The organism is Actinomadura fulvescens, from assembly GCF_039533225.1.
In the GTDB taxonomy this organism is placed as follows: domain Bacteria; phylum Actinomycetota; class Actinomycetes; order Streptosporangiales; family Streptosporangiaceae; genus Spirillospora; species Spirillospora fulvescens.
Map to the genome: position 1 here is coordinate 1,357,153 of NZ_BAAATD010000001.1, position 115,343 is coordinate 1,472,495.

General features: G+C 69.6%; 87 protein-coding genes, 2 tRNA genes, 4 pseudogenes and 1 riboswitch (2 of these 94 only partly in view). Of the genes and pseudogenes, 51 read left to right on the top strand and 42 right to left on the bottom strand.

Annotated elements, in window-relative coordinates; translation table 11 throughout:
* The 4 genes from ABD333_RS06330 to ABD333_RS06345 all read left to right on the top strand — a co-directional run.
* Positions 1 to 8,451, top strand: partial view of a beta-ketoacyl synthase N-terminal-like domain-containing protein gene (locus tag ABD333_RS06330; protein ID WP_344538512.1) — the 3' portion only. Its footprint begins 1,434 nt before the window's first position; 8,451 of the gene's 9,885 nt are visible here — the last part of the coding sequence; its start codon lies beyond the left edge, outside the window; its stop codon occupies positions 8,449 to 8,451.
* Between the two features lie 17 nt (positions 8,452 to 8,468).
* The gene (locus ABD333_RS06335) at positions 8,469 to 9,332 is read left to right on the top strand and encodes a phytanoyl-CoA dioxygenase family protein (protein WP_344538514.1); all 864 of its coding nucleotides are present in this window, start codon (positions 8,469 to 8,471) and stop codon (positions 9,330 to 9,332) included.
* A gap of 89 nt (positions 9,333 to 9,421) precedes the next feature.
* Positions 9,422 to 10,306: a DMT family transporter gene (locus tag ABD333_RS06340; RefSeq protein WP_344538516.1), complete on the top strand. Its 885-nt coding sequence runs from the start codon at positions 9,422 to 9,424 to the stop codon at positions 10,304 to 10,306.
* The gene (locus tag ABD333_RS06345; protein WP_344538518.1) at positions 10,303 to 11,634 is read left to right on the top strand and encodes a cation:proton antiporter; all 1,332 of its coding nucleotides are present in this window, start codon (positions 10,303 to 10,305) and stop codon (positions 11,632 to 11,634) included. The genes ABD333_RS06340 and ABD333_RS06345 overlap by 4 nt, the downstream gene beginning before the upstream one ends.
* Positions 11,635 to 11,644: 10 nt before the next feature.
* Here the strand turns inward: ABD333_RS06345 and ABD333_RS06350 are convergent, their stop codons facing one another.
* On the bottom strand, positions 11,645 to 12,580 hold the full coding sequence (locus ABD333_RS06350; RefSeq protein WP_344538520.1) for an RNA polymerase sigma-70 factor: 936 nt from the start codon (positions 12,578 to 12,580) through the stop codon (positions 11,645 to 11,647).
* Between the two features lie 200 nt (positions 12,581 to 12,780).
* Here ABD333_RS06350 and ABD333_RS06355 point away from each other — a divergent pair, with 200 nt between their 5' ends.
* The 13 genes from ABD333_RS06355 (at position 12,781) to ABD333_RS06415 (ending at position 25,547) form a co-directional block, all read left to right on the top strand.
* Positions 12,781 to 13,266, top strand: coding sequence for a carboxymuconolactone decarboxylase family protein (locus ABD333_RS06355; RefSeq protein WP_344538522.1), 486 nt, complete (start codon positions 12,781 to 12,783; stop codon positions 13,264 to 13,266).
* Between the two features lie 166 nt (positions 13,267 to 13,432).
* Positions 13,433 to 14,029 (top strand): hemerythrin domain-containing protein, encoded by a 597-nt coding sequence (locus ABD333_RS06360; RefSeq protein WP_344538524.1) that lies wholly within the window; start codon positions 13,433 to 13,435, stop codon positions 14,027 to 14,029.
* A 20-nt stretch (positions 14,030 to 14,049) separates the two neighbouring features.
* Positions 14,050 to 15,699 (top strand): cytochrome bc1 complex cytochrome b subunit, encoded by a 1,650-nt coding sequence (gene qcrB, locus ABD333_RS06365; RefSeq protein ID WP_344538526.1) that lies wholly within the window; start codon positions 14,050 to 14,052, stop codon positions 15,697 to 15,699.
* Between the two features lie 21 nt (positions 15,700 to 15,720).
* Complete coding sequence (locus ABD333_RS06370) at positions 15,721 to 16,080, top strand: ArsR/SmtB family transcription factor (RefSeq protein WP_344538528.1); 360 nt, start codon at positions 15,721 to 15,723, stop codon at positions 16,078 to 16,080.
* A gap of 60 nt (positions 16,081 to 16,140) precedes the next feature.
* The gene (locus ABD333_RS06375) at positions 16,141 to 17,478 is read left to right on the top strand and encodes an MFS transporter (protein ID WP_344538530.1); all 1,338 of its coding nucleotides are present in this window, start codon (positions 16,141 to 16,143) and stop codon (positions 17,476 to 17,478) included.
* 88 nt (positions 17,479 to 17,566) lie between these two features.
* Positions 17,567 to 17,914: an NADH-quinone oxidoreductase subunit A gene (locus tag ABD333_RS06380; protein ID WP_344538531.1), complete on the top strand. Its 348-nt coding sequence runs from the start codon at positions 17,567 to 17,569 to the stop codon at positions 17,912 to 17,914.
* Positions 17,905 to 18,984: a hypothetical protein gene (locus ABD333_RS06385; RefSeq protein WP_344538532.1), complete on the top strand. Its 1,080-nt coding sequence runs from the start codon at positions 17,905 to 17,907 to the stop codon at positions 18,982 to 18,984. Before ABD333_RS06380 ends, ABD333_RS06385 begins: the two co-directional genes overlap by 10 nt.
* A complete protein-coding gene (locus tag ABD333_RS06390) occupies positions 18,977 to 19,903 on the top strand; it encodes a complex I subunit 1 family protein (RefSeq protein ID WP_344538534.1) in 927 nt (308 codons plus the stop codon). Before ABD333_RS06385 ends, ABD333_RS06390 begins: the two co-directional genes overlap by 8 nt.
* Positions 19,904 to 19,914: 11 nt before the next feature.
* A complete protein-coding gene (locus tag ABD333_RS06395; RefSeq protein WP_344538536.1) occupies positions 19,915 to 20,469 on the top strand; it encodes an NADH-quinone oxidoreductase subunit J in 555 nt (184 codons plus the stop codon).
* On the top strand, positions 20,466 to 20,771 hold the full coding sequence (gene nuoK, locus ABD333_RS06400) for an NADH-quinone oxidoreductase subunit NuoK (protein WP_344538537.1): 306 nt from the start codon (positions 20,466 to 20,468) through the stop codon (positions 20,769 to 20,771). The genes ABD333_RS06395 and nuoK overlap by 4 nt, the downstream gene beginning before the upstream one ends.
* A complete protein-coding gene (locus ABD333_RS06405; RefSeq protein WP_344538538.1) occupies positions 20,768 to 22,642 on the top strand; it encodes an NADH-quinone oxidoreductase subunit 5 family protein in 1,875 nt (624 codons plus the stop codon). Before nuoK ends, ABD333_RS06405 begins: the two co-directional genes overlap by 4 nt.
* Positions 22,639 to 24,165 (top strand): complex I subunit 4 family protein, encoded by a 1,527-nt coding sequence (locus ABD333_RS06410; protein ID WP_344538540.1) that lies wholly within the window; start codon positions 22,639 to 22,641, stop codon positions 24,163 to 24,165. The genes ABD333_RS06405 and ABD333_RS06410 overlap by 4 nt, the downstream gene beginning before the upstream one ends.
* Positions 24,162 to 25,547, top strand: coding sequence for an NADH-quinone oxidoreductase subunit N (locus tag ABD333_RS06415; RefSeq protein WP_344538542.1), 1,386 nt, complete (start codon positions 24,162 to 24,164; stop codon positions 25,545 to 25,547). The genes ABD333_RS06410 and ABD333_RS06415 overlap by 4 nt, the downstream gene beginning before the upstream one ends.
* A 25-nt stretch (positions 25,548 to 25,572) precedes the next feature.
* Here the strand turns inward: ABD333_RS06415 and ABD333_RS06420 are convergent, their stop codons facing one another.
* Both ABD333_RS06420 and ABD333_RS06425 read right to left on the bottom strand, forming a co-directional pair.
* Entirely contained in the window at positions 25,573 to 25,941 is a 369-nt protein-coding gene (locus tag ABD333_RS06420) for a hypothetical protein (protein WP_344538543.1), read from the bottom strand.
* A 32-nt stretch (positions 25,942 to 25,973) separates the two neighbouring features.
* On the bottom strand, positions 25,974 to 29,672 hold the full coding sequence (locus tag ABD333_RS06425) for an NACHT and WD repeat domain-containing protein (RefSeq protein WP_344538545.1): 3,699 nt from the start codon (positions 29,670 to 29,672) through the stop codon (positions 25,974 to 25,976).
* A gap of 411 nt (positions 29,673 to 30,083) precedes the next feature.
* Here ABD333_RS06425 and ABD333_RS06430 point away from each other — a divergent pair, with 411 nt between their 5' ends.
* Positions 30,084 to 30,536 carry an NUDIX hydrolase gene (locus ABD333_RS06430; protein ID WP_344538547.1) on the top strand — a complete coding sequence of 151 codons (453 nt, stop codon included), beginning with the start codon at positions 30,084 to 30,086 and terminating at the stop codon, positions 30,534 to 30,536.
* Positions 30,537 to 30,547: 11 nt separating this feature from the next.
* Here ABD333_RS06430 and ABD333_RS06435 read toward each other — a convergent pair whose 3' ends face one another.
* Genes ABD333_RS06435 through ABD333_RS06450 form a run of 4 tightly spaced genes read right to left on the bottom strand, consistent with a single transcriptional unit; the run spans position 30,548 to position 33,737 of the window.
* Positions 30,548 to 31,519: a ferritin family protein gene (locus ABD333_RS06435; RefSeq protein ID WP_344538549.1), complete on the bottom strand. Its 972-nt coding sequence runs from the start codon at positions 31,517 to 31,519 to the stop codon at positions 30,548 to 30,550.
* 14 nt (positions 31,520 to 31,533) lie between these two features.
* The gene (locus ABD333_RS06440) at positions 31,534 to 32,088 is read right to left on the bottom strand and encodes a flavin reductase family protein (RefSeq protein WP_344538550.1); all 555 of its coding nucleotides are present in this window, start codon (positions 32,086 to 32,088) and stop codon (positions 31,534 to 31,536) included.
* Positions 32,085 to 32,582 (bottom strand): hypothetical protein, encoded by a 498-nt coding sequence (locus ABD333_RS06445; RefSeq protein WP_344538552.1) that lies wholly within the window; start codon positions 32,580 to 32,582, stop codon positions 32,085 to 32,087. Before ABD333_RS06445 ends, ABD333_RS06440 begins: the two co-directional genes overlap by 4 nt.
* A gap of 18 nt (positions 32,583 to 32,600) precedes the next feature.
* A complete protein-coding gene (locus tag ABD333_RS06450; protein WP_344538554.1) occupies positions 32,601 to 33,737 on the bottom strand; it encodes an acyl-CoA dehydrogenase family protein in 1,137 nt (378 codons plus the stop codon).
* A gap of 238 nt (positions 33,738 to 33,975) precedes the next feature.
* Here ABD333_RS06450 and ABD333_RS06455 point away from each other — a divergent pair, with 238 nt between their 5' ends.
* Positions 33,976 to 35,097 carry an FkbM family methyltransferase gene (locus tag ABD333_RS06455; protein WP_344538556.1) on the top strand — a complete coding sequence of 374 codons (1,122 nt, stop codon included), beginning with the start codon at positions 33,976 to 33,978 and terminating at the stop codon, positions 35,095 to 35,097.
* Positions 35,098 to 35,210: 113 nt separating this feature from the next.
* On the opposite strand, the gene ABD333_RS06460 is transcribed toward ABD333_RS06455, so the two are convergent.
* The 5 genes from ABD333_RS06460 to ABD333_RS06480 all read right to left on the bottom strand — a co-directional run bounded on the left by ABD333_RS06460 (position 35,211) and on the right by ABD333_RS06480 (position 39,826).
* The gene (locus tag ABD333_RS06460) at positions 35,211 to 36,620 is read right to left on the bottom strand and encodes a pyridoxal phosphate-dependent decarboxylase family protein (protein ID WP_344538558.1); all 1,410 of its coding nucleotides are present in this window, start codon (positions 36,618 to 36,620) and stop codon (positions 35,211 to 35,213) included.
* A gap of 33 nt (positions 36,621 to 36,653) precedes the next feature.
* Positions 36,654 to 37,427, bottom strand: coding sequence for a tryptophan synthase subunit alpha (locus ABD333_RS06465; RefSeq protein ID WP_344538560.1), 774 nt, complete (start codon positions 37,425 to 37,427; stop codon positions 36,654 to 36,656).
* Positions 37,424 to 38,191, bottom strand: a complete 768-nt coding sequence (locus tag ABD333_RS06470; RefSeq protein WP_344538562.1) for a prenyltransferase/squalene oxidase repeat-containing protein — start codon at positions 38,189 to 38,191, stop codon at positions 37,424 to 37,426. The genes ABD333_RS06465 and ABD333_RS06470 overlap by 4 nt, the downstream gene beginning before the upstream one ends.
* Before the next feature lie 176 nt (positions 38,192 to 38,367).
* The gene (locus ABD333_RS06475) at positions 38,368 to 39,549 is read right to left on the bottom strand and encodes a hypothetical protein (protein WP_344538563.1); all 1,182 of its coding nucleotides are present in this window, start codon (positions 39,547 to 39,549) and stop codon (positions 38,368 to 38,370) included.
* Between the two features lie 186 nt (positions 39,550 to 39,735).
* Positions 39,736 to 39,826, bottom strand: a tRNA-OTHER gene (locus tag ABD333_RS06480).
* A 159-nt stretch (positions 39,827 to 39,985) separates the two neighbouring features.
* On the opposite strand from ABD333_RS06480, the gene ABD333_RS06485 reads away from it, so the two are divergent.
* Together ABD333_RS06485 and ABD333_RS06490 are read left to right on the top strand one after the other, a co-directional pair.
* A complete protein-coding gene (locus tag ABD333_RS06485) occupies positions 39,986 to 40,981 on the top strand; it encodes a bifunctional lysylphosphatidylglycerol flippase/synthetase MprF (RefSeq protein ID WP_344538565.1) in 996 nt (331 codons plus the stop codon).
* A 32-nt stretch (positions 40,982 to 41,013) separates the two neighbouring features.
* On the top strand, positions 41,014 to 41,181 hold the full coding sequence (locus tag ABD333_RS06490; RefSeq protein ID WP_344538567.1) for a hypothetical protein: 168 nt from the start codon (positions 41,014 to 41,016) through the stop codon (positions 41,179 to 41,181).
* A gap of 29 nt (positions 41,182 to 41,210) precedes the next feature.
* Here ABD333_RS06490 and ABD333_RS06495 read toward each other — a convergent pair whose 3' ends face one another.
* Genes ABD333_RS06495 through ABD333_RS06520 form a run of 6 tightly spaced genes read right to left on the bottom strand, consistent with a single transcriptional unit; the run spans position 41,211 to position 53,441 of the window.
* A complete protein-coding gene (locus ABD333_RS06495) occupies positions 41,211 to 42,503 on the bottom strand; it encodes an MFS transporter (RefSeq protein ID WP_344538569.1) in 1,293 nt (430 codons plus the stop codon).
* Complete coding sequence (locus ABD333_RS06500; protein ID WP_344538571.1) at positions 42,503 to 46,453, bottom strand: non-ribosomal peptide synthetase; 3,951 nt, start codon at positions 46,451 to 46,453, stop codon at positions 42,503 to 42,505. Before ABD333_RS06500 ends, ABD333_RS06495 begins: the two co-directional genes overlap by 1 nt.
* Before the next feature lie 9 nt (positions 46,454 to 46,462).
* The gene (locus ABD333_RS06505; RefSeq protein ID WP_344538573.1) at positions 46,463 to 49,654 is read right to left on the bottom strand and encodes a non-ribosomal peptide synthetase; all 3,192 of its coding nucleotides are present in this window, start codon (positions 49,652 to 49,654) and stop codon (positions 46,463 to 46,465) included.
* 9 nt (positions 49,655 to 49,663) lie between these two features.
* Positions 49,664 to 52,828 carry a non-ribosomal peptide synthetase gene (locus tag ABD333_RS06510; protein ID WP_344538575.1) on the bottom strand — a complete coding sequence of 1,055 codons (3,165 nt, stop codon included), beginning with the start codon at positions 52,826 to 52,828 and terminating at the stop codon, positions 49,664 to 49,666.
* A complete protein-coding gene (locus ABD333_RS06515; protein WP_344538577.1) occupies positions 52,825 to 53,232 on the bottom strand; it encodes a phosphopantetheine-binding protein in 408 nt (135 codons plus the stop codon). The genes ABD333_RS06510 and ABD333_RS06515 overlap by 4 nt, the downstream gene beginning before the upstream one ends.
* Complete coding sequence (locus ABD333_RS06520) at positions 53,229 to 53,441, bottom strand: MbtH family protein (RefSeq protein WP_344538579.1); 213 nt, start codon at positions 53,439 to 53,441, stop codon at positions 53,229 to 53,231. The genes ABD333_RS06515 and ABD333_RS06520 overlap by 4 nt, the downstream gene beginning before the upstream one ends.
* 151 nt (positions 53,442 to 53,592) lie before the next feature.
* Here ABD333_RS06520 and ABD333_RS06525 point away from each other — a divergent pair, with 151 nt between their 5' ends.
* Together ABD333_RS06525 and ABD333_RS06530 are read left to right on the top strand one after the other, a co-directional pair.
* Positions 53,593 to 56,715, top strand: coding sequence for a type I polyketide synthase (locus ABD333_RS06525; protein ID WP_344538581.1), 3,123 nt, complete (start codon positions 53,593 to 53,595; stop codon positions 56,713 to 56,715).
* A 2-nt stretch (positions 56,716 to 56,717) separates the two neighbouring features.
* On the top strand, positions 56,718 to 57,536 hold the full coding sequence (locus ABD333_RS06530; protein ID WP_344538583.1) for a thioesterase II family protein: 819 nt from the start codon (positions 56,718 to 56,720) through the stop codon (positions 57,534 to 57,536).
* A 74-nt stretch (positions 57,537 to 57,610) separates the two neighbouring features.
* Here ABD333_RS06530 and ABD333_RS06535 read toward each other — a convergent pair whose 3' ends face one another.
* The 4 genes from ABD333_RS06535 to ABD333_RS06550 all read right to left on the bottom strand — a co-directional run bounded on the left by ABD333_RS06535 (position 57,611) and on the right by ABD333_RS06550 (position 62,208).
* Positions 57,611 to 58,399 carry an AfsR/SARP family transcriptional regulator gene (locus tag ABD333_RS06535; protein WP_344538585.1) on the bottom strand — a complete coding sequence of 263 codons (789 nt, stop codon included), beginning with the start codon at positions 58,397 to 58,399 and terminating at the stop codon, positions 57,611 to 57,613.
* Between the two features lie 108 nt (positions 58,400 to 58,507).
* Entirely contained in the window at positions 58,508 to 60,130 is a 1,623-nt protein-coding gene (locus ABD333_RS06540) for a long-chain-fatty-acid--CoA ligase (protein WP_344538587.1), read from the bottom strand.
* 10 nt (positions 60,131 to 60,140) lie between these two features.
* The gene (locus ABD333_RS06545) at positions 60,141 to 60,458 is read right to left on the bottom strand and encodes an acyl carrier protein (protein WP_344538589.1); all 318 of its coding nucleotides are present in this window, start codon (positions 60,456 to 60,458) and stop codon (positions 60,141 to 60,143) included.
* A 523-nt stretch (positions 60,459 to 60,981) separates the two neighbouring features.
* Positions 60,982 to 62,208, bottom strand: a complete 1,227-nt coding sequence (locus ABD333_RS06550; RefSeq protein WP_344538591.1) for a cytochrome P450 — start codon at positions 62,206 to 62,208, stop codon at positions 60,982 to 60,984.
* 385 nt (positions 62,209 to 62,593) lie between these two features.
* On the opposite strand from ABD333_RS06550, the gene ABD333_RS06555 reads away from it, so the two are divergent.
* Positions 62,594 to 66,022: an NACHT domain-containing protein gene (locus tag ABD333_RS06555; RefSeq protein ID WP_344538593.1), complete on the top strand. Its 3,429-nt coding sequence runs from the start codon at positions 62,594 to 62,596 to the stop codon at positions 66,020 to 66,022.
* Positions 66,023 to 66,214: 192 nt separating this feature from the next.
* The gene (locus ABD333_RS06560; RefSeq protein ID WP_344538595.1) at positions 66,215 to 67,972 is read left to right on the top strand and encodes a class I SAM-dependent methyltransferase; all 1,758 of its coding nucleotides are present in this window, start codon (positions 66,215 to 66,217) and stop codon (positions 67,970 to 67,972) included.
* A gap of 176 nt (positions 67,973 to 68,148) precedes the next feature.
* On the opposite strand, the gene ABD333_RS06565 is transcribed toward ABD333_RS06560, so the two are convergent.
* On the bottom strand, positions 68,149 to 69,222 hold the full coding sequence (locus ABD333_RS06565; RefSeq protein ID WP_344538597.1) for an epoxide hydrolase family protein: 1,074 nt from the start codon (positions 69,220 to 69,222) through the stop codon (positions 68,149 to 68,151).
* A gap of 42 nt (positions 69,223 to 69,264) precedes the next feature.
* Here ABD333_RS06565 and ABD333_RS06570 point away from each other — a divergent pair, with 42 nt between their 5' ends.
* The 3 genes from ABD333_RS06570 (at position 69,265) to ABD333_RS06580 (ending at position 71,837) form a co-directional block, all read left to right on the top strand.
* The gene (locus tag ABD333_RS06570; protein ID WP_344538598.1) at positions 69,265 to 70,197 is read left to right on the top strand and encodes a helix-turn-helix transcriptional regulator; all 933 of its coding nucleotides are present in this window, start codon (positions 69,265 to 69,267) and stop codon (positions 70,195 to 70,197) included.
* 516 nt (positions 70,198 to 70,713) lie between these two features.
* A complete protein-coding gene (locus ABD333_RS06575) occupies positions 70,714 to 71,175 on the top strand; it encodes a DUF4383 domain-containing protein (protein ID WP_344538600.1) in 462 nt (153 codons plus the stop codon).
* A gap of 38 nt (positions 71,176 to 71,213) precedes the next feature.
* Positions 71,214 to 71,837 (top strand): TetR/AcrR family transcriptional regulator, encoded by a 624-nt coding sequence (locus ABD333_RS06580; protein WP_344538602.1) that lies wholly within the window; start codon positions 71,214 to 71,216, stop codon positions 71,835 to 71,837.
* 3 nt (positions 71,838 to 71,840) lie between these two features.
* On the opposite strand, the gene ABD333_RS06585 is transcribed toward ABD333_RS06580, so the two are convergent.
* From ABD333_RS06585 to ABD333_RS06595, 3 genes are all read right to left on the bottom strand, one after another.
* Entirely contained in the window at positions 71,841 to 73,211 is a 1,371-nt protein-coding gene (locus ABD333_RS06585; protein ID WP_344538604.1) for an MFS transporter, read from the bottom strand.
* 115 nt (positions 73,212 to 73,326) lie between these two features.
* Entirely contained in the window at positions 73,327 to 74,013 is a 687-nt protein-coding gene (locus ABD333_RS06590; protein WP_344538606.1) for an SGNH/GDSL hydrolase family protein, read from the bottom strand.
* A 366-nt stretch (positions 74,014 to 74,379) separates the two neighbouring features.
* Positions 74,380 to 74,832, bottom strand: a complete 453-nt coding sequence (locus tag ABD333_RS06595) for a winged helix-turn-helix transcriptional regulator (RefSeq protein ID WP_344538608.1) — start codon at positions 74,830 to 74,832, stop codon at positions 74,380 to 74,382.
* Positions 74,833 to 74,914: 82 nt separating this feature from the next.
* Here ABD333_RS06595 and ABD333_RS06600 point away from each other — a divergent pair, with 82 nt between their 5' ends.
* The 3 genes from ABD333_RS06600 to ABD333_RS06610 all read left to right on the top strand — a co-directional run bounded on the left by ABD333_RS06600 (position 74,915) and on the right by ABD333_RS06610 (position 80,154).
* Positions 74,915 to 76,126, top strand: a complete 1,212-nt coding sequence (locus ABD333_RS06600) for an MFS transporter (protein WP_344538610.1) — start codon at positions 74,915 to 74,917, stop codon at positions 76,124 to 76,126.
* 113 nt (positions 76,127 to 76,239) lie between these two features.
* Entirely contained in the window at positions 76,240 to 76,419 is a 180-nt protein-coding gene (locus ABD333_RS06605; protein ID WP_344538611.1) for a Rossmann-fold NAD(P)-binding domain-containing protein, read from the top strand.
* Between the two features lie 375 nt (positions 76,420 to 76,794).
* On the top strand, positions 76,795 to 80,154 hold the full coding sequence (locus ABD333_RS06610; RefSeq protein WP_344538613.1) for an AAA family ATPase: 3,360 nt from the start codon (positions 76,795 to 76,797) through the stop codon (positions 80,152 to 80,154).
* Positions 80,155 to 80,234: 80 nt separating this feature from the next.
* Here the strand turns inward: ABD333_RS06610 and ABD333_RS06615 are convergent, their stop codons facing one another.
* Complete coding sequence (locus tag ABD333_RS06615; RefSeq protein WP_344538615.1) at positions 80,235 to 80,615, bottom strand: hypothetical protein; 381 nt, start codon at positions 80,613 to 80,615, stop codon at positions 80,235 to 80,237.
* Positions 80,616 to 80,676: 61 nt separating this feature from the next.
* On the opposite strand from ABD333_RS06615, the gene ABD333_RS06620 reads away from it, so the two are divergent.
* The gene (locus tag ABD333_RS06620; RefSeq protein ID WP_344538616.1) at positions 80,677 to 80,820 is read left to right on the top strand and encodes a hypothetical protein; all 144 of its coding nucleotides are present in this window, start codon (positions 80,677 to 80,679) and stop codon (positions 80,818 to 80,820) included.
* Positions 80,821 to 80,877: 57 nt separating this feature from the next.
* On the opposite strand, the gene ABD333_RS06625 is transcribed toward ABD333_RS06620, so the two are convergent.
* The 5 genes from ABD333_RS06625 to ABD333_RS06645 form a co-directional block, all read right to left on the bottom strand.
* Positions 80,878 to 82,245 carry a cytochrome P450 gene (locus ABD333_RS06625; protein WP_344538618.1) on the bottom strand — a complete coding sequence of 456 codons (1,368 nt, stop codon included), beginning with the start codon at positions 82,243 to 82,245 and terminating at the stop codon, positions 80,878 to 80,880.
* 313 nt (positions 82,246 to 82,558) lie between these two features.
* Positions 82,559 to 83,047 (bottom strand): cytochrome P450, encoded by a 489-nt coding sequence (locus tag ABD333_RS06630; RefSeq protein WP_344538620.1) that lies wholly within the window; start codon positions 83,045 to 83,047, stop codon positions 82,559 to 82,561.
* Between the two features lie 252 nt (positions 83,048 to 83,299).
* Positions 83,300 to 84,139, bottom strand: a complete 840-nt coding sequence (locus tag ABD333_RS06635; protein ID WP_344538622.1) for a GNAT family N-acetyltransferase — start codon at positions 84,137 to 84,139, stop codon at positions 83,300 to 83,302.
* 44 nt (positions 84,140 to 84,183) lie between these two features.
* Positions 84,184 to 84,582: a hypothetical protein gene (locus tag ABD333_RS06640; protein ID WP_344538624.1), complete on the bottom strand. Its 399-nt coding sequence runs from the start codon at positions 84,580 to 84,582 to the stop codon at positions 84,184 to 84,186.
* 453 nt (positions 84,583 to 85,035) lie between these two features.
* On the bottom strand, positions 85,036 to 85,785 hold the full coding sequence (locus tag ABD333_RS06645; protein WP_344538626.1) for a right-handed parallel beta-helix repeat-containing protein: 750 nt from the start codon (positions 85,783 to 85,785) through the stop codon (positions 85,036 to 85,038).
* Between the two features lie 255 nt (positions 85,786 to 86,040).
* Here ABD333_RS06645 and ABD333_RS06650 point away from each other — a divergent pair.
* Positions 86,041 to 86,118 (top strand): annotated as a pseudogene (locus ABD333_RS06650) (ArsR family transcriptional regulator); the annotation flags it as partial.
* A gap of 100 nt (positions 86,119 to 86,218) precedes the next feature.
* Here ABD333_RS06650 and ABD333_RS47450 read toward each other — a convergent pair.
* The 4 genes from ABD333_RS47450 to ABD333_RS06670 form a co-directional block, all read right to left on the bottom strand.
* The gene (locus ABD333_RS47450) at positions 86,219 to 86,389 is read right to left on the bottom strand and encodes a hypothetical protein (protein WP_410556606.1); all 171 of its coding nucleotides are present in this window, start codon (positions 86,387 to 86,389) and stop codon (positions 86,219 to 86,221) included.
* 18 nt (positions 86,390 to 86,407) lie between these two features.
* Positions 86,408 to 86,872 carry a hypothetical protein gene (locus ABD333_RS06660; RefSeq protein ID WP_344538628.1) on the bottom strand — a complete coding sequence of 155 codons (465 nt, stop codon included), beginning with the start codon at positions 86,870 to 86,872 and terminating at the stop codon, positions 86,408 to 86,410.
* The gene (locus tag ABD333_RS06665) at positions 86,839 to 87,024 is read right to left on the bottom strand and encodes a hypothetical protein (protein WP_344538630.1); all 186 of its coding nucleotides are present in this window, start codon (positions 87,022 to 87,024) and stop codon (positions 86,839 to 86,841) included. The genes ABD333_RS06660 and ABD333_RS06665 overlap by 34 nt, the downstream gene beginning before the upstream one ends.
* A 495-nt stretch (positions 87,025 to 87,519) precedes the next feature.
* Positions 87,520 to 87,795, bottom strand: coding sequence for a hypothetical protein (locus ABD333_RS06670; protein ID WP_344538631.1), 276 nt, complete (start codon positions 87,793 to 87,795; stop codon positions 87,520 to 87,522).
* 4 nt (positions 87,796 to 87,799) lie between these two features.
* Here ABD333_RS06670 and ABD333_RS06675 point away from each other — a divergent pair, with 4 nt between their 5' ends.
* The 4 genes and pseudogenes from ABD333_RS06675 to ABD333_RS47455 all read left to right on the top strand — a co-directional run.
* Complete coding sequence (locus ABD333_RS06675; RefSeq protein ID WP_344538633.1) at positions 87,800 to 88,438, top strand: hypothetical protein; 639 nt, start codon at positions 87,800 to 87,802, stop codon at positions 88,436 to 88,438.
* A 165-nt stretch (positions 88,439 to 88,603) separates the two neighbouring features.
* Entirely contained in the window at positions 88,604 to 88,753 is a 150-nt protein-coding gene (locus tag ABD333_RS06680; RefSeq protein WP_344538634.1) for a hypothetical protein, read from the top strand.
* Between the two features lie 56 nt (positions 88,754 to 88,809).
* Positions 88,810 to 89,163, top strand: coding sequence for a hypothetical protein (locus ABD333_RS06685; RefSeq protein WP_344538636.1), 354 nt, complete (start codon positions 88,810 to 88,812; stop codon positions 89,161 to 89,163).
* A pseudogene (locus tag ABD333_RS47455) lies at positions 89,132 to 89,350 on the top strand (hypothetical protein); the annotation flags it as partial. The gene ABD333_RS06685 and the pseudogene ABD333_RS47455, both read left to right, overlap by 32 nt.
* On the opposite strand, the pseudogene ABD333_RS47460 reads toward ABD333_RS47455, so the two are convergent.
* Positions 89,281 to 89,709: pseudogene (locus ABD333_RS47460) on the bottom strand (hypothetical protein); the annotation flags it as partial. The pseudogenes ABD333_RS47455 and ABD333_RS47460 overlap by 70 nt on opposite strands.
* A gap of 1,044 nt (positions 89,710 to 90,753) precedes the next feature.
* Between ABD333_RS47460 and ABD333_RS06695 the strand changes: the two are divergent.
* From ABD333_RS06695 to ABD333_RS06705, 3 genes are all read left to right on the top strand, one after another.
* Positions 90,754 to 93,669: an ATP-binding protein gene (locus tag ABD333_RS06695; RefSeq protein ID WP_344538639.1), complete on the top strand. Its 2,916-nt coding sequence runs from the start codon at positions 90,754 to 90,756 to the stop codon at positions 93,667 to 93,669.
* Positions 93,670 to 93,836: 167 nt separating this feature from the next.
* Entirely contained in the window at positions 93,837 to 94,844 is a 1,008-nt protein-coding gene (locus ABD333_RS06700) for an NAD-dependent epimerase/dehydratase family protein (protein ID WP_344538640.1), read from the top strand.
* A gap of 108 nt (positions 94,845 to 94,952) precedes the next feature.
* On the top strand, positions 94,953 to 95,459 hold the full coding sequence (locus ABD333_RS06705) for a transposase (protein WP_344538642.1): 507 nt from the start codon (positions 94,953 to 94,955) through the stop codon (positions 95,457 to 95,459).
* A 24-nt stretch (positions 95,460 to 95,483) separates the two neighbouring features.
* Here ABD333_RS06705 and ABD333_RS06710 read toward each other — a convergent pair.
* Positions 95,484 to 96,449: pseudogene (locus ABD333_RS06710) on the bottom strand (IS256 family transposase); the annotation flags it as partial.
* Between the two features lie 243 nt (positions 96,450 to 96,692).
* Complete coding sequence (locus ABD333_RS06715) at positions 96,693 to 97,412, bottom strand: ester cyclase (protein ID WP_344538644.1); 720 nt, start codon at positions 97,410 to 97,412, stop codon at positions 96,693 to 96,695.
* A gap of 337 nt (positions 97,413 to 97,749) precedes the next feature.
* Between ABD333_RS06715 and ABD333_RS06720 the strand changes: the two genes are divergently transcribed.
* The 4 genes from ABD333_RS06720 to ABD333_RS06735 all read left to right on the top strand — a co-directional run bounded on the left by ABD333_RS06720 (position 97,750) and on the right by ABD333_RS06735 (position 102,295).
* Positions 97,750 to 98,247, top strand: coding sequence for a helix-turn-helix domain-containing protein (locus ABD333_RS06720; protein WP_344538646.1), 498 nt, complete (start codon positions 97,750 to 97,752; stop codon positions 98,245 to 98,247).
* Positions 98,248 to 99,070: 823 nt separating this feature from the next.
* A complete protein-coding gene (locus tag ABD333_RS06725) occupies positions 99,071 to 99,904 on the top strand; it encodes a hypothetical protein (protein WP_344538648.1) in 834 nt (277 codons plus the stop codon).
* Positions 99,905 to 100,299: 395 nt separating this feature from the next.
* Positions 100,300 to 101,235: a hypothetical protein gene (locus ABD333_RS06730; RefSeq protein WP_344538649.1), complete on the top strand. Its 936-nt coding sequence runs from the start codon at positions 100,300 to 100,302 to the stop codon at positions 101,233 to 101,235.
* Positions 101,236 to 101,623: 388 nt separating this feature from the next.
* A complete protein-coding gene (locus tag ABD333_RS06735) occupies positions 101,624 to 102,295 on the top strand; it encodes a tyrosine-type recombinase/integrase (RefSeq protein WP_344538651.1) in 672 nt (223 codons plus the stop codon).
* Between the two features lie 79 nt (positions 102,296 to 102,374).
* Here the strand turns inward: ABD333_RS06735 and ABD333_RS06740 are convergent.
* Positions 102,375 to 102,448, bottom strand: a tRNA-Pro gene (locus ABD333_RS06740).
* A gap of 237 nt (positions 102,449 to 102,685) precedes the next feature.
* Here ABD333_RS06740 and ABD333_RS06745 point away from each other — a divergent pair.
* On the top strand, positions 102,686 to 103,402 hold the full coding sequence (locus ABD333_RS06745) for a hypothetical protein (protein WP_344538653.1): 717 nt from the start codon (positions 102,686 to 102,688) through the stop codon (positions 103,400 to 103,402).
* Here the strand turns inward: ABD333_RS06745 and ABD333_RS06750 are convergent.
* Positions 103,371 to 104,762 (bottom strand): pyridoxal phosphate-dependent decarboxylase family protein, encoded by a 1,392-nt coding sequence (locus ABD333_RS06750; protein WP_344538654.1) that lies wholly within the window; start codon positions 104,760 to 104,762, stop codon positions 103,371 to 103,373. The genes ABD333_RS06745 and ABD333_RS06750 overlap by 32 nt on opposite strands.
* A gap of 316 nt (positions 104,763 to 105,078) precedes the next feature.
* The gene (galT, locus tag ABD333_RS06755; RefSeq protein WP_344538868.1) at positions 105,079 to 106,095 is read right to left on the bottom strand and encodes a galactose-1-phosphate uridylyltransferase; all 1,017 of its coding nucleotides are present in this window, start codon (positions 106,093 to 106,095) and stop codon (positions 105,079 to 105,081) included.
* A gap of 402 nt (positions 106,096 to 106,497) precedes the next feature.
* A riboswitch (cyclic di-AMP (ydaO/yuaA leader) is annotated at positions 106,498 to 106,649 on the top strand.
* A gap of 13 nt (positions 106,650 to 106,662) precedes the next feature.
* On the opposite strand from galT, the gene ABD333_RS06760 reads away from it, so the two are divergent.
* The 6 genes from ABD333_RS06760 to ABD333_RS06785 all read left to right on the top strand — a co-directional run.
* On the top strand, positions 106,663 to 107,427 hold the full coding sequence (locus ABD333_RS06760; RefSeq protein ID WP_344538656.1) for a CHAP domain-containing protein: 765 nt from the start codon (positions 106,663 to 106,665) through the stop codon (positions 107,425 to 107,427).
* Between the two features lie 234 nt (positions 107,428 to 107,661).
* Positions 107,662 to 110,586, top strand: a complete 2,925-nt coding sequence (locus tag ABD333_RS06765; protein ID WP_344538658.1) for a bifunctional glycosyltransferase/CDP-glycerol:glycerophosphate glycerophosphotransferase — start codon at positions 107,662 to 107,664, stop codon at positions 110,584 to 110,586.
* The gene (locus ABD333_RS06770) at positions 110,570 to 111,853 is read left to right on the top strand and encodes a glycosyltransferase (protein WP_344538660.1); all 1,284 of its coding nucleotides are present in this window, start codon (positions 110,570 to 110,572) and stop codon (positions 111,851 to 111,853) included. The genes ABD333_RS06765 and ABD333_RS06770 overlap by 17 nt, the downstream gene beginning before the upstream one ends.
* Positions 111,854 to 111,980: 127 nt before the next feature.
* A complete protein-coding gene (locus tag ABD333_RS06775; protein ID WP_344538662.1) occupies positions 111,981 to 113,963 on the top strand; it encodes a SpoIIE family protein phosphatase in 1,983 nt (660 codons plus the stop codon).
* Positions 113,964 to 114,000: 37 nt separating this feature from the next.
* Positions 114,001 to 115,221, top strand: coding sequence for an acyl-CoA dehydrogenase family protein (locus ABD333_RS06780; RefSeq protein WP_344538664.1), 1,221 nt, complete (start codon positions 114,001 to 114,003; stop codon positions 115,219 to 115,221).
* A protein-coding gene (locus ABD333_RS06785; RefSeq protein ID WP_344538665.1) for an SDR family oxidoreductase crosses the window boundary here: on the top strand, positions 115,218 to 115,343 show its 5' end (the start). The gene runs 657 nt beyond the window's last position; only the first 126 of its 783 coding nucleotides appear in the window; its start codon is at positions 115,218 to 115,220; the stop codon falls past the right edge of the window. The genes ABD333_RS06780 and ABD333_RS06785 overlap by 4 nt, the downstream gene beginning before the upstream one ends.

Below are 115,343 nucleotides of genomic sequence, written 5' to 3' on the forward strand. Positions count from 1 at the left end.
GAGATCGCCTGCGTGCTCGGCACCCATCTGGCCGGCGGGACCACGCTGCGGCTGGATCGCGACCCGGACGCCACCCGGCGCGCCCTCAGCGACATTCCGGGCATCGCCGCCGTCATCCATCTCGACGACGAGCACACCGCCGACCCGCCGGAGGCGGCGCGGCAGGCCCCGCCGCAGGACGGTCCCTTCGGGCCGTACCGGCTGGTGCTGGCCGACGGGCCCGAGACGCCCGAGGCGGGATCGTCGCCGGCGTTCTACATCACCCTGACCTCGGGGTCGACCGGCGAGCCGAAGCCGATCCCCTATCCCCGCCGGGAGTTCAGCTCGCTCATCGACTGGCATCTGCGGACCATGCCCGGCAAGCGCCGGATGCTGCAGTTCTCGCGGATCTCGTTCGACGTCGCCTACCACGTCATCTACGCGACCCTGTGCGGCGGCGGCACGCTCGTCCTCGCCGACCGCGCCATCCGGGAAGACCCCCGCGCTCTGCTTGAGTACCTCGCCACGGCCCGGATCGAGAAGCTCTACCTGCCGACCGTGTTGCTGCAGCCGATCGCGGAGACCGCGGTGGCCGGGGACCGGCCCATGCCCGCGCCCGTGCTGCGGGAGGTCTTCGTCGCCGGCGGCAGCCTGGAGATCACCGACGAGATCCGCGCGTGGTTCGAGCACACCGGGGCGCACCTGCTCAACCACTACGGCATGTCGGAGACCCAGGACGTCACCAGCCATCTGCTGGCCGGGCCCCCGGCGGACTGGCCCCGGCACCCGGCCGCGGGCCTGCCGGTGGACGGCGTCGAGATCCGGATCGTCGGTGGCCGCGGGCTCGAACTCCCGTCCTCGCTCAGCGGGTCGGTCGTGGTGCGGACGCCGGAGGGGGAGACCACGACCGGGGACGTCGGCTACCGGGACCGCGACGGGCTGCTGCACATCCTCGGGCGGGCGGACCGGGTCATCAAACGGCGTGGCTTCCGGGTGAACCTGCACGCCCTGGAAGCCGAGGTGGCGGGCACCGCAGGCATCGCGGAGGCGGTCGCCGTCACCTACGCGACCGCCCAGGACCCCGCCTCGATCGCCGTGATCGCCACCGCGCGGGAGGGCGGCGGCCCGGTGGACGCCGCGGACACCGCCGAACGGATCGCGGCCACCCTGGGCGACGGCTACGAGTTCGAGCTGCGCCTCGTCCCGGAGATCCCGCGGCTGGCCAACGCCAAGCCCGACCTCGTACGGCTCGCCGCCATCGCCCAGCAGGCCCATGACGAGGCCCGTGCCGGCGCCCCGGCGGGAGAGGACCCGGAAGGCTCGGTGGTGCTGGAGGCGGTGCGCGACCTGGTCGGCGACCCGGCGGTGGACGAACGCGCGCGGTTCCTCGACGCCGGGCTCGACTCGATCAGCCTGATGACGCTGGCCGCCCGGCTCCGGCCCGTCTATCCGCGGGTGTCGATCGTCGACTTCTTCCAGCATCCGACCATCGGAGACCTGCAGCGCGCCCTGGACCGGGCCGCTCCGGGCGACGCGTCCGCCGGTCCCGGCCGGACGCGGGCGGGTTCGCAGGCCGTGGCAGTGGTCGGCATGGCGGGCCGATTCCCCGGCGCGCCGGACGTGGACACCCTCTGGGCGAAGCTCCTCGCGGGGGGCTCGGGGCTGACGACGACGGGCCCCAGGACCGGCGCCGGAAACGGCCCGGCGACGTTCGTCCCGGTGAACGGCGCCCTGGCCGACGCCGACCAGTTCGACCACCGCTTCTTCGGGATGACACCCGCCGAGGCCCGGCGGACCGACCCGCAGATCCGCGCCTTCCTGCAACTGTGCTGGGCGGCGCTGGAGGACGCGGGAGAGGCGGCCTCCGTCGCGGACAAGAACGTGGGCGTCTTCGCCGGCTGCGGCCTGAGCACCTACCTCATCAACGAGATCGAGCCGGAACGCCAGGCCACCGATCCGTCCCCGTTCCTGGAGCACAACACGCTCACCGAGCGGCTCGGCAACGACCGCAACTACCTGTCGTCCACGGTGTCCTACCGGCTCGGGCTCACCGGCCCCAGCGTCGTGGTGCAGGCGGCCTGCTCCACCTCGCTTGCCGCCGTGCACATGGCGCGGCAGGCGCTGCTGAACGGCGAGTGCGACGTGGCGATCGCCGGAGGAGTGTCGATCATCTCCCCGCAGCCGGACGGGTACGAGTACGTCGAGGGCTCGGTACGGAGCAGGAGCGGGGAGTGCCGCCCGTTCGACCGTGACGCCGACGGCACGGTCTTCGGCGACGGCGCCGCGGTCGTCGTGCTCAAACGGGCCGAGGACGCCAAGGCCGACCGCAACACCGCCTACGCCGACCTCATCGGGAGCGCGGTCAACCACGACGGCGCCGTCAAGGCCAACTTCAGCGCGCCCAACCCCGCCGCGCAGACCGCGGTGATCAATGCGGCGCTGCGGTCCGTCGGCCGGCCCGTGCCGCTGGACTTCGTCGAGGCGCACGGCACCGGTACCGCCGTCGGCGACGCGATCGAGTGGCAGGCGCTCGCCGCCTCCGAGGTCACCGCCGCGGAGCACGCGGGCCGCCGCTGCGTGGTCGGATCGGTCAAGAGCAACGTGGGCCACCTGGACGAGGCGGCGGGCGTCACCGGGCTCATCAAGGCGTGCCTGGCCGTCCGCGACCGGGTCTATCCCGGGACGCGCGGCTTCAGCTCGCTGAATCCGCAGCTCACTGACGACGACCGGTTCACCGTGTCCGCCGGCGACACCGCGTTGCCGGGTGAGGACCGCGTCCACGCGGGAGTGAGCTCGTTCGGCATGGGCGGCGCCAACTGCCACGTCGTCCTGAGCTCGCCCGACCCCGCGCCGCGCGAGGAGGCGGAGACCGTCGCGGGCCGGACCGCGCCGCTGTACCTGCCGGTCAGCGCCAGGTCCGCGGACTCGCTGACCGCGACGTCCGACCTGCTGATCGGCCACCTCGGCGACCACGCCGGCTCTCTGCGGGCCGCCGATGTCGTCCGCACGCTCAGCTCCGGACGGAGCCACTTCACCGAGCACCGCGGCGTGATCTGCCACGACCCCGCGACCTGCGGCCAGGACCTGGCGGCGGCGGCCCGGCTGCACACACCGGTCACGCCGCCCGAACGCGGGCGCGGCTCCGACGACCGGCCCCTTCAGATGGTCTGGGCGTTCCCGGGCCAGGGGAGCGGGTTCTCCTGGGACGCGGTGAACGAGCTCGGCCACTGGCCCGCGTTCTCCCGTACCTTCCGCACGACGCTCCAGGAGTTCGAGGAGCTGCTCGGGCCACGCGTCTTCCAGGCCCACGTCGGGCGGTGGACGGGAGAGCCGGGCACGCTGATCGAGGTCCCCTCCGAGGGCGACTGCGCCGGCTCGTGCACCGTCCGGGAACAGGTCCTGCAGTTCTCGTTCCAGTTCGCCCTGGCCCGGCTGCTCGGCTCGTTCGGCATCGTCCCCGACGCCGTCGTCGGCCACAGCCTCGGTGAGATCGCGGCGGCGGCGTGCGCCGGGCGGATCTCCGAGGGGAGCGCGCTGGCGCTGGTCGCCGAACGCGCGCGGCTCATGGAGTCGGCACCGGCCGGGTTCATGGCGCAGCTCAGCTGCTCGGCCGAGGAGGCGGCGGCCATCGCCGAACCGCTCGGCCTGGACATCGCGGCGATCAACGGTCCGCGGCAGACGGTCGTGGCCGGTGGCCGGGCGCTGGAGACGCTGACCCGCGAGGCCGAGCACAACGGCATCGGCGTGACGCCGCTGAAGGTCGGCAAGGCGTTCCACAGCCGCCTGATGAGCAAGGCCGCCGAGCGGCTCACGCCGCCCGATCTGGGGCCCGTGAGCCGCCGGGCGTCCGTGGAGTTCGTCAGCTCGCACGCGCGCCGCGCCGAAGGCCGCGGTCCCGAGGACCCCGCCTACTGGACGTCCCAGCTGACCTCACCGGTCGACTACGTCGCCGCGTGCCGGGACCTGCTCGCCCGAGGCGACCGGATCGCCTTCGTGGAACTCGGCGTCAAGTCGGTGCTGTCGAACCTGCTCCGCGCCGTGGCGTCCGACGACGGCGCCGCGCCGCCCGCGCTGGTACGCGACATGCGCGAGTCGGTGTCGCAGTACGTCGGCCGGGTGATCGCGGCGGCCTACCAGGCGGACGCGCCGCTCGACTGGTCCGCGATCAACCAGGTCCCCGATGGCGCCCTGTGCCCGCTGCCGACCTACCGGTTCGCCCCGACGACCGTGCGGCCGTACCGCTCGACGGTGTCGACGGCGCAGCCGAACGCCTCGGCGAAGCCGGTGGAAGCGAACGCCGACGCGGACGCGCGCACCCTGACGTCCGAGCTGTCACCGGACCACGACCAATGGATCCTGCAGCACCAGGTCGACGGCCGCTACGTCGCTCCGGCAGCCGGGATCGTCGTGCTGCTCGCCAAGGCGGCGCAGGCACTCGGGCTCGCCGGACCCGTCGTGTCGCTCTCGGACATCGCCTTCGAACGGCCGGTCGTCTTCGAGTCACGGTCCCAGCGGCTCGAAGCCAGGGTGTCGGCGGGAGCCGGACCACCGCACGAGCTCGCCCTGTCGGTCCGCCCGGCGGGAAACCAGGACGGCGATCAGGACGGTGACTGGGTCCGGGCCGCGTCGGCGGTGCTGGAAACGGCGGTCCCGTGCTCGACGTTCACTCCGGGGGGATTCGAGCCGGCGGGCCGGCCGATGGCGGTGGACGAGCTCTACCGGCGGTTCGAGTCGCAGCGGCTCGCCTACGGCCCCGCCTACCAGGGCCTGCGGGAGCTGACGGCCGACGGCACCGCCGTGACGGCGGCGTGGGAGACCGGGGCGGGCACCGGAGACCAGGCCGGCGTCGGGGTCGAGCTCGACGTCGCTGCCGCCATCGACGGGATCTTCCAGGCCGCCGACGTGCTCGGCGCGGACAGCGAGGTCATCCGGATGCCGGCCTACCTGGCCGGAGCGCGGCTGCGGCTCGACGGGCCGCTGTCGCGGACCCAGCGCGTCCGCGCGAGCGAGAGCGGGGACGGCACGGCCTCCGGCGCGTTGCGCGACGACCGGACCGGGGTACTCGCCGAGCTGACCGGCATCCGGTTCCAGGCCGCGCCGCCGGTCACCGCCATCGCGCACACGCTGCGGTGGCACGAACGAGTTGCGGTGGGCGCCGACCTGCCCACCGAGACGGCATCGGAGATCGAAGGCATCTCGCGGTGGTTGTCGGCCCCCGATCCGGAGGTCACCGAATACCAGCGGCAGCTGTGGCGGCTGGAGAACCAGGCGCTGCTGACGTTGCGCGACAGCCGGGCCGCCGACTACGTCCGGTCCCATGACGTCTCCGACCCCGTGGCCGTACGACGCGCGCGGGCCTTGGCCGACCTCCTCGAACGGCCGATCCCTGACGGCGAGACCCCGGCGGAGACCGCCGGCGACAAGGTGACCACCGAACAGTCGATCCTCCGGCACTGCGCCGGCTCGCTCGACGCGTACTTCGGGGGCGACCTCGACGGCGAGGCGGTGCTGTTCAGCGGCGACGGCCCGGAGCTGCTCCGGCGCTACTACCAGAGCTCCTTCGTGCTCGACCGGATGAACGAGGCGCTGAACCGCGTCGTCCGGAGCGCGGGCAAGGCGGCAGCGGGCGGCCCGCTGAAGATCCTTGAGGTGGGCGGCGGCACCGGGGCCTCGGCCGACGGCGTCCTGCGGACGCTCACCGACAACGAGATCGCGTTCGACTACACCTTCACCGATCTCAGTGAGGGCCTCGTGCGCCTGTCCCGGCGGCGGTTCGAGCATCACCCCGGCTTCCGGGCGTCGATCGTGGACCTTGATTCCGACGCGTCGGTCGGCGCGCTCGACGACGACTACGACCTCGTGATCGCCGTTGACGTCGTGCACGCCACCAAGGACGTCGGCCGCACGATGGACCGGCTCCGCGGCCGGCTCCGGCCCACCGGGATGGTCCTGCTGGTCGAGGATCTGCGGCCGCTCGCCTGGGTCGACCTGACCTTCGGGCTCCTGGACGGCTGGTGGTCGTTCGACGATCCCATCCGTCCGGCGCATCCGTTGCTGCCGGCCGAGCGGTGGCGGGCGCTGCTGTCCGAGCGGTTCTCCCACGTCGAACTGCTGCGGGCCTGCGGCGGGCTGCCGCTGGAGGAGCTCGCGGCCGACGAGGGACTGTTCGTGTGCGCCGCGCCCCGGCAGGACCGGCGTTCCGACCGCGACGGCACCGTGCTGGTGAGGACGACGTCCCGCGAGACCTCCGGTGACCTGATCGGCCGGATCGGCGCCGAGCTCGACTCGGCCGCGCCGGAGCCCGCCACCCTGATCCTTGACCACGACGACGACGGCGTCGCGGCCGGGCCTGACCAGGCCGAACGGTGGGCCGACACGCTGCTCCGGGTCGTACGGGCCGCCGAGGAACGCCCATCGCTGCGCGACCTCGTCATCCGTACCACCGGCGTGGTCACCGAGGACGGCCCGGTGCCGCTCACCGCGGGCTCGATGGCCGCCGCGCTGGCGCGGGTCGCCGACTCCGAGGGCCGCAGGGTGAACGTGGTGTCGCTCGCCGCCGACGAGCCCGCAGACCACGACACGGTCGCCGAGCAGGTGGCGACGTTCCAGCGGTACCGCCGAGACCAGGTCAACGGCGTGATCGCCGGCGGACGCCTGTACCTTCCCCGCCTGGTTCCGGCCGACTCCGACGCCGACTCCGCCGATGGGGGCGACGCCGTCGGCCCGGCCGACCACGACGCCGCGGTGCTGTTCGGCGGCGAGAGCGGGATCGCCCAGGCCGTCACCGGCTGGCTGCTGCGCGGCGGGGGAGTGCGGCGGGTCTACCTGGTCGGCAGGTCCGCCCCGCGCGAGCCCACCGTCGAGTTCCTGGACGCGATGCGCGCGGACGGCGCGGACGTGCGCTACCGGATCGCGGACGTCGGCGAGCTCTCCGAGGTTCGTGCCATCGCGCGCGAGGTGTCCGAGGACTCGGCCAGACCACTGGTGCTGAACCTCGGGGCGGTGCTGAAGGACGCCACCATCGACGGTGCCGCCGACGACGACGTGGCGGCCGTCCTGCGGCCCAAGGTGCGGGGCAGCCACAACATCGAGGCGGCGTTCGGCGGCCAGGACGCGACCGTGGTGCTGTTCAGCTCGACCAGTGTGCTGCTGGGCAATGCCGGGCAGGCGGCGCACGCGATGGCCTGCGCGTACCTTGACGGGCTGGCCGCCGCGCGCCCGGCGGAGCCCGCGCCGCGGACCGTGTCCGTTCAGTGGGGCCCGTGGGCCGATGTCGGGATCACCGCGCGGCTGGGCCTCAACGAACGGCTCCGCAGGTCCGGTGAGATCCCGCTCGCTCCGGCGGTCCTGCTGCCCGAGCTCGGCCGGGCGATCCGTTCCGGCGCCGGGACGGTGGTCGCGGCCGACCTGAGCTCGGCCGCCCTCCGGCGGCGGCCGTTCCTGGCCGGGCTGCTGCCCGCCCTGCCTCCGCCGGCCACGGCCGGGCATGGAGCCGACGGTGCCGCCACGCGGGAGGCCGAGCCACCGGCGACCAACGGCACGACCGGTGGCGATCTCGTGCAGCGCGTCGTGGCGAACGTTCTCGGCGTCGCGCCGGGCGAGGTGGATCCCGGGCTCGACCTCACGGAGAACGGCGTGGACTCGCTGAACCTGATCGAGGTGCGGTCACTGATCGAGCGGGAGAGCGGCGTCCGCGTGCCGCTGAACGAACTGTCCGACGCCGTCTCGCTTGAGGCGATCCGCGACATCATCACCCCCTCGCGGTCGGCGGCCGACCGGACGTTCTTCTACGTGGCCGGGATCTTCGGCCACGCGGACGGCGCCCCAGACCTTGAGCAGGCCCTCGACGGCACCGCCACCCTGCTGACGCTGGCCTCGCCGACCCGCCCCGTGGGCGCGGCCGGACGCCTCGACGTCGTCGAGGTCGCCAAGGATCTCGCCGACGAGGTGGAGCGGGCGCAGCCCACGGGGCCGGTGACCGTCGCCGGGCACTCGTTCGGCGCGATGCTGGCCTACTCGGTCGCGGTCGAGCTCCGCCACCGGGGACGGCACCTCGAACGGCTCGTCCTCATCGACGGCGAACCGGTCGGCTCCCTGGCGATCTCGCCGGTGGAGGCCACCGCGGACACGGCGGAGCAGGAGTTCACCGCCCTGCTGAACCTGAGCTCGGAGCGGCCGCTCACGGGCGGCAGCCGGGCGCAGGCGTTCGACGACTACCGGGCCAACTGCGAGATCGCCCGCTCGACGCAGGTGATCGACGAGCTGGAGTGCCCGATCGTCATCGTCCTTCCCGACCACCACATCGGCGTGGGCATAGCCCCGCCGCGAGTCCCCGAAATACGCCAGACGGCGCTCGACAAGATCGGAGGTACGTCAGTCGACATCGTCAACGTCCCCGGTGACCATTTCACGATGCTGCGGTCCCCGAACGTCGAACAGCTCATCACGCACATCGGAATCACCAACCCGTGAATGCGAGGCAATCGAAAATGACCACGATCACTCCCGTGCGGACCTCCAGCAGGCTTCTGCTCACCGACGCCGAGGTCGACCAGTTCCAGCGGGACGGCTATGTCGTCAAGCGCGGCCTTTTCTCCGAGGAGGAACTGCGGCCGCTGCAGGAGGAACTGGAGCGCGATCCGAACATCCGCGGCTCCCAGTCCAGCATTCCCGACCTTGAGGGAAAACTGTGGAAGGTCACGATCTGGAACGAGCAGAACGACACCTACGCCGGCAAGCTGCCCCGGCTGGAGCGCATGCTCGACAACACCGCGCTGCTGGCCGGTGAGGAGACCTACTTCTGGCACATCAAGCTCGTCCGCAAGAGCAACGACATCCCCGGCACGGTCGACTGGCACCAGGGGTACGCCTACTGGTACGACGACTGCCTCTACCCGAACACCATCACCTGCTCAGTGGCGGTGGACTCCAACAACCTGCGCAACGGCTGCCTCAACGTCGTGAAGGGCTCGCACCACATGGGCCGGATCGACATGGTCGACGTCGGCGGCAGTCATGTCGCCGACCCCGAGCGGGTACAGCACATCCTGGACACCCACGAGGCCGTCGCCTGCGAGCTCGAGGCGGGGGACGCGGTGTTCTTCCACGCGAACATGCTGCACGGTTCGCTTCCCAACACCACCGACACGCCGAGGACGCTGATGCACTGCGTTTACAACGCCAGGTCGAATCAGCCGGTCGAGCCGGAGAAGTCACCGCACCGCGCGTACCGCGAGACCGTGAAGCTGCCCGACGGCACTCTGCTGGACGGCGACTATGACACGGTGTTCGAGAAGCACACCTTCTTCGCTCCCGAGAAGCTGAACAGCGTGGGAGGCCAGCAGGTCTTCTGATCCCACACCCGACGACCGTCGTCGACGCGGCGGCGCCCGGGCGAATTCCGGGCCCGCCGCGTCGACCGGCCACACAACCAGGCGGTGAGATGTCACATTCCACGGTGGAAACCCAGGACCAGGCCGAACGATTCTCCGGAATTCTCCTTATGTTCGGTTCGGCCGCCGCGTTCAGCACCATCGGCCTTTTCACCCGGCTGACGTCGCTTCCACTCCCGGACGTCGTCTTCATCAGAGGCCTGTTCGGCGCCGTCGCGATCTGGGTGGTGGCGAGGGTCTTCACTCAGCAGCGGGTCACCGACCCGGTGAACTTCCGCTGGCCCGCCCTGGCCGTGGCCGCCCTGTTCACCATCGGGATGACCAGTCTCGTCGCCGCCTACCGGGTCGGCTCGGTGGTCAACGTCTCGGTCGTCTACGCCACCGTACCGATCATGGTCGGCATCATCCAGGTGCTGGTCCTCAGACGGCGCATGCCGTCGGCGGTCTTCTGGCTCTGCAGCGCCGGCGTCGTCGTCGGCGTGGCGATCATGTCCGGGGCCGGACTCACCGGCGGCGACGTCCTCGGCATGTCCCTGGCCCTGCTGATGACCCTGTGCGTCGCCGGCGTCATCCTGGTCTCCCGGCACAACCGCGACACCCCGATGCTCGCGGCGTCCGGGCTGGCCTGCCTGCTCAGCAGCGCGATCACGGCCCCGTTCGTCGCCGACTGGACCTTCCCGCCGGGCGAGTTCGTCATCTGCGCGCTGTTCGGGATCGTCACGCTCGGGCTCGGCCGCGTCTTCCTCGTCCTTGGATCGAGCCGCGTGCCGTCCCGGGACGCCGCCCTGATCGACGTCCTGGACGCGCCGCTGACCCCGGTCTGGACCTGGGTCTTCCTCGGCCTCGTGCCCTCGCTCTACGGCGTGCTCGGCGGTCTCGTGGTGATCGCCGCGGTGCTGGTCGGCGTCCGTTACAACGAGGAGGAGACCACATGACCGAGGAGCACATCACCGGGATAGTGCTCGCCGACCTGGCCCTGCTGCTCAGCGTCGCCTTCGTGTTCGTCAAGCTGGCCGCCAGGTTCGGGCAGCCCGCCGTGATCGGCGAGATCGTCGCCGGCATCACGCTCGGGCCGAGCGTGCTCGGGCTCCTTCCCGGAAACCTGACCGAGACGTTGTTCCCCGCTGAGGCCCGCCCGTACCTGCAGGTGCTCGCGCAGGTCGGCCTGGTGCTGTTCATGTTCGGGGTCGGCTACCAGCTGAGCCCGTCGGAGATACGCGGCCGTGGCGGCCAGGTGACGCTGGTCTCGCTGACGTCGGTGATCGTGCCGTTCGCGATGGGCATGGGGCTGGCGGTCCTCCTGTATCCGTGGTTCGACCGGTCCCAGCTGCGCACCGACGGCGTCATCGGCCCCGCGCTGTTCCTCGGCGCGGCCATGTCCATCACCGCCTTCCCGGTGCTCGCCAGGATCATCACCGAACGCGGCCTGCAGAAGAGCAGGCTCGGTGCCGTGGCCCTGACCAGCGCGGCGATCCAGGACTTCCTCGCCTGGTGCGTGCTGGCCGTCGTCGTGGCCATCGTGACCGCCGGCGGCTCGGAGGGCCTCGCGTGGACCGCGGCGGCGTCGGCCGGCTTCCTGGTGGCCATGCTGTACGTGGTACGCCCCGCGCTGACATGGCTGCTGGCTCCCGCGCGCAAGAGGGTGATGACCCACACGACCATCGTCTGCGGCCTGCTCACCTCCGCCTGGATCACCGACTGGATCGGGCTGCACGTGGTGTTCGGCGCGTTCCTGTTCGGCGCGGTGGTCCCCCGTCACCACATCGACGCGCGGTCGCCGGAGGTCCCCGAGCGGATCGAGCAGACCAGCCTCCTGCTGCTGCCGGCGTTCTTCACGGTGACCGGCCTGTCGGTGGACCTCGGCGGCCTCGGCGCGCAGGGCGCGCTGATGGCCGTGGCCGTCGTGGTGGTGGCCTGCGCGGGCAAGTTCGCCGGAGCGACCGTGGCGGCCCGGCTCACCGGCGCGGGCCCACGGGACTCGGCCGTGCTCGGCGTCCTGCTCAACACCCGCGGGCTGACCGAGCTGATCATTCTCAACGTCGGCCTGGGGCTCGGCGTGCTCGACACCCGGCTGTTCACCGCCATGGTGGTCATGGCCCTGTTCACGACCTTGATCGCCGGCCCGCTCCTGACCCGTCTCTATCCCGTCGCGCCTCAGGAGCCCTCCGGCGATGTGGTCCCGTCGGACGCGGTGGTCCCGCCGCACCCGCTGAGCCCCGCCGAGCCGGACCCGCATGCCGACCGGACCCGCCACGCCGCCTGACCCGCGACCTTCAGCGGCGCAGGGCGGTCTCGCTCTCCATGTGCGACAGCTTGTCGGGGTTGCGCACGGCGTAGAGCCCGGTGATGAGGCCGCCGTCGAGGCGGACCGCGATCACGGTGTCGATCTCGCCGTTGAGCCGCAGGATCAGGGCCGGGTAGCCGTTGACCTGCGTCGGCTGGAGCGACGCCGCGTCGCCGAACCTGCTCAGCCCGGCCGCCACGGCGGCGACCCGCTCGGCGCCCGTGATGGGCTGCAGCGCGGCCTGCGCGACTCCGCCGCCGTCTCCCAGGAAGACGACGTCGGGGGCGAGGATGTCGAGCAGCTTCTGCAGCTCGCCGGTTTCGATCGCGCGCTGGAACGCCTGGAGCGCGGCCCGGGTCTCGGCCGCGGAGACGATCTCGCGTGGGCGGCGCTCGGCGACGTGGGCCCGTGCCCGGTGGGCGATCTGGCGGACCGCGGCCGGGGTCTTGTCGACCGCCTCGGCGATCTCGTCATAGGGCAGGTCGAACACCTCGCGCAGGACGAAGACGGCCCGTTCGGTCGGGGCGAGCGTCTCCAGCACCAGCAGCATCGCCATCGAGACGCTGTCGGCCAGCTCGACATCCTCGGCCACGTCCGGCGTCGTCAGCAGAGGCTCGGGCAACCACGGGCCGATGTAGGACTCCTTGCGGCGGCCGAGCGTGCGCAGTCGGCCCAGCGCCTGGCGGGTCGCGATCCGCACCAGGTACGCACGCTGATCCCGGACGGTGCCGAGATCGACGCCCACCCATCGCAGCCAGGTCTCCTGCAGAGCGTCCTCGGCGTCGGCGGCCGACCCGAGCATCTCGTAGGCGACGGTGAACAGCAGGTTGCGATGCCTGACGAACGCCTCGGTGGCGGCGTCTGCCTGGTCGCCGTGCGCGACCGGTCCGGCCGTGTCCGCCGTCGGCTCGCTGTGCTCGCTCATCGCCTGCTCCTGCCTGGTGGTTCTCGACTGTGCCATGCGCACGAGATGCTCGCCGCCGCCGTTCTGTGACGTCCCCGGCCGGTGGCGCACGTCACATCGCCGTGCTGTCACAGGGTTCCGGGCGGCGGCATCTCCATGGTCGTCAGAACGCCGCGTGAACGACCCGCGCGGCACGCGATTCAGCGAATGAGGACCAAGCCATGGAATCCCGTATGAACCTCATGACCAACGAGCTCGGCGCCAAGATCGGCAAGCGGTTCGCCAACGTCAGCGTGGCGATCCAGCAGTCGTCGCTGCCCAGGGACCTTCAGGAACTGCTGATGCTGCGCGCCAGCCAGATCAACGGCTGCGGCTGGTGCGTGGACTTCCACACCAAGGAGGCCACGGCCGCCGGGGAGAGCGCGGTCCGGTTCCACCTGGTCGCGGCCTGGCGCGAGTCGACGGTGTTCACCGAGGCCGAGCGGGCCGCGCTCGCGCTGACCGAGGAGGGCACCCGGCTGGCCGACGCCCACCAGGGCGTGTCCGACGAGACCTGGGCCTCGGTGCGCGAGCACTACGACGACGACCGGATCGCCGCCCTGGTCTATCTGGTCGCCATGATCAACGCAGCCAACCGGCTCGGCGTGATCGTGCGTCAGCGGGGTGGCTCCTACGAGCCCGGGATGTTCGCCGGCCTGACGAACTGACCGGGCCCCGGCGCGGCCCGGCCCGGATCACCCGATCCGGGCCGGGCTCGCTGTGAGGCAGCTCACACCTCCCGGCCCCTGGTTCGATGTCACGTTTCGGACCCCTCGTCGCGTCTCGTTTCCGACGGCCCTTTCCCGGCCGTCACGACGTGCCGAGGAGGGTGGCATGAGCGCGATCACGGAAGGGAACGCGCCCGGACGGTTCGACCTGACGATGTTGTACGCGGCGTACGCCGCGTTCCGCCGCGACACGGCGCGCCTGGCGGCCGCCGCGCTGCCCCACGACATTTGGACGCTCTTCAAGTTCCACTGGCGCGCCCAGCATGCCGCCGAACGCAGGGCGCTCTGGACGGTGATGGACGGCAGGGCGCACGGCACGGCGCTGGACGAAATGGACGATCGCGCCCTACGGCTCGTCCCGTTGCTCGACACGGTCGATGCCGCGCTGCAGCACGGCGACCGGCTCGTCCTCGCCCGTTACGTTCCGGCGCTGCGCGACGCCGCCGATGCCTATCTGGACCACAAGGAACGCCACGTCCTGCCGCTGGTCCACGAGCACCTCACGCCCTACGAGTGGGCCACGTTCGACGTGGAGTTCCGCCGCGAGGTCGGAGTCAGAGGCTTCGGCGTCTTCCTCGCCTGGCTACTGGACGACGCCCCGGAGACCACGGCCCAGGCCGTCCTGCGGCTGATGCCGCCACCGGTCCGGCTCCTCTACCGCACCCGCCACCCGCGGCGCGCGCACCGCGCCGTGACGCCCTGACGACGAAAGGACCTTCGAGAATGGCAGGAACACGGGCGCCCGGCACGGCACAGCGGCCGCCGAAGGCGCTGGACGCCACGACGCGGGCGCTGGACGAACGTTTCGGGACGACCGGTTTCGCCCGCAAGGCCCTGCGCAAGGCGTTCCCGGACCAGTGGACCTTCCTGCTCGGCGAGATCGCGATGTACTCGTTCGTGGTCATCCTGCTCACCGGGGTCTTCCTGACCCTGTTCTTCAAGCCGAGCATGACCGAGGTCGTCTACGACGGCTCCTACACGCCCCTGCGCGGCGTGAAGATGAGCGAGGCGTACGCCTCGTCCCTGAACATCAGCTTCGACGTCCGCGGCGGGCTGCTGGTGCGGCAGATCCACCACTGGTCGACGCTCGTCTTCATGGGCGCGATCCTGCTCCACCTGCTGCGCAACTTCTTCACCGGCGCGTTCCGCAAGCCGCGCGAGCTGAACTGGATCATCGGCGTGGTGATGTTCATCCTCGTGATGCTGAACGGCCTGTTCGGCTACTCGCTGCCGGACGACCTGCTCTCGGGCACGGGCATCCGGATCCTGGAGGGCTTTCTCGCGGGAATCCCGGTGGTCGGCACGTACCTGGTGATGTTCCTGTTCGGCGGGGAGTTCCCGGGCCACGACATCATCCCGCGGCTCTACATCGTCCACGTGCTGCTGATCCCGGGTCTCCTCGCGGCGCTGATCCCGCTGCACGCGATCGTGCTGACCTGGCGGCAGACGCACACGATGTTCCCGGGACGCGGCGGCTCCAACTCCACCGTCCGCGGTTATCCGTTCTTCCCGACGTTCATCGCCAAGACGACGGCGCTGTTCCTGTGGGTGCTGGGCATCACGACGCTGATGGCCGCGTTCATCCAGATCAACCCGATCTGGATGTACGGCCCGTACGACCCGGGCGCGATCAGCTCCGGCTCGCAGCCGGACTGGTACATGGGCTGGCTGGAGGGCGCCCTGCGCATCATGCCGGCGTGGGAGATCACCGCCTGGGGCCACACGCTGTCCATGAGCATCGTGATCCCGGCGCTGGTCGTTCCGGGCGTGCTGTTCACCGGGCTGGCCGTCTACCCGTTCGTCGAACGGTGGATCACCGGCGACCACGCGATCCACCACCTGCTGGACCGGCCCCGCGACGTCCCCGCGCGAACGGGACTCGGCGTCGGCGGCATCGTCTTCTACGGCCTCCTGTGGGCGGCGGGCGGCAACGACGTCCTGGCCCAGAAGTTCGACATCCCGCTGTTCTGGACGACCTGGTTCTTCCGCGGCGCGGTGATCCTCGGACCCGTGCTCGGCTACGTCATCGCCTACCGCATCTGCGTCGGCCTCCAGCGGCGCGACCTCGGTCTCGTCCGGCACGGCCTGGAGACCGGTGTCGTCCGGCAGAGCCCCGACGGGAAGTTCGAGGAGGTCCACCGGCACCTGCCCGCCGAGAAGACCGCCGCGATCACCGACCCGCGTCCCGCTCCCGCCGTACCGCTGGACGTGCCGCCCCCGGTCGACGGCGTCGAGAGCCCCCGGGCCCGCCACCGCCTGACCCGCGTACGCGCCGCCCTCAACCGCCGCTTCCGCGCCGACATCGCCGCTCCCGTGGAACAGCCAAAGGACCCCAACGCACTACCCGAGGGACAGACCACGTCAAGCCACTGAAGGCTTGCCTAGCATGACTGCATGCCCGAGCGCGAACACTCGTCCAAAGTGATCCACCAGCATCGGCCCGTACCCGACAGGGAGCAGCTCGACACCGCGAGCGGGGTGTTCGCCTTGCTGGCCGATTCGACCCGGTTGCACCTGTTGTGGCTGCTGTCCGACGGGGAGGCGGATGTCAGCCACCTGGCGGCGGCCAGCGGCGCGGCTCGGCCCGCAGTCAGCCAGCACCTGGCCAAACTGCGACTCGGCGGGCTGGTCCAGTCTCGTAAGGAGGGACGCCGCGTCGTCTATTCACTGCGCGACGGGCACCTGCGCAATCTGGTCATGGAGGCCCTGAGCCACGCCGAGCACAGGGTGACGGGCGAGCCCTGGCATTCATGAGCTCTCCCTGAAGTCCCTTCCCGCCACGGGAATCCACCGGCGCCTCTCATAGTTCAACGTGTGCGCACCTACGCACACATCGGGAGGGCCGTGGCCATGTTCCGGATCTTGAGCAACCGCAGCTACCGTCACCTGTTCGCCGCGCAGGTCGTCGCCCTGGTGGGGACCGGGCTGGCGACCGTGGCGCTGAGCCTGCTCGCCTACGACCTCGCGGGAGCGAACGCCTCCGCGATCCTCGGCACCGCGCTGGCGATCAAGATGGTCGCCTACGTCGGCATCGCCCCCGTGGTCGGCGCGTTCGCCCACCGCGTCCCGCGCCGGACGCTGCTGGTGAGCACCGATCTGATCCGCGGCGGCGTCGCGCTCGCGCTGCCCTTCGTGACCCAGGTCTGGCAGATCTACATCCTGATCTTCCTGCTGCAGGCCGCGTCGGCCGCCTTCACGCCGACCTTCCAGGCCACCATCCCCGACCTGCTGCGAGAAGGCCGCGACTACACCCGGGCGCTGACGCTCTCGCGCCTGGCCTACGACCTGGAAAGCCTGTTCAGCCCCGTCCTCGCCGCCGCGCTGCTCACCCTGATCACCTACAACTGGCTGTTCGTCGGCACCGTCTTCGGATTCCTCGCCTCGGCGGCACTCGTGGTCTCCGCCGTCCTTCCCAAGCCGGAGCCGGTCCAGCGCGGCGGCGGCCCGTTCGCCAAGGCCACCTTCGGGGCGCGGCTGTTCTGGAAGGCCCCGCGGTTGCGCGCCCTGCTGGCCATGAACGTCGCCGTCGCCGCAGCCGGTTCGATGGTCATCGTCAACACCGTGGTCGTGGTCCGAGAACACCTGCAGCGCGGCACCGGAGAGGTCTCGCTCGCGCTGGGCGCCTTCGGGGCGGGGTCGATGGCCGTGGCACTGCTCGTGCCCCGCGCCCTGGAAAGGCACAGCGACCGTGCCGTGATGCTCACCGGCACCTTCGTCCTCTTCGGCGGCCTCACCGTGATCACGGGTCTCCTGGCCGCCGGCGCCCTGTCCTGGCCGGCTGTGCTCGTCATCTGGGCGGTCCTGGGCGCGGCGACGGCGGCGGTGCTGACTCCCACCGGCGGGCTGATCCGGCGCTCCGTGGCCCATGCCGACCTGCCGGCAGCGTTCGCCGCCCAGTTCTCCCTCTCGCACGCCGCCTGGTTGCCGACCTACCCGCTGGCGGGATGGCTGGCCTCGACCGCCGGGATGACGGCGGCGGCGGCCACGCTCACCCTGATCGGACTGCCCGCCGCGGTCACCGCCCGAGCCCTGTGGCCCACCGACACACCACCGCCTCCGCCCCCGGCCCGCCGTCCGCGTTCCACGGCCGGCCCGCGAAGTTCATGGCACGCCCACCAGACCTCCCGACGGGCACCCGTCGCCGCGCCGTGAGCTGGGTGTTGGGAATGCGACTGAATCTGTTGCAGGATTTCCTCTAGCGCGTAGGAGATCGTCACCGACCTCTATGAGGGTGCCTGCGATGCAGCCGTACGTCGCCGTGCTCGCCCTGCTGGGGCTGCTGGGTGCCGTGATCTCCGCCGTGTACGCGGTGTCGTACTGCCTGGCGCCGTTCCGGGCCGAGGCGGCCGGTCCGTTCCTGTCGGGCGCCCGTCCGCAGGAGCATGCCCTGTCCCGCTATCACGTGAGGTGGTACGTGGTGACGATGCTCTTCCTGGCCTTCGACATGGAGATGGTCTTCATGTATCCGTGGGCCGTCGTGGTCGCCTCGATCGGGGTCAAGGCCGTCGTGGAGATGTTCGTCTTCCTGGCGCTGCTGATGGTCGGCGTCGTGTACGCCTGGCGTGAGGGTGCGTTTCGATGGGCTTGAGGGAGCGGCTCGTCCGGTTCGCCGCCGCCCGTCCGCGGCCCTTCGTGATCGTGGCTCCCGGCGGCACCGCGACACGGCTGGTGGTCGAGAGCGAGCTGCGGTCGCGTGGCTGGGTCGCGGCGTCGGCGCCCGCGTCGGCCAATGTGCTCGTCATCTGTGGTGATCGCGGCGCTGGTACGGCGGCAGCGGCTGAAGTGGTGTGGCAGGACATGCCGTCTCCTCGGTCTCGGGTGAGCCTTGGTCCCGCTGTGACGCGGGACGAGGTGGCGGCGGCTCTGGACCAGGCGTCGCGGGAGCTCGCGGACGGCGAGCAGGGACATCACACGGGTGCGCCTGCGGAGCTGGCGATGGCCGACCGGGCGGACGACCGGGACGGTCTGAAGCTGGACGTGCTGCACGTGGACCTCGGTCCGGCGCTGGCTCACTGGCCTGCCGGTCTCGTCGTGCGTCTGAGTCTGCAGGGCGATGTCGTTCAGGCCGCTGGAATCACGGTGCCCGACCTCGGTGGTGTGTCGTCGTTCTGGGGTGAGCCGTGGACGCGCGCGGCGGCGGGGGAACGGGTCCAGGTGGGGGAGGCCGAACGACGACGGGCGGCGGCGCGCCTCGACAGCGTCGCGAGGCTGCTGGCGGTCGCGGGCTGGCAGAGTGCCGCCGAGCAGGCGAGCCGTTTGCGCGACGAGGTGCTCGGCGGTGGCCAGGACGCCGGCCTGGTGGGACGGTACGCGCGATTCGTCCGGCGCACGGGGCGCTCGCGGACGTTGCGCTGGATGCTCCGCGACCTCGGCGTCATCGATCAGGCGGCGGCCGAACGCCATGGCCTGCGGACCTATACCGGGGACGTGGCGGCGCGGCTGAATGGTTGGCTTACCGAGGCCGGGCGGTCTCTGGAGCGGATGGACGACCCGCGGCCCCTGGAGGGAGATGACGGTCCGATCGCGAGCGCGGCGATCCTCGCCGTACTGCCCGTGCTGCTGGAGGGCGCGGAGCTGGCGGCCGCGCGGCTGATCGTGGCGAGCCTGGATCCGGATCTGGAGCGGCTCGCCGTGGGGGCGGAGGCCGGGGGTGGATGAGCCGACGCCCGTCTGGGCCGTGGTGGCGCTGCCGCTGGTGCTGGCCGCGTTGACGTATGCCGCGGCGGCGACGGACGCCGCGTTCCGTACCGTGGCCGGAGCGCGGGGCGGGCCTGTGCGGTCGGCGGCGGATCCCCTGCGCGAGACCGTCCGGCTGCTGGTCCAGCGGCGGCGGGTGACGACGGCGCCCGACCGGCTGCTGACGCGCATCGGTGTGATCAGCCTGCCGGTGGCGGCGCTGCTGGCGGCCGTGGTGATCCCGCTGGGCGGCACGGCCGTGGCGCGGTTGCCGGTCGGAGTGGTGTGGTTCAACGCGATGGAGGTCGTGGCGTGGGCCTCGCTCTGGCTGACGGGATGGGGCGTCAACTCCGCGTTCCCGCTGGTCGGCGGCTACCGGTTCATCGCACAGGGCCTGGCGTACGAGCTGCCGCACATGTTCGCGCTCATCACGGCGGCGCTGGCGGCGGGGTCGCTCGATCTGAGCGAGGTGGCGGCGGCGCAGGACGGCGTGTGGTTCGCGGTGTGGATGCCGGTCGCGTTCGCCGTCTACCTGCTCTCCGCGCTGGCGATGGCCTTCTGGGGTCCGATGGGACATCCGGTCGCCGAGGACCTGGCGGGCGGGGTTCCGCTGGAGCTGTCCGGCCCCGACCGGCTGATCTTCTTCGCGGGGCGTTACGCGTTGCTGGCCGTGGTGGCCGCGGCGGCGGTGCCGCTGTTCCTCGGCGGAGGCGCCGGTCCGCTGCTGCCCGCCTGGGCTTGGGCGCTGGTCAAGACCTGTGCGGTGCTCGTCCTGCTGGTGTGGACGCGGCACCGGCTGCCCGTGGTGCGGATGGACCGGTTCATGGAGGTGGCGTGGATCGTGCTGATCCCCGCGACGCTGGTGCAACTGCTGGTCGTGGCGATCGTGGTCGTGGACTGAAGGGCGGAACGATGCAGGAGATCGCGTTCTGGGGACTCGCGGTCGTCGCGGTGGCGGCCGGCGTGGCGGTGTTCGCCGTCGACTCCATGGCGCGCGCCACGTTCTCGCTGCTGGCCTCGTTCCTGTGCGTCGGGCTGGAGCTGCTGCTGCTCGACCTGGACTATCTCGGCGTCCTGGTCGTGCTCATGATGATCATGGAGATGCTCGTCATGGCGGTCTTCATGATCATGTACATGATGAACCCGGGCGGGCTCATGCCGATGGTCATGGTGCACAACCACCGCGGCGCCCTGGCCATCTCGATCGGGGTGTTCGCGGCGATGGTGGCCGGGATCGTCCTGACGCCGTGGCCGGAACGCGCGGGCGAGCCGCCGCGCGACCCGACGTTCGCGCTGGGTGAGGCCATCATGGGGCCGAAGATGCTGGTCATGATGGTGATCGGTCTCGCCATCCTGGCCACGATGATCGCCTCGGTGGTGCTGGCGACCGACCGGGGCCGCTACGACCGGTACGGCGACCGGCTCGACGCCTCCAGGCCGGCCGACCCGGGAGGCGGTACCCCGTGACCCTGGAGGCGTTCCTGCTGCTGGCGGCGGCCCTGTTCGCCGTCGGCCTGTACGGGGCGCTGTCGCAGCAGTCGATCGTGATGCTGATGATGGGCCTGGAGCTCATGATCAACGCCGTGCTGGTCGCGGGCGCGGCGTTCTGGTTCTTCGTGTCGCCGGAGAGCGCGGACGGCCAGGTGCTCGTCCTGGTGGCGGTCACGGTGATGGCGCTGGAGATGGCGATGGGGTTCGCCGTGGTGACCGCGCTCTTCAGAACGCGGGACGTGGACGTCACCGACGACGCCGGGGACCTCAAGGGATGAGCGCTCTGGTGTGGGCACTGCCCGCCACGCCGCTCGCCGGGGGCGGGCTGCTCCTGACGGCCTGGCTGTCCGGCGGGCGGCGGGCGGACCGGTGGGCTCCGTTCGCCGCCGTCACCGTGGCGGCGGTGACGCTCGCGGTCGCCGTCTGGGGCGCGGTGACCGGACCGGCCGCACGATTCGCTCTGTTCGACGGGCTACCGGCCGGCCTGGTGGTCGACGGGCTGTCGGCGGTCATGGTGGTGACCGTCGCGGCGGTGACGCTGGCCGTGCTGGTGTACGCGGCGGGAGAGCTCGCGGCGGACGAGGCGCGGTCACGGTTCTTCGGGCTGATGCTGGTGTTCGCGGGCGCGATGATGGTCACGGTCACCGCGACCGACCTGGCCCTGCTGCTGATGGGCTGGGAGGTCATGGGCGCGATGTCGTACGCGCTCATCGGCTTCTGGTGGCAGGACCGTCAGCGGGTCGCTTCGGCGGACCTCGCCTTCCTAACGACGCGTGCGGGTGATCTGGGCCTCTACCTGGCCGCCGGGTGCGCGCTCGCGGGAACCGGGTCGCTGAGCCTCGACGGCCTCGCGGACGCGGACGGGCCGTGGCGGGACGTGGTCGCCGCCGGAGTGGTCGCGGCCGCGCTCGGCAAGTCCGCGCAGCTGCCGTTCTCGTTCTGGTTGTCGCGGGCGATGGCCGGCCCCAGCCCGGTCTCGGCGCTGCTGCACTCGGCGACGATGGTGGCCGCCGGTGCGTACCTGCTGCTGCGCCTGCAACCGCTGCTCGCCGCGACCGGCTGGGCGGCGACCCTCGTGGCCTGGGCGGGGGCGCTGACCGCGCTGCTGCTGGGCGCGGTCGCGCTCGCCCAGCGTGACCTCAAGCAACTGCTCGCCGCCTCGACCTGTGCCCAGATCGGATTCATGATCCTTGCCGCCGGGACCGGCACGGTGCCGGGCGGCACCGCCCACCTGGTCGCCCACGCCGCGGTCAAGAGCCTGTTGTTCCTCGGAGCCGGAGCATGGCTTGCCGCGCTCGGCACCAAGGACTTGGCCGAGCTTCACGGCGCGGCCCGCAGATACCGGCTCGTCGGCGTCACCGCCGGCATCGGCGGGCTCGCGCTCGCCGGCATCCCGCCGTTGTCGTTGTGGGTGACCAAGGACGTCGTGCTGACCTCCGCGCTGGACGACTCCGCCGCGCTGTACGCCGTGGGGCTCGCCGCGGCGTTGCTGTCGGCCGGGTACGCGGCCCGGGCACTGATCGCGGTGTGGCGGCCCGAGGACACCTCGACGCGCGTCGATACCGAACGGCTCGGGACCCGGCACGTGAGCACGCTGGAGCGGCTACCGCTGCCCGTGCTCGCCGCGGCCGCGGCGGTGCTGGGAATCCTGGGCCTGCCGCCGGTCGCCGATCCGTGGCGGCGGCTGCTGGGCGCCGATGCCGATCACGGTCCCGGTCCGGTGGAGTCGCTCGTCTCGGGTGCCCTGGCGGTCCTGGTGTTCGGCCTGGTGCTGCTCGCTGGGCGCCATCCGTTCCGTCTCGGCGCGCGATGGACCACTCCGGCCAGGGACTGGCTCCACCTCGAACGGGCCGCCGAGCTGCTCGTCGCCCGACCCGTCCTCGCGCTGGCCAGGGCGCTCGCCCGGTTCGACGACCGTGTCATCGACGGGGGAGTACGGGCCGCCGCCGGCGCCGGACGTCTCCTGGCGACCCTGGCCACGCGCCGCGTGGAGATCCGGGTGGACGGGGCCGTCACCGCGGTCGGCGGCGGGGCCCGCCGCCTCGGGGCCCTCGCGCGCCGTCCGCAGACGGGGCAGGTGCACACCTACTACGCCCAGGCCGCGGTGCTGTTGCTCGTCCTCGTCCTTCTCGTCCTCGTGGTCAGGTGAACGTGCTCTCCCTGGTGATCTTCCTGCCCCTGGCGGTCGCGCTGGGCCTGTACGCCGTCCCGCGCCTTGGCGACCGGACGGTCATCCGGACCTGGATCGTCGCTTGCGCCGTCGACCTGGCGCTCGTCATCGCCCTCTGGATCGGACACGAGACCGGCGACGGCACGGACGGCGGCGCCGGGGTCGACGGCATCTCGTACGAGACGAACCTGCGATGGATCCCGTCCGTACGCGCCGGCTACCACATCGGGGTCGACGGCCTGTCACTGCCGCTGCTCGCTCTCACCGCGCTGCTGTTCCTGGCCTGTGCCGTCTATTCGCTCCGGCAGACCCAGCAGGTACGAGCGTTCGCCGCCCTGTTCCTGTTTTTGCAGACGGTGTGCCTGGGGTTGTTCGCGGCCTTGGACCTGCTGCTCTTCTTCGTCTTCTTCGACCTGTCGATCGTCGGCATGTACTTCGTCATCGCGGGCTGGGGTCACGGCGACCGGACGCGGTCGGCCCTGAAGTTCTTTCTCTACACGTTCCTGGGCTCCCTGATCCTGCTGCTGGGCTTCATCGGGCTCTACCTGGGCGCCGAGCCCCACACGTTCGACATGGTCGAGCTCACCCGCACGCCGCCGCTGAGCGGATCGGCCGGGCCGGCGGCCCTCGTGCTGCTGGCGATCGGCGCCGGGCTGGCCATCAAGACGCCGACCGTGCCGTTCCACACCTGGCTGCCGCCCGCGCACACCGACGCGCCCGCCGCCGGGTCGGCGATCCTGGCCGGGATCATGCTGAAGATGGGCACGTACGGCTTCGTACGGATCGCCATGCCGATGGTGCCGGACGCCTGGCGCCGGTACGCGTGGGTGATCATCATCGTCGGCCTGGTGAGCGTGCTGTACGGGGCGCTGGTCGCGTTCGCCCAGGAGGACCTCAAGCGGCTGATCGCCTACACCTCCGTCAACCACATGGGCTACATCGTGCTGGCGGTCGGGGCCGCCGGGCTGGCCGGCGGCATCGACGCCCGGCGGCTCGCCGTGACGGGCGCGGTGACGCAGATGGTCAGCCACGGTCTGGTCACCGGCGCGCTGTTCCTGCTGGCGGGGGTGTTCAACGACCGCGCGCAAAGCTATGACATGGGACGTTACGGCGGTGTGGCGCGCGTCGCCCCGGCCTTCTCCGGGCTGGTCGTGGTCGGGGCCTTCGCCTCACTGGGCCTGCCCGGCCTCTCGGGCTTCATCGCCGAGTTCCAGATCCTCACCGGAGTGATCGGCAGCGGCGGCGCCGGGATCGTGGTCGCCGGGGGAACGGCGATCCTCGGCATCCTGATCACCGCCGCGCTGTTCCTGCGCCTGCTGCACCGCACGCTCCTGGGCCCGTCCGGCGAGCTCACCGCGCGGGTGACCGACACCCACCGCAGCGAGTTCGCCGCCATCGCGCCGCTGCTGGCCCTGTCGCTGGTCATCGGGATCGCGCCACGCTTCCTGCTGGACGTCATCGAGCCGGTGTCCGCCCTGGTCGTGTCGCTGGTGGCACGATGATGAACGAGAATCCGGCGGAGCTGCTGCCGGAGCTCTGCGTCCTCGCCGGTGCCGTGATCGGGCTGCTCTCCGGATCGTTCCTGCCGCGCGCCCGCCAGTGGATCGTCGCCGTCCTCGGCGCGGTCGCCCTGGTCGCCGGGCTCGTCACGGCGGCCGTCGCGGCCCGCCGCCCCGACCTGATGACGTTCGAGGCGTTCATGCTCGATCCCGTCACCCACGTGACCCGGATCGTGGTGCTCGCGGCGACGCTGATCGTGCTCGCGCTCGCGGTGGGCCAGGTGCGCGGCCATCGCAGGGAGAGCGAGTTCTACGTCCTGATCCTGCTCACCTCGCTCGGCACCGTGACGCTCGGGGCGGCCTCCGACCTGCTGGTGCTGGTAGCCGCCTACCTGCTGGCGAGCATCCCCGCCTACGCCCTCGCGGGCTTCGGCAAAGACGCCCCGGGCACCGAGGCCGCGCTCAAGTACTTCCTGGTCGGCGCTCTTCTGGGCATCGTCATGCTGACCGGCGTCACCCTGCTTTATGGCGTGGGCCGCAGCACGTCGTACGAACTGCTGCGGAACGGCCTTCAGACGGCTCCGGCCGGAGCGGTGGCCGCCGGGGTCGTCGCACTGCTCGCGGGCCTGCTGTTCAAAGCCGGTGCGGTACCGGCGCACTTCTGGGTGCCCGACGTCACCGAGGGCGCCCCACGGGTCATCGCCGCGTTCGTCACCACCGTCCCGAAGATCGGTGCCTTCGCCGCCCTCTACCGCGTCGCCGTCGAGGTACTCCCGCCGAACACCATCGACTGGCCCCTCCTCATCGCCGTCGTGGCCGCCGCCACGATGACGCTCGGCAACCTCGCCGCCTTCGGACAGGACAACGTCCGCCGGCTGCTGGCGTACTCGACCATCAGCCAGGCCGGCTACCTGCTCGTCCCCATCGCCGTCGCCGGACGCACCGACCTGGCCGAGCCGACCCTGCTCTTCTACCTGGGCGCCTACGCCGTCACCAATCTCGGCGCGTTCGCCGTCGTGATCGCCGCCGGCCACGACGAGCTGCCCGCCTACGCGGGCCTCGCGCGCCGATCGCCGCTCCTGGCCGTCTCCCTCGTGATCTGCCTGCTGGGCCTGATCGGCACCCCGCCCACCGCCGTCTTCGTCGGCAAGCTGCTGATGTTCGGAGCCGCCCTGGACGGCGGCTACGCCTGGCTCGCGGTGGTGGCCGCGCTCAACTCGGTCGCCAGCGTCTTCTACTACCTGCGCTGGATCGTCCCGGTCTTCTCCCGCACGACCACGCAGACCGGAAGCCCGACTCCTTCCGCCGGCCTCATCGCCTGCATCACGACCGCCGCATCCCTCCTTCTCGGGATCGTCAGCGGCGTCGTCCTCACGATCGTCTAAGCCTTACGCGGGGGTGGCGGTCCGCCTACGCTGGATCGTCGGTTTCCCAGGGGTAGAGGAATTGCTCAGGAAGCAACTCCCATGCTTCGAGCACCGCGATCAGCTCTGCTTCCCCGCCGGCTGTCGCCTCCCGGACCAGGACGGCCCCGAGGTCGTAGTCCCAACCATCGATCTGGGCGCCGTCATAGTCCCAGTGTTTCAAGCGGAACACGCGATCGCGGTCTGCCCGCTTCCAACCCTGCCGGTGCGCCTCGGCGTCCTCAGGGACGGCGACGGGGCTGATGTCGACGAACGCCCGGCGGCCGGCCCCAGACGCCGGTACCTCCACGACCAGCCGTCGCCCGAGCCGCAACGCGTTCAGCTTGTCAGTGGGCCACGCGCTCGGCTTCCCCATCCGCCCTTCCCGTCTGCGACGATCATCGGACCCTACTCGACGTCGATGGCGATGAGCCCCATGAGCCCGCCCGCGACGATGCGCCGCTCCTGGTCGATGACCAGGGAGTGGATGCGGTTGCCGGTGTCGATGACCTCGTGCACCCCGTCGAGGTCCCAGATCGTGACGGCACCGGCGTAGCCGCTGGTCACGGCCACCTGACGGCCACGGAGGCGGCCGAGGACCGTGGGGCCGAGAGCCATGAGGTGCCCGTCGTCGAGCTGACCGCTGCGCAGCAGGCGGCCATCACGCAGATCCCAGACGTCGATGTGCGAGCGATACCCGCTTCGTACGGCGACCGGTCGGTCACCAAGGTCACCGACGGCGAGCCGGGCATGCTCGTGGCCGGCGTGATCGTGGGCGCACGGCTCGAAGTTCACCTCGGCTGATTCGCAGGAAGGCAGCCGCCACAATCGCGGGGGCTGATTCCCCGAGAATGTCGCCGTGACGACATGGGGTACGCCGTCTATTTCTTTGAACGCCGTTCCGAAAAGGGACGGATGACATTCGAACGGCGGACGCGGCGCCGCCCCATCTTGGACGTCCCACAGGTGGATCAACCCGTCGGGGTACACGATGAGGATCATCGGGCGGCCGTCGATCCAGGCGGTACAGGTCTCGGACGCACCGGCCGGAACGGCGTCCGCGAACTCGGCTCGCGCGGCTCCGGTGAGCGGGTCCCACAGCGTGATGGTCCCGCTGTCCATGACGGCGGCCACCAACGGCTCCGAGTTCGTTCCCACCGTGGCCAGCCGGAGATCGACCGGCTCGTCCGTCCGCCAGCGGGCTACCACGTCGCCGGTGGCGACGTCCCAGGTGACCAGGTCTCCAGGCCGCCCGACGAGGCCGACGACCAGAGACCGCCCGATCGAGCGAATGCTCGCCACGGCCTCGGTCACCTCTTCGCTCTCGTCCTCCGGCGCGGATCGGAGCATGTCCATCGGCCAGCAACGAACCGCCCCGTCCCGTCCGCCCGAGAGCAAGAGCGGGCTGCCGTCCGGACCGGATTCCGTCCCCGTCAACCAGTCGACGCCGCCGTCATGCGCGACCACCGGCCCGCCGCCGACGTCGCCGTCCGGCCATTGCCGGCAGACGATCCTGCCGTCCGCACCGGCCCTGCAGACGAGCCGCACCCCGTCGAGCTCGATCACCGTGATGTCGAGGGCGCCGATCGCCAGCCCGCGGATCGGCTCTGTCACGGGCCTGTTTCTCGCCGTGTCCCACGCGTGCGTGTCCGCGAAGTCGGGCGGCCTGATGGGGTGGCTGATGAAGGCCACCAGGTCGTCGCCGAAGCGGGCCAGGTCGGCTGACCAGATCTCGCGGTCCACCGGATCGCGTTCGGCCAGCGGATCCAGCACCTCGCCTACCGGCCGCCGCGCGAGAAGATCCCAGATCCGCACTCGCCCGTCGCCGAAGACCACGAGCGCGAGGAGCCGGCCGTCCACCACCTTGACGGTCCCAACCGCGTCCATCTCGGCGATCATCAGTTCGCTCACGGCCTGGTCTTCCGAGAATCCGTCGAGCACCCGAAGGGCGTCTCCCCTCCGGATGACGGTCAGCTCTCGTTCGCCGAGCCGGATCTCCCAGGCGCCGTCGATGCCCTCGAATCTCGACGGATCGCCGATGGGGCGGCCCGTGCGCAGGTCCCAGCGTTGCCGCGTCTCGTCCAGGTGCCAGGTCACCGCCTCGACCCCGGTGGGGCCGGTGAGCACACCGAGGTTCCGGATCCGTGCGCGTATGTCGGAGATGGCCGGTCCGTACTGGCCTCCGTCGGCAAGCCACCACGAGCGCACCTCCGTATCGCCGGCAGCCACCACGATCGTCCCGCCCGGGACGTCCGCCACCTCCAGTTCCCGCACGTAGCCGGGAACGTGACCGAGGATCCTGCCGCAGGTGATGCGCCGCCAATGCGCCCACGGCACCGACCACGGGCGTCCGGGTGAGCATGCGCGGATCGCGTCGGCGAGCGCGGTCTCGCCGCACTTCCGGGCGGCCAGCTCCAGGTACGAGGCGCGACGGTCAGCCGCCGAGCGCAACAGACCGAAACCTGCCCGCTGCACCACGAACGACAACTCGCGCCCGCGTGCCGAGCTCGCGGCGGGCAGGGCCTGGAGCAGTCGGTCCGGGCTCGCCGCCACGAGGAACTCCGCGTCCTCATGCAGCGGATCGAGCACTCCGCCAGCGGCCGCATGGGTCGCCAGATAGGTGCGCGTGTACGAGTCGGCCCCTGTCCAGTCTCCCGCCGCCACGTCCACGAGGATCTCGGCGAAGCGGCGCTGGATGTCGGCCGCCGGGCGTTCCGCCTCGGCGATTCCCCGCAGGTATTCGCCGAGAGCCAGGTGGAACAGCCGGTAGGTGTACCGGCCGTCCACGGTGCCGCGATGCAGTACGTCGGGTGCGGGACTGTCACGCAGCAGCCACGTGATGTCCTGATCGGTGTAGGTTCGCGCGCCGAGCTCGGTGGCCAGGCGAGCCCAGACACGCCGGTCGGCCAGTCCCTTGCCCTCGGCCAGTGCGAGGGGCATCAGCAGATCGCGGATCCTGGTCCGGTCGGCCGCGGTGCCGAGACGTTCGAGGTAGTGCTCCATCGCGGACCCGACGCTGTCGGGGAACTGCTCACCGACGTCCGCGACGTCCGGCGCGGCGGCGAGCGCGAGCCCGGTCAGCTGCGCGACCAGGAACGACGTGCCCGCCCTGGCCGCCACGGCGCCGGCGACCGCGCGCGCCGTCTCCGGCCGTTCGCGGTAGGGGGCCCGAGCATGCTCGTCCTCGGTCAGCAGCCGGAAGACGTAGTCGGCGACATCCTCCGGACGCGCGTGCTCCTCGTCGTCGAGGTCGATCTCGACCGCGTGCGGCCCGAACTGCCGCACGAGGCGCCGGTTCCAGCCGGGGCGCATCCCCGCGAGCAGCCGCACGCCCGTACGGTGCGCGGTCGCGGCGAGGGGCTCCAGCAGTTCGCGGATGAGCTCGGCCGGATCCGCGGCCTCGTCCACCGCGTCCACGATCACGATGCCGCGCCCCTCCAGCGGCCGTTCCGACAGCCGGTCGAGAAGGTCGCCCGGCAGCTCGGCCACCACTCCGAGCTCCGCCGCGATCAGGGTGGCGGCCTGCCTGGCCGAGAGCCCGCGCGCGAACACCGCCGCCCGGACGCTCCCCGGCGGCGCCAGCGTCGCCGGATCGGCGCGGGCGAGCTCCGCGGCGGGCACCTCGTTCCTCAACCCGGCATACCCGAAGGTGGCGACCCGGCCCAGCACGGCGGACTTGCCCGAGCCCGGCTCACCCGTCACCAGGCGCGCCCTCGGATCATCGGAGCCGGCGATCCACGCGACCAGTTCGGCGAGCACCCGCCGCCGCCCCGTGAAGTACCAGCCCCGCCGAAGCCCCGACCGCGTCAACCCACGGCTCGAGGTCTGGAAATGCCCTCGTAGCTCCGCGAGCCGAAGCGCCCGTGCGTCCCGCCGCTCGCGCGAGCGCAGGCGCCGTTCGGCCCATTCCTCGGCCCGCGTACCGGCGAACGGCAGGAGCGAGGAGACGGCCACCAGCACGATCAGCGCCGCGAACACGGAGGTGCTCCAGCCACTGGTGATCAGATTGACGAGCGCGCCGACCACCGTCGCCAGCACCGTGCCTCCCGCGGCGACCGCCGCGGGAAGCAGAGAGCGCCGGGGCCTGCGCACTACATCGTCCGACATTCCTGCTCCGAGCAGCGTGGCGGACAGGCCTGGAAGAAGTACATCACGCTGCGGGTGGACGCGCACGTGAGCGGGACACAGCGGTCACCCGTGCGACATCCCCGTCGGTAGCCACCAGGCGCGGATCGAACTCGAAGAAGAACCCGGCGGAGGCACTCGCATCCGATGGCGCGGCGAGTACGAGACGTCGTGGCCCGCGAGCTGGTACCTCCCGCGCTACCTGAGAAAGTTCATGGCGAAAATGGCTCACGGCCTAGCAGCACACGCCGCAGCGATCCACGACAAGACAACCTGACGTCCGCCTGAACTACCAAACGACAGCAAGCGGCCGAAGTCCTGGCTGCCCGGCATGCTCTCCTGCTGTGGACTGGTACGGCCGGCGGCCCTTCACTGTGAGGTATGGATCGGGCCTTGGCTTTGGACGAGGAGACGGGCAACGCCCTGCTGGCGTTTCTGTCGGCTGCGGATGTCCCCGAGGTGCCGGTGTCTGTGGCTTTGGCGGCGGTCTGGTGCGGCCCGCACCTGCTGCTGGTGTACGACCGGTTCCGCCAACAGTGGGAGCTGCCGGGCGGGGGGATCGATCCTGGTGAAGCGCCACTCCAGGCGGCCGTACGGGAACTGTACGAGGAGAGCGGGCTGGACCTGCCCGCCCTCGTCCTCGCCGGGTACGCGCGGTTCTGGCTCAGCACGCCGCCGCGCCAGGAATACGCCGCCGTCTACACCGCCGACGTCGCCGAGCGCCACGACGACTTCACGCCCAACGAGGAGATCGGAGCCATCCGCTGGTGGGACGCGACCACGCCCCTTCCTGAGGAGGCCCAGATCCTCGACGTGACTTTGGCGCGACTCGTGCGAGATCGGTAGCGGCGCGCGGGTCAGGTCGCGGGTTTGGACAGGATGGCAGCTGCTTCTGGCAGGTCCATGTAGCGGAGGCGGGCTTCGGCCATCTCGTCGGTCCATCGCTCTGCGATGTCGTAGCGTTCGGTCGCGGTGGTCTCCAGCAGCTTGCGGCCGGGGAACACCTCGTAACCGTCGAGCAGGTCGGCGTGGTCCCGCATGCCTTCCTGGAAGAGGTCCTCGCGGCGCAGCACGTACTTCAGGACGGGCACCTCGTCCCAGAGCCGGCGGCCGGTGGTCACGATCTCCATGACCCGCGACCGGTAGCCGGGGTCGCGGAGGAGGTGCTCGCGCACGATCGAACTCCCGACGTTCAGGTGCCGGATCTCGTCGATCCCCGCGCCTCGGCCGATCTCGCCGGCCGCCGGGTCGAGGCGGTCCCATTTGCGCTCGCTCAGCTCCGCGGCCGGTGCCAGGACTCCTTCCACCACGATCGTGAAGGCCGCGACGGCACCGATGAAGTCGCCCTCGTCGCGTACGGTGCGGACCACGAACTCCTCGATGGGGGCGAGCACCTCGGCGACGTAGTCCGCGGACAGCTCGGCGATCGTCTCGTGCAGCCGGTCGGCGGGCACACCGAGCTCGACCAGGTGGTTGCGGAAGACCATCGCATGCCGGGCCTCGTCCAGTACCTGCGTGGCGAAGAATTCCATCTCCGGGGTCCCCGGCGCCTCGGCCACGAAGTACGACAACGCCCGGGCGGCCCGGTCCTCGGCGACCGAACGCCAGCCCAGCTCCAGGATCAGCGCCTCGCGGAGCGGGCCGGGCTCGCGCATGTGCGCGGGCGTGGCCACGGCGTGGCCGGTGGCCGCCCGTCCCTTGAGGGTGCCCTGCGCCACGGCGGTCAGCCAGTACGCGAGGTCGCAGTCGCGGGTCGTCATGGTCAGGCCCGTCGCGCCGTCGAGCAGGTTGGGGGCCAGGTCGAAGTCGGCTTCCTTCGGCACTGTCATGCCGCCTCCTTGTGTCATGACCGGCCGAGCGCGGCGACCTGGCCGGATGGGTGGGTGGCCTCTCGGGGCAGGACGCGGAGCATTCCGTCGTGCAGCCGCCCGGCGAAGTGCAGGAGCGGGCCGCCTTCGCCGTTGCGGGCGGTGACGACCTTGCCGAGCAGGAGGTTGTGATCGCCCGCCGGGACCGTCGTCGTGAGGTGGCAGCCGAGGGACGCCAGCGAACCGTTGATCCACGGCGCCCCGCTGAACGCGTCGGGCTCCCACTCGAGGTGATCGAACTGGGCCAGTCCGCGTGGCCGGCCGGGATCGGCGAACCAGCCGGCGAGTGCGGACTGCCGCGTGGACAGCACGTTCACCGCGAAACGCCGGGCCTCGCCCACCACCTCGGTGAGGCCCGATCCATCGCGCAGGCACACGCCGACCAGCAGCGGCTCCCGCGAGATCGCGGTGACCGAGGAGACCGTCGTGCCGCGGACGATGTCGCCGTGCCAGACGGTCACCACCGCCACTCCGGTCGCCAGGCGGCGGACCGCCTGGCGCAGCACCACGTCCAGTTCGGAGGCCGTCATCTGACGGGCACCCCGGCGGCGGCCGGAGCCCGCCCGTCGGCCGCCCGCCCGTTTCCGGTGGAGAGCTCCTCCATCAGCCGGCGGTAGCCGGGCGCCGCGTGCGGCTCGAAGGGGAGGCTGAACGGCTTGAGGAAGTTGCCCCAGATGCCGCGGTCGCCGAAGATGTGCCACGGGATCGCGAGCAGCGCCCACTCCCAGCCGATGGTGAAGCCCCAGAGCACGATGATCGCACCCTGCGTGATCATGCTGTGCATGAGGTTGTAGGCGAGGTAGTAGTTCTTCGAGATGCGACCGGACGCGCTGCGCCGGAAGGCGATCGCGCCGGGCAGGTAGCCGACGAGATCGATGAACGCGAACAGGGCGATCGCCGGAATCCAGCGGATCTCGCTCCAGTGCAGAACGACGAAGACGTTGACGGCGATCCAGGCGACCACGTATTCGGCCCGGTGGAGCCGGAACGTCGTCGGGCTCTCGAAGGGGTTCTTCACATCCATGGCATCCTCACTGGCTGGTCAGGACAGCCGCATCGGCTGGCCGGTGAAATAGTCGACGAGCGCCTCCGCCATCGCGGTGCGCGACGGCGGGTGGTAGGCCAGCGGGCGGACGGCGGCGATCAGGTAGGCGATGTCCGGCGACCGCATGAACGCGATGCCGCCGAGCAGCTCCGCCGCCATGTCCGTGGCCTCCCTGAGCGCCTGCTGGGCCGCGTACCTGGCGACCAGGACGGTCGACACGGCGGCGTCGCCGGTGAGCCCGTCGGCCACGGCCCGGGCCGCACCCTCGACGAGGGCGACGGCGGACTCCAACTGGATCGCCGCCTGGGCACGGTCGGTCACGCTGCCCCGCCCTCCGGCCAGCGCCTGCTCCACCAGGGCGCTCGCGGCGCCGACATAGACCGAGGTCGCCAGCGTCTCGAACCAGGCGAAGCCGGTGGTCTGCAGGTCGTCGAGCCGGTCCGGGTCGTCCGGCTCGGTGCGGATCACCATGTCCGCCGGGACGAACACGTCGTTGAGCCTGACCTCGTGGCTCTCCGCGCCCGCCAGCACGTTGCTCAGCCAGAACCGGTGGACGGAGATGCCCGGCGAGCCGGCCGGGATGAGCAGCAGGGCGAGCGTGGGCGACCCGTCGACCGGCACCGCGGCGCTGGCCGTGAGCAGGTCCATCGAACGGGCGAGGCTGCACGGCTTCTTGCCGCCGTTGACCAGGTAGCCGCCGTCGGTGGCGCGGGCGGTCGCCGCCGGGACGACGATGTTGGCCCCCGGCTTCCCCTCGGCCCAGCCCGAGGCCACGATGAGATCGGCCGGTGCGATTTTGGTCAGGAGGTCCAGTTGCGCGGGGGTCAGGCGTCCGGCCCTCGTCGCGAGCGAGAAGAGCGTCGCCACCGTGTAGTGGTGCATCGTGGTGGCGGCACCCAGCGATGGCGAATAGGACGACATCGCGCGCACAATGCGTGACGCGCTGAGCGCGTCGACACCCATGCCGCCGTATTCGGCCGGTACGAGCAGCCCAGGGCCGCCGAACTTGCGGAAAAGGCCGAGAACGGGCCCGTCCGGTGCCTCACGTTCGGTCAGGGAGATCTCCGCGAGAGCGGCGCACATGCCCGGGTGGTGGCGCTCGCACACCTCGCGGGCCTCGTCAAGGGAACGCATCGATCATTCTCCGATCCATTTCAGGCGATCGCAGTCAGCGTTCTGCCCGGTCGATCCGGTCGATGCCTAAATCGCACCATCTCCTTAACGATGATTGCAGCCGGTTCTGACGCCGCGCTGACGGCGAACGGATTCCGTTCGCGGAGACATTCATCGAGGAGAGGCGAACGGGGCGAGGCGGCGGCACCGATCAGCGGGATGTCAGTGGGGAGTCGGGCAGGGCTGACATGCTGCATTCATGACCACCCCTGACAATTACCTCGGGCTGCCACTCCACCAGGTCGCGGCCGAAATCGAGCGGGCGCTGCGCCGTTACCCCGGCATTGCGCGTGCCCGCGTGATCCGCGATGCCGACGGCCGGTTCGTGGCCCAGGTGCTGCCGTGGGGCGTGCATTCCGTGACCGCCGACACCGGCGTCCTCGCCGAACTGGCGGGGATGAACATGGCCGAGACGCGATTCCTGCATGACGAGATCTTCGTCGATGAGGTCTATCTGCGCGGCGGGATCGTGCTCCGTGAAAATGCCGTCGTGTTCGATGTCGGCGCGAACGTGGGAATGTTCAGCGTCTTCGTCGGAGCACGCTGCCCGTCGGCGGAGGTGTATGCCTTCGAGCCGGTTCCTGAAGTGTTCGCCAGGCTTCAGCAGAACATTGACGAGCGCGGCCTCAACACCCGTCCGTTCAATTACGGGCTGTCCGATCGCGACCAGGAGGTCTCGTTCTATTACTACCCGAACATCTCGATCATGTCCTGCCGCCACGACTACACGAACTGGGACAACGAGATCGACCTGATCAAGCGGTACGTCGCGAACGAGCGCAGGAGCGGCCCGCCCGGGCGTGCGGAGCATCTGGCCGAGGTCGAGAGCCTGCTGGCCAGGGACTTCGAGTTCGTCGAATGCCGGTGCCGGCTCCGCACGCTGTCGTCGGTGATCGATGAGGTCGGGGTCCGCGGGATCGACCTGCTCAAGATCGATGCCCAGCGCGCCGAGTACGACGTGCTCCAGGGGATCGAGGCCCGCCACTGGCCACTGGTCCAGCAGGTGAGCATGGAGGTCCACGACGAGACCGGCTCGCCGACCGAGGGCCGGGTCGAGCAGGTCACCGGGTGGCTCGCCGAGCAGGGGTTCCGCGTCAGCATGGAGGTCGAGGAGATGCTTCGCGGCACCGGCCGCTATGCCGTCTACGCCATTCGCCCGGGCTACGAGAACGATCCGCGTCCGGTGGTGGCGGCGACCGGCACCACGCACGCGATCAAGCCCGAGCTCGTCGCGGACTGGCTTTCCGCTCGCCTGCCGGCGGAGCTGCTGCCGGACCGGGTGGACGTCGTTGATGCCCTTCCGCAGGCAGAGAGCTCCTAGGCCCACGCAGACCAGGGCCCGGCCGAGAGGAAGGCTCCTCGGCCGGGCCCTTGTCCTGACGTGAGCGCTGCACTGGTGCTGATGGTCACTGCCGTACGACGAGGTCCGGCGCTCTAGTCGTCGATGAGCACGTGTGCGCCGCTGACGCCGTCCAGCGCCGGAGCGATCGTCGAGATGACCTCGTCGACCAGCTGTTTGGTGGTGTCCGGGTGAACGAAGCAGAGCCGGGCCACCGGCTCGCCGTCCCACGACGTCGGGAGCACGAAGGCGACCTGGTCGGCGAGGAGCCTGGCAGACCAGTTCTCGTAGTCGTCCATTCCCCATCCGTCCCGCTGGAAGAGCACCACCGAGAGCTCCGGCTCACAGACCAGCGTGAGGCCCTCGGCCCCGGCGACGCGGTCGGCCGCGTAGCGGGCCATGGTGAGCGTGTTCTCGATGCCGTCGCGGTAGGCGTCCGTTCCGTGGACCGCCAGCCCGAACCACAAGGGCAGGCCGCGGGCCCGGCGGGTCAGGTGATGGGCGTAGTCGCTCGGGTTCCACACGCCGTTGGCGTCGTCGTGGATGGCGTCCAGGTAGGACGCTCGCTGCGTGTGCACCGCGTTCGCCATCGGCGGGTCGCGGTAGAGCAGCGCCGCGCAGTCGAACGGCGAGAAGAGCCACTTGTGCGGGTCGATGACCACGGAGTCGGCCTGCTCGATGCCGTCGAAGAGCCCGCGCACCGTGGGAGCGAACAGGCCGGCGCCGCCATAGGCGGCGTCGACATGGAACCACAGCCCGTGCCGTCGTGCCACCTCAGCCACCCCGGCGAGATCGTCGACCAGGCCGCCGTTCGTGGTTCCGGCGGTCGCGACCACGGCCACCACGTCGCCGGCGTGCGGCTCGCGGGCCAGGGCGGCCTGCAGTTCCCGGCCTGTCAGCCGGTGGCCGGCCGTGGGCACCAGCAGCGGTTCCATGCCCAGGAGGTGGAGGGCTTTGCTCACCGAAATGTGGGCTTCCGCGGCGAGGGCCACCTTGGGCCGCGTTCGCTGCGTGCCCTGAGCACCCTGCGCACCGCGACGGCTCAGGCCGGTGTCACGTGCGACGAGCAGGGCTGACAGGTTGCCGCTGGAGCCGCCGGACACGAAGCAGCCGCCGGCACCGGCCGGCAGCCCGGCGGCGTCGGCCAGTACGCGCAGGGCCTGGTTCTCGGCCGCGACCGGCCCGGCGGCCTCAAGCCACGAGATGCCGTGCAACGTGAAGCAGGAGACCAGCATGTCGAACAGGATCGATGTCTTCGACGGCACGCACGACACGAAGGCCATGAAGCGGGGGGTGTCACACGCGATGATGGCCGGGGCGATGTCGCGGAGGAAGACCGACAGGACCGCCTCGGGATCGTTGCCGGACGGCCCGATGAGCCCGGCCAGGCGCTCGGCGAGCCGGTCCCTGTCGCCGCCCGTCTTCAGCGGAACCTCGTCCAGGCTGAGCTGACGCCGGCACTCGTCGAACACGAGCCGTGCCAGCTTCCGGTCCAGTTGATGCATGCCGTTCACGTCCTGTCCCGCAATCTCGTGGGCCTACCTGGAGGCGGTGACGATGTCCTTGAGCCATCCGCTGAACGCCGGCATCCCCTCGTCCAGCTTGGCCAGAGCGGCGGAGCCGATGATGATCCCGTCGCAGCCGCCACTGCCGCGCAGCTCCTCGACGTCGGCGGGCCGGTCGATGCCGAAGGCGGCGCAGACCGGCAGATCCGGGCGGACGGAGCGAACCTCGACCCGCTTTCGCCGGAGGTCGGCGGGGGACGCGGCCCTCGTGCCCGTCTCCGGACCCAGCGAGGCGTACACGAAGCCACCGCCGCGGGAGATGATCCGCCGGTCGCCGTCGGAGAGGCCGGCGGCGGTGGCGTCCACCGCGGGGATGATGACCGCGCCCTCTTCGGCGGCGGCCACGGCATAGGACGCGAGATCCGGCGGGTCGCTCTCGAAGAGGTAGCCGGAGACTCCCGCCCGCAGCGGTGGCGGCGCCGACCACGTGGCGGGCGAAGGCCAGGCGGACCCGTAGACGACGGCCACCCGAACGGGGGCGCGCAGCAGCCACGCGGTCGCCTCGGCCTCCGAGTAGGGCTCGGCGTCCCGCAGCGCCCGGGCGATCATCGGGCCGGTCCTGGGCGACCACCGCGGATCCGACACCGCCGGGAATTCGATGAAGTCCACCTCATGCCTGACGCACAGGTCGAGCGCCTCCTGGCTCGTGTTCCAGTCCGGGAAGCCGGGGATCAGATAGATCCCGATCGCGAGCTCTCCCCGTCTCGCACGACCGCAGATGATGTCCGACAGGCGCGGCGGCGTCATCGCTCGCCTCCGCCCGGAGCGGGGATGCTGGACAGGACGCGGAGGCCGCAGTACGACTCCCACAGCGTGGCATGTGCCTGAGCCCCGTAACCGCCGTCCGGTTTGCCGAGCTTTTCCACCGCCAGCCTGAGCCGGTCGGTCCAGACGACGTCGTTCAGTACCTCTCCCGCGCGGAAGCCCCAGTACGAGGCGGCGAGTGAGGGAGCGTCATCGTCAGCGGTGAGTGTCGCGAGGCCGGACGGCGTGGCGAACCGCGACCTGAGCCATGCGGCGGTGACGCGGCTCTCGGCGGGACCGAGGGGGTGCTGGAGGAGCGACAAGCTGCAGACGGCACAGTAGGTGTGCTCGGTGTCCGGCGGCCGGCCCGGAATGCCCGCATAGCCTCCGCCGCCGTCCCGGCAGGCCTGGATGAAATGGACGAGCGAGCGAGTCACCTCGGGGGAGAGCAGGCCGAGTGCCCCCAATTGTTCGAGTGCGCGCAGGACATAGAACATCTCGTCGATGTCCGATGAGGCGGGCAGGTGAGGCTCGGCCAGCTCGCCGGCGAACCAGCGCGGGAGCTCGTCGGGCACATCGTCACGCCGCCCGGAGAGCGTGAGCGCGCGCACCGCGTAGTAGCCCGCGGCCCGGGACGGCTCAGGGTCGGCGGCCGTCATCGCGAACGTGCCGCCCGCCCGGCGGCAGGCGTCCATGAAAGGGGCGGGCGTGAGCGGCTCACCGGACAGCATCGAGGTGATCTCGGCGGCCCACCGCAGTGCTTCCATCGTCGGCACGTCCTCCCGGGCTTCCAGGTAGGCGCCCGGTCCTTGCCGTCGGGAAGCCAGGAAGCGCGACGTCGCGTCGGCTCGAAGTAGCGTTGGAGTACTGGCCGGAAATGGCATCAGGAAAACAGCTCCTCACGTTGACGCAATGGCAGGGGAATCAGGCGGCGGCGGGAAAGTCAGCCGCCGGCGGTGCCGAACGCGTAGCTCTGCGGCGGGATCTCAACGAAGTCGAGGCCGGCCAGCGCGCCGGGGGCCGGCAGGCTCTTGGGCGTCGGCTCGTCGAAGAGGAAGTCGCCGCGCAGGTCGCAGCGGTGCTGAGCGAGCTGGTAAAGCCGGAACAGCAGCCCCACTTGCTCGTGAAGGTCGTTCATTCTCTCCGTGTCGAGGAAGGTGCTCGCCTGCGCCATGCTGCTGATCCTGCTGAGCGCGGCGATCGAGATCGTGAAGCTGACGAGGTCGGTCGGCTCCACCGTGGACGGGTCCTGCTCGCGATACCGATAGGGCTTGGGCAAAGCCTCTAGCAGGTCACCCGCATAGATGATGAAATCCGCCGCCCGGCCCATTGTCTCGGGGCTGGCGAGCATGTCCTTGCCCATGACGTAGTTGACATAGCCGAACAGCTGGGGATTGCGGCTGTAAAAGAGCAGCGTGGCCAAGCCGTCGTCGCGTGAATCATCGAGAACGGCGCTGCGCCGCTGGCGCAATTCGTTGATGCACGTCCCGTAGCAGCCGGAATCGATGAGGGCGATGGAGGGCTGCCGGAGAATCGAGTTCGCCGTCAGCGGGTCCGGCCTGGTGGTCCTCGACACGTGTGCCAGGTGCAGATCGAGGCCCTGGTCCAGGGACGTGGCCGCGATGTAGAACGGCAGCGCGTCGCGGGCGAGGAAGACCAGGGTCTCGATCGAGTTCTGGCGGCACCAGCGCAGCGCCCAGTTCGTGAAGCCGAGCCAGACGGGGGTCCACGGCTTGATGATGGTGAGATAGCGCTCGGTGGTGCCACAGAGCCAGGCCGAGAGCTCGCGTTCCGTACCGAAGATCCGGTTGCAGACCTGATCGACCTGGTGCTCGGAGAGATCCTTCGCCGCGGTCATCGACGCACGGAACTCCGCGTCGGCCTCCTCGACGGTGGGGGCGGCGAGCGAGCCCCCGCCCGGCCACTTCTCCAGGCAGTAGTCGACGACCGCGCGAGAATAGTCCGCGGTGAACCGGTACTCGGTCGGCTTGGGCAGGTCCCGCAGCAGGGTCGTCAGCCACTGGTGCACGCCGGAGACAGGGATCGCGGTGCGCGCTTTCCCGCCGACGGGGTCGAGGGAGACGGGCCCGGGGGCGCGAAGGCCGGCTGACGCGTTCACGGTCATGAGACCGGGTGCGCCTTACCTTGCGGGACCCCGTGTTCCCACGGCCGTCGTGTGCCCCAGAGGGGCACGGTGTCGTCTGCGGTTGTGTCACCCACGGATCCTCCTAGAAAGCGTCAACGGCACCAAGGCAGAAAGACGAGGCAGAAGGGCCGCAGGAGTGCGTGCGGCTCCTTCTGCCTGTCATCGCGGAGAGGGCAGGATTCGAACCTGCGTAGGCGCCTGACGGCGCCTTCCCGGCTGACGCCGGGCCCCATTAGGCCACTTTGGGAACCTCTCCAGGGTTACTGCTCCGGTGTTCAGTTTTTGTTCCGCTAAAGCCATCATGACGGATGGCCCTGATCTGCGGCTGACTCGTAACTGACCTTTTTGTGGCCTTGATATCCGTCGTTCCGTATGCGATAAATCTTGCGAGCACCGTCATGAATGGGGCATTGCGATGACCGAGACGATTACGAGATCAGATATCGCGCTGGAGGCCATCCAGCGGTACCCGGACGCGGACAATCCCAGCTCGTTCCTCGCGGTCAACGAGGGCAACGGTCATCTGCACCTGCCGGACACGCCGGGCGTGATCGTCTACCGGCCCACCGGGCGATATCTGGTGCAGTTCGGCGGCCCGTTCGCGCCTCGGGAGGCCCGCCCCCGGCTGCTGCGCGCCTTTCTCGACCTGGCCGCCGAACAGGACCGGGAGATCGTCGCCATCCAGCTCCAGGGCGCCGACACGGCCGAATATCTCGACGCGGGTTTCACGGTCAACCAGATAGGCGCGTCGTACGCGCTCCGGCTCGACACGTTCAGCCTGCGCGGAACGGCGTTCATGCGGCTGCGCAACAAGATCGCACGAGCCCGGCGAAGCGGGCTCACGATCAGTGAGGTGCCGCTCGGCCCCTGGCACGCCGCGATGAGCGACCTGGACGCGGCCTGGCTGGGCTCCAAGGGCGGCGCCAAGCCGCTCGAATTCCTCGTGGGGGAGTACGGCGGGCGCTATCAGCACCTGCGCCGGCTCTTCGCCGGCGTCAACGGCGACCGGCTGATCGGCTACATCTCGTACTCACCGGTCTACGGCTCCCGGCCCGGGTGGATGCACGACCTCAGCCGCCGCCGGCCGGACTCCACGCCGGGCGTGATGGAGGCGATCAACAAGGTCGCCATCGAGACCTTCCAGGCCGAGGGGACGCAGTGGCTCCACTTCGGGTACACGCCCTTCTCGGGGCTCTCGACCGGACACGAGCCGCCCGGTCACAGCCGAGCCTTCCACTGGTTCATGGAAGAGCTCTGGAGCAACGGCGGCCACATCTACCCGGCGCAGACCCAGTACGCCTACAAGGAGAAATGGAAGCAGGACGTCATCCTGCCCGAGTACATCGCCTTCCAGCACGGGGCCAGCATTCCCGCCCTGGTGCACGTCTTCCGGGCATGCAATGCCGTCTGAAGAGACCACGACGAGACCCGGGAGGGAACGCCATGACAGATGAACCGGACGAGATCTCCGCGGCCGGGGCCAAGGTCGTCGAGATGCTCGGCGCGTGCGCGCAGGCCCCCGATGACCTGGAGATCGGCCGCGCCGCCGATGCCGCGCTGACGAGACTCGAACAGCTCCTCGCCGTCAGCGAGGACCACCGCTCTTCCTGATGCGTGGCGAACACCACCGCCCGTTCGGATCAACACCTGACGGGCGGTGTCGCGACCCCGGCCGGCAGATTCCTGCTGCGCTTGATCGGGCCGATGAACAGCCAGATGTCGGTGATGACGTTCGCGCCGGTGAGGATGAAAAGCGCCGTCTGGACGTCGAAGACCGTGCCCAGCACACCGCCGGCGAGACTGCCGATGGGCCAGACGCCGAAGAAGGTGAACCGCATGGTCATGGCGACCCGGGCGCGCATTTCAGGCGGGCAGTACGCCTGCCGGAAGGCGCCCCCCGTCACGTTTCTCACGACCACGCCGGTGGCCCACACCAGGGTCCCGGCCAGCGCCACCACCACCAGCAGCGGGCCGTGGCCGGCGAGCGGGAACAGCAGGAGGAAGCAGTCGGTCACGGGGGCCGTCAGCAGGGTCCGGGCGGATCCCAGCCGGCGGGTGATCCTGGGCGCGACGACGGCGCCGAGCAGTCCGCCGACGCTGATCGTGATCGTGGTGGCGCCGACCGCCCAGGGGCCGAGCCCGGCGCCCTGGATCAGGAACACGACGACCAGCGCCTGGACACCGCCCATGAGCAGGTTCGTGGAGGCGCTGTTCACGGTGATGATCCGCAGATAGGGATCGCGCAGCACGAACTCGGCCGCGTCCCGGACATCGGCCCGGACCGTGGTGCGCGGCCGGTCCGGCCGGTCGCCGGAATGATCGGATGGTTCACGCGCCCGGATGGACCACAGGCAGGCGGCGCTGACCAGGAAGCTGACCGCGTCGAGGAGCAGTGCGAGAACGGCCGAGAAGAGCTGGGTGATCAGCCCGCCCAGGCCGGGGCCGGCGATGTTGGCGGCCTGTTCGCTGCCCATCAGGCGCGAGTTCGCGGCGAGCAGTTCGTCCTTGCCGACCAGGAACGGCACGTACGCGTTGTACGCCGCGGTGAACAGGACGGTCGCGCACCCGACCGCGAACGCGATGACCAGCAGGTACCAGAAGGTCAGAACGCCGAGCCAGGCCAGCACCGGGACGCTCGTGATCAGGACCGCCGAGGCGAGCTGACAGCCGATCATCACCGGCCGCCGGCTGTGGCGATCGGCCCAGACGCCCGCCTGCAGCCCGACGAGCAGCCACGGCAGCCAGATCATGGCGTTCAGCACGCCCATCATCAGCGTGCTCGCGCCCAGCGTCTGCAGCGCCACCAGGGGCAGCGCGAAGGTCGTCACGGCGGTGCCGGTCTTGCTGATGGACTCCGCCGTCCACAGCAACCGGAAGTCCCGTCCGCTCAGCCCGCCGCCACCGGTGGTGGCGGCGGCGGTGTCCGTGGCCATCAGGGTGACATCCTGGCCGCGAGCAGTGCTCCGATCTCCGCCACAGGGCCGGGCTTCATCATCTCGAAGTGGCCGCAGCCGACGGTGTGGTGGTCAATGGTCCCGCGGACGTACGGCTGCCACAGTTCCAAGGCGTCAGAGTCGCCGAGACGGGTGCCTTCCGCCTGGACGAAGACCAGATCTCCGTCGAAGACCTCGTGCTCGTCGCCTTGGGCTATCCGGATGAGATTCCCGGCAGCGCGCGGAAGGTCGGCCAAGGTCTGCTCCGGGAGACCGAAGCCGTTGGCGACCGCCTGCCTCATCCGCCGCCGTGACCGCGGATCGTCGGCGGTCTCGACGCTCAGGCCGAGATCCTGGGCCATGGTGACCAGGATCGCCTCCTCGATCGCGTCGAGCATGGCGGGCGGGTCCATGTCGAGGAGCCATGGGTTGGTGGGATACGAATCCAGGAGAGCCAGGAACTCCACCCGCTCGCCCTCCCGCTGCAGCCTGCCCGCGACGGCGTGCGCGATGGTTCCGCCCAGCGACCAGCCGAGAAGGCGGTAAGGACCCGTCGGCTGGACCTCACGTATCCGGTCGGCGTAGCTCGCGGTGAGCTCCGCGAGATCCCGCGGCCCGGCCTGCTCGCCGGCCAACTGGAGGCCGTAGATGGGGAGGTCGGCGGGCAGATGGCGCTGCAAGCCCGAGTAGCACCAGGCCACGCCGGACACCGGATGCACGCAGAACAGCGGCGGCTGTTCGCCCGACGTCCGGATCGCCACCACCGGATCGATCCGGGCCTGTGCGGCAGGGTCCGCCGCGAGCGATTCGATGACCCCCGCCACGGTGGGCGCCTGGAGGAACAGCCGGACCGACAGGTCCGTTCCCAGCGCCGCTCGGATCCGGCTCACCAGCCGGGTGGCCAGCAGCGAGTGACCGCCGAGCGCGAAGAAGTTGTCGTCGGCACCCACCGACTCCAGGTCGAGAACCTCGGCGAACAGGCAGCACAGTGCCTCCTCGCGAGCGGTGCGAGCGGCCTGGGCGCCGGAGCCCAGCGCCGCGTAGTCGGGGTCGGGGAGGGCGTTGCGGTCGAGTTTGCCGTGCGAGGTCAGTGGCAGGGCGTCGAGGGTGACGAATGCTGAGGGGATCATGTAGTCGGGGAGTTTGGTCAGGGCGTGGCGGCGCAGCTCGTTGGTGTCGGGCGGGTCGTCGGTGGGGACGAGGTAGGCGACGAGCCTGTCGTGTTTGGCTACGACTGCGGCTTGGTTGATCAGTGGGCTTTCGGTCAGGACGGTGGCGATCTCGCCGGGTTCGATGCGGAAGCCGCGTATCTTCATCTGGGCGTCGGCTCGGCCCAGGAATTCCAGTGCGCCGTGGCGGGTCCAGCGCACCAGGTCTCCGGTGCGGTACATCCGTTCGCCCCCGGCCGCGAACGGGTCGGCCACGAACCGCTCCGCAGTCATGCCAGGACGGCCCCAATACCCCCGGGCAACCGGCTCCCCGGCCACATACAGCGCGCCCGGTACTCCTGCCGGAACGGGCCGCAGCCACTCGTCCAGCACGTACACCCGGCTACCCGACATCGGGCGGCCGATCACCGGCCGGTCGCCGCTCACGGGGGCGACCACCGAGTCCACCGTGCATTCGGTCAGGCCGTAGAAGTTCCAGCCCGCCACGCCCTCAGCCTGGCCGATCCGCTCCCACAGCCCGGCGCCTACCGCCTCGCCTCCCAGGATCAGTACCGAAGGCCCGCCCTGCCCGAGCAGCCCCTCCGCTATGAGTTGCTCGGCATAGGAGGGGGTGACTTCCAGTACGTCCACCCCGTGCTCGCGTCCGTAGCCGACCAGCGCGTGCGCGTCGCGGCGGACGTCATCGTCGAGCACGTGCAGTTCATGACCGTCCAGCAGCCACAGCACCATGATCCACACAGCGTCGAACGACAGCGCGGTCACCAGCGCCGCCCGCAGCCGCTGTCCGGCCCGCCGCGTCGCGGGCTCGATCACTTCGCCGCGCATGAACGCTGCCAGGTTCGCCAAGCCCTGATGGGTGGCGACGACGCCCTTCGGTCTGCCGGTCGACCCGGAGGTGTAGGTCAGGTGCGCCGGGTCGGACGGCTCCAGCATCCTGCGGTGCTCGGCCGCGCCGACCGGCCCGTCCGCGAGCCCCGCCAGCGCGGCCTCCGCCTGCGCCGAGCCCAGCACCAGCGTCCGGACACCAGGACCCGCCAGCCCGGCCGCCGGTTCGGCCGCCGCCTCGGCCGTCGTGATCACTACGCGAGGTGCCACGTCCGTCACCATGAACCGCACCCGGTCCGGTGGATACGACAGATCCACCGGTACGTACATCGCCCCGGCGGCCAGTACCCCCAGCATCGCCACCACCGAGTCCGCCGACCGTGGCAACGCCACCACCACCGGGTCCCCGGGGCCGGCCCCTGCCGAGATGAGCCAGCGGGCCAGCCGGTTCACCCGTCCGGCCAGCTCACCGAACGACAGCTCCACGTCCCCGCACACCACCGCGGTCAGCTCCGGCTCCACCGTCGCCGCCCGCGCCGCGAACAGCTCCGGCACCAGGTCCGGCTCGGGCGTCGCCGGTTCGCCCTGTCCCAGTTCCAGCAGCGTCCGCCGCTCCTCCGCCGTCAGCACCTCGATCCGGCTCACCGCAAGATCGGGCGCCGCCACGGCCGCCTCCAGCACCCGCACCAAGCCTTCCGCCAGCGCTTCGGCGCTCTCCCGATCGAACAGGTCGACGGCGTACGCGACGTTGACGTCCAACCCGGCCGGGCGCCCGCCGGGGCCGAAGTGCTCCATCACCGTGAAGGTGAGGTCGACCTTGGCGGTCGACGTGCGCACCGTTTCCATCTCCGCGGACAGCCCGGGCAGCAGCTCCGCGACCGTCGGCATGACCAGGACGTTCAACATGACTTGGAAGAGGGGGTTGCGGGCCGGTGACCGTTCCGGGTTGAGGTGCTCGACCACCAGCTCGAACGGCGCGTCCTGGTTCTCCAGCACGGTCAGGGTCGTCTCGCGCACCCGGCCCAGCAGCTCGGCGAAGCTGGGGTCCCCGGACAGGTCCGTGCGTACGACCACCGTGTTGAGGAAGAAGCCGACCAGATCGTGCAGCGCGTTGTCGGTGCGTCCGGCCAGCGGTGACCCGACCGGGATGTCCTGCCCGGCGCCCCACCTGCTCAGCAGCACGGCCAGCGCGGCGTGCAGCACCATGAACAGCGTCCCCCCGCGCTGGCGCGCCAGGTCGGTGAGACGAGCGTGGAGGTCCGCGTCCACCGTCAACGGCACGGTGTCGCCGCGGTAGCTGGCGAACGGAGGGCGAGGCCGGTCGGTGGGCAGCGGCAGGCACTCCGGCGCGTCCGCCAGCTCCTTGGCCCAGAACGCGAGCTGGCCGGCGAGCACACTGCCGGGATCGTCGGCTCTGCCGAGGAGTTCGGCCTGCCACAACGTGTAGTCCGCGTACCGGACGGGCAGCGGCTCCCAATGCGGGGCCCGGCCCTGGGATCGTGCCTGGTAGGCATGCCCGACATCACGCCACAGCGGAGCCGTCGACCAGCCGTCCCCGGCGATGTGATGCATCACGATCATCAGTACGTGCTCGTCCGGGCCGAGGACGAACAGCGTCGCGCGGAACGGCGGCCGGGGGGCGGCCAGGTCGAACACATGGCTCGCGGCCTGATGCATCGCCGCCGTCAGACCACCGGGCTCCGGCTCGGCGACCTCCAGCTCCAGGCAGACCTGGTCGATGCCCAATACCTGCTGGCAAGGCTCTCCCTTGACGTCCGGGAAGACCGTCCGCAGTGGCTCATGTCTGCGCACGACGTCGTTCAACGCGGCGGCCATCGCCTGGCGGTCCAGCGGCCCCCGCAGCCGCAGCGCTCCCGGGATGTTGTAGGTCGCGCTGGGGCCTTCCAGCCTGTTCAAGAACCACAGCCGTCGCTGCGCGAACGACAACGGGATCATCGTGTCTCCTCAGATCATCGCCGGATCGGTCATCGGGCGTAGCGCGGGCCGGGCGGGCCGGGCGTCGGCGAGCCCGGCGCTGAGCCCGGCCACGGTCGGTGCCTGGAAGACCGCCCGGACCGAGACCTCGGCGCCCAGGTCGCTCCGTATCCGGTTGACCAGCTTGGTGATCAGCAGCGAGTGGCCGCCGAGCGCGAAGAAGTCGTCGTCGATTCCGATGGGCGCGCGGCCGAGGAGTTCCTCGTACAGCCCGCACAGGACCTCCTCCTCGCGGGTGCGCGGCTCCCGGCCCGCCGGGGCGTGCGACTCCGCGGGGTCGGGGAGGGCCTTGTGGTCGAGTTTGCCGTTGGGGGTGAGCGGCAGGGCGCCGAGGGTGACGAACGCCGAGGGGACCATGTGGACGGGGAGTTCGGTCATGGCGTGGCGGCGCAGTTCGGCGGGGTCGGCGGTGCCGTCGGCCGGAACCAGGTAGGCGACCAGCGCGTCGTCGCGTGCGACCACCGCCGCAGTCTTGACCAGCGGGCTCTCGGCCAGGACGGTGGCCACTTCACCGGGTTCGACGCGGTGGCCGCGTACCTTGACCTGATCGTCGGCACGTCCGAGGAACTCCAGCGTGCCGTCGCGGGTCCAGCGGGCCAGGTCGCCGGTGCGGTACATGCGTTCGCCGGGTGTTCCGAAGGGATCTGCGACGAACCGTTCAGCGGTCAGCTCTGGCCGGCGCCAATATCCCCTGGCGACTTGTGCCCCGGCCACGTACAGCGCGCCCGGCGTTCCTGCCGGGACGGGGCGCAGCCACTGATCCAGCACGTACACCCGCGTGCCGGGTACAGGACGGCCGATCACCGGCCGGTCGCCGCTGACCGGCGCGACCGCTGAGTCAACTGTGCATTCGGTGGGTCCGTAGAAGTTCCAGGCCGTGACGTCGTCGGCCTGGCTGATCCGTTCCCACAGCCCGGCGCCCACTGCCTCGCCGCCCAGGATCAGCACGGACGGTCGATGTTCGCCGTCCAGGAGTCCGTCCTCGGTCAGCAGCTCGGCATACGAGGGCGTCACGTTCACCACGTTCACCCCGTGCTCGCGGACGTAGCCGACCAGCGCGTGTGCGTCGCGGCGGGTGTCGTCGTCGAGCACGTGGAGCTCATGGCCGTCCAGCAGCCACAGCACCATGTCCCAGGACGCGTCGAACGACAGCGCTGCCACCAGGGCGGCCCGCAGCCGCCGCCCTGCCTGCCGCACCGCCGGCTCGATCACTTCGTCGCGCATGAACGCGGCCAGGTTGGCAAGGCCCTGGTGGGTGGCGACCACACCTTTCGGCCGGCCCGTCGACCCCGAGGTGTAGATCATGTAGGCAGGGTCCGACGGTGTCAGCATCCTGCGACGCTCGTCCGCGCCGACCGGCCCGTTCGCCAGCTCTGCCAGCTCGGCTTCCGCGTCCGGCGAGCCCAGCGCCAGCTGCCGGACATCGAGATCCGCCTGTTCCGCCAGTGCCCCCGTTGTGATCACCACGTGCGGCGCCGCGTCCGCCAGCATGAACCGCACCCGCTCCGGTGGATACGTTAGGTCCACCGGTACGTACATCGCCCCAGCCGTCAACACGGCCAGCAGCGCCACGATCGAGTCGGCCGATCGTGGAAGCAGCACCGCGACCGGGTCTCCTGGACCCGATCCTGCCGCGATGAGCCAGCGGGCCAGCCGGTTCACCCGTCCGGCCAGCTCGGCGAACGACAGCTCCGCATCGCCGCACACCAACGCGGTCAGCTCCGGCTCCGCCGTGGCTCGCGCTTGGAACAGCTCCGGCACCAGCTCCGGTCCGGTCGTCGCCGGTTCGCCCTGCCCCAGGTCCAGCAGCGCTCGCCGTTCCTCGGCCGTCAGCACGTCGAGCCGGCTGACCGGGACGTCCGGTGCCGCCACGACCGCCGCCAGCACCCGTACCAACCCCGCCGCCAGCTCCTCCGCGCTCTCCCGATCGAACAGGTCGAGCGCGTACTCGAGGTCGCCCGTCAGCCCGGCCGGCCGCCCGTCGAGATCGTGGTCCTCGGTCAGCGTGAAGGAGAGGTCGACCTTGGCGGTCGCCGTGCGTATCACCTCCATCTCCGCGTTCAGCCCCGGCAGCGGATCCGCGTCGCGCGGCGCGTTCTGCAGCGTCAGCAGGACCTGGAAGAGGGGGTTGCGGGCCGGTGACCGTTCCGGGTTGAGGTGCTCGACCACCAGCTCGAACGGCGCGTCCTGGTTCTCCAGCACCGCGAACGTCCGCTCGCGCACCCGCCCCAGCAACTCCGCGAAACTCGGATCCGCGGACAGATCCGTGCGTACGACCACCGTGTTGATGAAGAATCCGACCAGATCGTCCAAAGCATCGTCGGTGCGCCCGGCCAGCGGTGACCCGACCGGGATGTCCTGCCCCGCCCCTCTCCTGCTCAGCAGCACGGCCAGTCCGGCGTGCAGCACCATGAACAACGTCGCCTCGTTCGCCTGCGACAGGTCGGTGAGACGAGCGTGCAGGCCGGCGCTCACCGTCAGCGGCGCGACATCGCCGCGGTACGTGGCGACCGGGGGCCGGGGCCGGTCGGTGGGCAGCGGCAGGCACTCGGGCGCGTCCGCCAGCTCCTTGGCCCAGAACGCGAGCTGACCGGCGAGCACGCTGGCGGGATCGTCGGCTCGGCCGAGGAGTTCGGCCTGCCACAACGTGTAGTCCACGTAACTGACAGGCAGCGGCTCCCAATCCGGCGCGCGCTCCTGGGATCGCGCCTGGTAGGCGCGCCCGACGTCACGCAGCAGCCGGCCCGTTGACCAGCCGTCGCCGACGATGTGATGACCCACGAGCATGAGCACGTGCTCGTCGGGGCCGAGGACGAACAGCGTCGCGCGAAACGGCGGCCTGGAGGCGGCCAGGTCGAACGCCTGGCTCGCGGCCTGGCGCATCGCCGCCGTCAGGCCACAGGACCCGGGCTCGGTGATCTCCAGCTCCAGGCCGGCCTGATCAGTGTCCAGTACCTGCTGGCAGGGCTCTCCTTTGACGACCGGGAACACCGTCCGCAGTGGCTCATGCCGGTCGATGACGTCGTTGATGGCGGCCGCCATCGCCTGGTGGTCCAACGGCCCTCGCAGCCGCAGCGCTCCCGCCATGTTGTAGGTCGCGCCGGGGCCTTCCAGCTTGTTCAAGAACCACAGCCGCCGCTGCGCGAACGACAACGGGATCATCGTGTCTCCTCAGGTCGTCGCCGCACGGCGCATCGGCCGCAGCGCGGGACGGGCAGGACGGGCGTCCGCGAGCCGCGCGCTGAGCCCGGCCACGGTCGGCGCCTGGAACACCACCCGGACGGAAAGCTCGGCGCCGAGCTCGGTCCGTATCCGGCTCGTCAACCGCGTGGCCAGCAGCGAGTGACCGCCGAGCGCGAAGAAGTCGTCGTCGATCCCGATCGGCACGCGGCCGAGCAACTCTTCGTACAGCCCGCACAGGACCTCTTCCCGGCGATCGCGCGGGCCCCGGACCACGGGAGTAGGCGACTCCGCGGGATCGGGAAGGGCCTTGTGGTCGAGTTTGCCGTTCGGCGTCAGCGGTAGGGCGTCGAGGGTGATGAAGGCTGAGGGGATCATGTAGTCGGGGAGTTTGGTCTTGGCGTGGCGGCGTAGTTCGCCGGTGTCGGGTGGGCTGTCGGTCGGGACGAGGTAGGCGACGAGCCTGTCGTGTTTGGCTACGACTGCGGCTTGGTTGATCAGTGGGCTTTCGGTCAGGACGGTGGCGATCTCGCCGGGCTCGATGCGGAAGCCGCGTATCTTCACCTGGGCATCGGCCCGACCTAGAAACTCCAGTACGCCGTCGCGGGTCCAGCGCACCAGGTCTCCGGTGCGGTACATCCGTTCGCCCCGGGCTGCGAACGGGTCGGCCACGAACCGCTCCGCGGTCATGCCAGGACGGTTCCAATAGCCTCGTGCTACCTGCGCCCCGGCCATATACAGCGCGCCCGGTACTCCTACCGGAACGGGGCGCAGCGACTCGTCCAGCACGTACACCCAAGTGCCGGGCACCGGGCGGCCGATCACCGGTCGATCACCGGTCACCGGGGCGACCACCGAGTTCACCGTGCATTCGGTCGGGCCGTAGAAGTTCCAGGCCGTGACTTCGTCGGCCTGGCTGATCCGTTCCCACAGCCCGGCGCCTACTGCCTCGCCGCCCACGATCAGCACCGACGGTCGACGTCGCCCGTCCAGGAGTCCGTTCTCGATCAGCTGCTCGGCATACGAGGGAGTGGCCTCCACCACGTCCACCCGGTGCTCGCGCACATAGCTGACCAGCGCGGTTGCGTCGCGACGGGTGTCGTCATCGAGGACGTGCAGCTCATGGCCGTCCAGCAGCCACAGCACCAGGTCCAAGGACGCGTCGAACGACAGCGCCGCCACCAGGATCGCCCGCAGCCGCCGTCCGGCCCGCCGTGCCGCAGGTTCGATCACCTCGCCGCGCATGAACGCGGCCAGGGCCGCCAGGCCCTGATGGGTGGCGACAACGCCCTTCGGCCGGCCCGTCGACCCGGAGGTGTAGATCGTGTACGCCGGGTCCGACGGTGTCAGCATCCTGCGGCGCTCGTCCGCGCCGATCGGCCCGTCCGCCAATCCCATCAATTCGGCCGCGGTCTCGGGGGAGTCCAGCACCAGCGGCCGTGCACCGAGATCTGCCTGTTCCGCCAGCTCGGCCGTGGTGATCACCACGTGCGGCGCCGCGTCCGCCAGCATGAACCGCACGCGCTCCGGTGGATACGTCAGGTCCACCGGTACGTACATCGCCCCCGCCGCCAACACCGCCAGCAGCGCGACCATCGAGTCGGCCGATCGTGGAAGCAGCACCGCGACCGGATCTCCTGGACCCGCTCCTGCCGCGATGAGCCAGCGGGCCAGCCGGTTCACCCGTCCGGCCAGTTCACCGAACGACAGCTCCGCATCGCCGCACACCAACGCGGTCAGCTCCGGCTCCACCGTCGCCGCCCGCGCCGCGAACAGCTCCGGCACCAGCTCCGGCTCAGCCGCTGCCGGTCGCGTCCGGCCCAGCTCCAGCAGCTCCTGCCGTTGCTCGGCCGCCAGTACCTGGACGCGGCTCACCGGGACGTCCGGTGCCGTCGCCGTCGCCTCAAGCACCCGGACCAATCGCGCCGCCAGTTCTTCCGCGCTCGCCCGATCGAAGAGGCCGGGCCGGTGTTCGACGGCCATGTCGATCACGTCGCCCGACGCCTGTACAGCGAGGCCGAGCGTGTAGTTGGTCTTGACGTCGGTCCGCACGTCCGACATCGGGAAACCGCTCGTCGTGCCCGCCCCGGGGAAGTTCTGGAACGACAGGTGGGCGTCGAACAGTTCCGGCTGTCCCGCCGCACGCCGGATGTCGACCAGGCCGAGATGGTGGTGGGGGATCAGCCGCGCCTGGTCGGCCTGGAGCCGCGCCAGCATGGTGGCGACCGTCTCGGTCCGGCTGAGGTCCTGGCGTACCCGGACCGGCACCGTGTTGAGGAACATCCCCGCCATGTTCTCGATGCCCGGCACCTCCGGAGGGCGGCCGGTGACCGTGCCCCCGAACACCGCGTCGCTCTGGCCGGTGGCGGTGCCGAGGGCCAGCCCCATCGCTCCTTGGAAGACGGTGTTCATCGTGAGGCCGCGGCTGCGTGCGAAGCCTCGCAACCTCGTGACCAGTTCGGCGGGAATCCCGACGTTGAACTGCTCGCTGTCGGCCAGCCATCGTTCAGGTCCGGACGGCGCCAGCAGGGTCGGCCCCGGCAGCCCGTCGAGCGCGGCTTTCCACGCCTGCTCGGCCGCGACGCGGTCCTGTCTGGCCAGCCAGCGGTAGTAGTCCTCGTACGGCGGAGGCTCGGGCAGCCCGGAGGCGTCTCCGCGCCGTTCATAGAGTTGAGCCAGCTCGCCCAGCAGCAGCCAGGAGGACCACCCGTCCAGGACGGCGTGATAGGTGCAGAGGATGAAGCGGTGCTCGTCCGGCGCCAGCCGCACCAGCACGAACCGGGTCAGCGGCGGTTTCGTGAGGTCGAAGCGCTCCGATCGGACGGACTCCGACAACCTTTCCAGCCGCTCGGTGCGTTCAGGCTCAGGACAGGCGGACAGGTCGACCTGTCGCCAAAGCAGCGGTACCTCGCGCAGGACGACCTGAACGGTCTGGTTGTTCCGGTCCTGACGGAAGCAGGCCCGCATGCATTGATGCCTGGCCAGCAATTGCGCGCAGGCGGATCGCAGCGCCGCGACGTCCAAGGGCCCCGACAGCAAAGCCGACAGATACATGTTGTAGAGGCTCGGGCCCGTCTCGTCGAACTCGGCGTGGAATATCTGCCCTTCTTGCAAGGGGGTCAGCGGCAGGACGCACTCGATGCCGGCGCGGTTCACGTGAGGGTCTCCCATTCGCCTTCGGCGCTGCCTGCGTGCCGGCCTGCCTCAACGTCCTCGAACTCGCCGAACTCGCCGAACTCGTCATCCGCGAAATCGAGGAGCGGCGATTTCGCCGGTGCCGTAGAGGCCGCGTAGTCCGTGGAATCGCCGTCCGCGCTGGTGGTGACGGCGGGACGGTCGTCAATCGTGGCGGCCAGTGTCTCCGGGGTCTGGTGGTCGAAAAGGTCGCGCACGCTGAACGAGAGGCCGGCCTCGCGCGCACGCGCCACGACCTGAACGGCCAGAACGCTGTCTCCGCCCACCTCGAAGAAACCGTCGCGCGGTCCGACGAGATCGAGGCCGAGAACGCCGGCGATGATCTGGCACAGCGTCGCCTCCGTGGTGGCGATGAGGCCGGTCATCGCGCGTCCACCCGGGAGGCCGGTTCGCCGGGCGTGATGTCCGTCCAGTTCGCCACCACGTAGTCCAGGCACTCCTGCCGCCTGGCGCCGCCGAAGACCACCTGCCAGCCGGACGGCACGTCGATCGCCTCCGGCCACAGCGAATGCTGGCCCTGGTGGTTGACCAGAACGAGATAGCGTGCTTCCTCGTTTTCAAAAGGATCAGCCACGAGTGCGCTCCAGGGTGATTGTTTCCGTTCTTCTCTCCGTCTTCGCGGAATCCTCGCAGAGGCTTCTGATCACCCGCTGACGCCGTTCTGACGTACTCGCCGTCAGCCGTGAAACAGCCGCGTATCAGGACCGCCTGCCATATTGGCCCGCATGACGACGACCGAAGCCGAGCTTGGCGCGGCACGTGAGATCATCCGTGAATACGAGTCGCAGATCCAGCGGCTGCACGAGCCCATCGCGATCGTGGGAATGGGCCTCCGCATGCCGGGCGGCAGCACGACCGGCGACGAGTTCGCCGAATACCTCGGCTCCGGGAGATCCGCGATCGCGTCCATTCCGCCGGACCGGTGGCAGGCTGCCGAGTTCGCCAGGGCCGACGGCAACGGAAAGGGCCGCATAAGCTCCGCCAGCGGGGGATTCCTGACCGGAATCGATGAGTTCGACGCCTCGTTCTTCAACATTTCTCCCAAGGAGGCGCGCTGCATCGATCCGCAGCAGCGCCTGGCCCTGGAAACGTCTTGGGAGGCGCTGGAGAACGCCAATATCGACCCGACCGGGCTCAGGCGCGGCAACGTCGGCGTCTACTTCGGCGCCAGCTCCGCGGACTTCGCGTGGGAGGTCGGGGCGCTCGCCGCGGAGGACCTGGAGGGATACCTCGCCGGCGGGCTCCTGAACGCGGCGGTGGCGGGCCGGGTCTCCTACTTCCTGGGCGCGCGGGGCCCGTGCATGTCGGTGGACACCGCCTGCTCGTCGTCGCTGGTCGCGCTGCACCTCGCGGTCAACGCCCTGCGCGGCGAGGAATGCGAGCTCGCGCTGTGCGGCGGCGTCGGCGTCATCCACCACCCGTACAGCAGCGTGTTGCTCAGCGACATGCAGGCGCTCTCATCCGACGGGCGCTGCAAGACCTTCGACGAGTCCGCCGACGGCTACGGCCGCGCCGAAGGCTGCGGCGTGGTCGTGCTCAAACGGCTCAGCGACGCCGTCCGGGACGGCGACACCGTGCTCGCGCTGGTGCGCGGCACCGCGGTCCGGCAGGACGGCGAGAGCGCCGGGTTCACCGCCCCCAACGGCATCGCGCAGGAGGCGCTCATGCGCGCCGCACTGGCCGACGCGAGGCTGAAGCCGGGCGACGTCCAGTACGTGGAGGCACACGGGACGGGCACGCCGCTCGGCGACCCGATCGAGATGGCCTCGATCGCCGAGGTGTTCGGGCCGTCGCGCAGCACGGAGGATCCGCTCCTGGTCGCCTCGCTCAAGACCAACATCGGGCACATGGAGGCAGCGGCCGGCATCGGCGGCGTGGTCAAGACGGTGCTGCAACTGCGCGGCGGCACCGTGTTCCCGCACCTCAACCTGGACAAGCCGTCCAGCCGTATCGCCTGGGAGACCTGGCCCGTACGTGTGCCCGCCCGATCAGAGCCATGGCGGGCCGAGGTTCGCCGGGGGCTGGTGAACTCGTTCGGCTTCACCGGAACGATCGCCTCAGCCGTTCTGGAGGAGGCGCCCAGCGAGCAGCCGCAGGCGACCCGGTCGCCCGGACCCGTTCGCGGCCACGTGCTGACCATCTCCGCCAAGTCGCCCTCGGCGCTCGCCGCGCAGATCCGGCGCTATCAGGAGTGGTCGGCCGCCCGGCCCGGCCTCGACATCGCCGACCTGTGCCACACCGCCAACGTCGGCCGTGCCCATCTCCGGCAACGGGTGTCCGGTGTGGTGACCGGCCACGACGACCTCGCCGCCCGGCTGGAGGAGATGCTGGCAGCCGTGGAACGTGGCGACAGACCCGGAGGCCAGTCCCGCAGAGTCGCCTTCCTCTTCTCGGGCCTGAATCCCCTCCGCCCGGGCATGGGCGCGGAACTGTACCGGCGGCACCCCGTGTTCGCCGAGGAACTGGACGCCTGCGACGAGCTCCTGACACCGATCGTCGGCCGTCCGATCAAGAGCATGGTGCTGGGGACCTGCGGAACGGAGGACGTCGAGGCGCTCGGCCTGGCCCAGTACGGCCAGCCCGTTCAGTTCGCGATCGAGTACGCGCTGGCCCGCCTCTGGATGTCGTGGGGAGTCAGGCCGGTCGCGGTCGCGGGCCACAGCATGGGCGAGGTCGCGGCGGGCGCGGTGGCCGGCCTGTTCAGCCTCGCGGACGCCGCCACGCTGATCACGGTCCGGGCGCGGCTGATGGATTCGGTGGGCGTGCCCGGCTGCATGGTGTCCGTCGGGGCCGGCGCCGACGCGGTCGCCCCGCTGCTGGCGGGCCATCCGGATGTCGCCGTCGCCGCCATCAACGCGCCCCAGCAGTGCGTCATCTCCGGCGGCCGTGACTCCATAGCGGCGATCACCGCCGAGCTGGTCGCCCGCGACATGGACTTCCAGCGCCTCACGGTGTCGCAGGCCTCCCACTCGCCCCTGATGGCCGAGGTGACCGAGGACCTGCGGGAGGCGCTCGCCGGCGTCCGGTTCACCGAGCCCACGATCACCCTCGTCTCGACGGTGTCCGGCGAGGTCGCCAAGCAGAGCGACTTCCGCGCCGACTACTGGGTGCGCCATATCGCCGAACCGGTGAACTTCATGGCCGCCATGCGGACGCTGGACCGGCGTGGCAAACACCTCTTCATCGAGATCGGCCCGTCCGCGACGCTGTCGTCGCTGGGCAAGCGCTGCGTCCCGCCCGGACGGCACCTCTGGCTGGCCAGCATGCACTCGTCCGACCGAGACGGCCAGGTCATCCTCGACGCGGTGGCGAAGGCCTACGCGGCCGGTCAGCCGATCTCATGGCCCGGCTTCCACCGGGGAGGTCACGGGCGGAAGATCGAGCTCCCGACGTACGCGTTCGACCGCAGGCCGTACCGGCTGCCGGTCGGCCCGGCGGGCGCGGTCGAGCCGGCGTTGCCGACGACAGCGGAGAACGGCGAGCGCAGCGCAGCGGTTTCGGCCACAGCAGAGGGCGGCGAACGCAGCGCAGCGTTGCCGAGCACAGCAGAGAACGACGACCGCAAAGCAGCGTTGCCGAGCACAACGGAGGGCGGCGAGCGCAGCGCAGCGATCATCGAGCTGATCCGGCAGAAGGTCGCCACGGTGCTGGAGTTCCCCGACCTCGCCGACATCGGGGCCGACGACGCCTTCACCGAGCTCGGGATGGACTCGCTTCTCGCGGTCAGGCTCCGCAAGGAACTGTGCGCCTCGCTGTCGATCTCCTTCCCCACGCCAGAGATCTTCAGCAACCCGACGCCCCGCGCGCTCGCCGAGTTCCTCGACGGGCACTTCGAGAAGGTGGGATAGCGATGGACACGACACAGAGCCCGGCGCGTTCCGGCGTACATCCGAAGGCGGACGGATCTGCTGGAGAGAGCCGCTGGTTCAGTCCAGCGGAGCCGCCGCCGGAAGCCCGGACGAGGCTCTTCCTGATGCCCCATGCCGGCAGCGGAGCGGCCGCCTACCGGGGCTGGAGCCGCCTGCTGCCCGCGGAGATCGGCGCGCAGGCGCTGACGTTGCCGGGGCGGCAGAGCCGGCGCGCCGAGCCGCTGCCCGCCGACTGGGAGACACTCCTCGACGACCTTCACGGCGCGGTGCTGGCGGCCCTGGACGATGAACGCCCGTACGCGTTCTTCGGGCATTGCATCGGCGCCATGCTGGCCTACCGGCTGACCGTCCGGCTCGAAGCCGACGGTGATCCGCCGCCGTCGCTGCTCGGCATGTCGGGTTGGTCGCCGAGGGGCTTCTTCCGTGCGCCGCCGGGCCACGAGAAGCTCTCGACGAACGAGTTCGGCGGCCTCTTCCAGGACCTCGGCGCCTTTCCGGAGGAGCTCTGGAGCGATCCGGACATGCTGGATCTGGTGCTGCCGCCGGTGATCGCGGATTTCCGGATCGCGGTGCAGTACGAGGACGACGGGGCCGTGGTGGACTGCCCGCTGGTGTCCTACGCGGGCCGTTCGGACCCGCTGCTGGTCGAGCCGGACGCGATGACGGCCTGGACCGAACGCAGCCGCCGGTATCTCGGGCACCAGGAGTACCCCGGCGGGCACTTCTACGTGGGCGAGCACGCCACCGCCGTCATGTCGGACTTCGGCCGGCGCCTGCTGCGGATCACCGACGACCGCTAGGAGTACCCGGCCATGACCCTGGTGACGCGGGTGCGGGATGGTCGATCATGGCCGAGTACCGGCGAGCACTCCCCTCAGGCGCGGAGCACGGCGTGATCGGCGCCCAGGCGGAGCGCCGGATGGTGGTTGAGGATCGCGTTGAAGAGATTGCGCAACGTGATGGTCGGTTCGACGCCGAGCTCGTCGTCGAGCCGGTCGCGCATCCGGAAGTAGGAGGCCAGCGCCCGCGCCTGCTGCCCGGACCGGTAGAGCGCGATCATGAGTTGCTCGCAGAAGCGCTCGTTCAGCGTCGGCGCCTCGACCAGCTCCGACAGCATCGGGATGATGTCCGTGTGCCGCCCGCCGCGCAACTGCAGGTCGAAGAGCGTCTCCAGCGCCACCACCCGGGCGGTTTCGTAGCGTTGCGCGACCGTCCGGCACAGCGATCCCTGGGCCACCAGGCCGAAGGCCTTGCCGCGCCACAGTGACAGCGCGTCGCGCAGCACGTCGGCCGCCGTTCCCGGATCGGTGGTGCCGAGCAGCCGCGCATTGTCGAGCTTGCGCATGAACACTTTCGCGTCCACCGTTCCGTCCTCCGTCTGCAGGCGATATCCGGAGTGCTCGACGATGAGCCGGGTGGACCGGTCGCCGGCGACGGCGTCTATCCGCCGGCGCAGTCTGCTGATATGCGCCTGCAGCGCGTTCTCCCAGTGCGGAGGAGGCGAGTCGCCCCACAGTTCCGCGACCAGCGAGTCCACCGACACCGGGATTCCCTCGGCGGCCAGCAGTGTCGCGAGCAGTGCGCGCTGGAGTGTTCCGGTCACGTTCACGGGATGATTGGCCGACCGGCATTCCAGCGGCCCGAGTACCAAGAATTCGATCATGTCATGTACCCCCAGGGCTGATTTCTCAGCGAATTCACACCAGGACACGGCGTGAAGGAGCCCCCGATTTTGTGCGGCCGGGCCGGAGGCCCGGCGCGCCCCCGTTCATCACGCTTGCGCGCGCAGCGTTCGACGCAAAACCTTGCCCGTCGGATTGCGGGGCAGACTTTCCACGAAGTCGTACTGGGTCGGAATCTTGAAATCGGCGATCCGGCCACGCAGGAAGACCATGAGGTCGCGCGCGGTCGCCCGCCGATCCGGGTGGAACACGACCGCGGCCTTGACCGCCTGGCCCCATCGTTCGTCGGGCACGCCCACCACGGCGGACTCGGCCACCGCCGGGTGCTCGGCCAGGGCCGTCTCGACCTCCGCCGGATAGATGTTCTGGCCGGCGACGATGATGGCGTCATCCAGCCGGTCGAGGACGAACAGGTAGCCGTCGTCGTCGAGGTAGCCCGCGTCCGGCATGCACAGCCAGCCGTCCACGAGCGCCTTCTTCGTCGCCTCCGGCTGATGCCAGTACTCGATGAAGTCGGCGGGTGTCCTGGCGCGGATCTGGCCGACCTGTCCGGGCGGCAGAACGTCCCCGTCGGAGTTCACGATCCTCACCTCGTTGCCCGGGCACGGCAGCCCGACCGAGCTCAGCTTCGGATTGCCCGGCCTGTGCTCCGCCGGGGCCAGGCACGTGATCCCCGAGCCCGACTCCGCCGCCGCGTACATCTGCGCGAGCTCGCAGTTCAGCCGCTCCATGCACTGGCGCAGCAGCGAAGGCGCGATCGCCGACCCCCCGTAGGTCACCTTGCGCAGTGATGTGAACGCCTGCCGCGTGGCGTCGGGCTCCGCCAGCAGCATCCGCAGCATGGCCGGCGCCGCGAACATGATCGTGACCCCGTCGTCGCGGATGCGCCGCACCGACTCCTCGGCGACGAACATCCTCATGACCACGTGCGTGCATCCGGCCGCGAACCCGACGAGGAACCACCCCATGCCCGCCGAGTGCAGGGCGGAGAAGCAGCTCATGGACCGGTCTTCGGGATACCAGTCGAACCAGTCGACCTCCTCCCGGCTCATGTGCTCGACCAGGGTGAAGTACGAGCGGTGGGCGAGCACGACGCCCTTGGGCAGCCCGGTCGTCCCGCTGGTGTACATCTGCACGACGGCGTCGTCGCGCCCGGTGCCCGGATCGAGATCGTCATCGGGGTGACCGGCCCGCCAGCCGAGGAAGCCGTCCGCCCGCGAGCCGGGCGTGTCCAGCTGGACCACCCTGCCGAGCGACGGCAGGTCCGGCCGGACCCGGTCCACGACCGGCAGGAACTCGCTCTCGACGAACAGCAGCCCGGCGCCGGAGTCCCGCAGCACGTGATCCACCTCGCGCGAGGTCAGCCGCCAGTTGACCGGCACGAGCACGGTCCCGCTCTTGGCGCAGGCGAGCACGATCTCGAAGTAGTGCTCCGACTCGCGGCCGAGGTAGGCGACGCGCGCTCCCCGGCGCAGCCCCTCGGCGATCAGCGCGTGCGCGGTCTGGTTGCTGCGACGGTGCAGCTCCGCATAGGTGACCTCACGGCCCTCGCAGATGACGGCCGGCTGATCTGGACGTCGCCGGGCATGCTCGGCGGACCGCGCGGTGAGCGTCTGCGGATCCGGGTCGTTCACGGCCTGGCGTCCCCTCCATCGGCTGCGCGCAGAGGCGTGCGTCCCCTCGCCCTTGGCCTCCCTGCCGGATGCGGTCATGTGCTGCTCCTCAATCTGTCGGCATTGACAGAGCGCCGAAGAGATCTGCCAGGACCTCGTCGGCCAAATACGATATGAGGCGTTCCATGGTCGGGCTGTTGAAAAGCACGTTCGTGCTCACCCGGCGGCCGAGCTGCGTTTCGAGCCGTTCCTTGATCTCGGTGAGCCCCAGCGAGGTGAAGCCGAGCTCGAAATAGCTCATATCGAACGGAAGGTCCTCGTCAGCCGCCATCATCAGCGTGGACCTGAACTCCGTGACGACGAATTCTTCGAGCTCCTCGCGACGTTCGGACAGCGGAAGACCGTGCAGCCTCTCGATCGCCAGCATATGCTCTTCCAATTTCTTTCCCGCGCCTGCCCGCATGGCTCTTGACAGAACGTCCATTTAATGGCCCGGTGCCGATTTCTCACTTTCTATAGGGAACTTAGCCTGACTTGCTGACACCGAACTGACACAGCCTTGAGTCCACGTCCCGGCCACGTGGTAACGCTTCTTCTGTGATCACTGAGGCGGCTGGTCCGCCGAGTTGACGCACAGCTGTCCTTTGTTTGACAGTCCGTGTTTGTGGAGCCGGCCTCGGGCGGCGCCGGACCGCGCGATGCGGTCCTGGAGGCGGCCAACGTGATCGCGGGGCGCGGTCAAGACGGTGATTTCTCATGTATCGCTCACGGTCGCCGTCTTGACCCGGTTCGGCACCTGGATCTCACTGACCGGTTACGGCCGCTAGGCCGGGCCATGGCAGGCCCCGGAGTCCGTCTTCGTCTGCCGTCGGTGTTCACGGTGAAGATTCGCGCACGATGTGAACGCGGATGACATGATCCTGGCCGAGCGGGACCGCAGATGCGTCGTATTAAGACCAGACCATGTGCAGCCCTTGCGGGCCGCGGTGCATCAGGCTGGGGGCGTACGTCGGTGGCCGGCCGGGGTCCAGCTTCGGGTTGGGGAGTCGCTCGGCCACGGTGTCGAGGATGATCCGTGTCTCCAGACGGGCGAGCGACGCGCCGAGACACGCGTGGATGCCATGGCCGAAGCCGAGGTGCCGGTGGTTGTTGCCGCGTCCCGGGTCGAATCGGTCGGGGTCGGAGAAGACGGCCTCGTCACGGTTGGCGGAACCGAACAGCACCATCACCTGCGCCCCCGCCGGGATGCGAGCCCCGCCGAGCGTGACTTCCTCGGTCGTCGTACGGAACATGCCTTGCACGGGCGTGTCCATACGCAGTCCTTCGGCGATCACGTCCTCGGTCAGAGTCGGGTCGTCCCGGATGGCCCGCAGTATCTCGGGGCGTGCGAGCAACAGCACCAGAAGGTTGCCGATCAGATTGGTCGTGGTCTCGTGGCCCGCGAAGATCAGGACGATCAGCAGATTGACGAGTTCGGCGACGTCCAGCGGCCGGTCGCCGTCGGCGCGCGCGTTGATCAGCGCGGTCAGCAGATCGTCACGTGGCGCGTCGCGGCGCGCTTCGATCTGTGCTGTCAGGTATCGCTGAAACGCGACAGAACCGCGCGCGCACGCGAGCCGCCGCTCATCGTCGGTGCCGGGCGCCCCGAGCGTCACCAGGTCGTCGGTCCAGCGTTTGAGCTGGTCGCGCGATTCGGCGGGAAGGCCGATCAGCGTACATATGATCTCGATCGGCACCGGGTAGGCCAGCTCGGCGATCAGGTCGGCACCGCCGTCGTCCGCGAAGCCGTCCACGAGCCGCGTGACGATCGTCCGAATGCTCGGCTCCAGTGCGGCCACCAGCCGCGGTGCGAACGCGCGGCTCACCAGATTGCGCGTGCGCGTGTGGCCCGGTGGGTCGTCGTTGACGAGCATCGGCAGCTCGGGGTACGCCTCCTGCAACGTCTCGCTGACCGCCGGCGACGCATCGGCGGGCGTACGCATCAAGAAGCGCGAGGAGAAGCGCGCCGTGTCCTTCAGCACGGCCCACACATCGTGGTAGCGGGTGACGAACCACAGTCCGAACTCCGGGCTGTGAAAAACCGGCGCTTCACGGCGAGCGCGCGCGTACAACGGGTACGGATCCTCAAGGTAGGGAGTCTCAAGTCGGTTGAACGTCCACGGCGGCGCAGATCCCACCCGTCCTCCTTGCAATGAGGGTCCTCAACGATACGGCCGAATGGCTTGCTGATGCCCTGCGGGCACTCAGCCCGCCGGGCTCGGCCGCTCCTGGCCACGGCGGCGAGATGGAGAACAGTCGATCTTCGAAGTGCGTCGTCACGGCGTTGGCAGTGGGATCGGCAGTCGTCACAGCCCTTACGCGGCCACGGGGATGACCGTTTCGGTGAGGTGCAGTTACGGCCGTGGTGTTACTGGGTGGATTGGGGGAGTAGGTCTCAAGTTAGACAATTGCGGGGTTCTGCCCGCGATACGGGTGTTAGCTGAGTGGCGCTGTCAAACGGGGTGCCAGGCCGGGACGGCTGGCGAGGCTGGTCCTTCGAGGGGCGATATGAGGCGCGCACAGGTGAGCTTGCTTCTGGTAGCCGCCGCCGCTGCCGTGGTCGCCGGGGGCGTGGCCACCAACCAGGTACTGGACGACGGCAAGCTGAGCTGGCACTGGGCCTATCTGGCGTTCGGCTTCATGGTCCTGGCCTCGGTGTTCACGGTGCACGCGTCGCAGCCGTCCACTGCCGCTGAGAGCGTCGCGCGGACGACGCTGGGTGGTAGGCGCCGGACGTACCTTCGGCAGCTACGCGCGTCCGTCATGGACATGGAAACGATCGGGATCGTGACGCAGGGGGAGTTCGTCCTGCGGATGCGTCAGGTCTACGTGCAGATCAGCCTGCGGCCCCGCGCGGTGCAGGCCGCCGAAGATCCTGGAGTGGGGCTGCTGACCCAGGAGCGGACCGGCGAGCGGCAACCGTTGCGGTCATTCCTGCACGGAGGCCGGGTCCTGGCGGTGATCGGAGCTTCGGGGTCGGGGAAGACCACTCTGGCGCGGCACACGGCTCTGGCCATGTGCGGCTGGCAGGGCTTCAGCTGGCGTCGACGACGGCTTCCGGTGCTGCTCTACCTGCGCGATCACGTCCGGTCCATCGCCGCTGACGAGGCGCCAGGGCTGGCCGAGGTGGCGACCGACGTGGGATGGCTCGACGGCAAGATCGATCCGGCCTGGATGGCGAAGCGGCTGGACAAGGGCCGCTGCCTGGTGCTCCTCGACGGTCTGGACGAGATCGCCGACGAGGGGCAGCGGAAGCGGGTGGTGGCCTGGATACGCCGCCAGATCGAGCGGTATCCCGCGCATACGTTCGTCATCACCTCGCGCCCGCACGGTTATCTGTCGAACCCCGTACCGAACGCCGACGTCCTCCAGGTCCAGAGGTTCGACAGCGACCAGATCGCGGAGTTCCTGCACCACTGGTACAACGCCGTCGAGTGCCGTGCCCGTGGCAGGTCGAGCAGGGAGGTCTCCATCCTCGCCCGGCGGCAGGCCGACGACCTGCTGGAGAAGTTGCGCTCCACGCCGGCGGTCTACGAACTGGCCGCCAATCCGCTCCTGCTGACCATGATCGCCAACGTCCACCGGTATCGCAGTGCGCTGCCCCGCAGCAGAGCGGCCCTCTACGCCGAGATGTGCGACGTGCTCATCCATCGCCGGCAGGAGGCGAAGGACCTCACCGATCCCACGGGCCTCGACGGACCCAAGAAGGAACGAGTGATCCGGCATCTCGCCCTGCACATGATGCGTGGGCAGGCCCGGGACGTTCCTCTCGAAGAGGCGCAACAGGCCGTCCGCCGTCCGCTGAGCCAGGTGACCGGCGGCACCGAGGTCGCACCGGAACTGTTCCTCACCGAGGTGCGCAAGACCGGCTTGCTGATGGGGGAGCACGGGGCGTACGGCTTCGCTCATCTCACGCTCCAGGAGTATCTGGCGGCCGCCCATGTCCGGGAGCAGGCCGACCAGCACCTCTATCTGCTGATCCAAGGAGTCGACGATCCGTGGTGGCGCGAGACCACGCTGTTGTGGGCCGCCGCGAGTGATGCGACTCCCGTCATCGAAGCGTGCCTGGCGTCGGGCACACTCCACGCGCTCACGCTCGCCTTCGACTGCGCGGACGAGGCGCTCGAAGTGAGTCCGGGCACGCGCGCCCGGCTCAACGAGCTGCTCACCACGTCCAAGACGACCGACCACGATGACGAGCAGGCCAGGCAGCGCTTGAGGATCATCGCCGCCGTCACCGCGTCGCGGAACCTGCGCGAGGTCGTCTGGCTGGGAACGAACGCCGTCAGCGCCCAGCCCGTCTCACGGGACCTCTATGATCTGTTCGCCTCCCACGAGCGTGCCGTCGGACGCCACACCCGGCCTCTGGCCCCCGTCCCGGCCGTGGCCGGCACTCGCGCGGCGACCGGCTTCCTGGCCGACGACGTCCTCCGTTTCGTCGCCTGGCTCAACACGCTGTTCGATGACGGTACGAGCTACCGGCTGCCGGCCGCCGCCGAGCTGGATCACCCGGACGCGCCGCTGCTCTCGGCGCTGGCACGGCATACGGTCTGGACCGTCGACGGTCATCAGCCGGTACTGCACCAGCCCAAGGGCGTTCCATGGCCGTACGCTCCAACCGCGGACCAGCTCGCGGCCTTTCCCGGCAGCGTTCTCCTGTGCCTGCGTCCGGCCCTTCACCTCGCCCAGCTCGGGGCGGTGAAACCCGATCCCCGCTATCTGCTGGCTCACATGCAGGCGCACGCCGGGTCGCTGGACGCTTCGTCCTCCCGGCCGCCCGTGACCGAGGGCGTCGTCGCGCTGAGCCGGGCACATGAACTCGCTCGTACTCTCGATCTGGCGATCGGTCTCACGATCGACCTTCGCGGGGCGGACGAACGGTACCTGGGCGCAGGCCTGAACCTGGCGATGGCCATAGCCCACGCTCTTGCCCTTGACCTGGAGTGGGCGTGCCATCTCAACGAAGGCGTCGATCTCGACGACGACGGCACGCTCATCCGCGACCTGAGCAACCCGGGCGAGCTGCACAACGTGCGCAAGCGGATTCGCGACCTGGTCACGCGTCTCGACGGCGCATGCCGGGACGATCCCGGCGTGGCCACGCTCGCCCGCGATCGTGATCTCGCTCGGCAGTACGCCAGGAGCGACGAGGACACCGAGGTTCGCGACGTGCTGAGAGCGGCGCTCAGGATCGACGGTCGCGAGGCTCGCAATCTCGACGTCGTCACGACGTTCGCCCGAAACGGTGCCCTGGTCGCGGCCATCGAGCACGCCCGGGTCATCACCGTCAGCCTCGGCCCGCCCGAGAGATACCCCGACGACATCGGCCGGGCCAAGACCCTTAACAAAGCACGGGAAATGTCGCGCGACATTTCCCGTGCGCTCGTCCGGGACGCCTCCCGCGATGTCGCCTGGCGTATCAGCGCCGACCTCGGCAAGCGCTACCCGGAGACCTTGACGGCCGTGGTCTATGCCTGCCGAACACTGCTGCGCGCTTCGCCGCCCGACATTTGGGTGCCGCAATCACCTGTCGGGCACGATTTCTCCAGACCCTGGGAACGCCAGGAGCTCGAATACTTCCTCACCGACCTCCTGGCCGCCGGTACGCCCGACATGGCCCACGCCACCGAGGACCCAGCACGCACCATGCGGCAGGCAGTGGAGTCGCTGGGAATGTCCCCTGACCGCCGCGACCACGTCGCGATACCCCTCGTCCAGCAGGCGAGCGCCCTCCTGACCCCCTTGCTGAACCGCACCGCTCCTGCGGATCCTGAAGTACTGGCCGTGGCAGGAGCCGGACTCATCGCGGCACTCGTACTCCTCCGTGCGCAGGCACCCCAGAACGACGCGGTCGTATCGCTGCTCAACTCCGCACTGGGAACGATCATCACCGTGTACAACCGCTCGTATGCGGCGACCCCCAACGAGACCGTCTTCCTCGTCCGCAACTAGATCGGCGCCCGGCCCGCTCCACCACCCCGCCGGCAAGCGGACCATCTTGTGGATCTTGCTCATCGCATGAGCAGACAGTGCCAGTAAACACTGGCATTATACCGCTAGTTGCTGGCAAGATGCTTCGGGGGGACGCGGATGTGGTGGGCGATAGTGGTGTTGGCGTGCGCGTACGTCATCGATGCCCTCAGGTTGAGGCGGCGGCTAGACCGTCTTGCGGAGCTGAGCGAGCCGGATCGGGAATCGCCGCACGGCGACTATGTACTTGTCCTGGCCGAAGGAGTCGAGGTCTGCGACCGGACCCGGCGTGCCGCCACGGCCCACGCGTGGCAACGGGGCCTGGCCGTGCTGGATCTCGTGCCCCGTGACCTGCCCGTCGAGGCGGCCATGGACCTGGCGCGCGTGGTCGACCCGCGGGCCTATCGAGCCGACCGGATAGGGCTGGGCAGGGGCGCGGGACACGCGCTGCTCATCGACAAGGCCGTCGCCGGGCGCCTGGGCGTCACGCGCCGCAGCGGACTGGGCCCCGGTGAGATGGCCGAGATCACCGTACGGGCCAAGCAGTACGCGGTCGGCTCCGCGGCGGATCTGGTCGTAGCCGAGTTCACCGCGCTCCACAACAGAGAGGGCCGGCGAACGTGGCTGACCGCACTGTCGGTCATGGTGCCGCAGAACTTCACGGTGCCCCGCATGATCGCGGCCTCCGTCATCGGGTACGTCCTCGTGCTGAGCGGGCTGCTGCTGGATCCGCTCTTGGGCCTGCTCCCGATCGTGGCCTATTCCAGCGTCCCGTACCTGGTCACCGCCGGCCTGCCGCTCAGACCCCGCGACCGGCGCACCGCAGCCTGCCTGCGTCTGCTGCTCGTACCGCTCTCCTGGTGGCGGACGCTGCGGTCACCCAGCACGACCTGGGAGCAGGCACGGGCAGAGCAGCACGAGAAGTCCCGCGCCTGGCACCAGCAGTTCCTCGATCCCGGATTCTTCGAGCCGCGCCGCGGCACCTGCCCATGGTGCGGATCGGCCGCCCTCGGCACTCACCTGGTCACGCGCGACACGATGATGGTCAAGCCGGGCCGGTTCGTCCTCGAACGCTGCCTCGACTGCCGCCACATCTTCCAGAACCCGCGCCTGAACGCCAAAGGGCTCCAGTTCTACTACCGCGACGTCTACGACGGGCTGTCCGCCGGCAACGCCGAACAGATCTTCAGTGGCCAGTCCCACTGGTACCGGGAACGTGCCAACCTCGTCGCGGCACACGCCAGCCCGCGTACCTGGCTGGACGTCGGAGCAGGACACGGCCACTTCTGCGCGACGGCCGCCGACGTGCTGCCCGACACCGCCTTCGACGGGCTGGACATCGGCGCCGGCATCGAAGAGGCCCACCGCCGCAACTGGGTCCGGCACGGTCTGCGAGGGGAGTTCCGCGCGCTCACCAGTGAGCTGGCCGGCCGCTACGACGTCGTGTCGATGAACCACTATCTGGAGCACACCACCGACCCGCTGGCTGAACTGGACGCCGCGGCGACCACCCTGCGCCCCGGCGGCCACCTCCTGATCGAGCTCCCCGACCCCGACGCCTGGGCGGGCCGATTCCTGCGCAGCTTCTGGATCGCCCTGCTGCCACCACAGCACCTGCACATGATTCCCCTGGCGAACCTCACTGCCGCCCTCACCGAACGAGGCTTCGCCATCATCTCGGCCGAACGCGACGGGGTACGCGTCGAAGGCGACTTCACCGCCGCAGCCCTCGTCCTCGCCAACGTACTGGGCCCAGACCCGCACCGCCCCTGGGCCCCCACCCGCCGCACAGGCACACTCAGACAAATCCTGGCCTACACCGCAGTCGTCCCGCTAATCCTCACCGCCATCCTCACCGACGCCGCCATACGAATACTGCGCCCGAAAAACAGCAACTCCTACCGAGTCCTAGCCCAAAGCCCACCCCCCTGACCACGAGCCGGACGTCACATTCCGTGGTCGGCCAATGACGCCACCTCGCCGACCTAGACGAACACCTTCACATGGTCGAGCTCCTGGAGGACGCCATCGCGCCCTGCCTGATGGGCACCTCGCGCCTCAGAGGTCATCTCTCAGAGGGTCGTTGATATGGGGTGGGGTGCGCTTGCCTAGAGTGCCCGGTAGAAGGCGCGGATGTCCTGGGCTAGCTGTTTCGGCTGCTCCAGTGCGGCGAAGTGGCCGCCGCGTTCGAACTCCGTCCAGTGCACGATCGTGTCGGTCTGCTCGGCGAACTTGCGGACGGGCAGTGCGATGTCGTGCGGGAAGACGGCCACGCCGGTGGGCACCGGTGAGCGCTCCGGCATGCTCCAGGCGTGGGCGAACTCCCAGTAGATCTGGGCGGCGGATGAGGCGGTGTTGGTGAGCCAGTAGATCATCACATTGGTGAGCAGGTAGTCGCGGTCGATCTCTCCGTCGGTCCACTCCTTGAACTTTTCGGCGATCCAGGCGAGCTGTCCGGCGGGCGAGTCGGCCAGGCCGTAGGCGAGGGTCTGCGGCCGGGTGGACTGGATGGCCATGTATCCGCCGAGATCGCCGGTGAAGCGCTCAAGGCCCTCGATCCGGGCGCGGTCCTTCTCGTCGAGGTCGTCAACGGGGCCGGTGGGGAAGGTCAGCAGGTAGTTGATATGGATTCCGACCACGTGGTCGGGGGCGACGCGTCCGAGCTCCCGGGCGACTCCAGATCCCCAGTCGCCGCCCTGCGCACCGTATCTGTCATAACCCAGCCGTGCCATGAGCTGCGCCCAGGCGCGGGCGATGCGGTTGAGCGTCCACCCGGCGTCCGGCTGCGGACCGGAGAATCCGAATCCCGGAAGGGAGGGGATGACCAGGTGAAAGTCTCGCGACAGCGGTTCGATCACGTCCAGGAACTCCACGACGGAGCTGGGCCAGCCGTGGGTGAGGATCAGCGGCAGCGCGTCGGGGTTGGCCGAGCGAACGTGCAGGAAGTGGATCCGCTGACCGTCGATGTCGGTCAGGAACTGCGGGTAGGCATTGAGCCTGGCCTCGTAGACGCGCCAGTCGTAGGTCGTGGCCCAGTACTCGAGGAGTTCGGCGAGGTAGGAGACCGGGACGCCCCGTTCCCAGCCGGCGCTGGGCACCTCGCTGGGCAGGCGCGTCCTGCCCAGCCTCTCGCGGAGGTCGTCGATGTCGGCCTGCGGGATGTTGATGCTGAAGGGTTCCATGTCGACTACCCTCCACCTCATCTAGGCAACATAATTGCCTAGATGACGGCTTCCCGGCTTCTGATGCTGCTTTCTCTGCTGCAAACCCGTCCGGAATGGTCAGGTTCGGAGTTGGCCCGGCGCCTGGAGGTCAGTCCGCGCACGATCCGCTATGACATCGACAAGCTGCGCGGCCTCGGCTATCCGATTCAGGCCACGATGGGCGCGATCGGGGGCTACCGATTGGGGGCGGGAGGGGCGTTGCCTCCCCTGTTGCTCGATGACGAGGAAGCCGTCGCGGTGGCCGTGGGCCTGCGCACTGCCGCCGGTGGCGCGGTCACGGGCATCGAGGAGACATCGGTGCGGGCACTGGCCAAGCTGGAGCAGGTGCTCCCGTCACGGCTGCGCAATCGGGTCAACGCCCTGTACAGCCACACCACACCGATCACAGCGGCCGGAGCCCCCGTCGATGCCGAGGCCCTCACCACCATCAGCGCCGCCTGCCGGGACCATCACCGGCTGCGCTTCGGCTACCGTACGCATGCCGGTGATGATCAGGTCCGGGACGCCGAGCCTTACCAGCTCGTGCACATGAACCGACGCTGGTACCTGGTCGCCTGGGACGTGCACCGGCAGGACTGGCGGACGTTCCGGGCCGACCGGATGACGCTGCGGATTCCGCACGGACCTCGCTTCACCCCCCGGGAGTCGCCACCGCCCGACCTGGTTCCGCGGGGAGTGGACACGGCGCTCTTCCGTTACCGGACGCAGGTGACCGTGCACGCCCCGGCCGACACGATCAAGGTGCCCGGCGCGGTGCAGGTGGACCCGGTGGACGACCACACCTGCATCGTCCACGCGGGCGCCGACACTCCCTATCAGCTCGCCCTGCACATCCTCATGCTCGACGCCGACTTCACCGTGGACGGACCGCCCGAGCTGCTGGAGGAGCTAAGGAAGATCTCCACCCGATGCGCGGCCGCCGACCCCACATGACCCCTGTGGTCTTCCGGTGATGCAGCGGACCGTGGCGCAGGTCGACGAACAGGTAGCCGCCTCCTCCGTCATCGGCGATGGGCAACCACACCGGCAACCACCGGGTGCACGGCGAACCGGCTGCTTCGGCGATGAGTCCCGTGACGTCGTCGCCAGAGGAGACCTCCAGCATCACTTCCCGGCTGTCCACGGCCTCGTCGATCGAGTACGGCGTGAAGCGCGGCATCAGCGGCAACCGATCGGACCCGGACGTGCCGCACGATCGGCGCCACCACGCCAGAAGGCCGGCGGGCAGACGGCGGATACTGGAGTCGTCGCCGCGTATCGCGTGCGCCCAGGCCGCGATGGCGCGCCCGCTCCATCGAGGCGTTCACGCGTCTGGCGGCTTCGCGTTCGGTTGCCTGATCTTGTTCTCGGCTCGGAGTTTTCAGCTCCGTCCGGGCACCGTGCGCATGTTCATGGGGACCGGGGGTACGGACCGCCCACTCGTTGCCTCCTCACTAGGGAGTGTGAGTCATGAAGCGAGCAACGGGATCCAAGGCCATGACCGATCGGCCGCTGGTCTGCCTCGCGGCCTTCGCGGTGGGAGCTGTCTTCCTCCTGGTCGGCATCCTCGGGTTCATTCCCGGGGTGACCTCCGACTACGACATGATGAAGTTCGCCGGTCACGAGTCCGAGGCCAAGCTGCTCGGCGTCTTCAACGTGTCGATCCTGCACAACATCGTGCACGTGCTGTTCGGGATCGCGGGCATCGTCCTGGCACGCCAGGCGCGCACCGCCGAGTGGTACCTGATCGGCGGCGGAGCGATCTACCTGGTGCTGTGGCTGTACGGGCTCCTGATCGACAAGGAGACCTCGGCCAACTTCGTCCCCCTCAACACCGCCGACGACTGGCTGCACTTCGTGCTGGGCCTGGGCATGATCGGCCTCGGCGTCGTCCTCGGGCGACGTCTACCCAGGCGGGAACGCCTGGCCTGACCCCTACGGACGAGGCCGCAGAGTGTACGGTCGGTCGTATGGAGAGTTCCGTGGGTCTTGGGGGCGAGGCTGGGATCACCGATGGGCGACTGCTGCGGGGGGCCAGGACGCGGGAGCTGGTCCTCCGGCACGCGGTGGATCTGGCGTCGTTGGAGGGGCTCGACAATCTGTCGTTCGGGCGGCTCGCGACGGAGTCGGGGCACAGCAAGGCCGGCATCCAGACCTTGTTCAAGAACAAGGAGGCTCTGCAGCTGGCCACCCTCGGATACGCGCGCCGGATGTTCATCGATGCTGTGATCCGTCCGGCCGGATCGAAGCCGCACGGTGTCGCGCGCCTGCGGGCCTTGCTTGAGCGCTGGAGCGAGTACGCCACCGCGCCGCTGTTCGCTGGCGGGTGCTACCGGGCCGCCAACCTGCCCGACTTCGACAGCAGGCCGGGTCCGATCCGCGACGAGTTGCTCCGCCACCAGGAGGAGTGGACCGGAACGATCGAGGCCGAGCTGCGGCACGCGGTGGCCGCAGGGGAGATCGCCGATCTGGACGCGGGGCTGGCCGCGTTCCAGATCGACGCTCTGCTGTGCGCGGCGAACACGGCTCTGCGCATGGGAGACGACGATGCGGTGAACAAGGTCCACCGCATCGTCGAGGGGATTCTGCGGTAACGCTCAGCCACGCCGTCTCGGAAGCAGGAAGACCAGGACGGCGGCCAGGGCCGCGATGACGAACGCGCCGATGGACGCCATCGCGAACGCATGGCCCGCGGCGTGCACCCGACCGGTGGCCGGATGAAAGGAGTGGAAGAAGACCGCTCCGATGACCGCGACGCCGACCGCCGCGCCGACCTGCTGGGCGGTCGAGAGCGCCCCGGAGGCCATGCCGACCGACTCGGGCTTGATCCGGCTGAGCACGACGTTCAGCGAGGGTGTGATGAGCAGCCCGCCGCCGACGCTCTGCAGCATCAGGGTCGGGATCACCAGCAGCGGCGTGATCCGCGGGCCCGACAGCAGCACGACCGCGGTCGTCAGGTAGCCCGCGGCCAGAACGACCGAGCCGGCCTCCAGCACGCGCCGTCCGAACCTGGGCACGGTCCGGCCGGCGACCATGCTGAACACGAAGAAGGTGGCGGCGGCCGGCGCGTACACCAGGCCCGCGTCGAACGCCGACATGTCGAGGCCGAGCTGCAACGTCAGCGACAGCGCCAGGTAGTACGAGCTCAGCAACGCGTACACGGCGAGCACCAGGACCAGGCCGACCGAGAACGAGCGCTGCCTGAACAGCGAGAGCTTCATGAGCGGGTCGCCACCGCGGCTCTCCACGGACCGCTCGACGGCGGTGAAGACGCCGAACGCGAGGACACCGGCGGCGAGGCAGGCCCACGTCCACCACGGCCAGCCCTGCTCGCGTCCCTGGATGAGCGGAAAGACGGTGAGGAACAGCGCGACACTGAGTGCGACGACGCCGGGGACGTCCAGCCTGCGTGCGGTCGCCGACCGTGACTCGGGGACGTGCCGGAGCGCGAGCACGAGGGTGGCCACGCCGATCGGCACGTTGATCCAGAACACCGCCCGCCAGCCGGAGCCGAACAGGTCGGCGCCGATCAGCAGGCCGCCGACGAGCTGGCCGCTGACGCTCGCCATGCCGAGCACCACGCCCAGTACGCCGTAGACGCTGTGCCGTCTGGCCTCGGGGACCAGCACCGTGATGAGGGCGAACACCTGGGGCACCATCAGGGCGGCCCCCGTCCCCTGGACCACGCGGGCCGCGATGAGCGTGCCGGGATCGGGCGCCAAGGCGCACGCGACGGACGACAGCGTGAACACCGCCGTGCCGAGCGTGAAGATCCGCCTGCGCCCGTACACGTCGGCCAGCCGTCCGCCCGTGATCATCAGCAGCGCGTAGCTGAGCTGGTATCCCGCCAGCACCCACTGCAGCTCACCGGCGGACGCCCCCAGCTCGGACTCGATCGCCGGCCCCGCCACGACGACGATGAACGAGTCGAGGGTCGCCATGAAGCTGCCGATCATGACGACCGACATCGCGATCCACGGGATGGACGGGGGACGTGCTCTCGTTTCGGGGGCGACGGGCACTGTTGGTGTGCTCTTCAAAAGGACTCCTGTGCAACCTCGTGGGGGACTACGGGAGCGGCGGCTAGGTGCGCGTGGTGCGGCGCAGGCGTGCGGCCAGCGCCCGGACCATCTCGGCCGCCATGACCGCCTGGCCCGAGGTGGAGAAGTGGATGCGGTCCCCGCTCAGCAGGGTGTCGCGGTCGTTGACCGGGTGGTCCCACATGTCCACGACCACGGCGTCGTACTCGGCTGCCAAACGCCGGACCATGTCATTGAGCGTGGTCACCCGCTCGTGCCAGTCGGGGAACGCCGGCACGACGAAGGCCCGGCCCAGGGTGAACGTCGTGAGCAGGGCGCCGGTCCCGGCCACCCGTTCGTACATGCGCCGCAGCGCCATCTCGATCTCGGCGAAGTCGGGGACGCGCCGGAGGATGTCGTTGGGCCCGCAGGGCACGTGCAGCAGGTCGGGGGAGAAGTCGATCATTGGGTTCAGCTGTGCTTCCAGTGTCTGATCCGTCGTGGCCCCGACCTCCGCCGTGTTGAGGTACGCCAGGTCGTGCCGGACGCGTCGCAGGATGTCGGCGAGTCGGTCGGACCAGCCCTGGTCCAGGTAGCCGGGGCTCGCGTCCCCGGTCCCGGCCGACAGGCTGTCTCCGATCACCCCGAACCGGCGCCAGGGAGCCCCGCCGAGCAGCGTCGCGGCCTCGGCCGATTCCATGCAGAACGGGTCGGATTCCTCGTTGAGGACAGGACGGCCGATGAAATTCATCCTCAAGCAATACGACCGACTGTATGTTTTTCTCAACCTGCTATCGACCGGGCGGAGCGACCGCGTTCGAACGGTTCGACCGCGCCGTCCGCCGTCGGACGAGTGCCGCGGCGACAGGCCGACCGGTCAATGGGCGATCAGATCGCGGATCGCCGCGGTGACGGCATCGGGTTGCGGAAGTGCCCACCGGGCGACGTCAACGTACGAAGATCAGCACCAGACGGCCTCGGGTCGAACGGCAGCACCAGTCCAGTGCGGCGCGGAAGGCGACCACCGCTCCACGATCATGGCCGCCCAGGCTGAACCTGCCCTCCTCCGGCAATCTCCGGCGCCCGGACACGGTCGTCCTCCGAGGGCGCCGACGGTCTATCGGATCTTCTGTACGCGGGTGGTGTCGGCGTCGAGGAGGCTGCCGTCGGCGCTGGTCGGCGTGATCTCCGGCACGGGGATGTCGTGCTGGTCGACCAGGATGGAGTGGGCCTCGCCGGGGGCGAAGGCGTGGCGTTCTCCCCACTGTCGCAGGGTGACGATGGCCGGAAAGAGATCGCGGCCGGCGTCGGTGAGCACGTACTCCCGACGGCGGCCCGACGGCGCCGTGCGCTGGGCGAGGAGCCCGTGAGCGACCAGCTTGCGGAGGCGGTCGGTGAGGATGTTGCGGGCGATGCCGGTGCGCCGCTGGAACTCGGTGAACGACCGCGCCCCGTCCATCGCGTCACGGATGACGAGAAGGCTCCACCGGTCGCCCACGAGGTCGAGCGTGCGGGCGACCGGGCACTCGGGGTCGGTCCAGTCGAGATCCGGAACGGGCGTACGCGCCATGGACACCTCCCGATGAGTTGCAGATTGAAACCATCATGCCGTACGGTCGAATTGGTTGCAAATTGCTACTGATCGGAGAGAAATGAACGTGTGGCGGCGGTCGCTGCTCGCGATGGTGTGCGGTGTCGCTGTGGCGGGCGTCTATGCCGCGCAGCCGGTTCTGGAGCCGATGGGGCGCGGTCTCGGCGTGTCGGCGGGGCTCACCGGATGGATCGTCGCGACCAGCCAGTTCGGCTATCTGGCGGGGCTCGTCCTGCTGGTGCCGCTCGGCGACGTGGTCGACAGGCGCGGGCTCATCGCCGTCCACCTGGCGATCACCGCCCTGGGCATGATTCTGACGGCCTCGGCCTCCACCGCGTGGGTGGCGTTCGTGGGACTCGCCGCGACCGGGATGTTCGCCGTCGTGGTGCAGACCACGGTGGCCTACGCCGCGTCGGTCTCGCCTCCCGCCGAACGCGGACGCGACATCGGCGTCGTGACCTCGGGCGTCGTGGTCGGGATCCTGGGCGCGCGGGTCGCCACAGGCACACTCGCCCAAATGTGGGGCTGGCGGAGCGTCTACGCCGTGCTCGCGGTGTTGTCCCTCGGGCTCGCGGCCCTCGTCCTCGCCGTACTGCCGTCCGAGGAACGCCCCCACCGACCCGCGGGGTACGGACGGGCCGTCGTCTCGCTCGGCGGGCTGTTCGGGCAGCGAGCCTTCCTGACGCGCGGGCTCATCGCGTTCTTCCTGTTCGCGTCGTTCGGAACGTTGTGGAGCGGGCTGTCCCTGCCGCTGGCGGACGCGCCGTGGCGGCTGAGCGAGAGCCAGATCGGACTGTTCGGCATCGCCGGACTCGCGGGCGCGCTCGGCGCGGCACGCGCCGGACGGTGGGCGGACGCAGGACGGGCCGCCCCGGTCACGGGCCTCGCCCTCACCCTGCTCATCGTCTCGTGGGCGGCGATCGCGGGGCTGCCATGGTCGCTGTGGCTCCTCGTCGCCGGGATCGTCGTTCTCGACTTCGCCGTCCAGGCCGTTCATGTGAGCAACCAGCATTTGCTCACCGCCGAGCACCCCGACCGCACCAGCGGCGCCATCGGCGGCTACATGGTCTTCTACTCGCTCGGCTCCGCCCTCGGCGCGGCCGCGACCACCGCCACCTTCACCGCCCACGGCTGGACGGGCTCCAGTCTCCTCGGAGCCGGCTTCGCCACCTGCGCGCTGGCCGTCTGGGCGATCGACAGGCGACCAACCGCCGATGACTCGAACCCCCGTTCCAAGAAAGTGAGCCGGGCGCGTGAGAAGACGCGGGCGTAGCTGCACGCCAAGACTTCACTTCGACACCGGTGTGAACCTCTACCCTCCCCGCACGACGAGGACGACGTCTTGAGAGGAGAACAATCGGTGACCTGACCGGCAAGGTCGCGCTCGTGACGGGCGGCAGCCGCGGGATCGGCGCGGCGATCTCGACAAGGCCGGCCGCGGCAGAGCAGGCGCGCGAGGTCGCGGGCAATATCGAGGCCGAAGACGGAAAGGTCGTGGTCGTCCAGGCCGACCTGGACGCCGCGGCGGAGGCGGTCCTGCTGTACGACGCGGATTCCACGGCCTGACCTGGACCGAACCGGTCACCTTCCTCGCCCGTACCGGCGACGGTTCCGCCGACCTCCCGCACCTGTGCGGCGGGACGTCCCTACGGCTGAACGGCCTCACCGCAGCGCTCCAGCAGCCGCGCCGGCAAATTGGTCGGTTTCATTCTCTAAAGCTCGCAAGCCGAGCTCCGGATGCCGGGCCGCCCGACCTCGACCTCCATCTTTCCTTGCTGAATCGGTCCAATTTGCACTGTGACGCCGCTTGTGCGCGTACCTAATTAGAATGGATTAATGGGCGATTGTCGATCATGTCATTGACCTGTATCGGCTGGTCAGATGGAATGGTGCGGCGTTATGGAATCTTCGCGACGAGCGGTGCATCGGACGATTTGTGTGGTGGATGTCGAACGATTCGGTGATCCGCGGCGTGGTGATCAGCATCGCGTCGCGCTGCGGGCCGGCCTCTACCAGGCAGTCCAGGAAGCCTTCCGGCTTTCCCATATCTCGTGGGCCGAGTGTTATCACGAAGACCGCGGAGACGGATTTCTGGTCCTGGCGCCCCCGGAGGTTCTGAAAGGGCTGTTCGTCGAGGTACTTCCAGCGGAACTGGTGGCTGCCTTGGACAGATACAACCGCGTTCATCCGGCTGAGGAGCGGATCCGATTGCGGGTGGCCTTGCACGCCGGAGAGCTGACCTTCGACGAGCATGGCGTCGCAGGTTCCGCGCTGAACCTCGCGTTCCGGCTGCTCGACGCTGAGCCGTTCAAGAGCACGCTCGCCGAGTCGTCCGGCGTGCTGGCGCTCATCACGTCGTCGTGGTTCTTCGAGGAGGTCGTCCGGCACAGCACGTTCGCTGAGCCGGCCGCGTACCGTCCGATCCAAATCGCGGTCAAGGAGGTCAGCACCGTCGGGTGGATCCGCCTGCCCGAACCACCGCAGGGCTCCGACGAAAGGCGTTCCGCTGTCGCGGGATGGGATTCGGGGTTGGTAGGACGGTCGGCGGAGTTGAGGCGGCTCGACGCGCTGGTCGCCGGGGCGTGGGCAGGACACAGTGGCGTCCTGGTCATCAAGGGGGAGTCCGGCATCGGCAAGACGGCGCTTCTGGAGGCCGCGATGAGCCGTTACGCAGACCTCCGGACTCTGCGGGTGCAATGTGTGGAGACCGAGGCGGAGTTGGCGTTCGCGGCACTCGGCGATCTGCTTCGACCGGTCGGCCATCTGCGCGACCAGCTGCCCCGGGCGCAGGCCGAGGCGCTGGAGGCGTGCCTGACGGCTGCTGAACCACCGCAGAGTTCGACCGTCAGTACCCTCAGGGTCGGCCTGGCAACACTGGGCTTGCTGGCCGCGGCCGCCGCGCACGACCCATTGCTCGTCGTCATCGACGACGCCCAATGGCTGGACTCCGCGTCCGCGGCGGCGCTGTCCTTCGCCGCCCGGCGCCTGGAAGCCGAAGGCGTCGCCCTGTTCGCCGCCGTGCGCTCCAACGCCCCGTCGGCCTTCGAAGCGTCCGGCCTGGCGGTGCTCGATCTCGCCGGTCTGCCGGACGAGGCGGCGGAGCAACTCCTTGCAAAGGTGAACGGCAGTCCGGTGCCCGCTGACGTGCTGCGCCGCATGCAACGCCACAGCCAGGGCAATCCGCTCGCACTGATCGAACTCTCCGGTCACGACGTGGCGCACCGCACGGCGGATCTGGACCAACCGCTGCCGCCTCCCCAAACCATCGCCCGCTTGTGGCAGCGCAGGTTCGATGCGCTTCCGGCGGTCGTCGGCCGGACGCTGCTCGTGAGCGCGGCCAGCTTCACCGGTGAGGTGTCGCAGATCGTAGCCGCCCTCGGACCATCGGGCCTTGCGTCGGTCGAGTCAGCGGAGGCCGAGGGACTGATCACCTTTGAAGGTGACAGGGTGATCTTCGCCCACCCGCTGGTCCGTTCTGCGGCCTATTACGGGGCGTCCGCCCAGGACCGGCGAGCGGCCCATTCTTCCTTGGCCGCCGTAGTGGCGGGCAAGGAGGGTAGTACATTCGCTGATCAGTACGCATGGCATCTCGCGGCGGCGGCGCTTGGGCCCGACCAGACCGCCGCCCAGGCCTTGGCCGAGACCGGCGAGCGGAACAGGCGACGCGGTGCACTCGACGCCGCTTGCTCGGCCTATGTGAGAGCGAGCGAACTGACCACCGGTCAGTCACTCGCCGTCGACCTCATGATCGAGGCCGCGAGTTGCGCCTATCTGGCGGGCAAGGCGGACACTGCGGTTCCGATCCTGGACCGCGCTCAGGCCATGACCGCGGACTCGGGCGCGCTCACCGAGATCCACCGGTTGCGCACCCAGATTCAGTTCACCCGGTCCTCACCGCGTGAGATCTTCGTTCACCTGTCGAGGGCCGCACAGTCGCTGGCAGACGACGCTCCGCTCACTGCTGCGGCGATGCTGTGCACAGCCGCCGGAGTCGGCGCGGTGGGCGCCCTGGTCAGCGAAGCACTCGACGCGGCGGAACAGGCTCATGCGCTGGTCGCGGGTGAGGCCGGAGCTGCATCGCTCGCCCCGGCCGTCCTACACGCACATGTCCTGTTGCTGACCGGGCGGTCGGCGATTGCCCGCAGGCTGCTGGTTCCGCGGATGGACCAGTTGCTGGCCACCGATCCCCTCGAGCACGGCGTGGAAGTCTTCGGCTTCGGCAGCATGGACCTGATGTGGCTGGGCGAGTACGGCCATGCCCGCCACGTCATCGACCATGCTCTAGAGACCATCCGTGCGGCGGGCGCAGAGGAGCGTAAGCCCGCGCTGCTGAGCGTCCTGGCCGACCTTGAGATGCGGCTGGGCAGGTGGCACAGCGCATACAGCGCCGCGACGGCCTGTATCTCGGTCGCCGAAGCCACCGACCAGCCGCTGCTTGTCGCATACGGAGCGAGCACGCTCGCCCGCATTGAGGCAGCGCAGGGCCAGGAGCGCCGGTGTCGCGACTATGCCGAGCGCGCCCGGCAGTTGCTGGACCCGAGCAGCCCGGATCTCGTCACCCCCTATGCCCGTATGGCTCTCGGGCAGCTTGAGCTCGCCCTCGGTGCCTACGACCGCGCAGCCCACCTGCTGCTAGGCCTTGCTCGCCAGGTCGATGACCTCGGCGTTCACAACCCGGCGGTCTTCCCGTTGTACGGCGATCTCATCGAGGCCTGCATGGGCGCGGACCTGCCCGAGGAGGCCGCGCGGTGCCTCGCAGATTTCGCCGCCGCGACGGGACCGGACGACTCGCCCGCCACCCGGGCCCTGCTCGCCCGCTGCAACGGTCAGCTCACCTCCGACATCGCCGTCGCGCTGGGCCATTTCGAGACGGCGCTCACCCTGCACGCCGATCTATCCGATGGTTACGAGGCCGCCCGGACCCACCTCGCCTTCGCGCGCCGCCTTCGGCAGGCCGGGCACCATGACCGCGCCCGCACCGAACTGGAGGCCGCCCACCAAGGCTTCGGCGCCCTTGGCGCAGCCCCCTGGCGCATCCGGGCCGAAACAGAGCTTCGCGCATTCCACCAACCCCGCGCCGGCCTCGGCACACCTGTCCAGGCCTCGCTAAACGCCCAGGAGCTTCAGATCGCCCATCTGATCGCCGGTGGAGCCACCGACCAGGAAGCCGCCGACATACTCCTTATCTCCGCCCAGACGATTCACCATCATCTGCAGACCATTCTCGCCAAGCTCGGCGTCGGCCCTCGCGCTGACCTCGCCCGCGCGTTCCAGGTTTCCCACGAGCCCTCAGCCCGGTGATCAGGCGAGGAGGCGATGCCGGGACGCCGGTGATGCCCTTCCGCGCGCGACCAGGTCGGCCCGGTGCACCTGGCTTGAGGTCAGAGGGCTGCCCAGTTGGCGCGACGCACTCGGTGGACCAGTGCGACAACCCCTATGGCGACATTGTCGGTGCTGTTTCTTGCGTCGGTGGCGCCTTGCAGCAGCAGGCGGCACTCTCCGTTGTCGGGGTCTTCGATCTCCAGCGGGCCGGAGTCGGGCGAGGTGTAGTAGAAGGTGCCGGTCGCGGTCTGCGCACCGGACCCGTGCGCGAGGGCCGCAGCGGTGGTTGCGTGTGCGGTGATAGCGGTCGCGGCGGTCAGGGCGATGGGATCTCCAACACGGCACTGGCGGACCTGCGCAACGGCGTGAACCCCAATCCCAGCTCGCGGATTCTGCAGGGCTTGCGGACTTCTTCGGCCGGCGTACTGCTTCAGGGGCACGAACCCCAAGGCCCAGGCCAAGGCCAACGAGATCAGCGAACAGCTGAAGCTGCTCAGCCAGATGCGCGAGAACGAGGTGCGCGCCGCACCACTGAGAGCCTTCCTTGGGCTAGAGCGCGACGCTCAGCGTTGGCTCGGTGATCTGATCGAGCGTGCCGCCGAAGCGGAAGACAGGTTGAAGAATCGCGACGAGGCCTCCGGCTAGTGCGAGCCGGGCTCCTGTGAGGCCGTCGATGGTCAGTGGTCCCCGATAGCCGCACCCTTAGCGGAGCTGGATCCAGAGTTCGGCGGGCCGGCGGATGGTTGTGGCGGTGTTCCACTGCACATCCTGGGGCGGGGTGTGGAGCCGAAGGTTGGGTGCGCGCTGGGTGAGCGTCTCCAGGACCACGTTGAGTTCCAGGCGGGCGAGCGGGGCTCCCATGCAGATGTGCGGGCCGCCGCCGAAGCCCAGGTGTTGGGATGCTGCGGCGCGGGTGAAGTCGAGCTGGTCGGGATCGTTGAAGGTGCGCGGGTCGCGGTTGGCTCGGTCGATGGCCGCTATGACCAGATCACCGGCTTTGATCGGTACGCCCGCGAGCTCGGTGTCGACGATCGCTCTTCTGGGCTGGGCACTTTCGAAGGCTGCGTTGGGAATGGTGCGCATCAGCTCTTCGACCGCGGTGGGGATGCGTTCGGGGTGTGTGCACAGCTGGCGGTAGAGCGTTGTGCCGTCGTGGCCGTGGTGGGTGAGGAGCCGGAACAGAAAGCTGGCGATCGCCGCCGCGGTGGTTTCCCATCCGGCGATGACCAGGCTGGCGGCGAAGATCACGGTGTCGGTCATGGTCTGCTCGGCCTGGCCAGGGTTGTCGGCGATGTGCGCGGCGGCCCTGGCGGCGATGGAGGTCATCAGCTCATCGGGTGGGGCGCTGTCCAGCGAGGCCATGCGCTGGCCGATGGCCTGGCCCATGTAGGCGGCCATCTCCTGCTTGGCGCGGCTGTTGTCGTCGTCGCGGTCGGGGCCGGTGGACAGGAACAGGTCGCCCCACACGGCGAACTGGGGCAGGTCCTGCTCGGGGACGCCCATGACCGCCCCGATGATGCCCAGGGTCAGCGGCATGCCGAGGGCTTGGTTCACCTCTACCGGCTGGGAGGTGTTGAGCATGTCCTCGACAAGCCGCGTCGTCAGCGTCTGCACCATGGGCCGGTAGCGGTGAATGGTGGCGGTGGCGAAGGCGTTGCCGGCCAGGCCGCGAATCAGCCGGTGCTGTTTGCCGTCCATGCACAGCAGCGTGGGCGCGGTCGTCGGGTAGGGCCGTATTCCGTCCGGGGCGGGCCAGCCTGGTGTCGCGCCACGGACGAACCGGGTCTCATCGCGCAGAACCTCGACGCATTCGGCGTGGCCGGTGACCAGGTGCGCTTCCTGGCCGTCGGACAGGCTGACGCGGGTGACCAGGCCTAGCTCTTCGTAGTGGGGGGCCAGGCCGAGCGGGTCATGGTCGGGGCCCCATGGCACACCTTCGGCCGGCACATCCTGGCGGGGAAAGGGGAAGTGGGGGCAGATGGACGACTCAGGCTGCTCGGTCAGCGCCACATTGGTCCCTTGGGTCGAATGATCCCTCGGCTGCACGCTCACGTCAGCAGAGCCGGTCATCTGTGTCAATGATCGATGCTGGATCCAGCGGACGGCGAGAGCGGTGAGTTCGGCGGCGCTCGTCGCGGTGTGCAGGTGAGTGCCGGGCAGCGGCGAGAGATTCCGGCTTCGGGCCGCGACATGCGCATGGGTGCCGGTGAGCGTTCGGCAGGTTCGTGCGCAACTGCGGGACGACGGTGGACCGACGTGGAGGTCGGCTCCCTGGCGCTGGACCACCTTGGCTCGTTGTAACCCGCCAGTTCACATGTCGGCGTTGGGAGCAGGTGCTCGCAGGCGCGGCTGCCTGCTCCGCACGTCGACCTCGTGGATAGTCCTAGTTCCAGGTGACGGGAAGGGTATCTGGTCGGCGGATGACGCTGGCGTCCCAGCGCCCACGCAGGTTCTCGGGTGCGGTGGCGAGCCGTAGGCTCGGAAGGCGTTGTGTGAGCTGCTGTAGGGCGATCTGGAGTTCGAGGCGGGCCAGGTGGGCGCCGACGCAGATGTGGGCGCCGCTTCCGAAGGCCAGGTGTGGGCTGGGGATGAGCAGCTCACCGGCGCGGACCAGAACATCACCGAGTTGCACGTCACGCGCTACACGCCGTGGCTGAGTCGCGCCGAACACGCTGTTGGGGGCTACCCGGAGAAGTTCGTCGACGGCGGTGGGGATCAGGGCGGGCTCGGCGCACAGCCGGGCGTAGAGGCTTGTGCCGTCCTGGATGGTGGTGAGCGTCAGGTAGGCGAACGCCGCCAGGGCGCCCGCGGCACTCTCCCAGCCGCCGGAGACCAGGCTGGCGGCGAGCAAGCCGGCTTCCTGGTCGGACACGCCGGTGCCCTCAGCGTTGACGGCCACCATCGTGAGCAGGTCGTCACGCGGTCGTTCATGGGCGTCGCGGCGGCCGGCAGCAGCGCGGCCATGTAGCCGGTCATCTCCATCATGGCGGTCTCGGCCTCGCCTTTGGTGATCATGTCGTCGAGGAGGGCGGCGGTGCGCGCTTCGATCATCGGTCGATAGGCCTTCACCCGGGCAGGGCTGAAGGAGCTTTTGACCAGGCCGCGTACGCGATGGTGGTGCTGGTCATCTAGCGAGATGACGATCGGATAAGCCTTCAGGAACGGCTTGACGCCGTCGGCCGGGGTCCGCTTGAAGTAGCCGGCGACCAGCCACGCGTGGGTGTCGTCTTGTCCTGGTGGCAGCGCCACTTTCGTAGCCCGCGTCGCGGGCGGTGTGCAGGGTGGCCAGGGTGATGGTGCCGCCGTAGCCGCGGCGGCGGGCGGCGGCCAGTGTGGCGATGTTGTAGATCCCGGCGACGCCCGCGTACAGGAAGACCTCGGCCGAGCAGACGGGACGGTCGTCGACGTAGCCGACCAGGTACCGGGCGGGGCAGTCGGCGGCGAGCGCCCATGCGGCGGTGTCGGCGAAGAACCGGCGCACGGTGGCGGCGGGCGGGTCCCAGTTCGCGGCCAGGACCGTGGCGTAGTCGGCGAGTTGGGTGGGGGTGGTCGCCAGTCGGATGTCCAGGCCGTCGGCGTGCGACTCGGGGAGGGGCGCGCGAAGGTCCTTCCACATGCCCGTCTCGGTCTCCGTGGCTTCGAGCCCGGCGGCCTTGAGGTGTTCGGCGAGGTCGGCTGGTGTGGAGGCGGGGCCCACCCACCAGGAGAAGGGGCGGCCGGTGGCGGCCAGGACGCGGGCGGTTTCCGTGGTGCGGGCCCGGGCGGTGGCCGGGGTGAAGCGGGCCGCCGCGACGATGTTGAAGGTGTCGTCGCCCAGTCCACTGTCAGCGATCAGCAGGTCGCCGGTCTCGGTGACGGACGCGCTTTCCAGGTTCCGGTGCAGGTGGCAGGCGTGCTCGGCCAGGTTCTGCTCCATCGCGAGCATAAGGCCGGATTCATTGATCGACGGGAGTCTCGCAGCCATGACGATCATTGCAGCATGCCGGCTGAGGTACACGCACGTACCTTTCATGCTGGTGAACGGGCTGTCCAGGCCCGCCCACCGGAGCAGAACGATCGTGTTGGCGGCGAAGGCGAACCCCGGATGCGCCCCGCACCCCGAACGCGCCCGTCTCGTCCCACCAGCTCCCGCAGCGACGGTCCGTCGATGTACTCGCTCACCATGTATGAGACGCCGGCGTTTTCGCCTGCCTCCAAAACACGTGCGGTACAGAACGGTGCGACCCGCCGGGCGGTGGTCACCTCCTGGAGGAACCGCGCACGGGCCTGTTCGTCGGCGTGGTCATACGCGATCTTGACCGCGACCAGCGCTCCCTCGGGGGACTCGGCGAGATACACCACGCCCTGCCCGAGCCTGCGAACCACCCGGTAGCCGCCGGTGAGGTTCGGCTCGCCTCCGACCGGCACCCGCCCTCCTCGGCCACCATCCTGATGAGAACTTCCGAATGAGCATAAATGTGGCGGAGCGGCGAAGAGACGCAAAGCGGATCAACAAGATCCGTCTTTGAAGCGGAATTGCGAACGGCCGGTGGCGTCGCTGTCTTGCCTGCCTCCCAGCCGTGAGGCAAGTGCAGGCTCGATGTACTTGCCTCACAGGTATTCATGGGTTGTGCGGGACGTGAGTCATGCGTCGCGCAACCGCGCCGCGTCCCAGGCAACAGGGTCGAGAGGTTGACGACAGCACGGGCATTGGCCCGGCACGGTGTTCGGATCGATGAAGTACGGGCCCTACGAAAGAGCCGGCACGTAGGATCGTCGACCTTGAGAACGGTGTGGCCGATGCTGGCGAGCCGGGCCCCCGACCGTGGGGCGACCTGGGAACTGGTGCGTCTGCCCGCCGGGGGCAGTGGCGCCTGGGGGTCAGAACTTGCGGTTGCCTCCGCCGTTCTTGATGCTCGGCGGGCAGAAGAACGTGTAGACCAGACTGACCGTGCTGCCCCTCTTGTACCCGGCGGCCCCGCTCCTGCCGGGAACCCCCTTGTACTTGTTGTTCTTGAACACGTTGTTCTTGCCGCAGGCCTCGCGTCCGCTGTGCCAGTCGCTGAACAGGGCCCGGGCGCCAGCGCCGTTGAAGGTGTTACCGCTGACGATGGTGCGGTCGCTGCCGTCGCGGACGCGGACGGGGTCGCCCTCGATGCCGATGAACTTGTTGTTGCCGATGACCTTGGTGCCATCGCTGTCGACTATGTACACCCCGTGCGCCCATCCGTTGTCCCGGGGGCTGGTGTTCTTGATGTTCTGGAAGGTGTTGTTCTCGATGATGATGCCCGTGGATTTGCCCCGTACGTGCACTCCGGCGTAGGTGTTGTTCGCCGCGAACCCTCTGAAGGTGTTGCCCCGGATGGTGACGTTCCGAGAGTTCCTGATGCTGATCCCGTTCCGCTTGCCGAGGTACTTCTTGCCCTTGATCGTGAGCCTCGTCGCGCTCCTCTTGTTGTGGATGCACAATGCGTATCCCGAGCAGGGCCCGACGTAGCCGTCGGCGGCTGCGGACGTCGGGGCGGCCGGGTGCGTGGCGGCCGAAGCCGGGCCGGCGGCGAGCGCCAGCGCGCCCGACATGGCCGCGCCGGTGAGCACAAGCGTGCCGGAGCTGGTGAGCCTGGATGTCATCGCGAGTTCCTTTTCGCCGAATGCACGGCGTCGTCGGTTGCGGTCGGCCACGACGTTAGGGGCCTGCGGAGTGACGTCCTAGGGCTCTAGGGCCCTATGGGGGGCCTTATGTTTCAGTGGTTGCGAGCGCAGGTGGTCAGCGGGGCCCAGCAGCGCGATGAGCTCCGCCCACCCCATAGGCGCGTGCAACACTGCACGATCGACAACCGCACCGGGTCGGCCAGCGAATGAAACAGCGCCGCCGCCGGCGCGAGGTTGGCCCGCGGTGAGGCCCGGGTGGTGGACTTGACCCGCGACCTGGGCTTGGCGCAGTCGACGGTGTCCAAGCACCTGCTGGCTGCCACCAGTTCTCCGCCCGCGATCCCGCAGTCGTCTAGCGGTGGGAGAAGCGGGCGCTGCGGATCATCGCGGTGTCGTTCTTCGCGCTGGCCGCCTACGTCAGCGTCGATTCGGTGCGCGCCCTGGTCAGCGGCGGCGAGGCCGAGCACTCCACGCCGGGGCTGGTGCTGGTCGCGCTGAGGCTGGCGGTCATGCCGGTGCCGTCGAGCGCCCAGCGCCGCACCGGCCGCGAGCTGGGATCGGCCAGCGCGGTCGCCGACTCCAAGCAGACCCTGCTGTGCACCTACCTGTCGGGCGTGCTGCTGGCCGGGCTGACGCCGTCCGCGACGGCGTGCGCGTCGCAGTTGTGGTCGCGGACACTGCGGCGGGTCACCGCCGCGACGTTCGGCCGGGTCGGGTCATCGGACTGCCTACTCATCGAGGACGATCCCTGTGGATGCAGGCGTCGCAGCAGGGCGCCGTCCCTGGTGTGCTTGCTGAGGAACCGGGCCAGGTCGCTGCCGGGGTCTGGGGTGGCGGCGGCGGGGGCGAAGCGGCTGCGGCGGCGCTCCTTGGGCGCGGGACCGCGGCGCTTGACGGGGTGCCCACAGCGGCGGCTCGGGGCCTGCAGACCGGTCAGCGGGTCGGTGTTAGTGACGGCCGCGTTGAAGGCGGCCAGGGCGGCGCGGGCGGCCTTGGCGGCGCGCTGGTGGAGGTCGCGGGTGTGGGTGGCTGTCAGGTCGGCGCGCCGCGGGCGGTCTGCTGCCACAGCGCGTGGCGGGCGGTGATCTGGTAGCCGTTGCCGACGTCTGCGGCCAGAGGCGGGACGTGCTTGTCGATGAGGACCCGCTCGATGGTGGTGGAGTACCGCCACTCCAGCTTCTTGCCGGTCAGGTCGGCGCTCCACAGCAGCGCCAGCACCTGCCACGCCCGCCGCGACAACGCGGCCCGGGCGGCGGCGCCCGGGACGCAGCGACACCCCTGCGCGGGCGGCGGCCCGTCCCCTGCGGGTCAGGCTGACCGTCCGCATGCTGCCGAAGGTGGTGGGCTTGGACGCAAGGGTGATCAATCCGCGGTCGGCCAGCGCGGCCCCGTTGCCCTGGTTGTCCCAGCCTTCACCAGCCAAGCGCAGCTGCATCTGGGTCCAGCCGAACAGCCGGCGGTCGGAAGGATCGTGCGCGAAGTCGATGGCCCGCCACTCGGCGGCGGGCCGGGCGTCGTATTCGCCGCGGGCGCCGGCTGCCCGGCGTGAGGCCTCCGCCTGCTGGTTTAGCCCGTAGATGACCGCCAGTGTGCCTTGCTGCCGGTCGTTGAGCTGCTTCCATGCAGACAACGCCGCGGACGACGGAGTCTTCGTGCCGGCCATCGGTCACCTCCGGTGACGCGAGCAGGGCGGGCGTCAGTGCGGTGCGCGGGTCAAAACGGGGGCTGGTCGGTGAAGGCGGCGCCGTCGCGTGGGGGAGTGCTGGCCCAGGGGTCGTCGGGATCGGGCGGCGCCTGCGGGTCAGGGGACGGCGTAGACGGTGGCCGGTCACCACGGGTGAGCAGGTCGTGCGCGACGTCGCGGACGTAGGCCTGGACGCAGCGGCGGTTGTCGGAGGTGATGCCGGTCAACCGCAGCAGCGCCTCCAGCAGCTGCTCGGAGCCGCCCTCCACCGAGCTGTGGGCCAGGAGCTGCCCACCACGGTCCACCGCCGTGGCGGGTCAGGAAGTCAGGGGTCGGCGGGGTGCCCACGTCGCCGTCGGGCGTCATCGATCCCCGCTCACCGTGCTGCATCCGGGCGATGAGCGTGCAGCCCTGGTTGAGCAGGTCGGCGGCGACCAGCCGCTGGCCTGGCGCGGGCCGGCCGATCAGCACATAGGCGTCGACGAGCGCAGCGACCGGGCGGCCGTGCCGGGTGAGCAGCTGCGGCCCGGGTGTGCCCTCGGCGCCCGGGGTCGGCCGGTAAGGAGGGGCGCAGGCCAGCCGGACCAGATCACCCAACCGCGGCCAGGCGTCGGTCAGCGACCAGGACGGCAGCGCGTCGACGGGCACGCAACCACCGCACACGCAACCACCGCTGCGGCCGCGGCCTTCGCGCACGGGCCGGGTGCGCGGGCCGCGACCGGCACCTTCTTCTACACCTCGCCCGACTCGGGCCCGCTGGAAATCGAAGACCCCGACAACGGAGAGTGCCGCCTGCTGCTGCAAGGCGCCACCGACGCCAGAAACAGCACCGACACCGCCGCGACGCTGTACGTCGACCACACCTGCGAAGAGCCCATGAACGTGGTGATGGGCCCCGGCCAGAGCCGGACCTTCACCGCCCCCCCGCACAGCGTCACCTTCGGCTGAGACCGGGGTCGGCGTGCACGGCGATCCGATTCGCCGTCCACGCCGCCCCACCGCGGCCGAGCTAGTTCCGCTGGGTTTCGGCGCGGCTCACCAGCGCGTGGAGTTTGGCGCGCGGGCGCGACGTCCGCGAGCCAGACGCCCGCGACTCTCATAGCGGAGGCGCTTATGACCCACCTTCCGCCCCGTTCCAGCAGGCCTGCGGCGTTCATCATCGCCGGGATCTTGCTGGCCGGCGTCATCGGGTCTGCCCAGGCGCCGGCACCGCCGTGCCCGCCCCCGCCCGCCACCCAGGACGGCGGCCTGCAGTTCAACTAGACGACCCCCGACGAACGCTGCCGACACCGCCCATCGACCACCGCCCAGGAGACACCGTGCTTTCACGTGCGCTGCGAACTGCGCTCGTCGCCGCTGCCGCCGCCCTGACCATTACCGGCGTGACCGCCGCCGGTTCGCCTTCACCCCGCTCACCGGCAGCCCACGGCGTGCCCGCCGCCCCGGGGGACCCCTGCTATCGCCTGGACCGTCCGTACTGGCCGCCGACCGCGCTTCGCGAGACCTGCCAGCAGTGCAACCAGGAAGGGCTGCGCGGCGCGGTCGCGGGAGAATGGGACCAGTGGAAACGCATGCTCGATCGCGACTTGAACATCTGGGAGCTGTATACCTGGGAGGGTTCTTGTCCCAGGTGCCGGGTGAATGCTCGCTCTGCTGGTGGCGTTCACCGCTGAGCAGCCGCACGCCCCTGCGCGGCGGGACCACAGGCCCCGCCGCGGTGGCGATGCCAGAGCGCCTGGGCCCGTGTCGGGCTCCAGCACGACGGCCCTGGCCGCCGAGGTCGTGGAGGCCTACCGGCGCGGCACCGCGATCAAAGCCCTCGCCCGACAACACCACGTCGCCCCCAAGACCATCCGTCGCATCCTGGACAACGCCCGCGCCCGCGGACTGCCCGACCGACTCGACACACTCCCGGCCGCGGGCGAACCGGCCGACGCTCCAACGCCGCCGGGCCCAGCAGTGACGCTCGATCTCCCCGGTCTGCTCGCCGACCACCTGAACGCAGCCGGGGACGACGCCGTCCGCCAGGCCCTCGGCGCCGGGCGGACCATCCGCCGCGGCCAGGGCCACACGGTCCGCGTCACCGCCCCGATCGCACTGCACCGTGCCGCATTGCGGCAGAGCGGCGCCCTCGCCGCCGAGGGCGCGGGACCGGCCGCGCGCAAAGCGTCGATCATGCAGTGCGCGGCGGTGAGGATCTTGCGTTTGCCCACGACGGACGCGGTGCACGACTGGCCCTGGGGGCCGCCGCCGACGCGGACCCCGTGATGATGGACGGGTTCTCCGTGACCGTGGTGGGCTCCCCGTTCACCACCTTCGTCCGCGGGCTGGGCTCGGGATGTAGGTGGTCAGTGGGGGTGGCGGCAATGCTGGGCGGCGGTGCCGGCTCGGCGATCGCGGGGCTGGAGGCCAGCAGGAGGATCGCGGTGGCCGCACAGGCCAGGATCGCGATCAGTGCGCCGAGAAGTACAAGAACCACTTCGCCTACTGCTACGTCGCTGACGGCACGATCACCGACCGCGAAGGCGAGAGCAATGGCAATGTTCGCGTGGTTGGGACCAACACCTTCCGGCTGACCATCACTGGTGAAGGAATCAGCCTCCGGGCTACGACGCTGACGTCGTCTTTAAGACGATCGAATACTGGGCCGGCCTCGACCTGATCGCTCTCCTCCGCGCCCTCTGGCCTTACGGCCCCAACCGGCATCCCCGGCCTCGCACCGCTCGGCGCACCGCACCGATCTGTTCACCGCCCAACCGGTGAACGACTCAATCGTCCTTCTGCAGGCAGACGCCTAGGAACTCGTCGAACATCGGGGCTTGATCCGCAGGCTTCGAGATTCGGTGGTGTTCGGCTCGTTGCGTGTGGGCTGGCGATCGTGCTTGTGGCCCCGAGCCTGGACGGCGACCACGTCGCTGGTCCAATCGCTCATGTCAGCCGGAGCGTCATACTCAGCACGGCCTTCACTTTCGGCGTCCACACCAGTCCCGGTAGGGACCTGACGGCCTCCGATCCCGTGCACGCCGGGCTGATGCTGCGGTCGCTGCGCGACACCTGATCGACGCGGCGACCAAGTGCCACAACCAGCTCCGCTCACGGCCGTCATCGCCGATCCCTGAGAATCAGCGGCTGGTTCAGCGGTCGCCGCAGGTGCGCACTGCGGTCATAGCCGATGCGCGCTTTCTGGTGGGCCGATGGCAGGACCGGGACGGGCTGAGATTCCCCGGGGCCATTTAGCCGGCGACGTTATGCTCCAAGGATCAATGGTGACATTGAGGTACGAGTTCATCGACGCGGATTACGCCAGCCCTTCCGTGTGCGTCGACGGCGCCACACCCAGCATCATCCGAACGTGCGAACGGCTCTCCACGGTGACGGGATCGGTATGCGGCAGTGACACAGCGAGCGATCATGGCGCCGGACCGGCGCCACCGGTGAGCATGTACGGGCGGGACGGCGAGTGCGCCGCGATCGAGGGTCTCCTCGCCGGAGGCCGTTCCGGCCACAGCGGCGTCCTGGTGCTGCATGGTGAGCCGGGGGTCGGGAAGTCGGCCTTGCTGGATTTCGCGTACGAGGCCGCCGGTGACATGCGGGCGCTGCGCTGTGCCGGCGTGGAGAGCGAGATGGATCTGGCCTTCGCCGGACTCCATCAGCTGCTACGGCCAGTGCTCGACCTGGCGGGCCGGCTGCCGGAACCGCAGGCCCACGCGCTCAACGCCGCCTTCGGGCTGTCCGCGCGTCGCGCCGAGGACCGGTTCCTCATCGCGGTCGCCGTATTGAGCCTGCTGGCCGAGGCGGCCGGGGATCGCCCGGTGCTGTGCCTGCTGGACGACGCGCACTGGCTCGACCAGGCCTCGGCGGAGTCCCTGGCCTTCGTGGCGAGGCGGCTTGAAGCCGAGGGCGTGGTGATCCTGGCCGCCTCCCGGCGGGATGCCCCGGCGGGTGTACCGGAGCTGCGGGTGGGCGGGCTGGACCGGGCGTCCTCGATCGCGCTGCTGCACTCGCGCGTACCGGACCTGCCCGCCGACGTCTGCGACCGGCTGTTCGAGGAGACCGGCGGCAACCCGCTGGCGCTCGTGGAACTGGCCGGGTCGCGTCCGGCGCAACCGGGCTCTTCAGGGCCGCTGCCGCTGACCGAGCGGGTGCAGAGCGCCTTTCTCGATCAGGTGCGCGGGCTACCGCGGCGCACGCAGCGGTTGTTGCTGGTCGCGGCCAGTGACGACACCAGGAGCGCCGCGCTCGTTCTCCGGGCCGCACAGTCGCTCGGCGTGCGGCCGGGCGCGCTGGACGCCGCGGAACGGGCCGGCCTCATTCAGCTGGACCAGGGCGGCCTGCTGCAGTTCCGGCATCCGCTGGTCCGCTCGGCGGTCTACCATGCAGCGCCGCTCACCGAGCGGCTCGCCACCCACCGGGCCCTCGCGGACGCCTCGGCGGGACAGGCCGATCGGCAGGCATGGCATCGGGCCGCCTCGGTGCTGGGAACCGACGAGAGCATCGCCGTCGCCCTGGAGCGCTCGGCGGGGCAGGCACGGCGGCGTCGCGGTCATGCCGCCGCGTCCGCCGCGTTCGAACGGGCCGCGGAACTGTCGGCGGCTCCCTCGTCCCGGGCCCGGCGGCTGGCCGCCGCCGGGCACGAAGCGTACGACGCCGGGCAGCTGGACCGGGCCGCCGCGCTGGTCCGCCAGGCCGAGCCGCTGGTCGGCGACGTCCAGGGCAGGGCGGAGGTCACCGCGCTGCGCGGCACGATCGAGCTGGCCCGCAGCTCGGGGATGACCGCGCTCGCGCTGTTGCTCGAGGCGGCCGGACAACTGGCCGGGCACGACCCCGACCGCGCGGTTTTGATCCTGGCCGATGCGACATGGGCGGCGGAGAGCACCTGTTCCGCCCGGAACGTGGCCGAGGCGACGGCGCGATGGGCCGGCCTGCGCCTTCCCGCGGGTCATCCTCTCGGCCCGCTGGTCACGGCCTACCTCGGATTCGGCGACTTCTACGCCGGCCGTCTCGGCACCGGTCTGCCGCGGATCAGGGAGGGCCTCGACGGCCTGCTCCGGGAGGCCCGCACCGGGATGGCCCGGCACCTGTCAAGGGTGGGCGTGCTGGGCGACCTGGCGATCGCGGTCGGTGACGACGCGGCCGGGCGCGCCCTGGCCACCGCCGCGGTGGAGCACTGCCGGAGCCGGGGCCTGGTGGCCCGGTTGCCGTTCACGCTGGCGACGCTCGCGCTGGTCGAGTCGCACACCGGACGCCTGGTCACCAGCCGGGCGCACGCCACCGAGGGGCTGCGGCTCTCCACTGACCTCGGGCAGGAATACGTCGCCTGCCTGTGCGCGTCACTGCTGAGCTACGTCGCCGCGGTGCACGGACACGAGGAGGACTACCGGCGGCTGGCCGCCGAGGCCGTCCGGCTCGGCGGAGACGGCAAATTCGTGACGGTGGTGGAGTTCGAGCCCGGAAGGCTCGGCCAGCTCCACCTGACCCTGGGCCGAACCGAGCAGGCCCTGGACCTCCTGCTGGACACCGTAGGGCGACTGGCCTCCGGATTCCCCATCGCCGACATCCATCTAGTGCCCGACCTGGTCGAGGCGGCGGTCCGCGCCGGCGAGCCGGAACGCGCGGCTCAGCCGCTGGCCCGGTTCGAGCGCTGGGCCGCCCACACCGGGCAGCCGTGGGCGGACGCGGTACGGCATCGGTGCCGTGCCCTGATGGCCACCGGCGACGAGGAAGCCGACGAGCACTACAGCGCGGCGCTGCGCCGCCACGACGAGATCGGGCATCATGACCGCATGTTCGATCGGGCACGGACCGAGCTGCTCTACGGGGAGTGGCTGCGCCGGGCCCGCCGGCGGGCCAAGGCGCGCCTGCACCTGAGGCAGGCCCACGAGATTTTCGAGCGGCTCGGGGTGACGGCGTGGGCCGATCGCGCCGCGGCCGAGCTGCGGGCCACCGGCCAGACCCCGCGCCGGCGCGTCCCGAGCACCGCCCGCCACCTGACCCCGCAGGAGTTGCAGGTGGTCCGGCTGGCCGCGGCGGGCGGCAGCAACAAGGACATCGCCGCCCACCTGTTCCTGAGCCCGCGCACGGTCGGCTACCACCTCAGCAACGCCTTCGCCAAGCTCGGCGTCACCTCACGCCGCGAGCTCCCCCGGATCGACCTCGGCACACCGGCGGCCGAGACCTGACCGTCCGGCCGGCGCCCACCGGACCGCCTCGGACACCTCGCACGCGGCCCATCCTGCGACGGCGGCGCGACGTCGCATTCCTGAACAGGTCATTTGACAGATCCGAACGGGCGATCCGCGCCATAGCTTCATGGAGACGCCGCGCCAATGCCCGGCGGACGATCCACATGACCTGCCGGGAGGCGGATGTGAGGGTACTTGTAGCGGGTGCCTCGGGAGTGCTGGGAAGGCACATGGTCAAAGCGCTCAAGGCGGCCGGCCACGACGTCGTCGGCCTGGGCCGGACCCCGGGCGGAGGCCGGCACGTACGTGAGCTTGGGGCCGGGTGGCTGGCCGCGGACCTGCTGGACGAGCGGGCATTGCTGGCGGCGGTGGACGGAACGGGCCTGGACGCGGTGATCCATGCCGCGACGGCGCTGCGCAAGGCGCCGGTGCGTTACCGCGATATGGACGCCACCAACGCGCTGCGCACGCAGGGGACGGCCAACCTGCTCAAGGCGGCCCGCGCGGCCGGCGCGACCAGGTTCGTCGTGGAGACGATGGTCCCGGGGTACGGCTTCGGCGACTGGGGCGACCATGTGATCACCGAGGACGACACGCCGTACGGGCCGACGGGGCGAAACCGCGCGCTTGAGGCCATCATCGCGGGAATGCGGTCCAAGGAGGAGCAGGCTTTCGCCGCCGACGGGATCGAAGGAGTCGCGCTGCGCTACGGCTTCCTCTACGGCGAGGGTTTCGGCGTGGGCGGGACCGACGCGTTCGTCACCATGCTGAACAAGCGCCGGCTGCCGGTGGCGAACGGCGGCGTGGTCCCCTGGACCGACCTGGCCGATGCCGCATCCGCCGCGGTGGCCGCGCTCGAGCGCGCGCCCGCGGGCGCCGCGTACAACATCGTCGACAACGAGGCGGCAGGCGTCTCGGAGTACACCCGTTACCTGGTCAAGGCGTTCGGCACTCCGCGGCCACCGAAGGTTCCGCTGTGGGCGCTGCGCCCAATACCGTACCTCCACGCCATGCTCAAGACGACGATGCGGGTTTCCAACGCCAAGGCCGCACGGGAACTCGGCTGGAAGCCCGCCTATCCGACCTACCGTGACGGCGTCACCGCCCTGGCGGACCACCGCCGGCGGCCGGATCCGGCGCTGGACCTGCGGCGGCGCCCAACGTCCTGGTGAAGCGGCGCCGGACCCGATCCGCCGGCATCGCTTCGGTGCCACGGAGATCTCGCGGGGCCGCATCCATGCTGACCGAGACCTGTGAGCCTGACGCTTCCACACGTCATCGTGAACGTCGCCACGACCGCCGCCCACGTCGCCGACAACGACCTGACCTCCACCATTCACGCCGACCTGGCCGAGCGCGGCCTGCTGCCCGACATTCACCTGATCGACTCTGGCTACACCGGAGCCGAATTCGTGGTCGTCAGCCGCACCACACCGTGCCCGGGCCGTTCCCGGTGCACCCGCGCCAAACGCGAACCCCGCCAGCTCACCCTGCACGCCCGAGAAGTGCGCGAGGCCCTGCATCAGGCCAGGGCCGCCCAGCACACCGAGCCATGGAAATGGCAATACGCACTGCGTTCAGGGATCGAAGGCACGATCTCCCAGGCCCGTCCGGGGCTTCCACCTGCGCAGATCCCGCTATTTCGGGTCGGCCAAGACCCATCTGCAACACATCCTGACCGCCGTGGCCATCGACCTCGTCCGCATCGACGCCTGGCTCACCGGCACCCGCTCGCCACCACGCGCACCCATCGCCTCGACCGGCGCCAAGCAGCGGTCGCTGCGTGAGCGGCGGATTCGCCAACAGTGTCAGACCTGCTTGGGGAAGGCGGCGAAGGCCGGGATGTCGTCGCGGGCGTCGTCCAGGTGCGCGGCAGCGGCCGGGAACTTGACCTCCAGCGCGTCGACGACCTGGCGGTGCTGGGTGTGGACCGCTTCGGCGGAGGGCTGTTCGAAGATGGTGCGCACCAGCGTGGACACCCACGGCTGCGCCGAGCGGGGGACGCGCGTGATCAAGTTGCGGTGGTAGTGGGTGCGGCAGCGCTGCCAGGACGCGCCGGGCAGGGTGGAGGCGTCGCGTCGCGCACCCCGGCGTGGCGGTCCGCAGCTCACCAGCCGCACTCCGGACATGCCGCGGGCGACCAGTGCGCGCAGGAACGCCGGCCAGCCCGCACCGTCCTCGGGGGCACGACGTCGACGCCGAGGATCTCGCGGTGCCCGTCGGCGTTGACGCCGGTGGCGATCAGCGTGTGCACGTTGACGATGCGGCCGCCCTCGCGGACCTTCTGTGTCAAGGCGTCGACGCACATCAACGTGCACGGCCAGGCGTCCAGCGGCCGGTTGCGGGAGTCGGCGACCATCTCATGCAGTTCCCGGGCCAGCGCGCTGGCCTGCGACTTGGACAGCCGGGTGACGCCCAGCTGCTCGGCCGGCCTCTCCACCCGCCGGGTCGAGACCCCAGCAGAGTGGACGTGGCCACCACCGACGCCAGCGCCCGCTCGGCCCGGCGCCGCCGCTCCAGCAGCCACTCGGGGCAGTACGACCCCGACCGCAGTCTCGGCACGGCCGGCTCGATGGTCCCGGCCCGCCGCCGATACCGTCGCGGCTGTTCACCCGGCCCTCGCTCACCTCGCCATAGCCGGCCCCGCAGACCTGCTCGATCTCGGCGTCCATCATCGGCTGCGCCATCTGCCGGATCACCTCCCGCAGCAGGTCCGGCGACGCCGAGGTCAGGGTCTCCTCGAACTCTTCGGCGACAACCGGCAGAATGTCCCGCACGGCCACTTCGTTTCCCCTTCGCTGGTCTTGGTCGACTCGAAGGACCACGAGGTGGCCGTCTCACGTCACGGGGACTCGCCCATCACGACGTTAACCGGTCATAGGCCTACACGGGCCCCATACACCACTTCCGTGGACGTGAACTGTCGCGGACCGGCTTTGCCTGAGAGGAGCCCCTGAGATGAGCACTCATCTCAGGGGCTCCTTCCTTGGCGGCACCCGCCGCTTCGGTCATGTGCCGGGTCAGCAGGGCCGACCGGCCAATAGGACGAACGGCCCGGTGTCGGCCACTTCCCAATGTGCGATGATCTTGTGCCTGCGCACCCGGAAGATGTCGGCGATGCGCACCTGCACCCTCTGACCGCACCCCTTGATACCGAACTGCGGCAGGTCACGCATGATCGTGCCCTGCACGGTTCGGAAGGTGACGACGTCGGTGCCCTGCACCCGGGTTGCAGTGACCGTCGTGGTGACGTCGGGGATCGAATGGACGATTCCGGCCCACCACGCTTTGAGTTCTTCCCGTCCCCCAGGCGTTGCGTATGGGCTGTACTGCACGAAGTCGGCGGCGAAGTATCGGTCGACCTGGTCGACTCGACGCTCGCTGAACACCACGCGCAACGCGTCATGCACAAGCCGCGCGTCGCCACCGGCGGGGCCGGGTTCGGGATGGCCGGGTGCCGTCGGCCGATGCGAGATCGCCGTGGCGTCGCGGTCCGCCCGGGCGGTGGGCGCCGAACCGGCCAGCACCATGGCGGCCAGCAGGCCGATCAGCAGCCGGGATCGGTTGTGCTCGACCAACCGAGTCATGGTGCGGGTCATCGCATTCTCCCTTTCGGTGGCGGTAACGGGCGTGGCCTTCCACAGGCCGATCACCAGCCGAACGTAGATGTGCGTGCACGCCGTCGGATCGGTCAATCGACCAGGTTCGCGACGCCTCCAGCCGTCCCAGATGGAGGACATGCTCACGACCATGTCGACCGGCGGCTGCGGGTGGCCGCCCAACACCCCAGCTCGTCGATCTGCACGAATGACGGGACCTACCAGTGGGCTGATTCCACCTTGATCTTGCTGGCCACAGGGTGGTTGCGGCCTGCGCGGCGTGATCGACAACGACGGAGCTCCTGGTAGATCGGGGTTTGCGACGACCTTGACTATCAGGCGCTCAGATGCTGCTCTATCGCGCTGCCCTCGATCTGTGCCGCTCGGCCCGCATGTTAGTGACCGACCTGGTCCACAGGCGTCGACTCGGGGTCGGTTCGCGCTGGCGCGTGCTGCCGCCCGGTCGCTGCTGGTTCTGGTGTACCTACGCCGCAACGAGAGCTTCGCGGGCCTGGCGGCAGCGTTCGGTGTCGGGACCGCGACCGCGCACCGCTACGTGAGTGAGGTGGTGGAACTGCTCGCCGAACTGGCACCTGACCTGCTTCAAGCACTGTGTGAACATTCAGTTCCTCACCGACCCGTACGGCGAGCTGATCTGGGTGTCACCGGCGTTGCCGGGTGCTACCCACGACCTGAGCGCAGCTCGCACGCACGGCATCGTTGGCGGGCTGAGCGCGTGGGCGGTGCGATCGGCACCCCCTACAAGTGCAACAAGCGGCGCAAGCTGGGAAAACGCAAGAAGCTGTTCAACCGGCACCACGCCAAGGTCCGCGCCTTGGGCGAGCGCGGCGCCGCCCCGCTCAAACAGTGGCACATTATGCGCAACGCCCGGTGCTCGCCCAGCCACCTGACCGCATCGTTCAGCCGCTCTCACCCTTCACCACCAGGCCAGCTGAGGATGGGATCAGCTCACTGAAGACGTGTCCAATTCGGGATGCCGAGCGGGGTGATCGAATCACAGAGATGTCCACCCGATCACGCCAGATCCCGGTGACAAACGATCTTGAAAATGATCACTTCCCTTGACATCCGCAGTTGGCTAGATTGCGGGCAATCGGTGGATCACCCAGGTTGGCCGTGGTGGAGCTTGATCCGTCGCTCCGGGTGGACTTCTCTCGCGTCTTCAAACTCAAGGCGGCGAGCGACAGGGCTTCGAGTTGGCCGGTGGCGTCTGAAGGTTGCCACAGATCGAGGGCTGCTCCATGAATGCGTTGAGTCGGCTCTGCGAGTGAACACCTTGCGGGTCCGTGGTGTCGCTTGGGCGTCCGTCTGGATGCTGTGTGAACCGTTTGAAGGTGGCGGTGGACGGTCTGGTCCACTAGCGAACGGCTAACAGAAGATCAAAAGGCCGGTGCTCCGGAGTGGAGGACCGACCTGTGACCTGCTACTTCTCTGTCGGGACGGCGGGATTTGAACCCACGACCCCTTGACCCCCAGGACGGTGGGGGAGAGGTGGTCCTTGCAGCTCACAGCTCATATCGAATGAACTTGCTGAGTGCGTCTATATGGGCTGAGTTCGTGAGTGTGTAGGGCGTGTGGTCCCTGTCTGGTCCCCATAAGGGCAATCGACGAGTGAGTGGCCCATGCTTTTCGGTAGTTAATCATTGACACAGGGTCACCCTCTATGACGAGAATCGACCATGACCCCTCGGCAGCCGCGACGTGCCTTCCGGCACCACAGCTATCCGCCATCGCGTCGGCGTAGCGTCGTCACGTGGAGTGTCACGACACTTGCGGCCGTGGTCACGGCCGTCCTGGTTGCTGTTGCTATGGGTGGCTTCGGCAAGCTCAGTAAGAAGGTCGCCGAGCCTTCGATGCCTCTGAAGGTCACGGCCACGACTGATCGCATCAGCCTGTCGGTCGTCTTCCCTGGACTGCACACGATCTCTGAGCAGATGCAGATCGACACCGGTGGCTCAAAGGTCGAGGGTCTCAGGCGGCAGTGGCTTGCGGCCGGCGCTTCGCACTTTGACGAAGCGGGTCTGAGCATTGGAGTTAGGTTGCTCAACCGGGGAGAGCGCAGAGTACGGGTCATTGGGCTGGAGGTAGTGGATCTAGGCCGTAAGCCACCCTTGGACGGAACCTTGCTGCATCTGCCTGGCCAGGGTGGCGCGGACGTGTTCCGGATCGCCTTCAATCTTGATGAGGCTAGACCTGTCCCTCGCGAGGTCGACAAACAGGGCAAGGTTCAAGGCCCCTTCTTTCGCCAACAAGAACTAGAGCTGAGTAAAGGCGATAGAGACACCATCTGGGTTCCAGTCGCCGTAAGTCGGTACTCGGTGAAGTTCCGACTCAAGCTGAGCTACCTTGTCGGTGACGCCGTAAGGCCTCAGCACGTCACGCTCGATGACGGCGGTCTCCCGTTCGCCCTGACCGCGGTCAACTGTCCCCGAGGTCTGCGCACGTATCGACGCATCTACACGAGCTTGACGCCCAGGTGGGACAACCTCCAGAGCCGTCTGAAAGAGGTTCCCAACCCGGCCAAGTACTGGGCGCCGGTACAGGCCAGCCTAGGGCCGTGTCCCCAAGACTTTGCGTCGAAGATCAAACAAATAGCGCAGGTCACCGGCTAGCGCGATTGGACTCGAAGTAGCAGCCGGGGATGTTGATCAGTCTCACCTAGTCCCCTGCCCAGCTCAGCAAGCCCCCAACCATTCAGGGCCGTCCCTGCCGGTTCATCGTCGATGGCTCCCCGCCTGGCTCCCATCCGGGTCGGCAGCCAATCACTCGGTCCGGGCCGCGAACCGAGCTCTTCACGAGCACCCGCACTCACTCGCGCGAACTCAGCTGTGTCCTACCTCAGAGCTGGGCACCGGCCAAGTCACCTATCCAACGACGAAGGACGTTTGCGGACAAGACGTGCAAATCGTCCGCACTGGGTTGTTTATCGACATTGTACGCAATGCATTTCGAGGTTGAGGTATCCTGGCGATCCCCTTAGGGTCGCCGGAAGGTCAAGTGAGCAATCGTGTTGGATGTTTTTGAGGGCCGGTCATTCAACGGCACAACAATCCTCATTTCTTTGATTGCACTCACCGTAACGATATTCGGCGTTATTTATGCACGGAAGGCTGTTCCGCGAAAGAATCTTTTGAAGATCTGGAAGGGTCAGCCGACTTCGCTTATTGCAGACGAATCGTCCCAGATGACTGGTATCTCGGTTGTCCATGATGGGCAAGTTGTGAGTAATCCATACCTGACACGAATTACCATCCGTAATTCAGGCTCCACCGATGTGACCAGTGCAAATTTTGATCGCGGCCGTCCATTGAAACTCGAAACCAGTGTTCCACTGATATCTGTACTTGAGCCTACCCTGGAACCTGAAGGGCTGCCGAGTGTTGCACAGTCGGCCAGCGGCAACGAAATCGCCATCGGTCCCGACTTGATCGTGCAAGGTTGTACGATCAACTTCGTAATTCTCACCGACGGTAGGCCAGATATCGAAATTGAGAGTTACATTTCAAATACAATAATGCGGGTCTATACTGGTGATTCAACACCAGAGCCTGAACCTTTCCACAAGAAGATTCTTAGCCTATTCGGCGCACTGGCAGCTATGGTCGCCATTACTGTGCTTGTTACTATCCTGATGGTGGGATTGATTTCGTGGTTGATGCCAGACAGCGTGGATAGGTCAATAGTCGTGACTCCAGTGAATATCAACGGAAAAACTGTGACCTTTGCTTCGGGGGCACATTGGGACAAAGCTCAAAAAATTGCTATGCGTTTCCAATGCGGAAGCTTGACGAGATCGCTAGATGTAATGGTTGGGGGCGATGGGAGTTTTCAAATATCCCTAGAGAATGTCAAACTTCCACGACAGGTGAATTGCAAGCTATATACGAAGAATAAATGGTTCTTTGTCGGTGATAGTTATTGGGGTTCCTTCGTCCTAAAATGAGAGGGGTTCTCTGCCTCGACTGTGCCTGCGTGTACCGCCGAGCTGACTTACTTTGAGTCGCAAACAGACTAGTCTTGTGGGGACGCATCTCCGCGCGAGAGCTGGACGGGTCCGGGCTTGTGTGGGGGCGGGGCCTCGTAGCCTGGTGCGGCGGACGGGCGGCACCTGCCCGCCCTCAATGGCCCGTCGTGAGGCCCCGCGCGGGGTCCCCGCGCAAGTACGGAGGCGGCCAGCGGCACCCGGCCGCTCAGCTCGACCCCGTGAGCGCCTCGGCCGCCGTGAGAACTCGTGCCGTCGTAGGCGGCCCCTTCAAGTGTCTTGTCCGGGCGAGCCGACAGGCATTGGCCCGGCGGCCGGTTAGCGAAGCGGGGCCGGCCGCCAGGGCGCCGTGTCGGCCGCCCGTGCGGCCCGCTTGTCGGGCCGCCTTGACTGGGGCGCGCTCATTCAGCTCGCGGACGCTCTGGTCGAACGGTCCGCTGGTCGCTACCAAGGCTGGGGAGAGGTCATCATCTTCGCCGCTTGCACCGCTGCCCGGATTGGTGAAGTCTCCGGCGTACGAGTAGGCGACATCGATCGTGACGCGTGGACCTGGACGGTGCGGCGGCAGACCACTCCGAGTCCTGGGGGATTGGTCGACAAGGGCACCAAGGGTAAGCGTGCTCGCACCGTTCCCCTCATCGAGGAGATTCGGGAACTGGTCGGCCGGCGCTTGGACGCGGTTGGCGATGACCCGATGGGCCGACTCTTCACCGGGCCGCGAGGCGGCCGTATCACTACTGCTGTCCTTCGAGACGCCACCCATTGGGATGAGGTCGTGCAACGGCTCGGGTATGAGTATCTGCGGTGGCATGACCTTCGGCATACCGGGCTGACTTGGATGGCTGATGCCGGGGTGCCAGTGCATGTACTGCGGAAGATCGCTGGACATGGGTCCCTGTCGACGACGCAGCGGTACCTGCATCCGGACGCCAAGTCGATCACTGCGGCGGGGGAGGCGCTGAGCCTTCACCTCAGCGTGCGGCGGTCCCCAGATGGTCCCCGGCTGCGGCTCGTCGAATGACGATCAAGAACTTGGGCCGGACACGCGAAAGGCCTGGTGACCTCGGAGAACTCCGCGATCATCAGGCCTTCGTGTTCTGTCGGGACGGCGGGATTTGAACCCACGACCCCTTGACCCCCAGTCAAGTGCGCTGCCAAACTGCGCTACGTCCCGGTGCCCGGCTGAGCGGGCGTGATTACTCTAGCGCAGTCTGCGCGCTCGTGCGTACAGAGATACGGCGGGACGGATGTCTGGTAGGCATGCCGGGTGACGTGGTTGATGAGGCTTGGGGGGCTGGCGGTCGCCGTTGTGCTGTGTGGGTGTGACGACGGACGGGTGACGGCTGGCTCTACGCCTTCGGTTAGCCGCACGCCTAAGGCTAGTGCGGCGCCCCCCGAGAGGGTTGTGAAGGTGCCTGCGGGGGTTCGGGCCGGGTATGTCGTTTTTGATCGGCGCAGCGGGAAGGTGCTGCTGCGGCATCGGGTGCGGCAGACGGTGCGGTCGGCCTCGGTGGTGAAGGTCCTGATCGCGCTCGATCAGCTTGAGCGGGCGGGGGATCGGGGTGTGATGGGCAGGATGCTCCGGTCCAGTGACGACAAGGCGGCCACGTACTTCTGGCGGCGGGGTGGGCAAGGGAAGATCATCCAGCGGATGGCGCGGAAGGCCGGGTTGACGGAGACGGCGCCGCCGCCTGCGGACAAGCCCGGGTTCTGGGGATATACCGCGCTGAGCGCCGGAGACGTGCTCAAGACCTATCGGTATCTGCTGGAGAAGGCGCCCAAGGGGCACCGGGACTTTGTGGTCGGGCAGCTGCGGCGCGCCACGCAGTGCGGGACGGATGGGTTCGATCAGTTCTTCGGGATTCCGCGGGCCGTGCCCAAGCCCTGGGCGATCAAGCAGGGGTGGTCGGGGTTCGGGGACGTTCCGGCGGTGCGGTGTAGGGAGGGCACGTTCCGGCCAGTGGTCGGGCCTGATCTCGGGCTTGGGCGGCCGGTTCTGCATACGACGGGGATCGTGGGCCACCGGATCTTCGTGGTGCTGACGCTGCAGCCGGCGGGGAGTTCGTTCCAGGCGGCCAGTGAACGGGTGACCAAGCTCACTCGCGATCTTTATAAGGCGTCGCGTTGATCTCTTTGGCGATCCGTTCCACGTCGGCGTCGGTGGTGCGCCAGTTGCTGAACGCGGCGCGGAGGGCCGGGGTCCCGGCGTAGACGGTGGGCGTCAGGAACGTCGTGCCGGACGCGGTGAGGTCATGGGTGATCTTGTCGAGGGCCTCTTTGGTGGGCTTGTCGAGCGTGAAGCACACCACGTTCAGGCGTACGGGGGCCAGCAGGCGCCAGTGGGGAGAGGCCGCGATGGCGTCGCCCAGACGTTGGGCGTGGGCGATGTTGTGTTCGACGATCGAACGGTGGCCCTCGCGGCCGTAGGCGCGAAGGGTCAGCCAGGCCGGGAGGGCGCGCAGGCGCCGGGAGCTCTCCGGGGTCAGATGGACGAAGTCCGGGTCCGCGGTGGGCAGGCCGATGTAGGCGGCGGCGTTCTGGAAGATCCGGACCTGGAGGTCCCGGCGCCGGGTGAGCTGGATCGCCGAGTCGTACGGGACGTTCAGCCACTTGTGCAGGTCCACGCAGATCGAGTCGGCGAGCGTGAGGCCCGCGACGAGGTGGGCGTGGGCGGGGGAGAGCGCGGCGAACCCGCCGAACGCGGCGTCCACGTGGAGCCAGAACGGATGGCGCTCGCGGAGGGCGGCGATGGCTTCGAGATCGTCGAAATCGGTGGTGTTCACGGTGCCCGCGTTGGCCACGACGATGGCGGGGCCTGAAAGCTCGTCCAGGGCGGAGGCGAGGGCGTCGACGTCGACGGCCTCGCGGCCCGGGAGGGTCGGGACGGTGCGCAGGCTGTCCCGGCCGATCCCCAGTATGGAGAGGGCTTTGTAGATCGTGGAGTGCGGCGTCCCGGAGAGAACGGTGATCTTCCCGAGGGCGGACACGCCCGTGTCGGCGATCGAGATGCCCTGCCGTTCGCCCAGCCATTCGCGGGCCAGCGCCAGGCCGACGGTGTTGGACATGGTCGCGCCCGAGACGAACGAACCGGAGTGCTCCTCGCCGACCCCGAAGAGCTCGCGGAGCCACGTGATCGTCTCTCGTTCGAGGTCCGACGCGGACGAGTCCACGCCGGGGCCGGCGTTCTGGTCCAGAACGCCGGTCAGCCAGTCGCCCGCGACGGACGCCGGGGTCGCTCCACCGGTGACGAAACCGAGATAGCGAGGCCCCGCACTGCCCGAGAAGCCCGGCTCCCAGCGTTCGGCGAACTCGGCGAGGGCCTCGTCCAGGCCGATTCCCGAGGCCGGGAGGGGGTCTGGCGAGGAGGGAACGGGCGGGACCGCGGCCGGCCGGTCGCCCAGCCCGGCCAGGATGCCGGCGGCCCTGGCTCGCACGTTCTCCAGCAACTCGGGCATTCGAGCCAGATCATCGGCCAGACGGGCGTCCATGACGGTCTCCTCACAGCGGTCCGGGGGACCCCATGAACGCTAGAGAACGGGCTCGTGCCGTGTCGCGGTCCAATGCCGGGAAGTGGCCTGGTGCGCTAGGGCGTGTTTCATGAGTCGCGTCCGTAGCGAGCGGCGTCCAGGTGCGTGCATCGCAAGGCGGAGGAGGGAGTCAGCCCGGGTTTGGCTGTCGACCGCTTGTCCGGGGTCCCCGCCGAAACGCGGAGCTCTGCGGAGCGTTTTGGTGGGGTGGGGCGACAACGCGGCGAGGCGCGTGCCTGGGCGTCGCGCAGTAGGACAGGGGCTTATGAAACGCGCCCTAGGCCTCGCGGAGGCGGCGGGCGGCGTCTTCCGGGCTCACGTCGTTCACGAACGCGCCCATCGCCGACTCCGAGCCCGCCAGATACTTCAGCTTCCCGGGAGCGCGCTGGACCGAGAAGAGCTCCAGGTGCAGCCAGGCCAGGTCGCGGTCCGTGCGGACGGGCGCCTGGTGCCAGGCCGAGACGTAGGGCAGCGGCATGCCGAAGAGCCGGTCGAGGCGGCTCAGCAGGTCCAGGTAAAGCGCGCCGAAGGCCTCGCGTTCGGCGCCGTCCAGGGCGGGCAGGTCGGGGACGCGGCGATGCGGGTAGACGTGCACCTCGTACGGCCAGCGCGCCGCCTTGGGCACGAACGCCGTCCAGAGCTCGTTGGCCGCCACGACGCGTACGGCCTCCTCGCGTTCGGCCGCCAGCACCTCCGCGAAGAGATCACCCGGGTGGCGGCCCGCGACGTCCAGCATGCGCCGCGTGCGCGGAGGCACGAACGGGTAGCCGTAGATCTGCCCGTGCGGGTGGTGCAGGGTGACGCCGATCGCCTCGCCGCGGTTCTCGAAGCAGAAGACCTGCTCCACGCCGGGGAACGCGGACAGCTCGGCGGTACGGTCCGCCCAGGCCTCGATGACGGTCTGGACCTGCTCAGGCGGCAGTTCGGCGAACGACCTGCCGTGCTCGGATGTGAAGCACATCACCTCGCAGCGCCCGCCGGAGACGCCGTCGCCGTACGAGGGGAACCGGTTCTCGAACACCACCACCTCGTACTCCGGCGACGGGATCTCGGTCGGCCGTCCCGGCGAGGAGGGGCAGAGCGGGCAGTCGTCGGCCGACGGCAGGAAGGTCCGGGTCTGGCGGTGCGCGGCCACGGCGACCCATTCGTCGAGCAGCGGGTCGTACCGCAGCTCCGACGCCGCCGCGCGGCCCGGCAGCGGCCGCTCGTCGGCGGCGCTCCGGTCGGCGTCGTCCCGCCGGTCGAAGTAGATCAGTTCGCGGCCGTCGGCCAGCCGGGTGACGGTGCGCTTCACCCCGCGTCCTTCGATCATGGGTTCACCCTGCCACGCGCAGCCCCGGCCCTCCTGTGACGAGGGCCACGGCCCATGCGAAATCCCCCTGCCTGGCGGGGCTGCATGCCCTTCTTACACGCAATCTTGACGCTCTGTTGGGAGAACGGGAATGGGCCCTTGGGGGTCGGTGTTGAGATCCATGTGGCACTTCGAAGAACCTCTTTGGTGATGATTTGCCATCTCGTGAGGGTTTGATACCTTCTGTCCGAATCTTGCGACGCACCCCATGCGTTGCGCCGGTCTTGAGCCGCATCAGGCCCTGATCGTCGAACGGTGGCCACCCATTGACGTGGCCTTGACGCGCGGCCGTGTGTTCCGCGCCTTCGTTCCGAGATCCATCCGAATAGCCGGGCACCGCGCTCGCGGTGCCCCTGGCCGAGTCCGCATCCCCCCTCACCGGATGCGGAGCCGGGGACCCACTTTGCAGGGGTGAATCGGCGTTCCATCGCGAACGCCGTAGGGCTCTTCCATGCCCGAATCCGTCAGCTAACCCGGTAGGCGACATGGGAGTTAGGGAGTTTCTCTTTCATGCTCGATCGCAAAATCGTGAAGCCGGCGTCCGATGACCCGAACACCATCGTGGGCGTCGCCCTCAGCGCCGTCCTGGCCGGAGCCCTCGGGCTCGCCGTCCTGAGCCCCTTCGGCTCCGACGCCACCGCCGACACCCGCGCCGACGCCCAGGTCGCCGGCCCCGAGCACGCCCGCAAGGGTGCGAGCAAGTCCGGCAAGTCCGGCAAGTCCGGCGAGGCCGTCTCCGCGAGCAAGGCCGAGAAGGCCAGTGCCGCCCCCGCGACCTCCGCCGAGGCGATCAAGGTCGCCATGAAGCAGGTCGGCATCACCGAAGGCCGCGACGGCCAGACCAAGTTCCACGACTGGTACATGACGACCAACGAGGCCAAGCTCACCGCCAAGCGTGACGGCGGCGACCCCGCCGAGTACAGCGGCGCGGCCTGGTGCAACATGTTCGTGTCGTGGGTCGGCGCCCAGGCCGGCGTCAAGGGCATGGGCTGGGACGCCTACACCGTCCAGCACGCCCGGTGGCTCGACAAGAACAACAAGTGGGGCCAGCAGGCCAAGCCCGGTGCCCTGGTCTTCTTCGACTGGCAGAACGGCTCGTCCGGCGGCATCGACGGCATCGACCACGTCGGGATGGTCGTCAAGGACAACGGCGACGGCACCATCTCCACGGTCGAGGGCAACATCAGCAGCTCCGTGGTCAAGAAGGTCCGGCCGAAGTCGTCCGTCGTGGGCTACGGCTACCCCGACTACGCCGACTACAACAAGAAGTCCTGACCTTCTCCAAGGAGTCCTGACCCTCGCAGGACTCGACCCCCCGCTACGAAGGCGCCCGGCTCCGGCCGGGCGCCTTCGGGCGTTTCGGCCTTCGGGCGTGTTTGAGTTGTTTGGCCGAGTTCGACCCATCTTCGGTAATACGAAGCATTCGGACGCTTTGCCCCTGCTTGGACCCGTGATCCGCGTTTCTGGAAAGGAACACGGCACATGGGATGAAGCGGAGGGAGTTGTTCGATGCCCGGGCGACCGGACGTCAGCGTGGTCGTGATCGGATACAACGACGCCGCGCGGCTTCCGCGTGCCGTCGGGTCCGTGCTCGGCCAGTCGCTGGGCGCGGTCGAGGCGGTGGTCGTGGACGACGCCAGCACGGACGGCACCGGCGAGGTGGCCGACGAGCTGGCGGACGAGCACCCCGGGCGCGTGCGCTCCGTACGCCTGCCGGTCAACTCGGGAGGCTGCGGCCGGCCGCGCAACGTCGGGGCCGAGCATGCCCGCGGCCGGTACGTGATGTTCCTGGACAGCGATGATCTCCTCGACCGGCACGCCTGCCTCAACCTGGTCGCCGCCGCGGAGGAGACGGGGGCCGATCTGGTGTCCGGCCTCTGCACGCGAATCCTGCTCAACACCGCCTACGCCCCCTCCAAGGAATGCCACTGGTACCCGTGGCTTTACGCCCGCCGCGCGCTCTTCGGGTCCCTCCATGACAAGCCCGATCTCCTCTACGACACCCTGTCCACCAACAAGGCCTACCGGCGCGAGTTCCTCCTCGACCACGGGCTGCGCTTCGTCGAGGGCCTGCATTACGAGGACCTGCTGTTCACCGCCGAGGCCTACCTGGCGGCCGATCGCACCGCTCTCATCCCGCACCGCGTCTACAACTGGTTCGTCGAGCCGAAGGCCGTGACCGCGCCGTCGATCTCCAACCGTCGCGCCGAACTCGCCAACTTCGCCGACCGGCTGGAGGTCCACCGGCGGATCGACGCGCTGTTCCGGCTGCGCGGCGCGTACGAGCTGAAACGGGCCAAGGACGCCAAGTTCGTCAACCACGATCTGCTGCTCTACCTGCGCGAGCTGCGCGATCGCGACACCGTCTACCGCGCGGGCTTCCTGGAGCTGGCGGCCGCCTACCTCGCGGAACTCGACGCGCGCGTCTTCGCGGAGGCCAATCCGGTCCCCGCGATCGCCGCGTTCCTGCTCCGCGAGCGTGACCTGACCGGGGCGCTCGCCGCGGCCGAGTACGGACGGGGCAAGCGGACGGAGCTGCGCAGCCAGCTACGGGAACAGGACGGCCGGATCTTCTGGGGTACGCGCCGCGCCGACAGCGCGTTGGCCCGCCGCGTCCTCGACGTCACCGGCCTGGGCCTGCACCAGCGGCCTCTGCGCGAGCTGTCGCCCGCCAACACGGTCACATGCCTGGCCATGCGGGGAGGACGCGCGCACATCGAAGGCCATGTGCTGAACGTGCTGCGGCGCGTCCCCGCCAACGCCGAGCTGAGCGGCACGCTCGAACTGAACGATCGGCGCCGCCCTGCCCGGGTGCGCCGCATCCCCGCCACCGTGACCCACGACGGCGACCGTCTCCGCTGGCGCGCCGACTTCGACCCGGCGCGGCGGCTGCGTCCGTTCGGGTTCGCCGATCCCGTCTGGGACGTGCGGTTTCGCCTCGACGTCGACGGCGAGGAGATCGTGACGCGGCCGGGGGAGGGCACGGGTACGGGAGAAAGCACCTGCCCAGGCGAGAGCACCGGCACCGGTACGGGACAGACGCTGGAGGGGGTCGTTCTGCCCGTACGGCCCCGTCTCACCCGGCTCGCGGCCGACGGCATGCGCTCGTACGTCACGGGCGCGGGCCATCTGGCGTTCAAGCTGGAAGGTGCCGGCAGGCTGACCTGCGCGACGATGGCCGCGGTGCACTGGGCCGCCGCCACTCCGCCGGGCCGCGGCGCCTGGACCCGCGTCCGCCGGCTGGAACGGTCGGTCCTGCGCACGCTCACCGCCCGCAAGACCAAGGTCGCCGTCTTCAACCGCGTGCTCAGCAGGCTTCCGGTACGGGCCGGGAGCGTGGTGTTCGAGAGCCAGCTCGGCGAGCAGTACTCCGACAACCCCAAGTACATCTACCGCGAGCTGCGCCGAACCGGCGTCCCCGTGCACGCCGTGTGGTCGTACGCGTCGTCCGCCCGCGGCTTTCCTTCTGACGCGACGCTCGTCAAACGGGGTTCGTGGAGCTACTTCCTCGCACTGGCCAGAGCTCAGTACTGGATCGACAACCAGGGCTTCCCCGACGGCCTCAGAAAGCGCCGGGAGACCACCTACATCCAGACCTGGCACGGATCGGCGTTCAAGACTATGGGATTCGACCAGCCGAGCATCAAGAGCGGCACCCGCGGCCAGCGCGAACGTCTCCAGCGCATGGTCGAACGCTATGACTGTTTCCTGGTGCGGTCCGAGCACGACGTCGGCACCCTCGTCAAAGGGATGGGCGTCCGCGCGGAGCTGCTGCCCGTCGGCTATCCGCGCAACGACCCGCTGGTCACCCAGGGCCGGGACGATCCCGAGCTCGCCGCCGACGTCGCCGCGCTGCGCGACCGGCTCGGCCTGAACGACGACGGCCGCCGGGTGGTGCTGTACGCGCCGACGTTCCGTTCGGGTCCGGACGGCCGCCCGGTCCGCGGCCTCGACCCGCCCGTCGACCCGGACCGGTTCGTGCAGGAGCTGGGGGACGACCTGCTGCTGCTCGTCCGCCCGCACTACCTCAGCACCGTGCGGCTGCCTCCCGCCGTCCAGGGCTCGATGCGGAACGTGGGCACCGTCCCCGACGTCACGCCGCTGTTGCTGCTCGCGGACGCGCTCGTCACCGACCATTCCTCGATCATGTTCGACTACGCCCTGCTCGACCGGCCGATGGTGTTCCACCTTCCCGAGGACGTGGCGTTCGGGCGCGGCTACTTCGACCTGACCCGGCACGCGCCCGGCCCGATCACGCGCACCGAGGACGAGCTGGTCGCCGAGCTGTCGGCGTTCGCCGCCGGTGGCGATCCGGGCGCGGGCCGCCGCCGGGCCTTCGCCGAACGGTTCGGCGAGCACGACCAGGGCACCGCCGCGCGGGCCGTGGTGGACCGATTCTTCAGGCAAGGGGATCCTCGTGGCCGAGCCGCGTGACGTTTTCATCGTCTGCAACAACACCGACGCCGTCGGAGGACTCCAGCGGTGGGCGCACCACCTGGCGCGCCTGCTGTCGGCCAGGGGGCACTTCGTCACGCTCGTCGGAATCACCCGCGCGCCCGAGCCGCACGACTACGGCCCGGACGACTCGTACCGCGTGGTGGTCCTGTACGACCGATGGCGGCCCTCGACGCTGAAATGGCGCCCGCGAACGCTGCGCCAACGGCTCAACGTGGCGGCGCGCGAGCGAGAACACAAGCGGACGAAAGAACTGCGGAAAGGCGCCGGCAGGCTCTCGGCTCTGTTCGCCGCCGCCCGTCCGGGTGCCGTGGTGATCTGCGCGCAGATCTGGGCGATGGAATGGGTCGCGTGCGCCGAGACCCGCGGCCTGAAGGTCATCGGGATGAGCCACGAGTCGTACGCGGCGACCCGCCGCTCGTCCCGGTACGGGCGGGTCAAGGAGTACTTCGCCGACGTCGACCGGATGCTCGCCCTCACACCCGAGGACGCCGACGCGTGGGCGCGCGACGGCATGACCAACGCCGACCACATGCCGAACCCGCTGCACGTGTCACCCGGCCGCTATCCCACGCTCGACGCACCCGTCGTCACCTGTATCGGGCGGCTCTCGTACGAGAAGGGCCTGGACATGATGCTGGAGGCGTGGCAGGAGGTCGCGCTCCGCCATCCTGAGTGGCGCCTGCGCCTTTACGGCTGCGGCCCGCAGGAGGAGGAGCTGCGGGAACGCGCCCGGAACGGGGGGATGGCCCGCTCGGTGGAGTTCCGGGGCGTCACCGACGAGATCGAGGCGGCGCTCGCCGAAACGTCGATCTTCGCGCTGCCGTCCCGGGACGAGGGCCTCCCGATGTCGGTGCTGGAGGCCATGGCGTACGGCCTGCCCACGGTCGCCTTCGACTGTGCCCCCGGAGTCCGCGAGCTGATCACCGACGGCGAGGAGGGCGCGCTGGTGCCGCCGGGCGACACGGCGGCGTTCGCGGCGGCGCTCGGCACGCTCATGGAGGACGCCGCGCTGCGCCGGACGATGGGCGCCCGCGCACGCGACTCGGTGCTGCGCTTCCACCCGGACGTCGTGCTCGATCGGTGGGAACGGCTGTTCGACCTCCTCCACCGAGACACATCCGGTGTACCGGCGCAAGCGGGAAGAACCCATCGAGCCGACAGTGAATTTCCGCCCACATTGCCTGGAACGGCCGTTCGAGTGGAATCGGGGTCACGCTCTTTTACCGCCGAGGGGGATTCGTGACCTGACGTTTGAGCGGGCAATGCAATGACTTGTTCTACAATTCAGACCTTTGGCCTCCCTCGGGCATGGTCGCCGCGGAACGGCCCTATATTTCGGGGACGCGGAATTTGCTGGAGTGTGCCTGAGGATGGGATTCATCGGGATGAAGATGCCCGACCTGAACGAACTCCGGGCGGCCATGCGAGGCAGGGCGGTGGTGGCCGAGGCCCGGGTGGTGCTCGCGGACCGGCTCGGCTGCCATGAGGGAGAGGCCCTGCAGCACCTGATCTGGCTGGCCAGGGACCTCGACCTGGAACTCGAGGACGCGGCGACGCTGATCGTCGCCCACCCCCCGGCCGGGTCCGGCAACAAGGCGCGCGCCAAAACCCGCGCCGAACCCCGTGACAAAACCCGCGCCAAGCCAGGCCCCAAAACCCGCGACAAGAGCCAAGCCAAAACCAAGGCCAAAACCAAGGCGCGCGACACCGCCCCCGGCAAATCCCGCGCCGGCAGGCGCGGCAGGACAGGCGACGAGACCCTGGGAAGGCTTACCGCGGAGGACTCGGCGGCGGAGGACTCGGCCGCCGACGCCCGGCTGCTGGCGGCGACGCCCGCGGACCCGGTCGCCCAGGCGGTCCTGGACGCGGCCCTCGGCTCGGCCTGCCTGCTGGTCCCGGTGCGGGCCGACGACGGCCATGTGGTCGACTTCCTGAACGCCGCGTTCGGTGCCGTGGCCGAGGACATCTTCGGCCGGAGCCCGGAGGAGCTGCTCGGCCGGCGGCTGTTGCGCACCGATCCGGGCTCCCTGCTGAACGGCCTCTTTCCCGCCTACGTCGAGGTGCTGGAGACGGGACGGCCGTTCGCGCGCGGCCCGTTCGACTACACCACCGTGCGGCACGGCACCTCGCGCACCGTCCGGCTGAGCATCCGCTGCGTCCGCGTGCCGACGGGTGTGTGCCTGACCTGGCGGTTCCACGACGAGGAGGAACGCCTGCGGCGCCGTCTGGACCTCTCGGAACGCCTCGCCAGGATCGGTTTCGGCGAGTGGAACATCGCCACCGACGAGCTCGACTGGTCTCCGCAGATGCTCGCCAACCACGGGCGGGACGAGGAGGACGGCCCGGTGGAGCCGGACGACTTCCCGAAGATCGTCGAGCCCGCGGACCTGCCCGTCTTCGAGCAGGCGGCGCACGTCCTGCTCAGGCGGCGGGAGCCCGTCCAGGTCGAGTACCGCATCCGCACGCCGGACGGCGCGAACCGGCACCTGTGGCTGTACGCCGAGCCGACTCTGGACCGCTCCGGCATGCTGACGGGCGTCAGCGCGCTGACCCAGGACATCACCAGCCGGCGTTCCATCGAGGGCGTGCTCGCCGAGACCCGCCGCGACCTGCTCCGGCTGCAGGGCGAGAAGGCCCGGGAGCGGCAGGTCGCGCTGACGCTGCGCCGTGCGGTGCTGCCGCCCGACCGCGTGCTCGCGGGCGCGCCGGGCGTCAGTGCGGCCGTCCGCAGCATCCCCGCCGAGAATCCGGCGCGCATAGGCGGCGACTGGTACGTGACGCGCGTGCTGCCAGGCGGGCGTTCGCTGTTCGCGGTCGGGGACGCCAGCGGTCACGGCCTGGCGGCCACCGCCGACATGGCGCGGATGCGCAACGGCCTGCTCGGTCTCGCCTACACGGGGGAGGACGCGGGGCGGCTCCTCGGCTGGCTCAACGACCTGGTGACCGAACTGGACCCCGCCACGACGGGAACGGCGGTGATCGCGCACTTCGATCCGGAGAGCGGCGAGCTGTGCTGGGCGGGTGCGGGGCATCCGCCGCCCATCCTGGTCAGGGACGGCAGGGCCCGCCTCCTGGAGGCCCCTGACGAGCCCGATCCGCTGCTCGGGGCGTTTCCCGGCATGGAGTACCGGACGAGCACGGTCCAGCTCGTCAGCGGCGACCTGGTCGTGCTCTACACCGACGGCGTGGTCGAACGGCGCGGCACGGACCTGGAGGACCAGATCGGCAAGCTGGCCGGGATCGCCGCGCGCCACGGCGGCGAGCTGCACCGGATGCTGGACGACATCCTGCGGAGCATGGGGCACGACCGTTTCGCCGACGACACGACGCTCTTCGCGCTCCGCGTGGGCTGACCATTCTTTCTAACAACCGTTTGGTAGAGTTCTGGTCGTGCACCAGAACGAGACAGACCAAGCCTTCCGCGCCGAGGTACGCGGCTGGCTGGAACACCACCTGTCGGGCGAGTTCGCGCACGCCCGGGGGCTCGGCGGACCGGGGCGCGAGCACGAGGCGTTCGCCGAACGGCTCGCCTGGGAACGGCACCTGGCGGCGGCGGGCTGGACGTGCCTGGGCTGGCCGCGGGAGTACGGCGGGCGCGGCGCGACCGTCGAACAGCAGGTGATCTTCAACGAGGAGTACGCCCTCGCCCGCGCGCCCGCGCGCGTCGGCCACATCGGCGAGAACCTGCTCGGGCCGACGATCATCGCGTTCGGCACCGAGGAGCAGCGCGCGCGGTTCCTCCCGCCGATCGTCGCGGTCGAGGAACTCTGGTGCCAGGGCTACTCCGAGCCCAACGCCGGCTCCGACCTCGCCAACGTGCAGACCCGCGCCGAGCTCGACGCCGGCCGCGGCGAATGGCGGATCAACGGCCAGAAGGTCTGGACGTCGCTGGCGCTGGAGGCCGACTGGTGCTTCGCCGTCTGCCGCACCGAGCCCGGGTCGGTCCGCCACAACGGGCTGTCCTATCTCCTGGTGCCGATGAGGCAGGAGGGCGTCGACATCCGGCCGATCGTGCAGCTCACCGGCACCTCGGAGTTCAACGAGGTGTTCTTCGACGACGCGCGGACCGGCGCGGGCGACATCGTGGGCGCGCCCGGCGACGGCTGGAAGATCGCCATGGCCACGCTCGGCTTCGAACGCGGCGTCGCCACGCTCGGCCAGCAGGTCGGCTTCCGCCGGGAGCTGGAGGGCGTCATCGAGCTGGCGCGGCGCACCGGCGCGATCGACGACCCGCTGCTGCGCGACCGCCTCACCCGCGCCTGGATGGGGCTGGAGATCATGAGGTTGAACGCGCTGCGGACGATGGCGGGCGTCGCGTCCGGCGCGCCCGGCCCCGAATCGTCGATCTCCAAGCTGGTCTGGGCCACCTGGCACCGCGACCTGGGCGAGCTGGCCATGGACGTGCTCGGCGCCTCCGGCCTGGTCGCCGACGGGAGGCGGGGGTGGGCCCCCGACAGGGGGTCGGAGTCAACACAGCCATACGACCTGAACGACTGGCAGCGGCTCTTCCTGTTCTCCCGTTCCGACACCATCTACGCCGGGTCGAACGAGATCCAGCGCAACATCATCGCCGAGCGCGTCCTCGGCCTTCCCCGGGAGGCACGCCCATGACCCCGCCCCCCGCCTACGTCCCCGGGCACGGGCTGCTGACCGACCGCGTCGTCGTCATCACCGCGGCGGCCGGGGCGGGCATCGGCGGCGCGACCGCGCGGCGCTGCCTGGAGGAGGGCGCG

Excerpts from the sequence above, each read along its gene's own strand:
- ABD333_RS06335 (WP_344538514.1), top strand. The coding sequence starts at position 8,469 with ATGACCACGATCACTCCCGTGCGGACCTCCAGCAGGCTTCTGCTCACC.
- ABD333_RS06340 (WP_344538516.1), top strand. The coding sequence starts at position 9,422 with ATGTCACATTCCACGGTGGAAACCCAGGACCAGGCCGAACGATTCTCC.
- ABD333_RS06345 (WP_344538518.1), top strand. The coding sequence starts at position 10,303 with ATGACCGAGGAGCACATCACCGGGATAGTGCTCGCCGACCTGGCCCTG.
- ABD333_RS06350 (WP_344538520.1), bottom strand. The coding sequence starts at position 12,580 with ATGAGCGAGCACAGCGAGCCGACGGCGGACACGGCCGGACCGGTCGCG.
- ABD333_RS06355 (WP_344538522.1), top strand. The coding sequence starts at position 12,781 with ATGGAATCCCGTATGAACCTCATGACCAACGAGCTCGGCGCCAAGATC.
- ABD333_RS06360 (WP_344538524.1), top strand. The coding sequence starts at position 13,433 with ATGAGCGCGATCACGGAAGGGAACGCGCCCGGACGGTTCGACCTGACG.
- qcrB (WP_344538526.1), top strand. The coding sequence starts at position 14,050 with ATGGCAGGAACACGGGCGCCCGGCACGGCACAGCGGCCGCCGAAGGCG.
- ABD333_RS06370 (WP_344538528.1), top strand. The coding sequence starts at position 15,721 with ATGCCCGAGCGCGAACACTCGTCCAAAGTGATCCACCAGCATCGGCCC.
- ABD333_RS06380 (WP_344538531.1), top strand. The coding sequence starts at position 17,567 with ATGCAGCCGTACGTCGCCGTGCTCGCCCTGCTGGGGCTGCTGGGTGCC.
- ABD333_RS06385 (WP_344538532.1), top strand. The coding sequence starts at position 17,905 with ATGGGCTTGAGGGAGCGGCTCGTCCGGTTCGCCGCCGCCCGTCCGCGG.
- ABD333_RS06395 (WP_344538536.1), top strand. The coding sequence starts at position 19,915 with ATGCAGGAGATCGCGTTCTGGGGACTCGCGGTCGTCGCGGTGGCGGCC.
- ABD333_RS06405 (WP_344538538.1), top strand. The coding sequence starts at position 20,768 with ATGAGCGCTCTGGTGTGGGCACTGCCCGCCACGCCGCTCGCCGGGGGC.
- ABD333_RS06415 (WP_344538542.1), top strand. The coding sequence starts at position 24,162 with ATGATGAACGAGAATCCGGCGGAGCTGCTGCCGGAGCTCTGCGTCCTC.
- ABD333_RS06420 (WP_344538543.1), bottom strand. The coding sequence starts at position 25,941 with ATGGGGAAGCCGAGCGCGTGGCCCACTGACAAGCTGAACGCGTTGCGG.
- ABD333_RS06425 (WP_344538545.1), bottom strand. The coding sequence starts at position 29,672 with ATGTCGGACGATGTAGTGCGCAGGCCCCGGCGCTCTCTGCTTCCCGCG.
- ABD333_RS06435 (WP_344538549.1), bottom strand. The coding sequence starts at position 31,519 with ATGACAGTGCCGAAGGAAGCCGACTTCGACCTGGCCCCCAACCTGCTC.
- ABD333_RS06440 (WP_344538550.1), bottom strand. The coding sequence starts at position 32,088 with ATGACGGCCTCCGAACTGGACGTGGTGCTGCGCCAGGCGGTCCGCCGC.
- ABD333_RS06445 (WP_344538552.1), bottom strand. The coding sequence starts at position 32,582 with ATGGATGTGAAGAACCCCTTCGAGAGCCCGACGACGTTCCGGCTCCAC.
- ABD333_RS06450 (WP_344538554.1), bottom strand. The coding sequence starts at position 33,737 with ATGCGTTCCCTTGACGAGGCCCGCGAGGTGTGCGAGCGCCACCACCCG.
- ABD333_RS06455 (WP_344538556.1), top strand. The coding sequence starts at position 33,976 with ATGACCACCCCTGACAATTACCTCGGGCTGCCACTCCACCAGGTCGCG.
- ABD333_RS06460 (WP_344538558.1), bottom strand. The coding sequence starts at position 36,620 with ATGCATCAACTGGACCGGAAGCTGGCACGGCTCGTGTTCGACGAGTGC.
- ABD333_RS06465 (WP_344538560.1), bottom strand. The coding sequence starts at position 37,427 with ATGACGCCGCCGCGCCTGTCGGACATCATCTGCGGTCGTGCGAGACGG.
- ABD333_RS06470 (WP_344538562.1), bottom strand. The coding sequence starts at position 38,191 with ATGGAAGCACTGCGGTGGGCCGCCGAGATCACCTCGATGCTGTCCGGT.
- ABD333_RS06475 (WP_344538563.1), bottom strand. The coding sequence starts at position 39,549 with ATGACCGTGAACGCGTCAGCCGGCCTTCGCGCCCCCGGGCCCGTCTCC.
- ABD333_RS06485 (WP_344538565.1), top strand. The coding sequence starts at position 39,986 with ATGACCGAGACGATTACGAGATCAGATATCGCGCTGGAGGCCATCCAG.
- ABD333_RS06490 (WP_344538567.1), top strand. The coding sequence starts at position 41,014 with ATGACAGATGAACCGGACGAGATCTCCGCGGCCGGGGCCAAGGTCGTC.
- ABD333_RS06495 (WP_344538569.1), bottom strand. The coding sequence starts at position 42,503 with ATGGCCACGGACACCGCCGCCGCCACCACCGGTGGCGGCGGGCTGAGC.
- ABD333_RS06500 (WP_344538571.1), bottom strand. The coding sequence starts at position 46,453 with ATGATCCCGTTGTCGTTCGCGCAGCGACGGCTGTGGTTCTTGAACAGG.
- ABD333_RS06505 (WP_344538573.1), bottom strand. The coding sequence starts at position 49,654 with ATGATCCCGTTGTCGTTCGCGCAGCGGCGGCTGTGGTTCTTGAACAAG.
- ABD333_RS06515 (WP_344538577.1), bottom strand. The coding sequence starts at position 53,232 with ATGACCGGCCTCATCGCCACCACGGAGGCGACGCTGTGCCAGATCATC.
- ABD333_RS06525 (WP_344538581.1), top strand. The coding sequence starts at position 53,593 with ATGACGACGACCGAAGCCGAGCTTGGCGCGGCACGTGAGATCATCCGT.
- ABD333_RS06530 (WP_344538583.1), top strand. The coding sequence starts at position 56,718 with ATGGACACGACACAGAGCCCGGCGCGTTCCGGCGTACATCCGAAGGCG.
- ABD333_RS06535 (WP_344538585.1), bottom strand. The coding sequence starts at position 58,399 with ATGATCGAATTCTTGGTACTCGGGCCGCTGGAATGCCGGTCGGCCAAT.
- ABD333_RS06540 (WP_344538587.1), bottom strand. The coding sequence starts at position 60,130 with ATGACCGCATCCGGCAGGGAGGCCAAGGGCGAGGGGACGCACGCCTCT.
- ABD333_RS06545 (WP_344538589.1), bottom strand. The coding sequence starts at position 60,458 with ATGCTGGCGATCGAGAGGCTGCACGGTCTTCCGCTGTCCGAACGTCGC.
- ABD333_RS06565 (WP_344538597.1), bottom strand. The coding sequence starts at position 69,222 with ATGGAACCCTTCAGCATCAACATCCCGCAGGCCGACATCGACGACCTC.
- ABD333_RS06570 (WP_344538598.1), top strand. The coding sequence starts at position 69,265 with ATGACGGCTTCCCGGCTTCTGATGCTGCTTTCTCTGCTGCAAACCCGT.
- ABD333_RS06575 (WP_344538600.1), top strand. The coding sequence starts at position 70,714 with ATGAAGCGAGCAACGGGATCCAAGGCCATGACCGATCGGCCGCTGGTC.
- ABD333_RS06580 (WP_344538602.1), top strand. The coding sequence starts at position 71,214 with ATGGAGAGTTCCGTGGGTCTTGGGGGCGAGGCTGGGATCACCGATGGG.
- ABD333_RS06585 (WP_344538604.1), bottom strand. The coding sequence starts at position 73,211 with ATGTCGGTCGTCATGATCGGCAGCTTCATGGCGACCCTCGACTCGTTC.
- ABD333_RS06590 (WP_344538606.1), bottom strand. The coding sequence starts at position 74,013 with ATGAATTTCATCGGCCGTCCTGTCCTCAACGAGGAATCCGACCCGTTC.
- ABD333_RS06595 (WP_344538608.1), bottom strand. The coding sequence starts at position 74,832 with ATGGCGCGTACGCCCGTTCCGGATCTCGACTGGACCGACCCCGAGTGC.
- ABD333_RS06600 (WP_344538610.1), top strand. The coding sequence starts at position 74,915 with ATGAACGTGTGGCGGCGGTCGCTGCTCGCGATGGTGTGCGGTGTCGCT.
- ABD333_RS06620 (WP_344538616.1), top strand. The coding sequence starts at position 80,677 with ATGCGCGAGAACGAGGTGCGCGCCGCACCACTGAGAGCCTTCCTTGGG.
- ABD333_RS06625 (WP_344538618.1), bottom strand. The coding sequence starts at position 82,245 with ATGACCGGCTCTGCTGACGTGAGCGTGCAGCCGAGGGATCATTCGACC.
- ABD333_RS06635 (WP_344538622.1), bottom strand. The coding sequence starts at position 84,139 with ATGGCTGCGAGACTCCCGTCGATCAATGAATCCGGCCTTATGCTCGCG.
- ABD333_RS06645 (WP_344538626.1), bottom strand. The coding sequence starts at position 85,785 with ATGACATCCAGGCTCACCAGCTCCGGCACGCTTGTGCTCACCGGCGCG.
- ABD333_RS06680 (WP_344538634.1), top strand. The coding sequence starts at position 88,604 with ATGACCCACCTTCCGCCCCGTTCCAGCAGGCCTGCGGCGTTCATCATC.
- ABD333_RS06695 (WP_344538639.1), top strand. The coding sequence starts at position 90,754 with ATGGTGACATTGAGGTACGAGTTCATCGACGCGGATTACGCCAGCCCT.
- ABD333_RS06700 (WP_344538640.1), top strand. The coding sequence starts at position 93,837 with ATGACCTGCCGGGAGGCGGATGTGAGGGTACTTGTAGCGGGTGCCTCG.
- ABD333_RS06715 (WP_344538644.1), bottom strand. The coding sequence starts at position 97,412 with ATGTCCTCCATCTGGGACGGCTGGAGGCGTCGCGAACCTGGTCGATTG.
- ABD333_RS06750 (WP_344538654.1), bottom strand. The coding sequence starts at position 104,762 with ATGGACGCCCGTCTGGCCGATGATCTGGCTCGAATGCCCGAGTTGCTG.
- ABD333_RS06760 (WP_344538656.1), top strand. The coding sequence starts at position 106,663 with ATGCTCGATCGCAAAATCGTGAAGCCGGCGTCCGATGACCCGAACACC.
- ABD333_RS06765 (WP_344538658.1), top strand. The coding sequence starts at position 107,662 with ATGCCCGGGCGACCGGACGTCAGCGTGGTCGTGATCGGATACAACGAC.
- ABD333_RS06775 (WP_344538662.1), top strand. The coding sequence starts at position 111,981 with ATGGGATTCATCGGGATGAAGATGCCCGACCTGAACGAACTCCGGGCG.